This is a genomic window from Pseudomonas oryzihabitans (genome assembly GCF_007665395.1).
Taxonomy (GTDB): Bacteria; Pseudomonadota; Gammaproteobacteria; order Pseudomonadales; family Pseudomonadaceae; genus Chryseomonas; species Chryseomonas psychrotolerans_C.
Genome location: NZ_VDND01000011.1, coordinates 57,207 through 172,549, shown reverse-complemented (window position 1 = coordinate 172,549; position 115,343 = coordinate 57,207). Strand labels below are relative to the sequence as shown.

At 67.4% G+C, this 115,343-nt stretch carries 95 protein-coding genes and 1 tRNA gene (1 of these 96 only partly in view); 57 read left to right on the top strand and 39 right to left on the bottom strand.

What is annotated here, in order from left to right; genetic code table 11:
* From FSV73_RS20550 to FSV73_RS20495, 12 genes are all read left to right on the top strand, one after another.
* Positions 1 to 1,689, top strand: the 3' portion of a protein-coding gene (locus FSV73_RS20550) for a cellulose biosynthesis protein BcsC (RefSeq protein WP_145010684.1). Its footprint begins 1,329 nt before the window's first position; the window shows 1,689 of its 3,018 coding nt (coding positions 1,330-3,018); its start codon lies beyond the left edge, outside the window; it ends in the stop codon at positions 1,687 to 1,689.
* Positions 1,690 to 2,274: 585 nt separating this feature from the next.
* Positions 2,275 to 3,171, top strand: coding sequence for a cellulose synthase operon protein YhjQ/BcsQ (locus FSV73_RS20545; protein WP_186309299.1), 897 nt, complete (start codon positions 2,275 to 2,277; stop codon positions 3,169 to 3,171).
* Positions 3,172 to 3,173: 2 nt separating this feature from the next.
* Positions 3,174 to 5,348, top strand: a complete 2,175-nt coding sequence (gene bcsA, locus FSV73_RS20540; RefSeq protein ID WP_145010679.1) for a UDP-forming cellulose synthase catalytic subunit — start codon at positions 3,174 to 3,176, stop codon at positions 5,346 to 5,348.
* Positions 5,349 to 5,364: 16 nt separating this feature from the next.
* On the top strand, positions 5,365 to 7,641 hold the full coding sequence (gene bcsB, locus FSV73_RS20535; protein ID WP_260856128.1) for a cellulose biosynthesis cyclic di-GMP-binding regulatory protein BcsB: 2,277 nt from the start codon (positions 5,365 to 5,367) through the stop codon (positions 7,639 to 7,641).
* 9 nt (positions 7,642 to 7,650) lie between these two features.
* A complete protein-coding gene (gene bcsZ, locus FSV73_RS20530; RefSeq protein ID WP_145010673.1) occupies positions 7,651 to 8,808 on the top strand; it encodes a cellulose synthase complex periplasmic endoglucanase BcsZ in 1,158 nt (385 codons plus the stop codon).
* Positions 8,787 to 12,719, top strand: coding sequence for a cellulose biosynthesis protein BcsC (locus tag FSV73_RS20525; RefSeq protein ID WP_145010670.1), 3,933 nt, complete (start codon positions 8,787 to 8,789; stop codon positions 12,717 to 12,719). The genes bcsZ and FSV73_RS20525 overlap by 22 nt, the downstream gene beginning before the upstream one ends.
* A 15-nt stretch (positions 12,720 to 12,734) precedes the next feature.
* Positions 12,735 to 13,391, top strand: a complete 657-nt coding sequence (locus tag FSV73_RS20520) for an SGNH/GDSL hydrolase family protein (protein ID WP_145010667.1) — start codon at positions 12,735 to 12,737, stop codon at positions 13,389 to 13,391.
* Positions 13,388 to 14,047: an alginate O-acetyltransferase AlgF gene (locus FSV73_RS20515; protein ID WP_437179302.1), complete on the top strand. Its 660-nt coding sequence runs from the start codon at positions 13,388 to 13,390 to the stop codon at positions 14,045 to 14,047. The genes FSV73_RS20520 and FSV73_RS20515 overlap by 4 nt, the downstream gene beginning before the upstream one ends.
* 13 nt (positions 14,048 to 14,060) lie before the next feature.
* Positions 14,061 to 15,476, top strand: coding sequence for an MBOAT family O-acyltransferase (locus tag FSV73_RS20510; protein WP_145010661.1), 1,416 nt, complete (start codon positions 14,061 to 14,063; stop codon positions 15,474 to 15,476).
* A 10-nt stretch (positions 15,477 to 15,486) separates the two neighbouring features.
* Complete coding sequence (locus FSV73_RS20505) at positions 15,487 to 16,632, top strand: alginate O-acetyltransferase AlgX-related protein (protein WP_145010658.1); 1,146 nt, start codon at positions 15,487 to 15,489, stop codon at positions 16,630 to 16,632.
* A 61-nt stretch (positions 16,633 to 16,693) separates the two neighbouring features.
* Positions 16,694 to 18,022 (top strand): bifunctional DedA family/phosphatase PAP2 family protein, encoded by a 1,329-nt coding sequence (locus FSV73_RS20500; RefSeq protein WP_145010655.1) that lies wholly within the window; start codon positions 16,694 to 16,696, stop codon positions 18,020 to 18,022.
* Positions 18,023 to 18,121: 99 nt separating this feature from the next.
* A complete protein-coding gene (locus tag FSV73_RS20495) occupies positions 18,122 to 20,689 on the top strand; it encodes an ATP-binding protein (RefSeq protein WP_145010652.1) in 2,568 nt (855 codons plus the stop codon).
* A gap of 29 nt (positions 20,690 to 20,718) precedes the next feature.
* Here FSV73_RS20495 and bfr read toward each other — a convergent pair whose 3' ends face one another.
* The 5 genes from bfr to FSV73_RS20470 form a co-directional block, all read right to left on the bottom strand.
* Positions 20,719 to 21,216: a bacterioferritin gene (bfr, locus tag FSV73_RS20490; RefSeq protein WP_145010649.1), complete on the bottom strand. Its 498-nt coding sequence runs from the start codon at positions 21,214 to 21,216 to the stop codon at positions 20,719 to 20,721.
* Positions 21,217 to 21,336: 120 nt separating this feature from the next.
* On the bottom strand, positions 21,337 to 22,227 hold the full coding sequence (locus FSV73_RS20485) for a PA4780 family RIO1-like protein kinase (protein ID WP_145010646.1): 891 nt from the start codon (positions 22,225 to 22,227) through the stop codon (positions 21,337 to 21,339).
* 149 nt (positions 22,228 to 22,376) lie between these two features.
* Complete coding sequence (locus FSV73_RS20480; protein WP_145010643.1) at positions 22,377 to 23,309, bottom strand: biotin-dependent carboxyltransferase family protein; 933 nt, start codon at positions 23,307 to 23,309, stop codon at positions 22,377 to 22,379.
* Positions 23,306 to 23,983 (bottom strand): 5-oxoprolinase subunit PxpB, encoded by a 678-nt coding sequence (pxpB, locus tag FSV73_RS20475; protein WP_145010640.1) that lies wholly within the window; start codon positions 23,981 to 23,983, stop codon positions 23,306 to 23,308. Before pxpB ends, FSV73_RS20480 begins: the two co-directional genes overlap by 4 nt.
* Positions 23,980 to 24,726: a 5-oxoprolinase subunit PxpA gene (locus FSV73_RS20470; RefSeq protein WP_145010637.1), complete on the bottom strand. Its 747-nt coding sequence runs from the start codon at positions 24,724 to 24,726 to the stop codon at positions 23,980 to 23,982. The genes pxpB and FSV73_RS20470 overlap by 4 nt, the downstream gene beginning before the upstream one ends.
* 206 nt (positions 24,727 to 24,932) lie before the next feature.
* Between FSV73_RS20470 and FSV73_RS20465 the strand changes: the two genes are divergently transcribed.
* The 4 genes from FSV73_RS20465 to FSV73_RS20455 all read left to right on the top strand — a co-directional run bounded on the left by FSV73_RS20465 (position 24,933) and on the right by FSV73_RS20455 (position 28,480).
* Positions 24,933 to 26,285 carry an MATE family efflux transporter gene (locus tag FSV73_RS20465; protein ID WP_145010634.1) on the top strand — a complete coding sequence of 451 codons (1,353 nt, stop codon included), beginning with the start codon at positions 24,933 to 24,935 and terminating at the stop codon, positions 26,283 to 26,285.
* A 64-nt stretch (positions 26,286 to 26,349) separates the two neighbouring features.
* Positions 26,350 to 26,487 carry a hypothetical protein gene (locus FSV73_RS25630; RefSeq protein WP_186309298.1) on the top strand — a complete coding sequence of 46 codons (138 nt, stop codon included), beginning with the start codon at positions 26,350 to 26,352 and terminating at the stop codon, positions 26,485 to 26,487.
* 120 nt (positions 26,488 to 26,607) lie between these two features.
* Positions 26,608 to 27,153, top strand: a complete 546-nt coding sequence (locus tag FSV73_RS20460; RefSeq protein ID WP_145010631.1) for a hypothetical protein — start codon at positions 26,608 to 26,610, stop codon at positions 27,151 to 27,153.
* A gap of 286 nt (positions 27,154 to 27,439) precedes the next feature.
* Positions 27,440 to 28,480 (top strand): acyltransferase family protein, encoded by a 1,041-nt coding sequence (locus FSV73_RS20455; RefSeq protein ID WP_145010628.1) that lies wholly within the window; start codon positions 27,440 to 27,442, stop codon positions 28,478 to 28,480.
* A gap of 146 nt (positions 28,481 to 28,626) precedes the next feature.
* Here FSV73_RS20455 and FSV73_RS20450 read toward each other — a convergent pair whose 3' ends face one another.
* From FSV73_RS20450 to queA, 6 genes are all read right to left on the bottom strand, one after another.
* On the bottom strand, positions 28,627 to 29,154 hold the full coding sequence (locus FSV73_RS20450; protein ID WP_145010625.1) for a glycine zipper 2TM domain-containing protein: 528 nt from the start codon (positions 29,152 to 29,154) through the stop codon (positions 28,627 to 28,629).
* Positions 29,155 to 29,212: 58 nt separating this feature from the next.
* Positions 29,213 to 30,118 (bottom strand): protein translocase subunit SecF, encoded by a 906-nt coding sequence (secF, locus tag FSV73_RS20445; RefSeq protein ID WP_145010622.1) that lies wholly within the window; start codon positions 30,116 to 30,118, stop codon positions 29,213 to 29,215.
* 10 nt (positions 30,119 to 30,128) lie between these two features.
* Entirely contained in the window at positions 30,129 to 31,997 is a 1,869-nt protein-coding gene (secD, locus tag FSV73_RS20440; protein ID WP_145010619.1) for a protein translocase subunit SecD, read from the bottom strand.
* Between the two features lie 64 nt (positions 31,998 to 32,061).
* A complete protein-coding gene (gene yajC / locus FSV73_RS20435; RefSeq protein ID WP_145010615.1) occupies positions 32,062 to 32,406 on the bottom strand; it encodes a preprotein translocase subunit YajC in 345 nt (114 codons plus the stop codon).
* Positions 32,407 to 32,553: 147 nt separating this feature from the next.
* A complete protein-coding gene (gene tgt / locus FSV73_RS20430; protein ID WP_051226203.1) occupies positions 32,554 to 33,672 on the bottom strand; it encodes a tRNA guanosine(34) transglycosylase Tgt in 1,119 nt (372 codons plus the stop codon).
* Positions 33,673 to 33,682: 10 nt separating this feature from the next.
* Positions 33,683 to 34,726, bottom strand: a complete 1,044-nt coding sequence (gene queA, locus FSV73_RS20425) for a tRNA preQ1(34) S-adenosylmethionine ribosyltransferase-isomerase QueA (RefSeq protein ID WP_145010612.1) — start codon at positions 34,724 to 34,726, stop codon at positions 33,683 to 33,685.
* A 106-nt stretch (positions 34,727 to 34,832) separates the two neighbouring features.
* Between queA and FSV73_RS20420 the strand changes: the two genes are divergently transcribed.
* A tRNA-Leu gene (locus tag FSV73_RS20420) sits at positions 34,833 to 34,917 on the top strand.
* A gap of 107 nt (positions 34,918 to 35,024) precedes the next feature.
* Here the strand turns inward: FSV73_RS20420 and FSV73_RS20415 are convergent.
* Complete coding sequence (locus tag FSV73_RS20415) at positions 35,025 to 35,354, bottom strand: DHCW motif cupin fold protein (protein WP_145010609.1); 330 nt, start codon at positions 35,352 to 35,354, stop codon at positions 35,025 to 35,027.
* Between the two features lie 258 nt (positions 35,355 to 35,612).
* Here FSV73_RS20415 and FSV73_RS25625 point away from each other — a divergent pair, with 258 nt between their 5' ends.
* The 3 genes from FSV73_RS25625 to FSV73_RS20405 all read left to right on the top strand — a co-directional run bounded on the left by FSV73_RS25625 (position 35,613) and on the right by FSV73_RS20405 (position 36,707).
* Complete coding sequence (locus tag FSV73_RS25625) at positions 35,613 to 35,783, top strand: hypothetical protein (RefSeq protein ID WP_186309297.1); 171 nt, start codon at positions 35,613 to 35,615, stop codon at positions 35,781 to 35,783.
* A 34-nt stretch (positions 35,784 to 35,817) separates the two neighbouring features.
* Positions 35,818 to 36,285 carry a hypothetical protein gene (locus tag FSV73_RS20410; protein ID WP_145010606.1) on the top strand — a complete coding sequence of 156 codons (468 nt, stop codon included), beginning with the start codon at positions 35,818 to 35,820 and terminating at the stop codon, positions 36,283 to 36,285.
* Positions 36,286 to 36,386: 101 nt separating this feature from the next.
* Positions 36,387 to 36,707, top strand: coding sequence for a hypothetical protein (locus FSV73_RS20405; RefSeq protein WP_145010604.1), 321 nt, complete (start codon positions 36,387 to 36,389; stop codon positions 36,705 to 36,707).
* Positions 36,708 to 36,781: 74 nt separating this feature from the next.
* Here the strand turns inward: FSV73_RS20405 and lptG are convergent, their stop codons facing one another.
* Entirely contained in the window at positions 36,782 to 37,843 is a 1,062-nt protein-coding gene (lptG, locus tag FSV73_RS20400) for an LPS export ABC transporter permease LptG (RefSeq protein ID WP_145010601.1), read from the bottom strand.
* On the bottom strand, positions 37,840 to 38,952 hold the full coding sequence (gene lptF / locus FSV73_RS20395; RefSeq protein WP_145010598.1) for an LPS export ABC transporter permease LptF: 1,113 nt from the start codon (positions 38,950 to 38,952) through the stop codon (positions 37,840 to 37,842). Before lptF ends, lptG begins: the two co-directional genes overlap by 4 nt.
* Positions 38,953 to 39,123: 171 nt before the next feature.
* On the opposite strand from lptF, the gene FSV73_RS20390 reads away from it, so the two are divergent.
* The 5 genes from FSV73_RS20390 (at position 39,124) to FSV73_RS20370 (ending at position 44,759) form a co-directional block, all read left to right on the top strand.
* Positions 39,124 to 40,623 (top strand): leucyl aminopeptidase, encoded by a 1,500-nt coding sequence (locus tag FSV73_RS20390; RefSeq protein ID WP_145010595.1) that lies wholly within the window; start codon positions 39,124 to 39,126, stop codon positions 40,621 to 40,623.
* A 71-nt stretch (positions 40,624 to 40,694) separates the two neighbouring features.
* Positions 40,695 to 41,123 (top strand): DNA polymerase III subunit chi, encoded by a 429-nt coding sequence (locus tag FSV73_RS20385; protein ID WP_145010592.1) that lies wholly within the window; start codon positions 40,695 to 40,697, stop codon positions 41,121 to 41,123.
* A 5-nt stretch (positions 41,124 to 41,128) separates the two neighbouring features.
* A complete protein-coding gene (locus FSV73_RS20380; protein ID WP_145010589.1) occupies positions 41,129 to 41,491 on the top strand; it encodes a hypothetical protein in 363 nt (120 codons plus the stop codon).
* Between the two features lie 86 nt (positions 41,492 to 41,577).
* The gene (locus FSV73_RS20375) at positions 41,578 to 44,409 is read left to right on the top strand and encodes a valine--tRNA ligase (protein ID WP_145010586.1); all 2,832 of its coding nucleotides are present in this window, start codon (positions 41,578 to 41,580) and stop codon (positions 44,407 to 44,409) included.
* 53 nt (positions 44,410 to 44,462) lie between these two features.
* Positions 44,463 to 44,759, top strand: a complete 297-nt coding sequence (locus FSV73_RS20370; protein WP_145010758.1) for a winged helix-turn-helix domain-containing protein — start codon at positions 44,463 to 44,465, stop codon at positions 44,757 to 44,759.
* 3 nt (positions 44,760 to 44,762) lie between these two features.
* Here FSV73_RS20370 and FSV73_RS20365 read toward each other — a convergent pair whose 3' ends face one another.
* Positions 44,763 to 45,077, bottom strand: a complete 315-nt coding sequence (locus FSV73_RS20365) for an NGG1p interacting factor NIF3 (RefSeq protein WP_145010583.1) — start codon at positions 45,075 to 45,077, stop codon at positions 44,763 to 44,765.
* Between the two features lie 144 nt (positions 45,078 to 45,221).
* Positions 45,222 to 49,121, bottom strand: coding sequence for a phosphoribosylformylglycinamidine synthase (gene purL, locus FSV73_RS20360; protein WP_145010580.1), 3,900 nt, complete (start codon positions 49,119 to 49,121; stop codon positions 45,222 to 45,224).
* Between the two features lie 316 nt (positions 49,122 to 49,437).
* Between purL and mltF the strand changes: the two genes are divergently transcribed.
* Positions 49,438 to 50,922: a membrane-bound lytic murein transglycosylase MltF gene (gene mltF, locus FSV73_RS20355; RefSeq protein WP_145010577.1), complete on the top strand. Its 1,485-nt coding sequence runs from the start codon at positions 49,438 to 49,440 to the stop codon at positions 50,920 to 50,922.
* Positions 50,923 to 51,649: 727 nt separating this feature from the next.
* Here mltF and tcdA read toward each other — a convergent pair.
* Positions 51,650 to 52,435 carry a tRNA cyclic N6-threonylcarbamoyladenosine(37) synthase TcdA gene (tcdA, locus tag FSV73_RS20350; RefSeq protein WP_145010574.1) on the bottom strand — a complete coding sequence of 262 codons (786 nt, stop codon included), beginning with the start codon at positions 52,433 to 52,435 and terminating at the stop codon, positions 51,650 to 51,652.
* Between the two features lie 84 nt (positions 52,436 to 52,519).
* Here tcdA and dapE point away from each other — a divergent pair, with 84 nt between their 5' ends.
* Genes dapE through FSV73_RS20335 form a run of 3 tightly spaced genes read left to right on the top strand, consistent with a single transcriptional unit; the run spans position 52,520 to position 54,860 of the window.
* Positions 52,520 to 53,662: a succinyl-diaminopimelate desuccinylase gene (dapE, locus tag FSV73_RS20345; protein WP_145010571.1), complete on the top strand. Its 1,143-nt coding sequence runs from the start codon at positions 52,520 to 52,522 to the stop codon at positions 53,660 to 53,662.
* The gene (locus FSV73_RS20340) at positions 53,659 to 54,471 is read left to right on the top strand and encodes a putative RNA methyltransferase (protein WP_145010568.1); all 813 of its coding nucleotides are present in this window, start codon (positions 53,659 to 53,661) and stop codon (positions 54,469 to 54,471) included. The genes dapE and FSV73_RS20340 overlap by 4 nt, the downstream gene beginning before the upstream one ends.
* 5 nt (positions 54,472 to 54,476) lie before the next feature.
* Positions 54,477 to 54,860 (top strand): hypothetical protein, encoded by a 384-nt coding sequence (locus FSV73_RS20335; RefSeq protein ID WP_145010565.1) that lies wholly within the window; start codon positions 54,477 to 54,479, stop codon positions 54,858 to 54,860.
* A gap of 41 nt (positions 54,861 to 54,901) precedes the next feature.
* Here FSV73_RS20335 and FSV73_RS20330 read toward each other — a convergent pair whose 3' ends face one another.
* Positions 54,902 to 55,114: a cold-shock protein gene (locus tag FSV73_RS20330; protein ID WP_145010562.1), complete on the bottom strand. Its 213-nt coding sequence runs from the start codon at positions 55,112 to 55,114 to the stop codon at positions 54,902 to 54,904.
* A gap of 371 nt (positions 55,115 to 55,485) precedes the next feature.
* Between FSV73_RS20330 and plsB the strand changes: the two genes are divergently transcribed.
* The 4 genes from plsB to FSV73_RS20310 all read left to right on the top strand — a co-directional run bounded on the left by plsB (position 55,486) and on the right by FSV73_RS20310 (position 60,369).
* Positions 55,486 to 57,996 (top strand): glycerol-3-phosphate 1-O-acyltransferase PlsB, encoded by a 2,511-nt coding sequence (gene plsB, locus FSV73_RS20325; protein WP_145010559.1) that lies wholly within the window; start codon positions 55,486 to 55,488, stop codon positions 57,994 to 57,996.
* A 48-nt stretch (positions 57,997 to 58,044) separates the two neighbouring features.
* Positions 58,045 to 58,527 (top strand): YbaY family lipoprotein, encoded by a 483-nt coding sequence (locus FSV73_RS20320; RefSeq protein ID WP_145010556.1) that lies wholly within the window; start codon positions 58,045 to 58,047, stop codon positions 58,525 to 58,527.
* A gap of 68 nt (positions 58,528 to 58,595) precedes the next feature.
* A complete protein-coding gene (locus tag FSV73_RS20315) occupies positions 58,596 to 59,321 on the top strand; it encodes a helix-turn-helix transcriptional regulator (protein ID WP_145010554.1) in 726 nt (241 codons plus the stop codon).
* Between the two features lie 103 nt (positions 59,322 to 59,424).
* Entirely contained in the window at positions 59,425 to 60,369 is a 945-nt protein-coding gene (locus FSV73_RS20310; RefSeq protein WP_145010550.1) for a DMT family transporter, read from the top strand.
* Positions 60,370 to 60,383: 14 nt separating this feature from the next.
* On the opposite strand, the gene ung is transcribed toward FSV73_RS20310, so the two are convergent.
* From ung to FSV73_RS20290, 4 genes are all read right to left on the bottom strand, one after another.
* The gene (gene ung, locus FSV73_RS20305) at positions 60,384 to 61,079 is read right to left on the bottom strand and encodes a uracil-DNA glycosylase (RefSeq protein WP_145010755.1); all 696 of its coding nucleotides are present in this window, start codon (positions 61,077 to 61,079) and stop codon (positions 60,384 to 60,386) included.
* Positions 61,080 to 61,143: 64 nt separating this feature from the next.
* Positions 61,144 to 61,443, bottom strand: coding sequence for a hypothetical protein (locus FSV73_RS20300; protein WP_145010547.1), 300 nt, complete (start codon positions 61,441 to 61,443; stop codon positions 61,144 to 61,146).
* A 95-nt stretch (positions 61,444 to 61,538) separates the two neighbouring features.
* Complete coding sequence (locus FSV73_RS20295; RefSeq protein ID WP_186309296.1) at positions 61,539 to 61,979, bottom strand: NUDIX hydrolase; 441 nt, start codon at positions 61,977 to 61,979, stop codon at positions 61,539 to 61,541.
* A gap of 52 nt (positions 61,980 to 62,031) precedes the next feature.
* Positions 62,032 to 63,153: a glycerophosphodiester phosphodiesterase gene (locus tag FSV73_RS20290; RefSeq protein WP_145010544.1), complete on the bottom strand. Its 1,122-nt coding sequence runs from the start codon at positions 63,151 to 63,153 to the stop codon at positions 62,032 to 62,034.
* Between the two features lie 143 nt (positions 63,154 to 63,296).
* On the opposite strand from FSV73_RS20290, the gene FSV73_RS20285 reads away from it, so the two are divergent.
* The 9 genes from FSV73_RS20285 (at position 63,297) to FSV73_RS25620 (ending at position 76,085) form a co-directional block, all read left to right on the top strand.
* The gene (locus FSV73_RS20285) at positions 63,297 to 63,512 is read left to right on the top strand and encodes a cysteine-rich CWC family protein (protein WP_145010540.1); all 216 of its coding nucleotides are present in this window, start codon (positions 63,297 to 63,299) and stop codon (positions 63,510 to 63,512) included.
* Positions 63,512 to 64,216: a 16S rRNA pseudouridine(516) synthase gene (locus tag FSV73_RS20280; RefSeq protein ID WP_145010536.1), complete on the top strand. Its 705-nt coding sequence runs from the start codon at positions 63,512 to 63,514 to the stop codon at positions 64,214 to 64,216. The genes FSV73_RS20285 and FSV73_RS20280 overlap by 1 nt, the downstream gene beginning before the upstream one ends.
* A gap of 60 nt (positions 64,217 to 64,276) precedes the next feature.
* Complete coding sequence (locus FSV73_RS20275) at positions 64,277 to 65,248, top strand: aldo/keto reductase (protein ID WP_145010533.1); 972 nt, start codon at positions 64,277 to 64,279, stop codon at positions 65,246 to 65,248.
* Between the two features lie 69 nt (positions 65,249 to 65,317).
* On the top strand, positions 65,318 to 66,244 hold the full coding sequence (gene rlmF / locus FSV73_RS20270) for a 23S rRNA (adenine(1618)-N(6))-methyltransferase RlmF (protein WP_145010530.1): 927 nt from the start codon (positions 65,318 to 65,320) through the stop codon (positions 66,242 to 66,244).
* A gap of 496 nt (positions 66,245 to 66,740) precedes the next feature.
* A complete protein-coding gene (gene mqo, locus FSV73_RS20265; protein WP_145010527.1) occupies positions 66,741 to 68,378 on the top strand; it encodes a malate dehydrogenase (quinone) in 1,638 nt (545 codons plus the stop codon).
* 266 nt (positions 68,379 to 68,644) lie between these two features.
* Positions 68,645 to 71,284 carry an MGH1-like glycoside hydrolase domain-containing protein gene (locus FSV73_RS20260; protein WP_145010524.1) on the top strand — a complete coding sequence of 880 codons (2,640 nt, stop codon included), beginning with the start codon at positions 68,645 to 68,647 and terminating at the stop codon, positions 71,282 to 71,284.
* A gap of 120 nt (positions 71,285 to 71,404) precedes the next feature.
* Positions 71,405 to 72,820, top strand: a complete 1,416-nt coding sequence (locus FSV73_RS20255; RefSeq protein ID WP_145010521.1) for a GGDEF domain-containing protein — start codon at positions 71,405 to 71,407, stop codon at positions 72,818 to 72,820.
* 1,233 nt (positions 72,821 to 74,053) lie between these two features.
* A complete protein-coding gene (locus FSV73_RS20250; RefSeq protein ID WP_145010518.1) occupies positions 74,054 to 75,865 on the top strand; it encodes an ABC transporter ATP-binding protein in 1,812 nt (603 codons plus the stop codon).
* Between the two features lie 67 nt (positions 75,866 to 75,932).
* Positions 75,933 to 76,085: a hypothetical protein gene (locus FSV73_RS25620; RefSeq protein ID WP_186309295.1), complete on the top strand. Its 153-nt coding sequence runs from the start codon at positions 75,933 to 75,935 to the stop codon at positions 76,083 to 76,085.
* Between the two features lie 743 nt (positions 76,086 to 76,828).
* Here FSV73_RS25620 and treA read toward each other — a convergent pair.
* From treA to FSV73_RS20235, 3 genes are all read right to left on the bottom strand, one after another.
* The gene (gene treA, locus FSV73_RS20245; RefSeq protein WP_145010514.1) at positions 76,829 to 78,472 is read right to left on the bottom strand and encodes an alpha,alpha-trehalase TreA; all 1,644 of its coding nucleotides are present in this window, start codon (positions 78,470 to 78,472) and stop codon (positions 76,829 to 76,831) included.
* Between the two features lie 99 nt (positions 78,473 to 78,571).
* Positions 78,572 to 80,485, bottom strand: coding sequence for a PAS domain-containing sensor histidine kinase (locus FSV73_RS20240; protein ID WP_145010511.1), 1,914 nt, complete (start codon positions 80,483 to 80,485; stop codon positions 78,572 to 78,574).
* 126 nt (positions 80,486 to 80,611) lie between these two features.
* Entirely contained in the window at positions 80,612 to 84,037 is a 3,426-nt protein-coding gene (locus tag FSV73_RS20235; protein ID WP_145010509.1) for an AAA family ATPase, read from the bottom strand.
* Between the two features lie 172 nt (positions 84,038 to 84,209).
* Here FSV73_RS20235 and FSV73_RS25615 point away from each other — a divergent pair, with 172 nt between their 5' ends.
* Positions 84,210 to 84,347 carry a hypothetical protein gene (locus tag FSV73_RS25615; protein WP_186309300.1) on the top strand — a complete coding sequence of 46 codons (138 nt, stop codon included), beginning with the start codon at positions 84,210 to 84,212 and terminating at the stop codon, positions 84,345 to 84,347.
* Between the two features lie 7 nt (positions 84,348 to 84,354).
* Here the strand turns inward: FSV73_RS25615 and FSV73_RS20230 are convergent, their stop codons facing one another.
* The gene (locus tag FSV73_RS20230) at positions 84,355 to 85,308 is read right to left on the bottom strand and encodes an oxidoreductase (RefSeq protein WP_145010506.1); all 954 of its coding nucleotides are present in this window, start codon (positions 85,306 to 85,308) and stop codon (positions 84,355 to 84,357) included.
* A gap of 106 nt (positions 85,309 to 85,414) precedes the next feature.
* On the opposite strand from FSV73_RS20230, the gene FSV73_RS20225 reads away from it, so the two are divergent.
* Positions 85,415 to 86,344 (top strand): AraC family transcriptional regulator, encoded by a 930-nt coding sequence (locus tag FSV73_RS20225; RefSeq protein ID WP_145010503.1) that lies wholly within the window; start codon positions 85,415 to 85,417, stop codon positions 86,342 to 86,344.
* Here FSV73_RS20225 and FSV73_RS20220 read toward each other — a convergent pair.
* The 8 genes from FSV73_RS20220 to FSV73_RS20185 form a co-directional block, all read right to left on the bottom strand.
* On the bottom strand, positions 86,334 to 87,509 hold the full coding sequence (locus FSV73_RS20220) for a zinc-dependent alcohol dehydrogenase (protein WP_145010500.1): 1,176 nt from the start codon (positions 87,507 to 87,509) through the stop codon (positions 86,334 to 86,336). The two genes, FSV73_RS20225 and FSV73_RS20220, sit on opposite strands and share 11 nt — an antisense overlap.
* Entirely contained in the window at positions 87,509 to 88,348 is an 840-nt protein-coding gene (locus tag FSV73_RS20215) for an SRPBCC family protein (RefSeq protein ID WP_145010498.1), read from the bottom strand. The genes FSV73_RS20220 and FSV73_RS20215 overlap by 1 nt, the downstream gene beginning before the upstream one ends.
* A 99-nt stretch (positions 88,349 to 88,447) precedes the next feature.
* The gene (gene sbcD / locus FSV73_RS20210; protein WP_145010749.1) at positions 88,448 to 89,653 is read right to left on the bottom strand and encodes an exonuclease subunit SbcD; all 1,206 of its coding nucleotides are present in this window, start codon (positions 89,651 to 89,653) and stop codon (positions 88,448 to 88,450) included.
* Positions 89,654 to 89,828: 175 nt separating this feature from the next.
* A complete protein-coding gene (locus FSV73_RS20205; RefSeq protein WP_145010494.1) occupies positions 89,829 to 90,914 on the bottom strand; it encodes a sn-glycerol-3-phosphate import ATP-binding protein UgpC in 1,086 nt (361 codons plus the stop codon).
* Positions 90,915 to 90,916: 2 nt separating this feature from the next.
* Complete coding sequence (ugpE, locus tag FSV73_RS20200; protein ID WP_145010491.1) at positions 90,917 to 91,762, bottom strand: sn-glycerol-3-phosphate ABC transporter permease UgpE; 846 nt, start codon at positions 91,760 to 91,762, stop codon at positions 90,917 to 90,919.
* Positions 91,759 to 92,646 carry a sn-glycerol-3-phosphate ABC transporter permease UgpA gene (gene ugpA / locus FSV73_RS20195; RefSeq protein ID WP_145010488.1) on the bottom strand — a complete coding sequence of 296 codons (888 nt, stop codon included), beginning with the start codon at positions 92,644 to 92,646 and terminating at the stop codon, positions 91,759 to 91,761. Before ugpA ends, ugpE begins: the two co-directional genes overlap by 4 nt.
* Before the next feature lie 88 nt (positions 92,647 to 92,734).
* Positions 92,735 to 94,048: a sn-glycerol-3-phosphate ABC transporter substrate-binding protein UgpB gene (gene ugpB, locus FSV73_RS20190; protein ID WP_145010485.1), complete on the bottom strand. Its 1,314-nt coding sequence runs from the start codon at positions 94,046 to 94,048 to the stop codon at positions 92,735 to 92,737.
* A gap of 147 nt (positions 94,049 to 94,195) precedes the next feature.
* Positions 94,196 to 95,056 carry a LysR family transcriptional regulator gene (locus FSV73_RS20185; RefSeq protein ID WP_145010482.1) on the bottom strand — a complete coding sequence of 287 codons (861 nt, stop codon included), beginning with the start codon at positions 95,054 to 95,056 and terminating at the stop codon, positions 94,196 to 94,198.
* Positions 95,057 to 95,153: 97 nt separating this feature from the next.
* Here FSV73_RS20185 and FSV73_RS20180 point away from each other — a divergent pair, with 97 nt between their 5' ends.
* Positions 95,154 to 96,053 carry a DMT family transporter gene (locus FSV73_RS20180; protein WP_145010479.1) on the top strand — a complete coding sequence of 300 codons (900 nt, stop codon included), beginning with the start codon at positions 95,154 to 95,156 and terminating at the stop codon, positions 96,051 to 96,053.
* Between the two features lie 75 nt (positions 96,054 to 96,128).
* Here the strand turns inward: FSV73_RS20180 and FSV73_RS25610 are convergent, their stop codons facing one another.
* From FSV73_RS25610 to FSV73_RS20160, 5 genes are all read right to left on the bottom strand, one after another.
* Entirely contained in the window at positions 96,129 to 96,284 is a 156-nt protein-coding gene (locus tag FSV73_RS25610; protein WP_186309293.1) for a hypothetical protein, read from the bottom strand.
* 182 nt (positions 96,285 to 96,466) lie between these two features.
* Entirely contained in the window at positions 96,467 to 97,510 is a 1,044-nt protein-coding gene (locus FSV73_RS20175; RefSeq protein WP_186309291.1) for a GlxA family transcriptional regulator, read from the bottom strand.
* Between the two features lie 101 nt (positions 97,511 to 97,611).
* Positions 97,612 to 98,847, bottom strand: a complete 1,236-nt coding sequence (locus FSV73_RS20170) for an aromatic ring-hydroxylating oxygenase subunit alpha (protein ID WP_145010473.1) — start codon at positions 98,845 to 98,847, stop codon at positions 97,612 to 97,614.
* 220 nt (positions 98,848 to 99,067) lie between these two features.
* Positions 99,068 to 100,411 (bottom strand): MmgE/PrpD family protein, encoded by a 1,344-nt coding sequence (locus FSV73_RS20165; protein WP_145010470.1) that lies wholly within the window; start codon positions 100,409 to 100,411, stop codon positions 99,068 to 99,070.
* Positions 100,412 to 100,520: 109 nt separating this feature from the next.
* Positions 100,521 to 101,486 carry a LysR substrate-binding domain-containing protein gene (locus FSV73_RS20160; RefSeq protein WP_145010467.1) on the bottom strand — a complete coding sequence of 322 codons (966 nt, stop codon included), beginning with the start codon at positions 101,484 to 101,486 and terminating at the stop codon, positions 100,521 to 100,523.
* Between the two features lie 342 nt (positions 101,487 to 101,828).
* On the opposite strand from FSV73_RS20160, the gene FSV73_RS20155 reads away from it, so the two are divergent.
* The 12 genes from FSV73_RS20155 (at position 101,829) to FSV73_RS20100 (ending at position 115,120) form a co-directional block, all read left to right on the top strand.
* Complete coding sequence (locus FSV73_RS20155; RefSeq protein WP_145010464.1) at positions 101,829 to 102,863, top strand: quaternary amine ABC transporter ATP-binding protein; 1,035 nt, start codon at positions 101,829 to 101,831, stop codon at positions 102,861 to 102,863.
* 51 nt (positions 102,864 to 102,914) lie between these two features.
* Positions 102,915 to 103,871, top strand: a complete 957-nt coding sequence (proW, locus tag FSV73_RS20150) for a glycine betaine/L-proline ABC transporter permease ProW (RefSeq protein ID WP_145010461.1) — start codon at positions 102,915 to 102,917, stop codon at positions 103,869 to 103,871.
* 46 nt (positions 103,872 to 103,917) lie between these two features.
* Complete coding sequence (gene proX, locus FSV73_RS20145) at positions 103,918 to 104,943, top strand: glycine betaine/L-proline ABC transporter substrate-binding protein ProX (RefSeq protein ID WP_145010458.1); 1,026 nt, start codon at positions 103,918 to 103,920, stop codon at positions 104,941 to 104,943.
* Positions 104,944 to 104,988: 45 nt separating this feature from the next.
* A complete protein-coding gene (locus tag FSV73_RS20140) occupies positions 104,989 to 106,053 on the top strand; it encodes a GlxA family transcriptional regulator (RefSeq protein WP_145010455.1) in 1,065 nt (354 codons plus the stop codon).
* 94 nt (positions 106,054 to 106,147) lie between these two features.
* On the top strand, positions 106,148 to 107,464 hold the full coding sequence (locus FSV73_RS20135) for an NAD(P)/FAD-dependent oxidoreductase (protein ID WP_145010452.1): 1,317 nt from the start codon (positions 106,148 to 106,150) through the stop codon (positions 107,462 to 107,464).
* Positions 107,465 to 107,514: 50 nt separating this feature from the next.
* Positions 107,515 to 108,417, top strand: a complete 903-nt coding sequence (locus FSV73_RS20130; protein ID WP_145010449.1) for a dihydrodipicolinate synthase family protein — start codon at positions 107,515 to 107,517, stop codon at positions 108,415 to 108,417.
* 2 nt (positions 108,418 to 108,419) lie between these two features.
* Complete coding sequence (locus tag FSV73_RS20125) at positions 108,420 to 109,910, top strand: aldehyde dehydrogenase (RefSeq protein ID WP_145010446.1); 1,491 nt, start codon at positions 108,420 to 108,422, stop codon at positions 109,908 to 109,910.
* 132 nt (positions 109,911 to 110,042) lie between these two features.
* Entirely contained in the window at positions 110,043 to 110,900 is an 858-nt protein-coding gene (locus FSV73_RS20120) for a DMT family transporter (RefSeq protein ID WP_145010443.1), read from the top strand.
* 137 nt (positions 110,901 to 111,037) lie between these two features.
* Positions 111,038 to 112,492, top strand: a complete 1,455-nt coding sequence (locus FSV73_RS20115; RefSeq protein WP_145010440.1) for an amino acid permease — start codon at positions 111,038 to 111,040, stop codon at positions 112,490 to 112,492.
* A gap of 93 nt (positions 112,493 to 112,585) precedes the next feature.
* Complete coding sequence (locus FSV73_RS20110) at positions 112,586 to 113,464, top strand: GntR family transcriptional regulator (protein WP_145010437.1); 879 nt, start codon at positions 112,586 to 112,588, stop codon at positions 113,462 to 113,464.
* A gap of 78 nt (positions 113,465 to 113,542) precedes the next feature.
* Positions 113,543 to 114,550, top strand: a complete 1,008-nt coding sequence (gene yejK / locus FSV73_RS20105) for a nucleoid-associated protein YejK (protein WP_145010434.1) — start codon at positions 113,543 to 113,545, stop codon at positions 114,548 to 114,550.
* Positions 114,551 to 114,682: 132 nt separating this feature from the next.
* Positions 114,683 to 115,120: a hypothetical protein gene (locus FSV73_RS20100; RefSeq protein ID WP_145010431.1), complete on the top strand. Its 438-nt coding sequence runs from the start codon at positions 114,683 to 114,685 to the stop codon at positions 115,118 to 115,120.
* The last annotated feature ends 223 nt before the right edge of the window (positions 115,121 to 115,343 follow it).

The following is a 115,343-nucleotide window of genomic DNA, read 5'->3' as shown; positions in this document are numbered from 1 at the left end:
GCCGCCGCCTACGACACCCTGGCGCCGGCGCTCAAGGCCAGGCCCGACGACAAGGCCGCCCAGGCCGCCCTGGCGCGCATGTATCTGGCCAGTGGCGACACCCAGAAGGCCCGCCAGCTCTATCGCGATGTCCTCAGCGACCAGCCGAAGGACGCCGAACTCTACCTGGGCGCCGCCGAGATCGCCGCCAAGTCCCAGGACAGCGTCACCGCCCGCCAGTACCTGGACCAGGCGGTCAAGCTGGGCCAGAGCGATCCCCTGGTACTGCGCCGCGCCGCCCTGCTCTACCGCGACATCGGCATGGCCGGTACCGCCACCAGCCTGCTGGAGCAGGTGGTGCAGGTGGAACGCCAGGATCGCGAATCCGCGGCCCGCGCCGCCGGTGCCAGCGACAACCCCTTCGCCACCCTGCCCGGGCAGACCCGCAGCGCTGACGCCCTGGCCGCCGTCCCGGCCGCCGCGGGCGGCACCGGGGGCAGCGCCGACTACGCCTGGAATGATCCGCTGCAGGCGCAGAAGGCCGTCAACAATCCCTTCAACGACCTGTCCGTGGTACCCACCAGCAGCCTGACGAGCAGCCTGGCCACCGAGCAGATCCTCGGCCAGCTGCAACGCGAGCGCAGCATCCGCATCACCCAGGGTCTCAGCGTGCGCAGCTACGACCCCAGCGGCAGCTCGCGCCAGACCACCGTCAGCGCGCCCCTGGAGATCTCCTTCCCCGCCGGCGACCAGCGCCTGGCCGTGCGCGTCACCCCAACGCGCATCAACGACAGCAGCAGCGACGGCAGCCAGAAGGAAAACGGCGTGGCGGCGTCCATCGCCGTGGAAGATGCCGGCCGCGGCCTCAAGGGCGACATCGGCGTCTCGCCGGTCGGCCTGAGGTACAGCACCGTGGTCGGCGGCGCGACCCTGGAGCGCCCGCTCAGCAGCCTGAGCGAAAACCTGCTCTATGCCCTGAGCGTCTCGCGGCGTTCGGTGACCGACTCCCTCGCCTCCTACGGCGGCATCCGCGATCCGCGCACCGGCCAGGAATGGGGCGGCGTCACCGCCAACGGCGGCCTGGCACGGCTGAGATACGACGACGGCCGCTACGGCTCCTACATCTACGGCGCGGCCCATCGCCTGACCGGCCATGACGTCAAGGACAACGATCGCTTCGAGATCGGTACCGGCGTCTACTACTACCTGCGCAACGGCCCGGACAGCCTCTTCACCGTGGGCCTTTCGGCCACGGCGATCGGCTACGACAACAACCAGAACCACCTAACCTATGGTCATGGCGGCTACTTCAGCCCGCAGCGCTACTTCGCCATCGGCGTACCCCTGGTATGGTCGCAGCGCGGCGATCTCTGGGCCTACCAGGTCCAGGGCATGCTGGGTGTCCAGACCATCCGCCAGGACGCTGCGGATCGCTACCCCGACGACGCCGCCCTGCAGGCGGCAGCGGAAGCCGCCGGCGAAGGCCAGTACGGCAGCAAGAGCAAGACCGGCGTGGCCTACGGCCTCTCGGCCAGCGGCGAATACCGCCTCAACGGCCAGTTCGCCCTGGGCGGCCGCCTGGGCATGGACAACGCCCAGGACGAGCGCGACATCAACGGCAACCTCTACCTGCGCTACTTCTTCGAGGAACAGGAAGGCCGGCCGCAACTCTCGCGTCCGCAACCCTACCGCTCGCGCAACGAGGAATAGCACCAAAGGCCCGCGCATGCGGGCCTTGTCTTTTCCGCGGCAAACTCATCCGTGGGCCCACCCGCTCTCACGGCGCGTCGTGCCATTCATCCTGACGTTCGTCACCCGCCCGACCGCTTCTTCCCCTTCCCATGCCTTTCATCCCACCGCTACGCCGGGGACGATTGACGTCTTTCCGCCGCCGACCAACTATCCGCGGCAAGAAAGCCGAGCGGTGCTGACGGCGCCAAGCACTTCTAGGACCTAAGTGGCCAGATACAAAAAATCTGCTAGTGGCTCACACACTTTGCATGACACTATTCGCGAAATTGACGCTTGATCTCAAAACGCCATTGTGTTGACGTCAAATTGATATCAAAACTTTCACTGCATCCATCGAACTAAAGGGACTTGGTCATGGGCCGCTCTCCTGATATCGCGAGTCTTTTTCAAGCCTTCGGTGGTGATCCCCTTAGCTACCGCGAGTTCGAGATTGCGGAGCCAGTAGCTGCCGTCAGCCCGGCCTTAGCGACGAACACCAACGCGCCTGCGGTAATTTCCGTCCCCTCGCTTCCAGCGGAACAGCAGCCTGTGCCGGCACGGGCAGTGAACGAATTGGATATCGTGGAGCAGGCGGAAAACACAACGTTTCCACCGCTCTCACAGGAACTCGCCCAGCTGCAGGCTCGCCGCCACGAGCAGGACGCAGTGGCCGCGCTCGACCGGGCACTGAGCACGGCGGTACCGCCGCTGCCAACCCGGGTACTGGCCATCGCCTCGGCCAAGGGTGGGACCGGCAAGACGGTGGTGGCGGCCGGCCTGGCACTGGCCCTGAGCCGGCTGGGCCAGCCGGTGCTGCTGGTGGAACTGGATGCCCAGCATGTGTTGTCCGCCCTACTGATGCCAAAGGCGCCGCCGGCCGTAGGCCTGGCCAACGAGCCGTTAGCCGCCTGCTTGCCGATAGACGCAGGCTTCCGGCTGCTGCCGTTCGGCTCGCTCGAGGAAGCAGCCCTGTGCCGCTTCGAGCAGCGTTTGCTGACTGAACCCCTCTGGCTGGCTCGCCGTCTGGCGGCCCTGGACCTGAATGCCGATACCCTGGTGGTCCTGGATTGCCCCACCGGTTCGACACCCCTGGGTCGTCAGGCCCTGGCGCTCGCCAGCCAGGTACTGGGCGTGACGACGGCCGATGCCGCGGGCTATGCCAGCCTGGCCCGCCTCGAACGCCAGTGGCAGGCCTGTGCCCCGGCGGCGAGCCATGCTCACCTGCTCAATCGCGTCGATCCGCTGCGCCCCTTGACCCTGGATATCGCCACCATCGTGAGTCGTACCCGCGCCGACCGCTTGCTGGGCGTATTGCCGGAGAGCACTGCGCTGGAACAGGCGCTGGCGCTCGGTCAAGGCCTGTATAGCCTGGACGACGCCTGGAGCACCGCTGTCACGCAGCTGGCGCAGGCGCTCGCCAACGACGGGCCGTCCCTGCCGTCGTTGCGCGCCCAGGGCTAGCCATGAGCGTCCTCGACCGCCTGGAGCAGGTCCGCCAGCGGCGTCAGGCGCAGCGCGCGCCTGACGCACCCGTGACGCCCGCGCCGCTCTGGCTGCGGGTTCTCGGCTGGACCGCCGCGGCGCTCCTGGCGGCGCTGCTGGTGAGCGTGCCCATGGCCCTGGAGGAGCAGGCGCTGTTCGCCCTCGGCTGTTTCGCCGCCGCCTTGCTGCTGCGGCGTCTTCCCGGACGGCTGCCGGTGATGCTGCTGATCGCCCTGTCGCTGCTAGCCTCGCTGCGCTACATCTATTGGCGCCTGACATCGACCCTGGGCTTCGAGACGCCCCTGGAGATGCTGCTCGGCTATGGACTGGTGGCCGCCGAGCTCTATGCGCTCACGGTGCTGCTGTTCGGCTATCTGCAAACCGTCTGGCCGCTGCGCCGCACCCCCGCCCCACTGCCCGAAGACCCGGCGAGCTGGCCAACGGTGGATGTCTTCATTCCCACCTACAACGAAGCCCTGAGCATCGTGAAGCTGTCGATCCTCGCCGCCCAGGCCATCGACTGGCCGCGCGACAAGCTGCGGGTACATGTGCTCGACGACGGTCGCCGCGAGGACTTCCGCCACTTCTGCGCCACCGCCGGCGTCTCCTACCTGGTGCGCGAGAACAACGAGCATGCCAAGGCGGGCAATCTCAATGCGGCGCTCAAGGTGACCGACGGCGAGTACATCGCCATCTTCGACGCCGACCACGTACCGACGCGCTCCTTCCTGCAGGTCTGCCTGGGCTGGTTCCTCAAGGATCCCAAGCTCGCCATGCTGCAGACGCCCCACTTCTTCTTCTCGCCCGATCCCTTCGAGAAGAATCTCAACACCTTCCGCACCGTGCCCAACGAAGGCGAGCTGTTCTACGGCCTGGTGCAGGATGGCAACGACCTGTGGAATGCCACCTTCTTCTGCGGCTCCTGCGCGGTGATGCGTCGCTCGATGCTGCTGGAGGTGGGCGGGGTGGCCACCGAAACGGTCACTGAAGACGCCCACACGGCACTGAAGCTCAATCGGCTCGGCTACAACACCGCCTACCTGGGCATCCCCCAGGCCGCCGGCCTCGCCACCGAAAACCTGTCGCGCCACATCGCCCAGCGCATCCGCTGGGCACGTGGCATGGCGCAGATCTTCCGGGTGGACAATCCGCTGCTGGGCAAGGGGCTCGCCTTCGGCCAGCGGCTCTGCTACCTGAACGCCATGCTGCACTTCTTCTATGGCCTGCCGCGGCTGGTATTCCTCACCGCGCCCCTGGCCTACCTGCTGTTCAGTGCCCAGATCTTCCACGCCTCGGCGCTGCTCATCACCTGCTACGTGCTGCCCCACGTACTGCATTCCAACCTGACCAACTCGCGCATCCAGGGCCAGTTCCGCCATTCCTTCTGGAACGAGGTCTACGAGACGGTCCTGGCCTGGTACATCCTGCGCCCGACCCTGCTGGCGCTGATCAACCCCAAGCTGGGCAAGTTCAACGTCACCGACAAGGGCGGCATCATCGCCCGCGACTATTTCGACTGGGAGCTGGCCCGCCCCTACATCGTGCTGCTGTTGCTCAACCTGCTCGGCCTGGTGGTCGGCATCGGCCGGCTGGTCTTCGGCGATCCGGAAGCCGTGACCACGGTGGTCATCAACCTGGCCTGGACGCTCTACAACCTCATCATCGCCAGCGCCGCGGTGGCCGTGGCGAGCGAGACGCGCCAGGTGCGCGCCGAACCACGAGTGGCAGCCACCTTGCCAGCCGACCTGCTGCTGGCCGATGGTACCCGGCTGTCCTGCACCACCCTGGACTTCTCCCAGAGCGGCCTCGGCCTGCGCCTGCCGGAGGGCGTCGACCTGCCCCAGGGCAGCGCGGTCCACGTCGAACTCCAGCGCAACGGCCAGGCGCGACAATTTCCGGCCAGCGTGGCCTTCAGTCGCAACGGTGTCGTCGGCACCCAATTCAACGATCTCAGCGTGACCGAACAGCGCGAGCTGGTACGGATGACCTTTTCCCGGGCCGACCTTTGGGCGAACGCCTGGGGCAACCACCGGCCGGACTCGCTGCTCGGCTCGTTGCGCGAGGTCGGCCTGATCGGCCTGCGCGGCGTCGCCGATCTCAATCGCAATGCCTGGCGCGCAGTGGTCAAGCGCCGCCCGGCCTCCCCCTCTTCCTAGCAAGGATGTCCTGAGCGTGCGCCATTCCCTCGCCTCTTCCCCTCGTCACGCCTGGACGGCTTCGCTGCTGGCATTGACCCTGGCCGTTGGCGTCCCGCTGGCGAGTCGAGCGGCGCCTGCACCGCTCCCAGCCCCGCCGAACATGGCACCGGCCACCACCGCGGGCGAGGCCTACAGCTATACGCTCAAGCAGCTGGGCGCCCGCTACCCCATGAACCTGAGAGGCGTGGAAGGCAGCGACAGCGTCAGCTTCGGCATCCGCAGCGACGAGGTGGTGACCGCTGCCCGCCTGACCCTGGACTACAGCTATTCGCCGGCACTCTTGCCGGACCTGTCGCAGATCAACGTGCTGGTCAACGACGAAGTGGCCGCCAGCCTGCCGGTGCCCAAGGACGGCGCCGGCAAGCCCCAGCAGGCCACCCTGGACCTGCCGCCGCGCCTGATAACCGACTTCAACCGCCTGACCCTGCAACTGGTCGGCCACTACACCATGCAGTGCGAAGACCCCCTGCACTCGAGTCTCTGGGCCAAGATCGGCAACGGCAGCGAGTTGCAGATCCGGGTGACCCGCATCGTGCTCGACGATGACCTGGCCACGCTGCCGCGACCCTTCTTCGACCGGCGTGACGCCCGTCCGCTGGTGCTGCCCTTCGTCATTCCCGGCGCCGGCAATGCCGCGCTGGAAGCCGCCGGCAACGTCGCCGCCTGGTTCGGTGCCCTGGCCGGTTACCGGGGCGCACGCTTTCCGGCGGCCACCGATGCCCTACCCGACAAAGGCAATGCCGTGGTCCTGCTGGATGGTCCGGCGAGCGCCGAGCGCCTGGGCCTGAAGCTGCCCGCGGCGACCGGGGCCACCCTAGCCATCGTCACCAATCCCCGCGATCCGGGCGGCAAGCTGCTGGTATTGGCCGGCCGCGATGGCGCCGAACTCAAGCGCGCCGCCCAGGGGCTGACCCTGGGTAGCGAGACGCTCTCCGGTCCGCGGGTGACCCTCGACCGCCTGGCGACCCTGGCCCCGCGCCAGCCCTACGATGCGCCGAACTGGCTGCCCAGTGATCGCCCGGTGAAGCTGGGCGAACTGACCGAGGTGAAGAACCTCAGCTCCTCGGGCTACAACCCGGGCAATCTGACAGTACCGCTGCGTCTGCCGCCGGACCTGTTCCTCTGGCAGGATCAGGGCGCCCCGCTCGCGCTCAAGTACCGCTACACCCCGCAGCCGGTTTCCACCAACTCCTCGCTGCTGGTGGCCGTCAACGACCGCTTCCTCAAGTCGCTGCCACTGCCCTCGCGCGAGCACCTGGACAGCGGCCTGCTGGCCTCCCTCAAGGGCGACGATGACAGCCTGCCCCGCGAGACCCAGGTCCGCGTCCCCCTGGACGGCGTGGCGGCCCAGGCGTCGCTGCAGTTCCGCTTCATGTACGACTACATCAAGCAGGGCGATTGCCGCGACGTCATCATCGACAACATGAGGGGCACCATCGAGCCGGAATCCACCCTGGACCTCAGCGGCTACGATCATTTCATCGCCATGCCCAACCTGGGCGTGTTCAAGGACAGCGGCTTCCCCTTCACCCGCCTGGCCGATCTGTCCGAGACCGCCGTGGTGCTCGACGAGCAACCCGCGGCAGGCGAGCTGGGCGCCTATCTCAACCTGCTGGGCCGCTTCGGCGAGGCGACCGGCTATCCGGCTACCGGTGTTGCCGTGGTGCGTGCTGGCCAACTGGACAGCGTGGCCCAGCGCGACTTGCTGGTGCTGACCACCGGCGCTTCGCCGTTGCTGCAGCAGTGGGCCGACAGCCTGCCGGCAGCCCTGGATGGCAGCAGCCAGCGCTTCGAGACCTCCGACCTGACCCTGCGCCTGCGGCAATGGCTGAGCCCAGACCCGCGCGACAACCTACGCCAGGCGCGTACCGCCCTGGGCTTTACCGGCGGCGGCAGCAGTACCTACGTCGCCGGCTTCGAATCGCCCCTGGCGCGCGGGCGCAGCGTGGTGCTGTTCGCCGCCACCGGTGCGGCGCCCCTGGAAAAGGCCACCGCCGATCTGGCGCAAAGCGCGGCCTACACCCAGGACCTGCAGGGCAGTCTCGCGCTGATCAAGGACGCCCAGGTCGAGTCCCTGGTGGCCGAGCAGTCCTACCACGTCGGCCACCTGGGCCCGATCCGCTACCTGCGCTGGCTACTCGCCGGCCATCCCGCGCTGATGCTGCTGGCCACCGCCCTGGGCGTGGGCCTGCTCGCCACCCTGACCTACCTGACGCTACGTGCCCGCGCGCGCCGGCGGCTGCAGGCGTAGGGCCGCGCCATGCTAGGACGCCTCGCCCAGGTCGCCCTGCTGACCCTCGCGCTCGCCGAGGGCGCCCTGGCGGCGCGCTGCGAACGCCTGGACTGGCCGCAATGGCAGCGCTTCGCGGCGACGGGTATCCAGGCCGACGGCCGGGTGCTGGAATCCAGCCTCAAGGCCAATCACAGCACCTCCGAGGGTCAGGCCTACGCGCTGTTCTTCGCCCTGGTCGCCAACGAGCCGGACACCTTCGAGCGCCTCTGGCAGTGGAGCAAGAGCAATCTGGCCCAGGGTGACCTCGGCCAGCACCTGCCCGCCTGGCTGTGGGGCCAGGGCAACGACGGCCGCTGGATGATCCAGGATGCCAATGCGGCGAGCGACGCCGATCTCTGGTTCGCTTACAGCCTGCTGGAGGCGGCGCGCCTCTGGCAGCGCCCGGCCTATGCCGAGGACGCGCGCGCACTGCTCGCCCGCATTCGCGCCGACGAGGTCGTCGAGTTGCCTGGCCTCGGCCCCATGCTGCTGCCAGGCCCCCAGGGCTTCGCCCTGCCCGAGCGCCTCTGGCGGCTGAACCCCAGCTACCTACCGCCCTTCCTGCTGCGGCGCCTGGCGCTGGAGGAGCCCAAGGGACCCTGGACCGCCATGGCCAGGCAATTGCCGGCCCTGCTGCAAGGCGCCAGTGGCCAACGCCTGGCTGCCGACTGGCTCGGCTATCGTGCCACGGCCCCGCAACACGGGCTGGTGGTGAACGATCCGCTGGGACCGCCTCAGGGCAGCTACGACGCCATCCGCGTCTACCTCTGGGCGGGCCTCACCGATCCGGGGGATGCGCTTGCCAAACCGCTGCTGGCAGCCCTCGATGGCATGACCCTGGCCACCGCCACCCTGGGCACCCCACCAGAGCAGGTCGAGCTACGCAGCGGACTCACCCAGGGCAACGGCCCGGTGGGCTTTTCCGCGGCCCTGGTGCCCTTCCTGCGCCAGCAGGGCCATACCTGGCTGGCCGACGCCCAGCAGCGCCGCGCCGAGGCCGGCCTCGGCGCCGACCAGCCGTCGCGCTACTACGACCAGATGCTCGGGCTGTTCGGTCTGGGCTGGAGTGCCGGCCACTACCGCTTTGCCGCCGACGGCCGCTTGCAACCCTCATGGAAGAGCCCATGCACAAGTACCTCTCCCTGACGCTCGGCCTGCTGGCCGCGCTCGCCCAACCGCCCGCCTTCGCCGCCGATCCCAGCGCGGCCCAGTTGCTCATCGAGCAGGGTCAATTCTGGCAGCAGCGCGACAAGCCCGAGCGCGCCCGCGAGGTCTGGCAGAAGCTGCTGGAACTCGACGCCCGCAGTCCCGAGGCCCTGTATGGCCTGGGTAGCCTGGAACTGGCGGCCAAGCGGCCCGCGGGGGCGCAGCGCTACCTGGCGCAGTTGCAGGCGCTCAGTCCGCGCCCGCTGCAAGCCCTGCTGCTCGCGCAGGACATCCGCGTCGCCAGCGGTAACTATCCCGAGCTGCGCGAGGAAGCCCGGCGCCAGGCCGACGGCGGCGACCGACCCAAGGCAGTGAGCCTCTATCGGCAATTGTTCGCCGACCAGCCACCCCAGGGGCTGCTGGCCCGCGAGTACTACAACACCCTGGCCTTCGTCGACGGCGGCTGGCCGGAGGCCCAGGCCGGCTTCCAGCGCCTGCTGCGGGAATACCCGAACGACGCCATCCTCGCGCTGTTCTACGCCAAGCAGTTGGTCCGTCGCGAGGATAGTCGACACGAGGGCATTCGCCGCCTCGCCGCCCTCACCCAGCGCCAGGACATTGCCGGCGACGCCGACGAGAGCTGGCGCCTGGCACTGACCTGGCTGGGCGCACCGGACACCCCGGCCAAGGTCGAGTTGTTCGAAGCCTTTCTCAAGACCCACCCCGGCGACGAGCAGATCCGGGCCCTACTCGCCAAGGGACGGGCCCAGGGCGGCAAGGGCGCTGCCGCCTGGCAGGCGGACCCCCTGGTGGAGCGTGGCCTCGCGGCCCTGCGCAAGGGCGACCAAGGCGCCGCCGAGCAGGCCTTCCAGACCCGGCTCAAGCAGGCACCCAAGGATCCCGATGCCCTGGGCGGCCTGGGCGTGCTGCGCCAGCAGCAGCAACGCCTGGACGATGCCGAACGATTGCTGAAACAGGCGGTGGCCCAGCCCAAGGGCCGCGCCTGGCAGCAGGCGCTGGAGAGTGTCCAGTACGAAAGCCTGCTGGCCCAGGCCCGCAGGGCCCAGACCGAGGGCGACCTGACCAGTGCGCGGCGGCTGCTCGACCAGGCCCTGCGGCGGGATCCCAAGGCCCCGGCCGGGCAGCTGGCCTTGGCCGATCTCCAGGCGCGCAGCGGCAATCCCGCGGCGGCCGAGGCCGGTTATCGCCAACTGCTCGCGCGCAACCCCAAGGATCTCGGCGCCCGCCGGGGCCTGATCGAGCTGCTCGGCCAGAGCGGTCGCGCCGACGAGGCCCTGCGCCTGGCCGACGGCCTGCCGAACGGCGATCAGGCGAAACTGCCGGGCCTGGCCCAGGTACGCGCCGGCGTGGCACGCGAGCGGGCGGGCATCCTGCGTGCCCGCGGCGATCTCGCCGGCGCGCGGGCAGCGCTGCAGGACGCCCTGCGCGAGACGCCGGACGATCCCTGGATCACCCTGGAACTGGCGCGCCTCGACGCGGCCCAGGGTCAGGCCCGGCAGGGCCAGAATCGGCTGGACGACCTGCTGCAACGCCATCCGGCGCAAGCCGATACCCTCTTCGTCGGCGCCCTGTACGCCAGTGAACAAGGCGACGACCGCCAGGCTCAGGCCTTGCTGGCGCGGATACCCGGTGAGCGCCAGAGCCCCGAAATGCAGGCCCTGGCCCGCCGCCTGGCGGTGAACGACCAGTTGGCCGAAGCCCTGGCACTGGCCAAGCGCGGCCAGCGGACTACCGCCCGCGCCCGGCTACAGGCCCTGGAGGCGCAGGCTGATGGCCAACCCGCCCTGCTGCGCGCCCTGGCCGGGGGTTATGCCGAACTGGACGACAGCGCCCAGGCCCTGGAACTGCTAAGGCCGCTGATGGCCGCCGCGCCAGCGGACGCGTTCGACCTGCGTCTGCAATATACCGGCGTGCTGCTACAGCACGGCGATGACCGCGAGGCCTATGCCCTGCTGGAAGACCTCGGCAAGGCCCGGCTGGACCGCCAGCAGCGTGAGCGTTACGACGACCTCTCCCGTCAATACCGCATCCGCCAGGCCGATGCCCTGCGCGAGCGGGGTCAGTTCGAGGCGGCCTACGACGTGCTCGCGCCGGCGCTCGCCCAGCGCCCCAATGATCCGCAGGTCAAGGCCGCCCTGGCGCGGCTGTACCTCGCCCATGGCGAGGCCAGCAAGGCCCTTGACCTCTATCGCCCCCTGGTCGGTCGTTGGCCCGATGACGTCAGCCTGCAACTGGGCGCCGCCGAGGCCGCGGTGGCGGCCCAGGAGCGTGCCTTCGCCGAACGCGCCACCGCCCGGGCGGTGAGCCTGGCACCGGAGGATCCCCAGGTACTGACCCGCGCCGCCAACCTCTATCGCCGCCTGGGCCGGGAGGGAACCGCGGCCGAGCTGCTGGCCAAGGTGGTCGCTGCCGAGCGGCGTGACCGCGCCCTGGCGGCCAGTGCCACCCCGGCCAATCCCTTCGCGCCTCAGGGGCGTGCCCAAGGCGCCCAGGCCAGTGCCGATGCGCCCCTGCCGCCCCCGGTGGCGGGCACCGCGAGCAGTTCCAGCCTACTCGACACCGCCCTGCCGGCCCCCCTTGCCAGCGATCACGCCGGTATCCCGGCAGCCCTTTCGACAACCCTGCCCTCTTCGGCCCCGGCGGCGCCCCGCGCCCTACCGGACAATCCGTTTGCCAGCGCCCTGACCCCACCGGGGCCGGCGTCCGACGCCGGCCTCAGCGACGCCGAGCGCGCCCTGGCCGCCATCCAGCAGAGTCGCAGCGCGACCATCACGCAGGGGCTCACGGTACGCAGCAACAACAGCGAAGCCGGACTGGGCAAGCTCACCACCGTCGAGGCGCCCCTGGAGATCGCGGTACCGGTTGGCGACGACCGCTTGGCCGTGCGCGTGACGCCCGTGAGTCTCACTGCTGGCAGCGTCGGCAGCAGCGCCGCCGATCGCTTCGGCGGCGGCCCGGTCGCCAGCGCCGCAGGCGGCGACCCTGGTAGCCAGAAGACCAGCGGTACCGGCCTCGCGGTGGCCTACAGCAAGCCCAGCGCCGGGCTCAAGGCAGACCTCGGCACCACGCCGCTGGGCTTCCGCGAAGCCACCGCGGTGGGCGGGGTCAGCCTGGAGCAACCGCTGGGCGACAGCGAGCACGCCCGCTACAACCTGTCCGCCTCGCGGCGCGCGGTGATCGACAGCCTGACGTCCTTCGCCGGCACTCGCGACGCCCGCACGGGCCAGGAATGGGGCGGCGTCACCGCCAACGGCGTACGCGGCCAGCTGAGCTATGACGACGGCAATGTGGGCGCCTATGCCTACGCCTCCTGGTTCCGCCTGCTGGGCAACCACGTCGAGGACAACGACCGCGCCGAGTTCGGCGGCGGCACCTATCGCTACCTGGTCAATGCCAGCGACGCCCAGCTGACCCTGGGCCTGTCGTTCACCGCCCTGGGCTATGCCAACAACCAGAACTTCTTCACCTATGGCCATGGCGGCTACTTCAGCCCGCAGCGCTTCTTCGCCCTGGGCGTGCCCCTGACCTGGGCCCAGCGCGGCGACCGCTGGACCTACCAGCTGCGCGGCACCCTCGGGGTGCAGCACTTCCAGCAGGACGCGGCCGACTACTATCCCACCGACGCCGCCGCCCAGGCCGCCGCCAGACAGGCGCAGGGCAGCGCGGCGCGCTACGCCGGCCAGAGCAAGACCGGCCTCGGCTACAGCCTGGCCACCGCCGGTGAATACCGCCTGGGCGAGGGCTTCCACCTGGGTGGCGAACTGGGCCTGGACAATGCCCGCGACTACCGCCAGCTGAACGGCAATCTCTACCTGCGCTATTACTTCGAACCCCAGGACCGACCGCTGGCACTGCCGGTCAGTCCCTATCGCTCGCCTTATTCCAACTGATCCGAGGTCATCTCCATGCCCGCTTCCGCCCTTGCCGGCCTGTCCCTTCTCGTTCTCGGCGAAAGCCACATGAGCCTGGCCGACCACCTGGTCGAGCCGCTCAACGCCGCCCTGGTGCAGCAGGGTGCCAAGGTGCACGCCATCGGCGCCTGCGGCGCCAGCGCCGCCGACTGGCTGACCACCAAGAAGGTCGACTGTGGCGCCGAACAGCTCAACAACGACAGGCTGGTGATCAAGGGGCGTGACGCCACCACCACGCCGATCAAGGAACTGATCGCCGCCGACAAGCCAAACCTGGTGGTCCTGGTGATCGGCGATACCATGGCCTCCTACGACAAGCCGTCCTTCCCCAAGGCCTGGGCCTGGCAGAGCGTCACCGCCCTGACCAAGGAAATCGCCGCCACCGGCACCCAGTGCGTCTGGGTCGGGCCGGCCTGGGGCAAAGCGGGCGGCCAGTACGGCAAGAACGATCAGCGCACCGAGCTGATGTCCAAGTTTCTCGCCAGCAACGTGGCTCCCTGTAGCTATGTCGACTCCCTGACCTTCTCCAAGCCCGGCGAATGGATCACCACCGACGGCCAGCACTTCACCGTGGCCGGCTACAAGGCCTGGGGCACCGCCATCGCCGGCGCCCTGGCCAAGCTGCCCGCCGACAAGCTGGGAGCCAAGTGATGAAGGCCCCGTTGCTGCTGGCAGGCCTGGGCGCCACGCTCCTGGCCCAGGCCGCCGAGATCCCGCTCTACCCCACCGGCCCCAGCGAGGACTCGGCCTTCCTCCGCTTCGTGAACGCCGGCAGCCAGCCCCTGGCGCTCCAGGCTTCCGGCTCCGCCGCGCGGCTGCAGCTGGAGGCCGCCCAGCCGGTCTCCAGCTACCTGACGGTGCCGGCCGCCAAGGCCATCCAGGGCGAACTGGCTCAGGGCGCGGCCAAGGCCCCGCTGGAGCTGTCCGTGGCCGCCGGTGAGTTCGCCACCCTGGTGGTCCTGCCCGGGACACCGCTGGTACAGCGCGTGGTGCGCGAGCAGCCGGATGATTTCAACGCGCTCAAGGCCTCGCTGGCCTTCTACAGCCTGGATCCGCAGTGCGCGGCCGCGGGTCTGCAAGCCGCCGGCCGCAACGCCGAGATCTTCAAGGACGTCGCCGACGGCACCCTACAGAGGCGCAGCCTGAACGCCGTGGCGCTCAAGGTGCAGCTGACCTGCGCCGGCAAGGCCACGGGCGAGCCGCTGGACCTGGGTGAACTCAAGGCCGGCGAGCGCTACAGCGTCCTGCTGTTGCCAGGTGCCAGCGGTCCGCGCCTGCTCGCCACCCAGGACAGTGTCGCTCACTAAGGATCGCTTCTCGATGGTCTTCGCCTCGCTGGAATTCCTCACCCTCTTCCTGCCTCTATTCCTGCTGGTCTACGCCCTGGCGCGGCCCGGCGGGCGCAACGGGGTATTGCTGGTGGGCAGCTGGCTGTTCTATGGCTGGCTGAGTCCGCTGTTCCTGCTGCTGCACATGGCCCTGGCCTTGCTGGCCTGGGTCGGCGGCCTGCTGGTGGACCGCGCGGCGGAAGGCTCGAAGACCCGTCTGCGCCTACTCGCCGGGCTGATCGTGCTCAACCTGGCGGTGCTCTGCTGGTACAAATACGCCAACATCGTCGCCGCCACCTGGAGCCAGGTGCTGGTGACCGCCGGCGCCCTGCCGCTGGACTGGCAGAAGGTGGCCCTGCCGGCCGGGCTGTCCTTTATCGTGCTGCAGGCCATCTCCTACCTGGTGGACGTCCATCGCCACGTGGTGCCGGTGGAGCGCAGCTTCGTCAACTACGCCACCTACATTTCCATGTTCGGCCACTCCATCGCCGGGCCGATCATCCGCTACGACTGGGTGCGCCGCGAACTCAACCAGCGCTGGTTCAATCGCGAGAACTTCGCCCTTGGCGCGCGCCGCTTCATGATCGGCCTGTGCATGAAGGTGCTGGTGGCCGACACCCTGTCGCCGCTGGTGGACGTGGCCTTCCACCTCGACCAGCCGTCCTTCGTCGACGCCTGGATCGGCTGCCTGGCCTATTCGCTGCAACTGTTCTTCGACTTCGCCGGCTACAGCGCCATGGCCATTGGCCTGGGCCTGATGCTGGGCTTCCACTTCCCGGAAAACTTCAACCGACCCTATCTCGCCCGCAGCATCCAGGACTTCTGGCGGCGCTGGCACCTGTCGCTGTCCAGCTGGCTGCGCGACTACCTCTACATCGCCCTGGGCGGCAATCGCGGCGGTCGCTGGCGCACCTACCGCAACCTCTTCCTGACCATGGCCATCGCCGGCCTCTGGCACGGTGGCGACAGCTGGAACTACCTGCTCTGGGGCATGCTGCACGGCCTGGCGCTGTGCCTGGATCGCCTCTGGGACGAACTCGGCGGCCGCCCGCTGCCGCGGCCCCTGGCCCACGGCCTGACGCTGCTGTTCGTGGCCCTGGCCTGGACGCTGTTCCGCGCGCCGGATTTCGCCACGGCGTTGTCGCTGTATGCCGGACAGTTCGGTCTGCACGGCTTCGCCCTCGGCGATGCCCTGGCCGTCACCCTGAGACCCGCCCATGGCCTGGCCGCCCTGCTCGGCGTGGCCTGCGTCCTGGCCCCGCTGTGGCAGCCAGGCGTCGAGGCACGCCTGCCCGGCAGCGCCCTGCTGCGCGGCCTGGGGGCTCTCTGGCCGGTGGCCGGCTTCCTGCTCTGTTTCGCGCTGATCGCCAGCCGCGAAGCCGTGCCCTTCCTCTATTTCCAGTTCTGAGGCCGCCGTCATGAGCGCACCCGCCCTGCCGCCCTCGCCCGCCCCCCAGCCACCCAGCGCCACCCAGGTGCGCCTGGCGCCCCTGGCCGGCCTGGTCTTCGCCCTGTTCCTGGCCGTCGGCCTGGGCTCCTGCGGCTGGGCCCTGCTGAGCGACCGCCTCTCGCTGTGGCCGGAGCGGCTGGACCGCCACGCCCTGCTGGAAGGCGAGCTCACCCACCACATCGCCAAGGAACTGGCCAAGGCGCCCCTACCCGAGGCCGCGGCGCGTCTGGAGCGAGGTGCCAGCTGGCTGCTGCTCGGCGACACCGGACCGCGCGTACGCCAGGGCTGTCCCGGCTGGCTGTTCCTGGCCGAGGAACTCGAGGTGCATCGCCAGGCGGCCGCCAATGCCCAGGCCCGGGCCCAAACGGTGATGGCGCTGCAGCGCGCGCTGGCCGCCCGGCACGTCCGCCTGCTGGTGGCCGTGGTGCCGGACAAGAGTCGCATCGCCGCCGACCAGCTGTGCGGCCTGCGCCGTCCCGCCGCCTTCGCCAGCCGCATCGCCGACTGGACCCGGCTACTCGCTGCCGCCCAGGTCCCGGTAGTGGACCTCACCGCCCCGCTCACGCCCTTGGGCAGCGCCGCCTTCCTGCGCACCGATACCCACTGGAACGAAGCCGGGGCCGCGGCGGCCGCAGCGGCCCTGGCCGCGGAGGTCAAGGCCCTGCCCTTCCAGGCCACCCCCGCCCGCGAATTCACCCGTACCCTCCTGCCGCCGGCACCGCGTCCGGGAGACCTGGTGCGCCTGGCCGGACTGGATTGGCTGCCGCCGCAGCTGCAACCCGCGCCCGAGGTGCTGAGGCTCACCCAGGTCGACAGCCGCGCGGCGGCCACTGCCAGCGATGACCTGTTCGGCGACGGCGACCTGCCCAACCTCGCGGTGATCGGCACCTCCTTCTCGCGCAACTCCAATTTCCTGCCCTTCCTCGAACAGGCGCTGGGGGCCAGCGTCGGCCGCTTCGCCAAGGACGGTGGCCACTTCGCCGGCGCCGCGCGCGACTATTTCCAGAGCCAGGCCTTCCGACAAACCCCGCCACAGTTATTGGTCTGGGAAATTCCCGAGCGCGACTTACAATCGCCCGGCCCCGAGGCGTTACGTCTCGATCCGCGTCCTTGAGGCAACCAAGGCTTTTCCCATGGGTCTGAGGACGCAACCCCGGACCCCAGGAAGCCTCTAGATGACGGAACTGCTCGACGGCCTGACCCAGTGGATCAACCAGCACCACCAGTGGTTGGGCACGGCCATCTTCATCATTTCCTTTCTCGAATGCCTGGCCCTGGCCGGCCTGGTGGTGCCCGGGACGGTGGTGCTCTTCGCCGTGGCCATCGCCGCGGGTAACGGGGCGCTCAATCTCTTCGATACCCTGCTGCTGGGCTTCCTCGGCGGCATCCTCGGCGATGCGGTGTCCTACTTCATCGGGCGGCGCTTCCATGAAGGCATCCGGCGCCTGCCGGGCTTGCGTAGTCATCCGGAGTGGATCGGCTCGGCCGAGGGCTTCATCCACAGATACGGAGTGGCCAGCCTGCTGGTCGGCCGCTTCATCGGGCCGCTGCGCCCCCTGCTGCCCTTGATCGCCGGCATGCTCGACATGCCCCTGGTGAAATTCGTCAGCGTCAGCCTGGTGGCGGCCGCCGGCTGGTCCATCGCCTACCTCGGCCCGGGCTGGGTAACCGGCGCCGCCTTCCGCCTGCCGTTGCCGGAAGGCTTCTGGCAGCAGGCGGGTATCGTCCTCGGCGGGGCCGCGGTGCTGGTGGCGGTGATCGCCCACGGTGCCTGGCGCGAACGGGCCGGTACCACCCTGCTCAGCGGCGCCCTCTGCCTGGCCGCCCTGCTGGCCCTGCTGTTCGGCTGGCATCACCTGCGCGCCTTCGACGAAGGCCTGATGGCGCTGGTCCAGGAGCATCGCGAGGCCTGGCTCAACCTGGTCGCCGTGATCGTCACCCGCATGGGCGATTTTCGTACCCAGCTGATCGTGGCGGCGGTGCTGATCCTGGTCCTCGCCGCCTTCCGCCAATGGCGTCCGCTGCTGTTCGCCCTGGGGACCACCCTGGGCACCGCCCTCGCCAACGGCCAGTTGAAGAATCTCCTGGCCCGCGCCCGCCCGGACGTGCTCGCCGAGCCACTGACCACCTACAGCCTGCCCAGCGGCCACAGCTCGGCCTCCTTCGCCTTCTTCCTGACCTTGGGCATCCTGGCGGGGCGTCGCCACGGTCCGCGCGGGCGGCTCGCCTGGCTGGTGATCGCCACCCTGCCAGCGGTGCTCATCGCCCTCAGCCGCATCTACCTGGGCGTGCACTGGCCCACCGACATCCTCGCCGGCGCCCTGCTCGCCGGGGGCTTCTGCGGCCTGAGCCTGGCGCTGTTGCAGAAGACCGGTGGCAATCGCCTGGAGCCGCTCCCGACCCGGACCTGGTGGGTACTGCTGCCACTGGTGGTACTGGTCCTGGCCTTCGCCGCCGGCTGGGCGCTGCCGGAGGCCATCGAGCGCTACGCCCCGCGGCTGTAAGCGGTAAGCGGAACGAAATATATCGTGGCGGTCCTGCAGTTCCGCCTCGATTGTGGTCAGAACGCCTTGAACGGCAGAGGTAGCTGAGAGAGGCGGGTAATGGCAGCGGAGCTTGCCGACTGGAACGAACTGGACTTTCTCGCCGGGGGCGGCGAGATGGGCGCGCGCCTGCGCGCCCACGATTGGTCGGAATCACCGCTCGGGGAGCCTGCGGGCTGGCCGCAGTCGTTGAAATCCGCGCTCAGCATCTGCCTGAATTCGAGCTTCCCCACCGCCATCTACTGGGGCCCCGAGCTGCTGCTGCTGTACAACGACGCCTGGGCACCCATCCCTGCCGAGCGCCATCCCTGGGCGCTCGGCCGGCCCGCCCAGGAGGTCTGGCAGGACATCTGGCCGGTGGTCGGACCGCAATTCGCCGAGGTCATGAGCAGCGGCCAGGGCTTCTCCGCCTTCGACCAGCTACTGCCCATGGTCCGCCAGGGCGTGGTCCGCGAGACCTACTGGAACTACAGCTTCACCGCCATCCGCGGTGAAGGCGGCGAGATCGCCGGCATCTTCAACCAGGGTCACGAGACCACCCAGCGCATCCTCGACGAACGCCGCCGCGCCGCCGACGCCGCCCGCCAGCGGCGGATGTTCGAGCAGGCGCCAGGCTTCGTCGCCATCGTGCGCGGCCCGGAACACGTGTTCGACTTCGTCAACGTCGCCTTTCGCCGGCTGTTCGGGGAGCGCGACTTCGAGGGGCATGCGGTGCGCACGGTCTTCCCCGAACTGCAGAACCAGGGCTATTTCGAGTTGCTCGAGCAGGTCTACCAGAGCGGCCGGCGCTTCGTCGCCGAGCGGACCCCGTTGCGCCTGGAAAGCCAGGGCGAGCCGGTACGTACGCTCTATCTGGACTTCATCTACGAACCCCTGACCGACGAAGCCGGCCAGGTGATCGGCATCTTCTGCCAGGGCCAGGACGTCACCGAGGCCCACCTGGCCCGCGCCGCCCTCGAAGCCAGCGAAAGACGCTTCCGCACCGCCCTCGAGATCGAGACGGTGGGTGCCCTCTGCTTCGACGCCGAGGGGCGGCTGATCGATGCCAACGATGCCTTCCTGCGCATGAGTGGGCATGATCAGCAGGACCTGCAGCGGGGCCGCATCGCCTGGCCGGCGCCGGCCCTGCGTTGCGCCGACGACCAGTTGCCACCCGACGAACGCAGCTACCAGCGCCGCGATGGCTCGGTCGGCTGGGCCCTGGTGGCGGCCAAGCGCCTGCCTGACGGCAGCACCTTCGAATTCATCGTCGACATCAGCGACCGCAAGCGGGCCGAAGCCGAGTTGCGCGAAGAAACCCGCACCCTGGAAGCGCTCAAGCGCATCGATACGGAGCTGGCCAGCCAGCTGGATCTGGCGCACCTGGTGCAAACCGTGACCGACGCCGGTGTCGAGCTGACCGGTGCCCGCTTCGGCGCCTACTTCGACCAGCGCCACGCCGAGCACGGCGGTACGCTGCAACTCCTCACCCTGTCGGGCACCGATCGCGCGGCCCTCGAGCACCTCGACGGACCCACTGCCACCGCCCTGTTCGCACCGACCCTGGGCAGCGCGAGCGTACTGCGCACCGACGACGTGGCCGCCGACCCTCGTTATGGCCGCTCTTCCCAGCACCAGGGGCTGACCGCGGGGCACCTGCCCGTGCGCAGCTACCTGGCCGTGTCCGTGGTCGCCCGCAGCGGCGCGGTGCTGGGCGGACTCTTCTTCGGCCATCCCGAGCCGGGTCGTTTTAACGCCCGCCACGAACGCCTGATGGCCGCCCTGGCCGCGCGCGCCGCGCTGGCCATCGAGCAGGCCCAGTTGTTCCAGGCGGTGCGTACCGCCAACGAGACCCTCGAACAGCGTGTCGCCGCGCGTACCGCCGAGCTGACCCAGGCCCAGCAGGCGCTGCACCAGGCGCAGAAGATGGAAGCCATCGGCCAGCTGACCGGCGGGATCGCCCACGACTTCAACAACCTGCTGGCCGGAATCATCGGCAGCCTGGAGCTGATCGAACGCCGGCTGCACCAGCAGCGCACCGACCAGCTCGACCGGCTGCTCGGCGGCGCCCAGGCCTATGCGGCGCGCGCCGCCTCCCTGACCCAGCGCCTGCTGGCGTTTTCCCGCCGCCAGACCCTGGAACCCAAGCCCACCGACGTGAACGAACTGATGCTGGCCATGGAAGAGTTGATCCGGCGCAGCGTCGGACCGGCGATCGAGGTCCAGGCGCGACCGGCGGAGCGGCTCTGGCCTTCGGTGATCGACGCGGTGCAACTGGAAAGCGCCCTGCTCAACCTGGCGATCAATGCCCGCGATGCCATGCCCCAGGGCGGCCAGTTGGTGCTGGCCACCGCCAATCTGCCGCAGGCAGCTGCCGACCGGCCGGAGGGCCTGCCCGCGGGCGATTACATCAGGGTTCAGGTGCGGGATACCGGGACCGGTATCCCGCCGGACATCCGGGAGCGGATCTTCGACCCCTTCTTCACCACCAAGCCACCCGGCCAGGGCACGGGCCTGGGGCTGTCCATGGTGCACGGCTTCGTGCACCAGTCCGGCGGCCAGATCCAGGTCGACACCCAGCCGGGCGCCGGCACCTGCATCTCGCTCTATCTACCGCGCGCCGCCGCCGACGACGCCCGCGGCCACTGACCGGCGCTCAGGCACGCCGGGCCAGTGTCCTACAGCCCGGTGCCGTGGGGCGTGGAGCCGCCTTTCATCTGCGACTGCAGGTAATTCTGCAGGCCGATCTTGTCGATCAGCCCGAGCTGCTGCTCCAGCCAGTAGGCATGGTCTTCCTCGGTGTCCTCGAGCTGGACCACCAGGATCTCGCGGGTGACGAAGTCCTTGTGCTGGTTGCACAGCGCCACGCCCTGGGCCAGGGCCTCGCGCACCTCGTACTCCAGCGCCAGGTCGGCCCGCAGCATCTCGGGCACGGTCTGGCCCACGGTGATGGCGTTGGGTCTCATGTCCGGCGTGCCTTCCAGGAAGAGAATGCGCCGCAGCAGGGCATCGGCGTGCTGGGTCTCCTCCTCCATCTCGTGGCCGATCCGCTCGTACAGGCGCATCAGGCCCCAGTCCTCGTACATCCGCGAGTGGATGAAGTACTGGTCGCGCGCCGCCAGCTCGCCGCGCAGCAGCTGGTTGAGGTAGTTGATGACGTCCGGATGGCCTTGCATGGAGAGAGTCCTTGGCTATTTAGCGCCCAGTTTAACGCGCCCCTGCCCGACCAGCGCCGTTCATCGGCCGACCACTGGGGCCGTTCGTCTCATCGCAGCGCTAATCGTTCTGCTTCACGATCAGCTTAGCCAGGGCGGCGGCGGCTCCTCACGCCCGCTGGGCTCGTCCTGCTCGCGGCGCGCCGCCTGGCGGCGCTCCTCGTCACGCCGGGCCGCCTCGATCTCGCGCATCACCGCCTTGACGTCGGCCTGTCCCTCCCGCTCGACGAACTCGCCGGTCAGGCGGGTATTGGCGAACAGCTCGCCCTTCTCGAACAGCGCCCACATTTCCGGTGCATAGCGCGTCGTGCGGAGTTCCGGGGCGAACCGGCCGAAGTACAGCGCCATGTTCTCCACGTCCCGTGCCAGCAGGCGAAAGGCGTGGTTGTTGCCGGCGGCGTCCACCGCCTGGGGCAGGTCGATGATCACCGGCCCGTCCTCGGCCAGCAGCACGTTGAATTCGGACAGGTCGCCATGAACCAGGCCGGCGCAGAGCATGCGCACGATCTGGCCGATCATCAGCTCGTGGTAGCGCAGCGCCTCCTCGGCGGTGAGGGTCACGTCGTTGAGGCGCGGCGCGGCCTCGCCGTTGCCGTCGGTGACCAGATCCATCAGCAGCACGCCATCGAGGAAGTCGTGGGGCTTGGGCACCCGCACCCCGGCATCGGCCAGGCGATAGAGCGCCGTCACCTCGGCGTTCTGCCAGTTGTCCTCGCGTTCGCGCCGACCGAACCTGGAGCCCTTGGCCATGGCCCGATTTTCCCGACTACCACGGACCTTGCGCCCCTCCTGGTACTCGGCGGCCTGGCGGAAGCTGCGCTTGTCGGCTTCCTTGTAGACCTTGGCGCACCGTACCTGACTGCCGCAACGCACCACGTAGACCGCTGCCTCCTTGCCACTCATCAGGGGCCGTATCACCTCATCGACCAAGCCGTCCTCGATCAGCGGCTCGATGCGTTTGGGAGTTTTCATCGCCGGTTCCAGCTCCTTCTTGTCGGTCGTCACGGGGGACGTGTGACGCAAGTTTCAAGCCAGACGCCGAGAAAGGGAAGTCGGCGTCGTCCCTGAGCGTGCGACTCATCGAAGCGGACAAGATTCCTCCCGCGTGACCGACTGCGTCCTCACCCGCCGAAGAAGGCGAGGAACCGCCGCCACTCGGCCTGGGCGTCGGCCAATTCCACCGGGGCGAAGCGCACCTCGTGATGGGCCGGGCACTGGGCCAGGCGCGCCAGGTCCAGCGGATGGATGAAGCCCAGCAGCGGATAGCCGCCCATGGTCTGGCGATCGGCCATGAGCACGATGGGCTGGCCATCGGGCGGGACCTGGATGGCGCCGGTCACCACGCCCAGCGACCACTGGCGGCGGGGCGGTACCAGGGGCAAGGTTCCGGCCAGGCGGATGCCCATGCGATCGGATTGCGGGCTGATCCGCCAGGGCTGCGCGCAGAGCCGCTGGCGCTGCTCGGCGCCGAAGGCCGCGGCATCGCCGCCGAAGATCACCCGCAGGGTCGGCACCGCGCGACAGTCCGGCACGAAGCGCGCCGCCGGCCCGCGCCGGCGCGCACGCAGCTCGCCTACCGCGGCACAGTCCAGCCGCTGCCCCGGCAGCAGGGCAGCGCCGCTGCCGTCCGGGCCGCCCAGGCCCTCACGGCGGTTGCTGGCGACGCTCCCCAGGGTCGGCGGCACCTGGAAGCCGCCGCCAGCGGCCGCCAGGTAGGCGCGCTGGCCGGCCTGGGCGAAGCCCAGCCGCAGGCACTGTCCGGCCTTCACTGGAAAGCACGACCAGGGCGGCTGCGTCTCACCGTCCAGCCGCGCCTCCAGCGGGGCGCCAGTCAGGGCCAGCCAGGTGTCGGTCTCCACCGCGAATTCGGCGCCGCCCAGGGCGATCTCCAGCAACGGCGCCGCCATGGGGTTGCCCAGCAGGTGATTGGCCCAGCGCGCGGCATGGCCGTCCATGGGTCCGGCAGGGGCGACGCCCAGGTGCTGCCAGCCCTGGCGACCCAGATCCTGCAGCAGGCTCAGGGGACCGGGCTTGATGACTTGCAGACCGCTCATGGCTGACCTCCCTGGGCACGAAAGACCGCCTCGTCCACCGGCACGAAGCGCACCCGGTCGCCCGGCGCCAGGAGGCACGGCGGCTCGGCCTGGGCGTCGAAGACCTGCCACAGGCAACGACCGATGAGATTCCAGCCACCGGGTGAGGCCTGGGGATAGACGGCGGTCTGGCGCTCGGCGATGGCCAGGCTGCCCGCGGGGACGCGGGTGCGCGGCGTGCTGCGCCGGGGCAGTGCGAGGCGTTCGTCCAGCTCGCCGAGAAAGGCGAAGCCGGGCATGAAGCCGATCGCCCCCACTTGGTAATCGCGCCCGCTGTGCCGGGCGATGACGTCGGCCTCGCGCAGCCCACAGCGCTGGGCGACCTCGGCCAGGTCGGGACCCTGATAGAGCGTAGGCACCTCGTGCAGCCGGCCCTCCCGTTGAGCACCGGACGCGCCCGGCCAGTCGGCCAGCAGGGGCGCCAGCCCGGCCTGCAACTCGGCCAGGGTCAGTCGCAGCGGATCGTAGTGCACCAGCAGGCTGGTCCAACCCGCCACCAGGTCGGTCACCGCCGTGCCGAAGGCCTGGCGAATCCGCGCCCCCAGACCGGCGATCCGTTGGGGCAGCAGGGCATCCGGGTGCTCCGCCAGCTCGATCAGCAGCGCCGCGACGCCGAAGGGCTTGAGGGCGATCATAGGGCATCCAGCGCCGCGCGCAGGCGCCGCAGCACCGCCAGGGATTCGGCGTTGTCGCCGTGCACGCAGAGACTGTCCGCCTGCAGGCGCATGGGCTGGCCAGCGAAACCGGGAAACGCCTCACCGCGGGCGATGGCGAGGGCCTGGGCGAGGATGCGCTCGGGATCGTGATGGACGGCACCCGCCTGGCCGCGCGGCGCCAGGGCGCCATCGGCCAGGTAGGCCCGATCGGCGAAGGCTTCCAGCAACAGGGGTACCCCGGCGGCCGCCGCCAGGCGCTGCTCGCGGCCGTTGTCGGCCTTGGCCAGCACCATCAGCGGCAGCCCCGGGCGATAGCGGCCGCAGGCGGTGAGCGCCGCGGTCAGCAGGGCATCGTCCTGGACCAGGGCGTTGTAGAGCGCGCCATGGGGCTTCACATACTCGACCTGCACGCCCGCCGCCCGGCAGAAGGCGTCCAGGGCGCCGATCTGGTAGAGGATCATGGCCTCCACCTCGGCCGGGGTGCAGGCCAGGGGCCGGCGACCGAAGCCCACCAGGTCGGGATAGGCCGGATGGGCACCGATCTGCACCCCGTGCGCGACCGCCAGCGCGACGCTGCGCTGCATGGTCAGGGGATCGGCGGCATGGAAGCCGCAGGCCAGGTTGGCTTGGTCGACCAGGGGAATGGCGTGGGCATCGTCGCCCATCGTCCAGGCACCGAAGCTTTCACCGGAATCGCAATTGAGCAGCAGGCGAGCGGGCATGACAGGTTCCTCAGGGGCGAGGACCCGAGTGTCGGAAAGCCAGGGCGATCTTGTCCAACAAAAGATTGCCGATCGTGGGGCGCGACCTCGCGTCGCTGGCCGATCGCCGCGCTGCGCTGCACGCTGCACGCTGTCCGGCAACAGGCACGGGACCGCCCGCGTCGGCTGCCCTACAATGGCGCCTCCGCCACCGCTGCGATTGCCCCATGTCCACCCTGCTCGCCGACTGGCGCCACCCTGACCTGCATCGCCGCGTCTGGGGACTGGCCGCGCCGATGATCCTCTCCAACCTCAGCGTGCCGCTGGTGACCCTGGTCGACACCGCCATCGCCGGCCATCTGCCGGAGGCCCGCCAGCTCGCCGCGGTGGCCATGGGCGGTGCCTGCTATACCGCGCTGCTCGGCATCCTCGCCTTTCTGCGCATGGGTACCACCGGTTTCGCCGCCCAGGCCAGCGGTCGCCGCGACGGTGCCGGCCTGCGCCAGATCCTGCTGCAGGCCGGCCTGCTGGGTGCCGGGCTGTCCCTGCTGGTGCTGCTACTCGCCAGCCTGGCGCTGGATCCCCTGTTCGCCTGGCTCGGCCTCGATCCCGGCTTCGCCGAACTGGCCAGTCATTTCCTGCACCTGCGCCTGCTCGGCCTGCCCGCCGCCCTGCTCAGCTACGCCGTGATCGGCTGGCTGCTCGGCACCCAGGATGCGCGCACGCCGCTGGTACTGCTGCTCGCCACCAATGCCCTCAATCTCTTGCTGGTGACGGCATTCGTGCTCGGTCTCGGTACCGGGGTGGCGGGCATCGCCCTGGCCTCGGTACTGGCGGAATGGAGCGGCATGCTGCTCGGCCTCTGGCTGGTGATCCGCCGCCTGCGGCAGTGGCCGGGCCAGATCGACCGCCCGGCCCTGCGCCGGCTCGCCAGCTGGCGACCGCTGCTAGCGGTCAATCGCGACATCTTCATCCGCTCCCTGGCGCTGCAGGGGGTGTTCCTGCTGTTCGCCGCCCAGGGCGCCCAGTTGGGCGAGACCACGGTGGCGGTCAACGCCCTGCTGCTCAACGGCCTGCTGGTCACCGCCTTCGCCCTGGACGGCCTCGCCCACGCGGTGGAGGCCCTGGCCGGCCATGCCCTGGGCGCCCGCGAGGGGGCGACCCTGCGCCGGGTGCTGGTGATCGCCGGTGGCTGGTCGCTGCTGGCCAGCCTCGGCTTCGCCGTGGCCTTCGCCCTCGGCGGCGATCTCTTCGTCGCCCTGCAGAGCGACATCGCCGCCGTCCGCCAGGAGGCCCATGCCTACCTGCCCTACCTCGCCCTGCTGCCGCTGATCGCCATGATCAGCTACCTGCTGGACGGCCTCTTCATCGGCGCCACCCGCGCCCGGGAGATGCGCAACGCGATGCTCCTGGCACTCCTGCTGGCCCTGCCGCTCGGCTGGCTGCTGCGTGGCTTCGGCAACCATGGCCTGTGGCTGGCCTTTCTGACCTTCATGGCGCTGCGCGGACTGATTTCCGCCGGGCTCGCCTGGCGCCTGGTCCGGCGCGAAGGCTGGCTCACCGCGGGGAGCGCTGGCTGACGCCGCGGAACCGGCGGGCCGACGCTCCCCTCCAAGTCGGAAACCCCCTGCCGAGAGCGCTGCCATGACCGACGCCCCCCACGACCAGGAACCCCTGGACACCCCCGACGACCAGGACGACGTGCCCGCGCACCAGAAGCCGGAGAACCTGGAAAAGCTCAAGGATTACGGCAAGGACCAGATTCCGCCCGGGGTCGCCTGACGCCAATCCTGAACCTCTCGACAAAAGCCGCCGACAGCGGTGGCAAAGCCCCGGCGGAGCTTCTAGCATCCGTCGGGTTGAGTGGGCCTCCTGGCCTTCGTGAAGGGAATCCAGATCACCATGACCGTCAGGTCCTACCTGTCGCCCCTCCTTGCGTCCGTGATGGCGCTGCTGGCGTTCGTCCCGACCCTGGCCCAGGCCGTCGACGGCTATGCCGGCATCGCTTTCGGCACCGATCAGAAAGCCTTCCTGGCGAAAAAGCTCTGCACCTTCCAGCCGCGCAAGATCGACGTGGTCGGCGTCGAGTATTTCGAATGCAGCGACTTGGCCTTCGCCGGCGAGAAGGTCGAGGCCGGCGCCTTCTTCATCGACGGCCACTTCCTGCGCCTGTCCATCGTCACGCCCCTGGCGCAGTCCTTCCTGATCGCCGAAGGTCTCACCCAGAAGTATGGCAAGCCTTCCTCCCAGTCATCGGCCGCGGCCTTCGAACGGCTGACCCAGGACGATGACGCCCAGGCCTACCTGGCCTTCGACCACGACACCGTGGTCTACAAGTTCAGCGCCCAGGCGGCCCGCAAGAAACAGGTCCTGCTGATCTACACCTCGCCGCGCTACGAACCGCTGCTCAAGGAAAAGCAGTTGCAGTTCGTCAAAGAGTCCCTCTAAACATCCGCTTACAGTTCGTCGGACAATTGCCGCCAAGGCGGCCAAAGTGTCGCCCCGTTCACGTCTGCATGGAAACAAGCCATGAACAATGGCAGATAGCCATGGTCAGAACGCGGGCAAGGAGCCCCTTCCTGTAACCGGCTGCTTACGGACGTCGTTCCTTCGGGAGTCCTACCATGATCGAACCTGTCGCGATGCGCGCCTTGGCGATGCAGCGATCCCGCTTACGTTTGTCCCCAGCGCTCCGCTTCAGCTGCACAGGTTCTCTTTTGAAAAGGATCATTCAATGAACACTCGCAATCTCTGGGTCGACTATGCCAAGGCCATCGGCATCGTGCTGGTGGTCTACGGACACGTAGTCCGTGGCCTGCTCAATGCCGGCATCCTCCAGGACGCCGAATTCCATGGCCTGGTGGACAGCGTCATCTACAGCTTCCACATGCCGTTGTTCTTCTTCCTGTCCGGCCTCTTCTTCTACAGCTCCTTCGTCAAGCGTGGCACCGGCGGCCTGCTGGTGAACAAGATCGACACCATCGTCTATCCCTTCCTGGTCTGGTCGTTGCTGCAGGGTTCGGTGGAGGCGCTGATGTCGCGCTACACCAACGGCGGCGTCAGCTTCAGCGAAGTCCTGACGTTCTGGGAGCCGCGCCAGCAATTCTGGTTCCTCTATGCGCTGTTCCTGGTCTTCTGCCTGGCCATGCTCGCCTACCGCTGGGCCAAGCCGCTGGCCTTCTTCGCCGTCTTCGCCTTCGGCGCCCTGGTCTATCTGTTCCAGAACGCCGGTCCGGAAGACTTCTTCTTCACCTTCACCGCGCAGAACTTCGTTTTCTTCGCCTTCGGCGTCTGGTTCAACAACTTCAAGCAGGCCATCGAGGAACAGGCCGGCCGCGTGATGCTCGGCTCGGGACTGCTGTTCGTCATCCTCGAATACTGGTTCCACGGCCTGCTGGGGCTGGTCTACACCGATCGGGGCCTGGCCACCCTGGTGCTGGCGCTGAACGGCATCATCTTCGTCAGCAGCACCTGCATGGTGCTGGCGCAGCGGCCGCAGCAATGGGTGCTGACCCTGGGCGCGCTGTCCATGCCGATCTACGTCATGCACGTGCTCTCCGGCAGCGGTGCCCGCATCATCCTGAGCAAGGGCCTGCACATCAACGATGGCCTGCTGCACATCGTCGCGGGCTGCGCCTTCGGCCTGCTGGTGCCGATCGCCATCGCCAAGCTGCTGGAAGCCCGCGGCATCAATGGACTGTTCGAGGCGCCGGCGTGGATCTCCGCCCGGCGGTGGCTTCGGCCCAAAGCTGAAACCCCCCGCCCCGCCGTCTGAGTGAGGGTCCGGCCAGGCACCCCGGGTGCCTGGCCGGACCAACCGCCCAGACAGCCAGAACGCTCCATGAAAAAACCCGCTACCAGTCACCTGGTAGCGGGTTTTTTCATGGGCCGAAGCCCGCGGGCTTCAGCCAGGAGCGCGGATCACTGGCTGGCCAGCACCTGACCGTTCTTCACTTCCAGTTGCTTGCCCGGCTCGTGGTCCATGCGGACCTGGCCGATCTTGCCATCCAGCAGGTACTTGACGTCATAACCGACCACCTTGTCGCTGGTGTCGGTGACCGTGCTGCAGCGGGTCTGGGAAGTGGTGTAGGTATCGCGGTTCTGCATGTATTCCTGACCCTTGTTGCCGGCGTAACCACCACCGACGGCGCCGGCGATGGTCGCCAGGGTCTTGCCGCTGCCATTGCCTACCTGGTTGCCCAGCAGGCCGCCGACTACCGCGCCGACGGCGGTACCGGCGATCTGGTGCTGGTCCTGCACCGGACGACGGTGAGTCACCGCGACCTCCTTGCAGACCTCGCGCGGGTTCTTGACCGTTTCCTTGACCGGCTGGACGGCCACGACCTCGGCATACTGAGGCCCGCGATCGACGAAACTGTACGCCACCGCGCCACCGGCGGTGGCGACGATGGCTCCCAGGACCGTTCCGACGAGCATCGACTTGTTCACTACAACCTCCTGACTACCTGTCATAGCGGGCACAGGGCCCTTTGCCATGCCTAGGACATCAGGGGCGGTCGTCGAGTTCCTTGGCCTGCGGCGGGATCAGGTCTTCGCTCTTCAGGTCCAGCCAGATGAGCACCACGTTGGCGATGTAGATCGACGAGTAGGTACCGGCCAGCACGCCGATGAACAGTGCCAGGGAGAAACCGAACAGGTTGTCGCCCCCGAAGAACAGCAGCGCCGCCACGGCGAGCAGGGTCGAGATCGAGGTCGCCAGGGTCCGCAGCAGGGTCTGGGTGGTCGAGACGTTGATGTTCTCGATCAGGCTGGCCTTGCGCAGCACCCGGAAGTTCTCCCGCACCCGGTCGAACACCACGATGGTGTCGTTGAGCGAGTAGCCGATGATGGCGAGTACTGCCGCCAGCACCGTCAGGTCGAAGGTGATCTGGAAGAACGACAGCAGGCCGAGGGTCACGACCACGTCGTGCACCAGCGAGATGATGGCGCCCACGGCGAACTTCCACTGGAAGCGGAAGGCCACGTAGACCAGAACGCTACCCAGGGCCAGCAGCATGCCCAGGCCACCCTGGTCACGCAGCTCCTCCCCCACCTGCGGACCGACGAACTCGGTGCGGGTCAGGGAAAAGCGCTCGGTGCTGGCCTTCTGCAGCGCGGTGGTCACCTGCTGGCCCAGCTGCGGGTTGTCACCCGGCATCCGCACCAGCACGTCGGTGGTGGCGCCGAAACTCTGCACCACGGCCTCTTCGAAGCCGGCGCCCTGGAGCTCCTGACGGATCTTGCCGAGGTCGGCCGGCTGCTCGTAGCGCAGCTCGATCAGGGTGCCACCGGTGAAATCCAGGCCGAAGTTGAGCCCCTTGTAGAACCAGCTGAACAGCGCCAGGACGGTCAGGATGGCGGTAATGGCGAACGCGATGTTGCGCACGCCCATGAAGTTGATGGTCTTTTTCATCGCCGCGTCCTCAAATCCACAGCTTCTTGACGTTCCGGCCGCCATAAATCAGGTTGACCATGGCGCGGGTCACGAAGATGGCGGTGAACAGGGAGGTGAAGATACCCAGCGACATGGTCACGGCGAAGCCCTTGACCGGCCCGGTGCCCATGGCGAACAGGATGGCGCCCACCAGCAGGGTCGTCAGGTTGGAGTCCAGGATCGCCGTGAAGGCGCGACTGAAGCCCTCGTGGATGGCGCGCTGGATCGGCATGCCGTTGGCGATCTCTTCGCGGATCCGCGAGAAGATCAGCACGTTGGCGTCCACCGCCTGGCCCATCGTCAGCACGATACCGGCGATACCCGGCAGTGTCAGGGTGGCATGCAGGATGGACATCAGTGCCATCAGCAGCACCATGTTGAAGCCCAGGGCGATGGTGGCCAGCAAGCCGAAGAAGCGGTAGATGGCGATCAGGAACAGCGAGACGAAGACCATGCCCCACAGCGAGGCGTCGATACCCTTCTCGATGTTGTCGGCGCCCAGGCTCGGGCCGAGGGTACGTTCCTCGGCGAAGTACATGGGCGCGGCCAGGCCACCAGCACGCAGCAGCAGCGCCAGTTCCGAGGCCTCGCCGGAACCGTTCAGGCCGGTGATGCGGAAGCTGTTGCCCAGCGCCGACTGGATGGTCGCCAGGCTGATGATGCGCCGCTCCTCCTCGAAGCCGGGCACCGCCACTTCCTTCTGCACGCCGTCGACGGTCTGGGTGGTGTAGCGGGTGACCGGACGCTGCTCGATGAACACCACGGCCATGCTGCGGCCGACGTTGCTGCGGGTGGCGCGGTTGATCAGGTCGCCGCCATGGCCATCCAGGCGGATGTTGACCTGGGCCCGGCCGTTCTCGTCGAAGCTCGCCGAGGCATCGGTGACCTGGTCACCGGTGATGATGACGTTACGCTCCAGCGGTACCGCCGGACGACCCGGCTCGCGGAATTCGAAGCTCTCGGTGGAGGCGCGCGGCGTGTCCGCGGTGGCGGCCAGGCGGAATTCCAGGTTGGCGGTCTTGCCGAGGATGCGCTTGGCTTCGGCGGTGTCCTGCACGCCCGGCAGCTCGACCACGATACGGTCGGCGCCCTGGCGCTGCACCAGCGGCTCGGCCACGCCGAGTTCGTTGACCCGGTTGCGCACCGTGGTCAGGTTCTGGGTGACGGCGTAGTTGCGGATCTCGCGCAGCTTGGCTTCGGTCAGCTGCAGGCGCAGCACCTGCAGGTCACCGCGGGTGTCGGTGGTCAGGTCGAAGTCGGCGTAGTTCTTGCGGATCAGGCTCTGGGCCTGCTGCAGGTCGGCGGCATCGGTGAAGCCGAGCTGCAGGGCGCCGTTCTGGTCGGGCATGCTGCGATAGCGCACCTTCTCACGGCGCAGCAGGGTCTTGACCTCGTTGTCATAGACCTTCAGGCGCGCATCCACGGCCTTGTCCATGTCCACCGCCAGCAGGAAGTGCACCCCGCCGGAGAGGTCCAGGCCGAGTTTCATCGGGCTGGCGCCCAGCTTGCGCAACCACTGCGGGGTGGTGGGCGCCAGGTTCAGCGCCACGACGAAGTCGTCGCCCAGGGTGCGGCGGACCACTTCCTGGGCCGGCAGCTGATCGTCGGCGCGCATCAGGCGGATCAGCACCCGGCTACCGCTTTCGTTGACGTCGCTGGACTTCACGGCGAGCTGCGCCTGAGCCAGGGCCGCGTTCACCCGCTGCACATCGGCAGGGGTCACCGCGCGTTCGGTGCTGGAAGCGCTGATTTGCAGGGCCGGATCGTCGGGGTACAGATTAGGAACCGAATAGATGGCGCCCACGACCAGTACGGCCAGGATCAGCAGGTACTTCCAGAGGGGATATTTGTTGAGCATGACACCGCCCGAGATAAAGGCGGGGCGCCTTGCGCGCCCCGGTGTTAGCTAGATTGAGGAAGGCTCAGAGTGCCTTCAGGGTGCCCTTCGGCAGGGTCGCGGCAATGGCGCCCTTCTGGAACTTCAGTTCGACGTTGTCGGACACTTCCAGCACCACGAAATCGTCGGTGACCTTGTTGATGCGCCCGGCGATGCCACCGGTGGTCACCACTTCGTCACCCTTCTGCAGGCCACCGATCAGGTTCTTGTGATCCTTGGTGCGCTTGGCCTGGGGACGCCAGATCAGGAAATAGAAGATCACCACGAAGCCGATCAGGAAGATGAACTGAATGTATTCACCCCCCGGTGCGGCGTTGGCGGCCGGCGCGGCAGCTTCCTGGGCCTGGGCCGTGGAAATCAGAAAACTCATTGCACTACTCCTTGCAGAGTTGGATGACGGAAAAAGCGGAGATGCCGGGGGTCGCTTGGCGCCGGCTCGACCACCTCAGGCCTCCGGTCGCGCGCCCGGGGAACGACGCGCGAGCGCCGTTTCGCCAGGACGATCGGACAGGGGCTTTCAGCGGTCGAGCGGCGGTGTAGGCAGGCCGCGCCGAGCATAGAAGGCGTCCACAAAGTCGGCCAATTTACCCTCTTGGATAGCCTGGCGCAAACCGGCCATCACGCGCTGGTAATACCGCAGGTTGTGGATCGTATTCAGCATACTCCCCAGCATTTCCCCGCATTTATCCAGATGGTGCAGATAGGCGCGGGAGAAATGTTTGCAGGTGTAACAGTCGCAGGTCGGATCCAGCGGCGTCTCGTCGTGCCGGTGCACGGCGTTGCGCAGCTTGAGCACCCCGGTGTCGATGAACAGGTGGCCGTTGCGCGCGTTGCGGGTGGGCATCACGCAGTCGAACATGTCGACGCCGCGGCGCACGCCTTCCACCAGGTCTTCCGGCTTGCCGACGCCCATCAGGTAGCGCGGCTTGTCGGCCGGCAGGTGCGGCGGCAGGAAGTCCAGCACGCGGATCATCTCTTCCTTGGGCTCGCCCACCGACAGACCGCCGATGGCATAGCCGTCGAAGCCGATGCCCTCCAGACCTTCCAGAGATCTCAGGCGCAACTCCTCGTGCATGCCGCCCTGGACGATGCCGAACAGCGCCGAGGGGTTGTCGCCATGGGCTTCGCGGGAACGCTTGGCCCAGCGCAGCGACAGCTCCATGGAGCGCCGCGCGGTGTCGAAGTCCGCCGGATAAGGGGTGCACTCGTCGAAGATCATCACGATGTCCGAGCCCAGGGCGCGTTGCACCGCCATGGATTCCTCGGGCCCCATGAACACCTTGGCGCCATCCACCGGCGAGGCGAAGTAAACCCCCTCCTCCTTGATCTTGCGCAGCGCGCCCAGGCTGAACACCTGGAAGCCGCCGGAATCGGTGAGGATCGGCCCCTGCCACTGCATGAAGTCGTGCAGGTCGCCATGGCGCTGGATCACCTCGGTCCCCGGGCGCAGCCAGAGGTGGAAGGTGTTGCCGAGGATGATCTGGGCGCCAATGTCGGCGACGCTGTCGGGCAGCATGCCCTTGACCGTGCCGTAGGTCCCGACCGGCATGAAGGCCGGGGTCTCGACCACGCCGCGGGGAAAGGTCAGGCGACCGCGACGGGCCTTGCCCTCGGTGGCCAGCAACTCGAAATTCATGAAACTCATATCAGCTCTCCGGACCCTGGGCCCCGGGATTGCGGGTGATGAACATGGCGTCGCCATAACTGAAGAAGCGATAACCCTCGGCCACCGCCGTCGCATAGGCGGCCATGGTCTCGCGGTAGCCGGCGAAGGCCGACACCAGCATCAGCAGGGTCGATTCGGGCAGGTGGAAATTGGTCACCAGCGCATCGACGACGTGGAAGGGCCGGCCGGGATAGAGAAAGATGTCCGTCTCGCCGGCGAAGGCCTTGAGCTCGCCGTCACGGGCCGCGCTTTCCAGCGAGCGTACGCTGGTGGTGCCGACCGCGATCACCCGGCCGCCACGCGCCCGGCAGGCGGCCACGGCATCGACCACGGCCTGATCTACCTGCAGCCACTCGCGGTGCATATGGTGGTCTTCGATCTTTTCCACCCGCACCGGCTGGAAGGTGCCGGCGCCGACGTGCAGGGTGACGAAGGCGGTCGCCACGCCCTTGGCGCGGATGGCCTCGAGCAGCGGCTCGTCGAAGTGCAGCCCGGCGGTGGGCGCCGCCACGGCACCGGCATTGCGCGCATAGACGGTCTGGTAGCGCTCGCGATCCTCGGCCTCGTCGGGCCGGTCGATGTAGGGCGGCAGTGGCATATGGCCGACCCGCTCCAGCAGCGGCAGCACGGGTTCGGCGAATCTCAGCTCGAACAAGGCCTCGTGCCGCGCCACCATCTCAGCCTCGGCGCCGCCGTCGATGAGAATCCGGCTGCCCGGCTTGGGCGACTTGCTGGAACGCACATGGGCGAGCACCCGCTCCTCGTCCAGCACCCGCTCCACCAGGATCTCCAGCTTGCCGCCACTGGCCTTCTGGCCGAACAGCCGCGCCGGGATCACCCGGGTGTCGTTGAACACCATCAGGTCACCGGGCTGCAGATAACCCAAGAGATCGGCGAAGTGGCGATGGCTCAATTCACCGCTGGGGCCGTCGAGCACCAGCAATCGACTGCCGCGGCGCTCGGCCAGCGGATGACGGGCGATGAGGGATTCGGGAAGGTCGAAATGGAAGTCGGCGACGTGCATGGCAGGTAGATCTCGAAAGGCCGCACAGCTTACCGGAAGCGGCCTTTTTCACCAACGCACTTTGGATTGACCGGGCCTGCGACCATCCCTATACTCCGCCGCCATTGCCCCGGTGGCGGAACCGGTAGACGCGGCGGATTCAAAATCCGTTTCCGAAAGGAGTGGGAGTTCGAGTCTCCCCCGGGGCACCAAGCAGTACCTTCCAGAACTCCTCGTGATTTCTGTAAGCCAGAGAAACCGCCCCTTGAGGCGGTTTTTTTGTGCCTGGAGATATCCGGCTGCACTCTCGACACGAGCCTCAATCAACGACGAACAAGGTTGCGCCAATGGCAGTCGAGGAGCGGTGAGCCTCGGCATTGTCGGCCACCTGGTAGCTCATGCCGGCGGTTAAGGTGAAGATGCGACCATCGGCCAACTCGGTGTCCAATTGACCGTCTAGGCAAAGCAGAATATGGCCTTTGCTACACCAATGATCGGCGAGGTAGCCCGCGCTGTACTCGATCATGCGGACGCGTACAGCGCCAAACTGACAGGTACGCCAAAGAGCTGAGCCGGTTTCTCCAGGATGGACCCTAGGTTCGATCTTCGACCAATCGGTAGTCCCGAATGGAATGTCGTTGAGTTGCATGGTTGGCCTCGACCAGAAGTAAGAAGGGCATGCTACCCAGGTCGTAAGGCGACAAAGAGCTACAGATCGGCTGAATTTCTTCGATACTCAGAGAAATAGCCGTTCGCTCACCCACTGCAGTCCCCACCGGGCCCCGGCTATCCCCTTCGCCTGGCAAGACGGCTCAGCGAGGCGGTTGCCGTACCCTGAGAACGCACCGGCCCGTTTTTCGTACCGACTCTAGACCACGCCCGCCCCACTCACGAGGAAGGATGCCTGTTGAAATCACTACTTTTCGGCTGCGCCCTGCTACTGACCGGCTGCAGCCACTACAGCGATGCCGGACCGCTCTGCGAGCCCAGTCCACTGAGCGGTGAGGACTGCAAGAAGCGGCAGCCGGTCGGCAACTATCTGATGGACAAGTATCGGGAATGGGAACGCTACCAGTAGGCTGGGCGCTCGCTGCGTTTACCGAGAACCAGGTATGAATCGAAGTGCGTCTCTGCTGATCGTCTTGCTGCTTGGGCTGCAGGGCTGCGCCGTGCAGCGCCCGGTCGACCCGGCCGCTCGGGGTGGCGAGTGGGGCCGCTCGCCCAGCTGGACGCTGCAGGCGCGCTTGCACAGTGCCCTCTATGGGTGCGAATTGCTGGTGCTCGATGGCAACAACGCGCGGCTGGCCGGCGAACAGGAGCGGCTGCCAGCCTTCCACCAGCAACTGGACACCTGTCAGGCGCAGGCCCTCACCACGGCGGCCAGCGCCACGGGCCAGCTACCGACCGGGCAGGACCAGGATCTGCGCAATGCCCAGCAGCTGTATCTCGTTGCCTGGCGGGATTACCTCGACAGCCTCAGCATCGATCATCCAGCCGACCTGCAGCGGAAGCGGTCCTATCTCCGGGCGCGTGCGGCGCTGCTGGAAACGGCAACCAGAGCGCCGGCACGTCAGCCTTGAGGCTTGGAGAACGACCGCACAGCCAGCTGACAATCGGCAGCTGAATCCCTGGGGCAAAGCGTGCAATAGTAAGACTCCGATACGGACGCGAGACCTTGCGCATGGAAACGCTCTCTCCCCTCTCCCAGGTGGCGGTCAAGGACCTGGAAACGGCCCAGACCGCAGCTCGCTTTGCCCCCGACTTCATCGACCGCCTGCTCGCCCGTTGCGAGACGCGCATCGGCGAGATGGGGGAGTGCCCCGACATGAGTCCGGATCTGCGGCTGATTCACATGCAGAACGTCGATCTGCTGGTGCGGACGGTGGTGGGCGAATGCCGCCATCGCGACCAGATCCGCCGGGTGCAGCGGATCCTGAGCTTCTGCGAGGAGCACGCCGATTGGTTGCAGCTGCCCCTGGCGGCGAGCAAGGGCGCCGCCTAGCGGCTGGACGAGAAGTGCCGCTGTACGGCCACTTCTCTTCTCGGACAGGAGCCGGCAGCGGTCGCCGCCGGGCGCTAACCGGCCCGGCGCAGCAACAGCACCCCGGCCACGGCGCAGAGCAGCGCCGGCGCCAGTACCGCAAGCAGCGGCGAGAAGCCGAACACCAGACTGGAGGGGCCGAGCAGGTCCTGGAAGATCCGCAGGGCGAAGCCGATGATCACCCCGGTGAAGATCCGCTGACCCAGGGTCACCGAACGCAGCGGCCCGAAGATGAAGGAAATCGCCATCAGTACCAGGGCGGCGGTCACCAGCGGCTGGAAGATCTTCGACCAGAAGGCCAGCCAGTAGCTCTTGTTGCTCAGCCCCTGGTCGGCCAGGTAGTGGATGTACCACCACAGCCCGGAGATGGACAGCGCATCCGGCTCCATGATCACGGTGTCGAGCACTTGCGGGGTGAGCTCGACGTTCCAGGTCACCTTGGGCTCCTGGCGCGTGCTGGTCTGGCGATCGCCGAAGTCGGTGATGCTGACGTTCTCCAGCTCCCAGTGATCGCCCCGATAGATGCCGCGCTGGGCGAAGCTGGATTGCAGCAGGTGCCGCTGGTCATCGAATTCGTAGCGCGTCACGCCTAGCAGCAGGCCGTTGGGTTGCACGGCGTTGACGTGGGTGTATTCATGCCCCTGGCGGTGCCAGAGACCGTGGCGGGAGCTTTGCGCCTTGCCGGCGCTCTGCGCCAGGGCGCGACCGCTCTGGGCCAGGTTCTCCGACCAGGGCGCCACGTATTCGCCGACCAGGATGCCGGCGATGAGCAGCACGAACATCGGCTTCATCACCGCCCAGACGATGCGCCCGAGGGAGACGCCGGCCGCGCGCATCACGATCAGTTCGCTGCTGCTGGCCAGGGTGCCCAGGCCGATCAGGCAGCCGATGAGCGCGGCCATGGGCAGCATCTCGTAGGCGCGGCGTGGCGAGGTGAGCAGGACGAACTTGAGCGCCTCGGCGACGCCATAGTTGTCGTCGAAGTCGCCGAGCTGGTCGATGAAGGCGAACAGCAGGGCCAGGCCGACGATCACCCCCAGTACCGCGAGGATGCTGACGAAGACGGTGCGGCCGATGTACCAGTCGAGCTTGTTCATGCCGCCACCTCCGGCGTGCGACCGCGCAGACGCGCCTTGAGCGGTTCCCAGAAGGCCAGCAGCAGGCCGAGCACCAGGAACAGCAGGTGCACGCCCCAGAGGCCGATGGCCGGCGGCAGGCGACCCTTGTCCAGGGCGCCGCGGGCGGCGATCAGCAGCGACAGGTAGGCCATGTACAGCAGGATCGCCGGCAGCAGCTTGAGGAAGCGGCCCTGGCGCGGATTGACCTTGGCCAGGGGCACGGCGATGAGGGTGACGATGAACACCAGGATCGGCAGCGACAGCCGCCACTGCAGCTCCCCGCGGTACTGCAGGTCGTTGCTGCGCATCAGCTCGCCGGTGGTGACGGCGTCACGCTCGCTGATGTCCTCGCTGACCTCGGGCTTGGGCAGCAGGACGCCATAGGTGTCGTACTGCACCGCTCGGTAGTCGGCTTGTCCGGGCACGCCGTCGTAGCGGAAGCCGTTCTGCAGGATCAGGTAGCGACTGCCATCGGGATGGATTTCCTGGCGCCCGGTATCGGCCACCAGCACGCCCACGCCGCGATCCTTGCCGCCCACGGTGGAGGTGTTGCGCTCGGAAATGAAGACGCCGCCCAACTGGCTGCGATCCGCCGAGAGGCGCTCGGTGTAGGTGACCCGCGAGTTGTCCCGCAGCGACTGGAAGCGCCCGGGTTCGAGGGTGTCGAATTCGGTCATGGCATCCTGCTGGTTGAGGATGGCGGTGACCTTCTGCACGCCCAGGGGCGCCAGCGACAGGCTCAGCCAGGCCACCACCACGGCGACCACCGCGGCCGGCGCCATGCTGTAGGCCAGCAGGCGGCGCGGACTCAGGCCGGTAGCGGTGAGCACGGTCATCTCGCTGTCCAGGTAGAGGCGGCCATAGGCCAGCAGGAAGCCAAGGAAGAGGCCCAGCGGCAGGATCAGCTGCAGGAAACCGGGAATCCGGTAGGCCATGATCAGCAGCAGCACGCCCGGATCCAGCAGGCCCTGGGCCGCCTGGGCCAGGTACTTGATGAAGCGGCCGCTCATGATGATCACCAGCAGCACGGCACTGACCGCACCGAGGGTGGTGAGAACTTCTCGAGACAGATAGCGGAAGACGATCAAACAGGATTCTCCAGGGTTGTCAGGCTCTGGCGCGAACGCTCACACTAGCTCGGCTGCATGGCTTGCGTCGCAAGGCCCACCCGTTGAAGGCCGATCGCCGGGAAAGGCCCTGGCGAAAGCCCCGCATTATATCCTGCGAACTCATGTGTTTGTCTTGGGGAGCTTCTCCTAATGGAATTCGTCGTCAAAAACGCTCGTCCGGAAACCCTGAAAACCGCCACCCTGGTCGTGGCCGTCGGTGAAGGCGGCGCGCTCGACGCAGCGGCCAGCGCCGTCGACGTCGCCACCGCTGGCGCCCTGAGCGCGGCGGTCAAGCGCGGCGACATCGCCGGCAAGGCCGGCCAGACCCTGCTGCTGACCAACCTGCCCGGCATCAAGGCCGAGCGCGTACTGCTGGTGGGTAGCGGCGCCGCCGAAGGTCTTTCCGATCGCCAGTACCGCAAGCTGGCCAGCGGCGCCCTGGGCGTGCTCAAGAGCCTGGGTGGCAGCGACGCCGCCATCGCCCTCGGCGACGTGCCGGTCAAGAACCGTGACGGCTATGCCCGCCTGCGCCTGCTGGCCGAGACCCTGGCCGATGGCGACTACGTCTTCGACCGCTTCAAGAGCAAGAAGGCCGATCCGCGCCCGCTGAAGAAGCTGACCCTGGTCACCACCAAGGCCTCCCAACCTGAGGCCGAGCGCGCCCTGGCCCATGCCCTGGCGATCACCCAGGGCACCGCCTACGCCAAGGACTTCGGCAACCTGCCGCCGAACGTCTGCAATCCGATCTATGTGGCCGACCAGGCCAAGGCCCTGGCCAAGCAGTTCAAGGACGCCGGGCTCTCCGTCGAGGTGCTCGACGAGAAGAAGATGCGCGAACTGGGCATGGGCTCCTTCCTCGCCGTGGCCCAGGGCAGCGCCCAGCCGCCGCGCCTGGTGGTGCTGCAGTACAAGGGCGGCGCCAAGAATGCCCAGCCCTACACCCTGGTCGGCAAGGGCATCACCTTCGACACCGGCGGCATCAGCATCAAGCCCAGCGCCGGCATGGACGAGATGAAGTACGACATGTGCGGCGCCGCCAGCGTCCTGGGTACCTTCCGCGCCCTGGTCGAGCTCAAGCCCGCGATCAACGTGGTAGGCCTCTTGGCCCTGGCCGAGAACATGCCCAGCGGCACCGCCACCCGTCCGGGTGACATCGTCACCAGCATGAGCGGCCAGACCATCGAGATCCTCAACACCGACGCCGAAGGCCGCCTGGTGCTGTGCGACACCCTCACCTACGCCGAGCGCTTCCAGCCCAAGGCGGTGATCGACATCGCCACCCTCACCGGTGCCTGCATCACCGCCCTGGGTTCGCTGGTCTCCGGCCTGATGGGCAACGACGACGCCCTGATCGACCAGGTCAAGCAGGCCGGCGACCGCGCCGACGACCGCGTCTGGCAACTGCCGCTGCACGACGAGTACCAGGAGCAACTGGACAGCCCCTTCGCCGACATGGCCAACATCGGCGGGCCCAAGGCTGGCACCATCACCGCCGGCTGTTTCCTGTCGCGCTACGCCAAGGCCTATCCCTGGGTCCACCTGGACGTGGCCGGTACCGCCTGGATCAGCGGCGGCAAGGACAAGGCCGCCACCGGTCGTCCGGTCCCGCTGCTGGTGCAGTATCTGCTCGATCGCACCGCCGAGGCCTAAGCGTCTGTCCAAGGCCGCGACGCCCCTACGTCGCGGCCTTGTAGTTTCCCTCTCCTTTTTTCGTGATGCCCATGACCCGTGTCGATTTCTATGTCCTGCCCTCCACCGATCCCGCGGCACGGCTGGCCTTCGCCTGCCGGCTGGTGGACAAGGCCTGGAAGCAGGGCATGCCGGTCTATGTGCACTGCGCCGACGCCGAGCAGCGCCAGCGCCTGGACGAACAGCTGTGGGCGTTTCGTCCCGACAGCTTCGTTCCCCATGACCTGGCGGAGAACGCCAGCGACAGCCCGGTGATGCTGGGCCTGACCACGCCGGCCGAGCAGAAAGGCGAGCTGCTGATCAACCTCAGCCTGGCCCCGCCGCCCTGCCATGCGGGTTTCGCCCGGGTCGCCGAAGTGGTCGTCGAGGCCCCAGAGGTACGCCAGGCGATGCGCGAGAGTTTTCGTTTCTACCGCAAGCTTGGCTATGCTCTACAGGATCATCAGTTGTCACGCGTGTGATACCCATGACCAGCGCCAAGCCTCCCGCCCACGTCCTGCAAGACCTCGAAGCCATCCGCCAGGTACTCGACAAGAGTCGCAACGCCGTCCAGCCGAGCAGCGCCGACGGCATTCCCATCCTCTCCGACGTCATCGCCCCCAGCGCCGAGCGGCTCAAGGCCATCCCGCCACTGCTCGACCAGATCGTGCCCGACGTCATCGAAGACGTGACACCCAGCGCCCCCCACGAAGACCTGGCCCACGTTCGCCTGCGGCAGGAAGCGCCGGCCATCCTCCAGGAATTGCTCGACGAGCAGTTGCCCCAGCTGGAAGCCGAGCTGCAGCGGCGGCTGGCCCAGCGCCTGGACGAACTGCTGCAGCGTCCCTGAACCGGGGCGCCAAGGCGCCCTGCCGTCGGCGGGCTGGAGTCGCTATACTCGGAGGCTTTCCTCTTCCAGCGACAAAAGCCCCCTCCATGGACAAGACCTACCAGCCGCACGCCATCGAAACCTCCTGGTACCAGACCTGGGAACGCCAGGGCTATTTCGCGCCCCAGGGGTCGGGCGAGCCCTACACCATCATGATCCCGCCGCCGAACGTGACCGGCAGCCTGCACATGGGCCATGGCTTCAACAACGCCATCATGGACGCGCTGATCCGCTTCCGCCGCATGCAGGGTCGCAACACCCTCTGGCAGCCGGGCACCGACCACGCCGGCATCGCCACCCAGATGCTGGTGGAACGCCGCATCGGTGCCGAGGGCCTGTCGCGCCACGACCTGGGCCGGGAGAAATTTCTGGAGAAGGTCTGGGAATGGAAGAATGAATCCGGTGGCAACATCAGTCGGCAGATCCGCCGCCTGGGCTCCTCGGTGGACTGGTCGCGCGAGCGCTTCACCATGGACGACGGCCTCTCCGAGGCGGTCAAGGAAGCCTTCGTGCGCCTGCACGAGGACGGCCTGATCTACCGCGGCAAGCGTCTGGTCAACTGGGACACCAAGCTGCACACCGCCATTTCCGACCTGGAAGTGGAAAGCCATGACGAGAAGGGCCACCTCTGGCACCTGCGCTACCCTCTGGCCGATGGCGCCCGTACCACCGAGGGCATGGACCATCTGGTGGTCGCCACTACCCGTCCCGAGACCCTGCTGGGCGACGCCGCCGTGGCCGTGCACCCGGAAGACCCGCGTTACAAGGACCTGATCGGCCAGTACGTCGAGCTGCCCCTGGTGGGCCGGCGCATCCCCATCGTCGGCGACGACTACTGCGACCCCGAATTCGGCACCGGCTGCGTCAAGATCACTCCGGCCCACGACTTCAACGACTATGAAGTCGGCAAGCGCCACAACCTGCCGCTGATCAACGTCTTCGATGCCGACGCCGCGGTCCTGCCTGGCGCCCAGGTATTCAACCTGGACGGCAGCGTCAATGGCATGTTCGACGCCACCCTCCCCGCCGCCTACGCCGGCCTGGATCGCTTCGAGGCGCGCAAGCGCATCGTCGCCGACCTGGACGCCGCCGGGCGCCTGGAAAAGATCGAGGACCACGCCCTCAAGGTGCCCAAGGGCGACCGTTCCGGCACCGTGATCGAGCCCTGGCTGACAGACCAGTGGTACGTCTCCACCAAGCCCCTGGCCGACAAGGCCATCGCCGTGGTCGAGAGCGGCGAGGTGCAGTTCGTGCCCAAGCAGTACGAGAACATGTACTTCAGCTGGATGCACGACATCCAGGACTGGTGCATCAGCCGCCAGCTCTGGTGGGGCCACCGCATTCCCGCCTGGTATGACGAAGCAGGCAACGTGTACGTTGGCCGCGACGAAGCCGAGGTACGCGCCAAGCACGACCTGGGTGACATCGTCCTGCGCCAGGACGACGACGTGCTGGACACCTGGTTCAGCTCCGGCCTCTGGACCTTCTCCACCCTCGGCTGGCCCGAGCAGACCGAAGCACTGAAGACCTTCCATCCCACCGACGTGCTGGTCACCGGCTTCGACATCATCTTCTTCTGGGTCGCCCGGATGATCATGCTGTCCACCCACCTGACCGGGCAGATCCCCTTCAAGACCGTCTACGTCCATGGCCTGGTGCGCGACGGCCAGGGCCAGAAGATGTCCAAGTCCAAGGGCAACGTGCTCGATCCGCTGGACATCGTCGACGGCATCGACCTGGATACCCTGCTGCAGAAGCGCACCAGTGGCCTGATGCAGCCCAAGTTGGCCGAAAAGATCGCCAAGCAGACCCGCGCCGAATTCCCGGACGGCATCGCCAGCTACGGCACCGACGCCCTGAGATTCACCTTCTGCTCCCTGGCCACCACCGGCCGCGACATCAAGTTCGACATGGGTCGCGTCGAGGGCTATCGCAACTTCTGCAACAAGCTGTGGAACGCGGCGAACTTCGTCATGGAGAACGTCGAGGGCCAGGACACCGGCGTCAACGACGAACCCGTCGAACTGTCCTCGGTGGATCGCTGGATCATTTCCCAGCTGCAGCGCACCGAGGCCGAGGTGACCCGTCAGCTCGACGCCTTCCGCTTCGACCTGGCCACCCAGGCGCTCTACGAATTCGTCTGGGACGAGTACTGCGCCTGGTACCTGGAGCTGGTCAAGCCGGTGCTGTGGGACGAGAACGCCTCCCTCGAACGTCAGCGCGGCACCCGCCGCACCCTGGCGCGGGTGCTGGAAGTGGTGCTGCGCCTGGCGCATCCCTTCATGCCCTTCATCACCGAGGAAATCTGGCAGCGCCTCAAGGCACCGGCCGGCGTCCAGGGCGAGACCCTGATGCTGCAACCCTGGCCGGTGGCCAACGAGGCGCGTATCGACGCCGCCGCCGAAGGCGACATCGAGTGGGTCAAGGCGCTGATGCTGGGCGTCCGGCAGATCCGTGGCGAGATGAAGATCTCCATGGCCAAGCGCATCGACATCATCGTTGCCAACGCCAGTGCCGAGGACCAGCGTCGCCTGGCCGACTTCGAGCCGCTGCTGAACAAGCTGGCCAAGCTGGAATCGGTCCGCGTGCTGGCCGGCGGTGAAGAAGCGCCGATGTCCGCCACCACCCTGGTCGGCGAGATGGAAGTGCTGGTACCCATGGCCGGGCTGATCGACAAGGACGCGGAACTTACGCGCCTGGACAAGGAGATCGGCCGCCTGGATGGCGAGGTCAAGCGGGTCGGCGGCAAGCTGGCCAACGAAGGCTTCGTCGCCAAGGCCCCGGCCGAGGTGCTGGAGAAGGAGCGCGCCAAGCTGGCCGAAGCCGAACAGGCCCTGGCCAAGCTGGTGGAGCAGCGGCAGCGCATCGCCACCCTCTGATGCCCCTGAAGCCCACCCTCGCGGTGGGCTTTTTATTGACCGGGAAGATCCTCATGGACGTGAGCAAGACCAAGACCAGTTTCTACCGCCGCCTCTACGTAGCCTGGCTGGTGGCCAGCGGCACCGCCACCAGCGTGCCGGCGCTGATGGCGGCCACCGGCATGCCGCGGCGTACGGCCCAGGACACCCTGCTGGCTCTGGCCGATCTGGATATCGACTGCCAGTTCGTCCAGGGCGAAGGCGCCCGCAACAATGCCGGTGACTATGAGATCCGCGGCTGGGGCGCGGTGGATCCGCGCTGGGTCGAGCGGGAGCTACCACGCCTCAAGGCCGTGCTCGGCTATCCCTGACGGCTAGAAATCCAGCAGCTGCACTACATCATAGGCGGGCGTTTCGTAGGGATGCGCCCTCTTCAACGCCGCCACGGTCTGGCGGGCGACCTGCTCGTCGGCCAGCACCAGTTCCACCCGCCACTCCTTGACCTGTTCGAGACTGCCCTGCTCGCCCAGGTGCGGCTGGCTGCCTGGTAGCGGACGGAACTGACCGAGGCCCTGGACCTGCCAGCAGCAGCTGTCATAGCGGCCGATGCGGCCGCCGCCAGCAGCGAAGATCGCCTGCTTGACGGCTTCGAGGTGGGAGTCGGGGACGTAGAGGCAGAGTTTGAGCATGGTGGGGTTCTCTGGTTGGGCGGCCCTCACCCCAGCCCTCTCCCTAAGGGAGAGGGGGCTAAGAGCGCTGCGGCGGATGCCGGATGGCCCGCCGCTAGCCAACTCTCCCCCGCAGGAGAAGAGAGTTGGCAGGCACCGAAACCCTTAGTCCACCCAGACCCGCGCATTGCGGAACAGGCGCATCCAGCCGCCGTCCTCGCCTTGCCAGTCGGCCGGGATCCAGGAGTTCTGGACCGCGCGGAAGCAGCGCTCGGGGTGCGGCATCATCAAGAGCACACGACCGTCCTGGCTGGACAGCCCGGTGATGCCCAGCGGCGAGCCGTTGGGGTTGGCCGGATAGGTCTCGGTGACCTTGCTGTGACCATCGACGTAGCGCAGCGCCACGGTGCCGGAGACGTCGGCCGCGACCAGCGCCTCCTGGTTCGGGTACTCGGCGAAGCCTTCGCCGTGGGCGATGGCGATGGGCAGCCGCGACCCGGCCATGCCGGCGAGGAACAGCGAGGGCGAATCCTGCACCTGGACCATGGCCACCCGCGCCTCGAACTGCTCGGAGCGGTTGCGCACGAAGCGCGGCCAGAAGTCGCTGCCGGGCACCAGCTCGCGCAGGTTGGCGACCATCTGGCAGCCGTTGCACACGCCCAGGGTGAAGGTGTCGGTGCGCTCGAAGAACTGCTGGAAGCCGTCACGGGCACGGGCGTTGAACAGGATGGACTTGGCCCAGCCACCGCCGGCGCCGAGGACGTCGCCATAGGAGAAGCCGCCACAGGCGACCACGCCCTTGAAGTCCGCCAGGTCGATGCGCCCGGAGAGGATATCGCTCATGTGCACGTCGATGGCCGAGAAACCGGCGCGATCGAAGGCCGCGCCCATCTCCACCTGGCCGTTGACGCCCTGCTCGCGCAGGATGGCGACCTGCGGCCGCACGCCCTTCTTGATGTAGGGGCCGCTGATGTTGTCGTTGGGGTCGTAGGACAGCTTGGCCGACAGGCCCGGGTGATCCTCTTCCAGCAGGGCGTCGAATTCCTGCTGGGCGCAGTCGGCGTTGTCACGCAGGCGCTGGATCTGGAAGCTGGTCTCGCTCCAGAGACGCTGCAGCATCCGCCGCTCGGCGCGATAGAGGTGCTCGTCGTTGAAGTGGATATTGATCTCGTAGCCGTTGACCGGGTTGCCGATCACCGCCACGCAATCTTCCAGGCCGGCGGCGCTGAACTGGGCCAGCACCTCGTGGGTGAAGTCCTGGGGCACCTGGATGACGGCGCCCAGTTCTTCGGCGAACAGGGCACGGGTCAGCTCGTCGCGGTCGGCGGCCAGGGCGTCCAGGCGCAGGGCCAGGCCGCAATGACCGGCGAAGGCCATTTCCACCAGGGTGGTGATGAGGCCGCCGTCGGAACGGTCGTGGTAGGCCAGCAGCAGGCCGTCCTGGTTGAGGCCCTGGATCACGGCGAAGAAGGCCTTGAGGTCTTCGGCCTGGTCGACGTCGGGCGCCTGCTGGCCGAGCTTGCCGTGGGTCTGGGCGAGGATGGAGCCGCCCAGGCGATTCTGGCCACGGCCCAGGTCGATGAGGATCAGGTCGGTCTGGCCCTTGTCCAGGCGCAGCTGGGGGGTCAGGGTGCGGCGGATGTCCTGCACCGGGGCGAAGCCGGTGATCACCAGCGACAGCGGCGCGGTGACGCTCTTGTCTTCGCCGCCGTCCTGCCAGCGGGTCTTCATGGACATGGAGTCCTTGCCCACCGGGATGGTGATGCCCAGCTGCGGACACAGCTCCATGCCCACCGCCTTGACGGTTTCATAGAGGCGCGCGTCTTCGCCCGGGTGGCCGGCGGCGGCCATCCAGTTGGCGGAGAGCTTGATGTCGCCGAGCTTCTCGATGCGCGCGGCGGCCAGGTTGGTGACGGTCTCGCCGATGGCCATGCGGCCGGAAGCGGGGGCGTCGAGCAGGGCCAGCGGGGTGCGCTCGCCCATGGCCATGGCTTCGCCGGTGAAGACGTCGAAGCTGGTGGCGGTGACGGCGCAATCGGCCACCGGCACCTGCCAGGGGCCGACCATCTGGTCACGGGCCACCAGGCCGGTAATGGTGCGGTCGCCGATGGTGATCAGGAAGCTCTTGCTGGCCACGGCCGGATGGCGCAGGACGCGCTCCACCGACTCGGTCAGGTCCAGGCCGGCGCCGTCGAAGGCGTCGCCCAGCTCGGCTTCACGGGTCACGCTGCGGTGCATGCGCGGCGGCTTGCCCAGCAGCACCTCCAGCGGCATGTCCACGGCGTTGTTGCCGAAGTGGCTGTCGGCCACGGTCAGCTGGCGCTCCTCGGTGGCTTCGCCGACCACGGCGAAGGGGCAGCGCTCGCGCTCGCAGATGGCCTTGAAGGTCTCGAAGTTCTCGGCGTCCACGGAGAGCACGTAGCGCTCCTGGGACTCGTTGCACCAGATCTCCAGCGGGCTCATGCCCGGCTCGTCGTTGGGCACGTTGCGCAATTCGAAACGGCCGCCACGACCGGCGTCGTTGACCAGCTCGGGGAAGGCGTTGGACAGGCCGCCCGCACCGACGTCGTGGATGAAGGTGATGGGGTTGTCTTCGCCCAGCTGCCAGCAGCGGTCGATGACCTCCTGGCAGCGGCGCTCCATCTCCGGGTTCTCGCGCTGCACCGAGGCGAAATCCAGGTCGGCGGAGCTGGCGCCGGTGGACATGGACGAGGCCGCGCCACCGCCCAGGCCGATCAGCATGGCCGGACCGCCCAGCACGATGAGCTTGCCGCCCACCGAGATGTCGCCCTTCTGCACGTGGTCGGCGCGGATGTTGCCCAAGCCGCCGGCGAGCATGATCGGCTTGTGGTAGCCGCGCACCTCGGGACCGCGGGGGGTCTCGACCTGCTGCTCGAAGGTACGGAAGTAGCCGGCCAGGGCCGGACGGCCGAATTCGTTGTTGAAGGCGGCGCCGCCTAGCGGGCCTTCGATCATGATGTCCAGCGGGGTGACGATGCGCTCGGGCTTGCCGTAGGGCTGCTCCCAGGGCTGCTCGAAACCGGGGATGTTCAGGTTGGAGACGGTGAAGCCGGTCAGGCCGGCCTTGGGCTTGGAACCGCGACCGGTCGCGCCTTCGTCGCGGATCTCGCCGCCGGAGCCGGTGGAGGCGCCGGGGAAGGGGGCGATGGCGGTCGGGTGGTTGTGGGTCTCCACCTTCATCAGGATGTGCACGGGCTGGCTGTGCGCCCCGTACTCGCGGGACTCGGCGTCGGGGTAGAAGCGCCCGGCGGTGAAGCCCTCCATGACCGCGGCGTTGTCCTTGTAGGCGGACAGCACGCCGGTGCGGTTCATCTCGTAAGTGTTCTTGATCATGCCGAACAGCGACTTCTCCTGGCTTTCGCCGTCGATGTCCCAGCTGGCATTGAAGATCTTGTGCCGGCAGTGCTCGGAGTTGGCCTGGGCGAACATCATCAGCTCGACGTCATGGGGGTTGCGCCCCAGGGCGGTGAAGCTCTTGACCAGGTAGTCGATCTCGTCCTCGGCCAGGGCCAGGCCCAGTGCCAGGTTGGCCTGTTCCAGGGCCGCATGACCGCCACCGAGCACGTCCACCGCGGTGAGCGGCTTGGGCGTGGCATGGCTGAAGATGTCGGCGGCGGCGTCCAGGGTCGGCAGCACGCGCTGGGTCATGCGGTCATGCAGGGCCGCGGCCAGTTGCTCGTGGGCGGCGGCATCCAGCTCGCCGGCGACGTAGTAGGCGACGCCGCGCTCCAGGCGCTCGATCTGCGCCAGGCCACAGTTGTGGGCGATGTCGGTGGCCTTGCTCGACCAGGGCGAGATGGTGCCCAGACGAGGCACGATGAGGAACAGCGCGCCGCTGGGCTGCTGCTGGGGGACGCTGGGGCCGTATTGCAGCAGTCGGCCGAGGATGCCCTCTTCCTCCGCGCTCAGGGTGCCGGCAACTTCGGCGAAATGAACGAACTCGGCATAGAGCCCGGCGACACCGGGAACCAGACGAGTCAGCTGGTCGAGAAGTTTGCCGTGACGGAACGAAGAAAGAGCGGGAGCGCCGCGCAGGATCAGCATCGGGGACAGCCTCGGGGCCAAGTCACTTTGGGGCCGTGCATTCTAGCCTAAAGGCGCGCTCGGGACACCTTCTGGCGACGAGGGTTCATACAGCCTTACCACCACCCTTGTATGTATAAAATGGGCGCTCTGCCACTTCTCGCGTATACTGCGCGCCGAGACGGCCTGCCGCGCCCCATGGACGCGGCTCCCCATTGGGCTCAGGATAGAGCCCTTGGCCGGACCGGTGGCGCGGAGCGTCCCGACGATAACGAGTGCCCGGAGGGGCCGACCGATGAGGCGCGTCAGCAAGGCGCCAGTGCCGTTTTGATGCCGTATGGCCGAGCTAGCCCATTTGAATAAAGCCTTCAAGCGATTCGCCTGGCTTACCCTGCCCTTCCTCGCCTTGCTCATGAGCTGCGGGGAGGCCGACGTGCCTGCGCCGCCCCCGCCGACCGCCCTGGAAAAGGTGCAGCAGGCTGGCGTGCTGCGCGTGGTGACGCGCAACAGCCCGGCGACCTACTTCCAGGACCGCAACGGCGAGACCGGCTTCGAATACGAACTGGTCAAGGGCTTCGCCGAATCCCTCAAGGTGCGCCTGGAAATCAGCACCGCCGACAACCTCGATGACCTCTTCAATCGCCTGACCGCCCCCGACGGCCCGGTGATCGCCGCGGCCGGCCTCACGCCCTCGGCCAATCGCCAGGACCTGAAGTTCTCCCGCAGCTATCTGGACGTGGTGCCCCAGGTCATCTACCGCAACGGCACCGTCCGCCCCGGTACGCCCAAGGACATGGTCGGCAAGCGCATCCTGGTGCTCAAGGGCAGCAGCCAGGCCCAGCAGCTCAAGGCGCTGCAGGCCCAGGTGCCGGGCCTCGCCTTCGACGAGTCCGACCAGGTGGAGGTCAGTGACCTGCTGCGCATGGTCGACGAGGGCCAGATCGACCTGACCCTGGTGGACTCCAACGAACTGGCCATGAACCAGGTCTATTTTCCCAACGTGCGGGTGGCCTTCGACCTGGGTGACAACCAGGGCCAGGCCTGGGCGCTGCAGCCCGGCGCGGACAACAGCCTGCTCGACGCGGTCAACGCCTACCTGGACAAGGTCCGCCGCGACGGCACCCTGCAGCAGCTCAAGGAACGCTACTACGGGCATGTCGACGTGCTCGGCTACGTCGGTGCCTATACCTTCGCCCAGCACCTGCAGGAACGCCTGCCCAAGTACGAGAAGCATTTTCGCAAGGTGGCGCAGAAGCACCAGCTGGACTGGCGCCTGCTCGCCGCCATGGGCTACCAGGAATCGCTGTGGACGGCGGACGCCACCTCCAAGACCGGGGTGCGCGGCCTGATGATGCTGACCAACAACACCGCCCAGGCCATGGGCGTCGCCAACCGGCTGGACCCCGAGCAGAGCATCACCGGCGGCGCCAAGTATTTCGACCAGATCCGCGACGAATTGCCGGACAGCATCAAGGAGCCGGACCGCACCTGGTTCGCCCTGGCCACCTACAACATCGGCATCGCCCACCTGCTCGACGCCCGCCGCCTGGCCGAATCCCAGGGCCTGGACCCGGATCGCTGGCTGGACGTGAAGAAGATGCTGCCGCGCCTGGCGCAGAAACAGTGGTACAGCAAGACCCGCTACGGCTACGCCCGCGGCGGCGAGACGGTGGAATTCGTGCAGAACGTGCGCCGTTACTACGACATCCTCACCTGGACCACCCAACCGCAGATGGAAGGCCAGCAACTGGCCAAGACCGGCCTCCACGTCCCCGCCATCGCCGACGACCGCCCCGCCCGGGAAACGCCGCAGGATATGTAAAGTGAGGCGTGCCATCGTTCGTCCGATGCGCTAGTACCGCCCCTTTCCTTTAGGGAGCGCTGGGGTGAGGGTCGCCGCGCTCGAAACCCCGTAGCGTGGAAAACCGCACCAGCGTTTTCCACTGGCACTCCGACACCCTCCCGCGTGGACAAGGCTGCACCGTTGTCCACCCTACGACATCTCCCGGCCATCACCAACGACCGCACAGCGCGAGAACCGCCGCGTGATATGTAGGGGCTGCGCTACCCCCTCTCCCTCCGGGAGTGGGCTGGGGTGAGGGACGCCGCGCTCGAAACCCCGTAGCGTGGAAAACCGCACCAGCGTTTTCCACTGGCACTCCGACACCCTCCCGCGTGGACAAGGCTACGCCGTTGTCCACCCTACGCCTTGCATTTCCCGCCATCGCCAACGACCGCTCAGATCGGCAAACGCCTCAAGATAGGTAGGGACTGCTACCCCCTCTCCCTCCGGGATAGGGCTGGGGTGAGGGCCGTCGCGCTCGAAATCTCGTAGCGTGGAAAACCGCACCAGCGTTTTCCACTGGCACCCCGGTACCCTATGGCCTCCCGGGCCCTCCCGCGTGGACAAGGCTGCGCCGTTGTCCACCCTACGCACGTCAGGACGTAGGTTGGGTTGAGACGGCTTCATCGTCGAAGCCCAACATGGAAGGCTCGATCGGGGCACCGTTGGGCTTCGCTGCGCTCAACCCAAGCTACGGTGGTTGGTGCTAGCCCTTCGGCTTCTGGATCAGCTTGTCCACCGCCCGCGCCGCGGCGACCATGCCGAAGGTGGCGGTGACCATCATCACCGCGCCGAAGCCACCGGCGCAGTCCAGGCGGACGCCTTCGCCGACGAAGCTCTTCTGCTGGCAGACGCTGCCATCCGGCTTGGGATAGCGCAGCTGTTCGGTGGAGAAGACGCAGGGCACGCTGTAGTGGCGACTGGGATTGCGCGAGAAGCCGTAGTCGCGGCGCAGCAGCGAACGCACCCGCGAGGCCAGAGGATCGTTATAAGTGCGGTTGAGATCCACCACCTGGATCTGGGTGGGGTCGATCTGGCCGCCGGCGCCACCGGTGGTGACGATGGCGATCTTGCGTCTCTTGCACCAGGCGATCAGCGCCGCCTTGGAGGCCACGCTGTCGATGCAGTCCAGCACCAGGTCGAGGTCTTCGCTGATGTAGTCGGCCATGGTCTCGCGGGTAACGAAGTCCGCCACCGCCCTGACCGCGCAGGCCGGGTTGATGGCCTGGATGCGCTCGGCCATCACCGTCACCTTGGGCCGGCCCACCTGGCCTTCCAGGGCATGTACCTGGCGATTGGTGTTGCTGACGCAGACGTCGTCCAGATCGAACAGGCTGATGCGGCCGACACCGCTGCGGGCCAGGGCCTCGGCGGCCCAGGAGCCCACCCCGCCGATGCCGACCACGGCGACGTGGCTGGCGGCCAGGCGCTCGACCGCCTCCTGCCCATAGAGCCGGGCGATCCCGCCGAAGCGTTGTTCATCGAACGTCATGAAGGCTTTCCGCAAAAGCCACAGTATAGGTTTTCCTTTACCATACCGCTCCCCCTGAACCCTAGCCGCCTCCCGGGACCCGCCATGACCACCGCCCTCACCCCCACCCTGGAACTCGCCTGCGACCTGATCGGCCGAGCCTCGGTCACGCCGCTGGACGAAGGCTGCCAGGCGCTGATGATGCAGCGCCTGGAGCGCCTGGGCTTCGCCCTCGAACCCCTGCGCATCGAAGAGGTGGACAACTTCTGGGCGCGCCGTGGTGGCGAGGGTCCGGTGCTGTGCTTCGCCGGTCACACCGACGTGGTGCCCACCGGCCCCCTGGAGGCCTGGCAGCAGGCGCCCTTCAACGCCCACGTGGATGCCGACGGCATGCTGCGCGGCCGTGGCGCCGCCGACATGAAGGGCAGCCTGGCGAGCATGATCATCGCCGTAGAGCGCTTCGTCGCCGATCATCCGGACCATCGCGGTGCCATCGCCTTCCTCATCACCAGCGACGAGGAAGGCCCCGCCCTGCACGGCACCCGCGCCGTGGTCGAGCGCCTGCGTGAACGCGGCGAACGCCTGGACTGGTGCATCGTCGGCGAACCCTCCAGCACCCGGCTGCTGGGCGACGTGGTCAAGAATGGTCGTCGCGGCTCGCTCAACGGTCGCCTGACCGTGCGCGGCAAGCAGGGCCACGTGGCCTATCCGCACCTGGCGCGCAATCCCATTCACCTAGCCGCCCAGGCCCTGGCCGATCTGGCCGCCGAGCAGTGGGATGAGGGCAATGCCTTCTTCCCGCCCACCAGCTTCCAGATCTCCAACCTGAATTCCGGCACCGGCGCTGGCAACGTGGTGCCGGGCGAGCTGCAGGCGCTGTTCAATTTCCGCTTCTCCACCGAATCCACCGTGGAAGGCCTGCAGGCCCGGGTCGAGGCCCTCCTCGACCGTCATGGCCTGGACTGGCACATCGACTGGTCGCTGTCCGGCCTGCCCTTCCTCACCGAGCCGGGCGACCTGCTCGACGCCGTTTCCGCCAGCGTGGAAGCCGTCACCGGTTACCGCCCCGAAGCCTCCACCAGCGGCGGCACCTCGGACGGCCGCTTCATCGCCACCCTGGGCGCCCAGGTGGTGGAACTGGGGCCGGTCAACGCCACCATCCACCAGGTGGACGAGCACGTGCTGGCCAGCGACCTGGACCTCCTGACCGAGGTCTACTACGGCACCCTGGTACGGTTGCTGGCATGAAACTGACCTGTCCGCTCTGCCAGGCCCCGCTGGCCGCCCTCGACGGTGGCGTCGGTTGCCCCGCCGGCCATAGGTTCGACCGTGCCCGCCAGGGCTACCTGAATCTGCTGCCGGTGCAGCACAAGAAGAGTCTGGACCCGGGCGACAACGCCGCCATGGTCGAGGCCCGCCGACGCTTTCTCGATGGCGGTCACTACGCCCCCCTGGCCGAGCGCCTGGCGCAGCTGGCCGCCGAGCGCGCGCCCCAGCGCTGGATCGACGTGGGCTGCGGCGAAGGCTTCTACACCGCGCGGCTGGCCCAGGCCCTGCCCGCGGCCGAGAGCTACGCCCTGGACATCTCCCGCGAGGCGGTGCGCCGCGCCTGCCGGCGTACCCCGGCGCTGACCTGGCTGGTGGCGAGCATGGCGCGCCTGCCGCTGCCGGACGCCAGTTGCCAGCTGCTGGCCAGCGTCTTCAGCCCCATCGACTGGAGCGAAGCCCAGCGCGTGCTGGCAACCGGCGGCGGCATCCTGCGCCTGGGTCCGGCCAGCGCCCACCTGCTGGAGTTGCGCCAACGACTCTACGACGAGGTGCGCGACTACGCCGAAGACAAGCACCTGCAGGATCTGCCACCGGGGCTGGAACTGGCCCACAGCGAGGGGCTCGAATTCGTGCTGCCGCTTACCGAGCGCCAGACCCGCGAAGACCTGCTGGCCATGACGCCCCACGGCTGGCGGGTCAATGCCGAGCGCCGTGAGCGGGTCCTCGCCGAGCCCTTCGAGGTGCGGGTGGCAGTACGTTACGATTGGATCGTCAAATCCGGAGCCTAAGCCCCATGCGCCAGCCCGATATCGAAATCTACCTCAAGGACGTCGACCAGGACGCCGTTTCGGCCTGGCTCGAGCAGGTGTTCGCCATGCCCTGCGCCTGGGAGGCCCGCGGGCAGACCTTCAAGTGCATCCTGCGCTATGGCGGCGAGCCCATCCCGGTCACCTGGCTGCCGAAGGCGGTGGGCAAGTGGCACAGCCTGCTGCTGGAAAGCGATGTATCGCCCTGGGTGGACGACCTCGCCTGCGCGCGCGATGCCTATGCGGCTCTGCAGGTGCAGGTGCGCTGCGCGCCGAGTGGCTGGAGCGAGGAAGAGGAGGAGGATGCCGCGGATCGCTGGCTGAAGGTGACGGACGCGGGCGTCGAGGAAATCGTCTGGCGGACCGAGTGAGGCGGGATCGCGAGGAGCCCTGAGCTCCTCGCGCAGTGGGCTCAGACCCGGGCGACGTCTTCGGCCTGCAGGCCCTTCTGGCCCTCGATCACCGAGAACTCCACCTGCTGGCCTTCGACCAGGGAGCGGTGACCTTCGCCGCGAATGGCGCGGTAGTGAACGAACACGTCGGCGCCGCCTTCGCGTTGAATGAATCCATAGCCCTTGGCGTCATTGAACCACTTGACGGTCCCGGTTTCGCGTTGCTCACCCATCACATCTCTCCGAAGCTTTCTGGATTTCCTATCCCCGACCATCGCCCGCTGGGCGATCGGGTTGCCTTGTTATATCGGTGCAGAGCCTTCGCCGGACCGGCCACCGGGTTGGCGGCCCTGGTCCGGGCATCGGCAGGACGCTGCCGACGGCTTATGAAGCATGGCTTTTTTGGCAAAAGCAACGTTCTTTACGCAAAGTGCCATCACCGCTGAAAGCCGCGCCAGTGCCGGCTTTTCGACGATTTAAGCGGCATTTTTTCGACAGTGGGGACAAGCAGGCGACTGCCGGGTCGAAGTCTGGACAACAGGGGCGGTTTTACGCCCGCCAGGCCATCCGGCACACTGCCGCCTCGTCAATCCGGTAGCCCTCCATGACACGTTCGCCGCTGCGCCTGCTGGCCTTCTCGCTGCTCAAGCGCCTGCTCTATCTCTGGGTCCGCTCGGAGACCACCCAGGCGGCCAGCCTGCTCAGCCGCATCGATCCCACCAAGCCGGTGCTCTATGTGCTGCCCGAGGCCTCGCTGAGCGACCTGGCGGTACTCGACCGCGAATGCCGCAAGGCCGGGCTGCCGCGCCCCCTGCGCCCGCTGGTGCTGGGCAGCAGGACCGAACCCCTGGCCTACTTCAACGCCATCGGCAAGGCGGACTGGCGCGGCCGCCCGGCACGCCGGTCGGTGCCGCCGACCCTGCGGCGGGTGGTGACGGCGCTGACCGAGCAGGGGTTGAGCGACGTCCAGCTGGTGCCGGTCAGCGTCTTCTGGGGCCAGTCCCCGGATCGCGAGACCAGCCCCTGGAAGCTGCTCTGGGCGGACAACTGGGTGGTGACCGGGCGCCTGCGCAAGCTGGCGCGCATCCTGGTGCTGGGCCGGCTGACCCGGGTGCAATTCTCCAAGCCGCTGTCGCTGGGTGCTCTGGCCGTGCAACGCCCGGACCCGCAACGCCTGGAGCGCCTGGTGATGCGCCAGTTGCGCATCCACTTCCGCAACGTACGCCAGGCGGTGATCGGCCCCGACCTGTCGCACCGGCGCACCCTGCTGCGCGGGCTGCTGCGGGCGCCCCAGGTCAAGGCGACCATCGCCCGGGAGATCGCCCAGCGCAAGGCCACGCCGGGGCGCATCGAGGACGAGGCGGCGCACTATGCCCGGGAGATCGCCTCGGACTTCTCCTATCCGGTGGTGCGCTGCCTGGACGTCGGCCTGCGCTGGTTCTGGAACAGCATCTACGACGGCGTCACGGTCAGCCACATCGAGCGGATCCAGGAGATGGCACCGGGGCACACCGTGGTCTACGTCCCCTGCCACCGCAGCCATATCGACTACCTGCTGCTCTCCTACCTGCTGTTCCAGAACGGCCTGACGCCGCCGCACATCGCCGCCGGCATCAACCTGGACATGCCGGTGGTGGGCAACATCCTCAGACGCGGCGGCGCCTTCTTCATGAGGCGCAGCTTCAAGGGCAACGCCCTCTATGCCGCGGTGTTCAACGAATACCTGCACAGCCTGTTCAGCCGCGGCTTCTCCACCGAGTACTTCGTCGAGGGTGGCCGCTCGCGCACCGGCCGCACCCTGCAGCCGCGCACCGGCATGCTGGCCATGACCCTGCGCAGCTTCCTGCGCGACTCCCGCCGTCCCATCGTCTTCGTGCCGGTGTACATCGGCTACGAAAAGGTCTTCGAGGGTCGTACCTACCTTGGAGAACTGCGCGGCGCGGCCAAGAAGAAGGAATCCATCTTCGACCTGGTCAAGGTGTTCGGTGCCCTGCGCCAGCGCTTCGGCCGGGTCTGGGTCAACTTCGGCGAACCCATCCCGCTGCAGGGCTTTCTCGATGCCCGCCGCCCGGGCTGGCGCGACGAACCCCTCGACGAGGATTTCAAACCGGCCTGGTTCAATCCGGTCACCCATGAACTGGGCGAACGGGTAGTCCGCCGCATCAACGCCGCCGCGGCGGTCACCCCGGTCAACCTGGTAGCCCTGGCGTTGCTCTCGACCCATCGCCAGGCCCTCGACGAAGGCGCCCTGGTACGGGCCATCGATCTCTACCTGGACCTGCTGCGACGGGTGCCCTACTCCACCAGCGTCACCCTGCCCGAGGGGGATGGCCAGAGCATCATCGAGGAGGTGCGCGCCCTGGGATTCCTCGCCGAGCAGCAGGACGCCCTGGGACGCATCCTCTACCTGGACGAGCAGAATGCGGTGCTGATGACCTACTACCGCAACAACGTCCTGCATCTCTTCGCCATCCCGGCACTGATCGCCAGCTTCTTCCAGAACACCGGGCGGATGACCCGCGAGCTGATCCACCGTTTCGCCCTGGCGCTCTATCCCTACCTGCAGGCCGAGCTGTTCATCCACTGGGAGCGCGAGGAGCTGCCGCTGGTGCTGGATGGCTGGCTGGACGCCATGGTGGAGCGCGGCCTGCTACGGATCGAGGACGACGTCTTCGTACGGGCGGCCCCCAGTTCGCGGCAGTTCGTGCGCCTGACCCTACTGGCGCGCGCCATCCTGCAGACCCTGCAGCGCTACTACATGACCACCGCGCTGATCCTCAACCACGGCCAGAACAGCCTCACCGCGCCGCAGCTGGAAGAGCTCTGCACGGTGATGGCCCAGCGGCTGTCGGTGCTGCACGGCCTCAATGCCCCGGAATTCTTCGACAAGTCGCTGTTCCGCCACTTCATCCAGACGCTGCTGGCCGAGGGCGTGCTGCGCAAGGCCGACGACGGCACCCTGGGCCATCATGAATTGCTCGGCGAACTGGCCGAGGGCGCGGGCAAGCGGGTGCTACCCGCCGAGATTCGCCTGTCGATCCGCCAGGTGGCCCTGGATCGACCCGACGCCCCCGACCTGCCGGACCCGGAATCACCCGCCGTGATCGGCAACTAAGAGTGCCTGCGCAGGTCACAGCAGTCGATTTCAACCTAGGATCCACCCATGAAGAGAATCGCCACCCTGCTCGCCACCTCGCTGCTGCTCAGCGCCTGTAGCGGGCTGAGACCCGGCCCCGCGACGCCGCCGCCTCCGGCAGGCCAGCCACTGCCGCCGACCGAGCAGCCGCAGACCACGACGCCAGGCGTGCCGGCCCAGCCGAGCATGACCAGCCTCAGCGGCCAGGCCACCTTCACCGCCAACGAGCCGGTGCCGCCCACCGCCAAGCTCACCGTCAGCCTCTACAGTGCCAGCGCCGGCGATACCCCGGCTGGTCGCCTCGCCCAGCGCACCCTGTTCGTCAAGCAGCCCGGCCAGGTGCCCTTCCGTCTCGACTACGCGCCCTCTCGGGTCAAGAGCGGCGAGCGCTACCTGCTCAGCGGCCGCATCCTCCTCGGTGGTCGCCCGCTGTACCTGACCCAGGACCCGGTGGCGGTCGACCTGGGCAGCGGTGGCGAGGTCGAGTTGCCGCTGCAGCCGGTACGCTAGGGCGCGAAGACGCCTGGGCCGCGTGCTAGGATCGCGGCCAGCGACGTTACCCAGCACCGAGGTGCGCCTTGACTCCACGCCTCGCCATCAAGAGCTACCAGGGCGAACACCAGCCCCACGCCCATGCGTTCGCCCAGTTGGTGCTGCCCATCCAGGGCGGCATGGAGCTGGAGGTCGAAGGCGGCCGCGGTGCGCGCCTGCATACCGGCCTGGCTGCCCTGGTGGCACCCGGGTGCGCCCATGCCCAGCAGTCGGCGCCGGACAGCCGCTTCCTGGTGATCGACTGCGCCAGCGACTGGTTGCCCGCCCCTATTCTGGATAGCGCACGGCAGCGGCCCTGCCTGACCATCCCACCGGCGGCGCGGCAGTTGGTCGCCTTCGCCGAATTGACCCCGGCAGCCGCCCTCGCCCTGCATGCCAGCGACCTGACCCGCCTGCTGCTGGCCGCCCTCGCCGCACCGACCGCGGCCTCGGCCTTCGACCGCCTGCTGGCGCAGGTGACCGCCCAACCCGCCGGCGACTGGCGCAACCCGGTCATGGCACGCCTGGCGGGGGTCGGCCTGAGCCGCCTGCACCTGCTGTTCCAGCAGCGCTTCGCCCAGACGCCCCAGGCCTGGCTGACCGACCTGCGGTTGCAGCAGGCCCAGCGCTGGCTGGGCGACAGTCGCCTGCCCATCGCCGAGATCGCCCTGCGCGTCGGCTTTTCCGACCAGGCCGCGCTGACCCGCGCCATGACCCGCCGCCTGGGCATCAGCCCGGCCGCCTGGCGGCGCGGCCAGCGACTGCCCGGGTAACGCCGTTCGGCTAAGCAGTCAGGGTAAAAATCCCCGCAGTCTCGCGCAAGACCGCTCCACGTCGTCGCCGCCACACTGATGGCGAATCGGTGGAGACGGCGCGATGCAGGAACGAGCACTATCGGCAGTGGGTATCGGCTACGGGCTGGCGGCAGGCCTGTGCTGGGGCGTGATCTTCCTGGCCCCGGCTCTGGTACCGGACCTCAGCGGCGCCCAGTTCGCCGTGCTGCGCTTCCTCTGCTATGGCCTGGTGTCTTTCGGGTTGCTGCTGCCCTGCTGGCGCCAACTTCGCACGCAACTGACCTGGTCCGACGGCTCGCGCCTGTTCTGGCTCAGCCTGGGCGGTAACCTGTGCTACTACACCCTGGTCGGCGTGGCCGTGAAGCAAGCCGGGATCGCGGCGACCACCCTGATCGTCGGCCTGATTCCCGTGCTGGTGGCCCTGGCCGGGCGACATGACAGGGGCGCCGTGGGTTTCGACCGGCTCTGGCCGTCGCTCGGCTGCGCGCTGCTCGGCGTGGCCTTGATCAGCTACGAGACGCTGACCACCACCGCCGTCGGCGAGCGGCCCGCCCTGGGCCTGCTGTGCGCCTGTGGCGCCCTGCTGGCCTGGAGCTGGTTCGCGGTGGTCAACACGCGCTTGCTGGCCAGGACGCCGATCGGCGTCCACGATTGGGGCCTGCTGCTGGGCGGCATGACCGGTGCCCAGGCCCTGCTGGCCGCCCCCTGGTTGCTGGGCGAGGAGCTGGCGTCGCGGGCACCGGCGGACTGGCTGCAGCCACTGCTGGTGGCCGCGGGCGTGGCGCTGCTGGCCTCGGTCATCGGCGGCGCCTGCTGGAACCAGGCCAGCCGCCGGCTACCCCTGACCCTGAGTGGCCAGGCCATCGTCATCGAGACCCTGGCCTCGCTGACCTATGGCTTTCTCTGGAACGGGCGCTGGCCGACTCGCCTGGAAGCCCTGGCGATCCTCCTGCTTCTGCTCGGAACGAGCTGGTGCCTGCGGTGCCACCGACGGCGGCCGACGACGGCGCCGGCAGGGGCGACCTGAGCAGGAGGCCCCTCCTACGCCAGTGGCGGCAGCGCCCAGTCGATGGGCGAGAGACCGGCGTTGCGCAGGAATTCGTTGGTCCGGCCGAAGTGACCGTTGCCGATGAAGCCGCGGTGGGCCGACAGCGGCGAGGGATGCGCCGACTTGAGGATCAGGTGCTTCTGCGGATCGATGAGGTTCTGCTTGCCCTGGGCATGGCTGCCCCAGAGCAGGAACACCAGGTTCTCGCGCTCGGCGCTGACCACTTCGATGATGCGGTCGGTGAATCGGTGCCAGCCGGCCTTGGCGTGGGACCCGGCATTGGCCTGTTCCACCGTCAGCGAGGTGTTGAGCAGCAGCACGCCCTGCTCCGCCCAGTGCTGCAGATAGCCGTGGTTGGGAATGGGCAGGTTCAGATCGCGCTTGAGTTCCTTGAAGATGTTCTGCAGCGACGGCGGCGCCGGCACCCCGGGTTGTACCGAGAAGCTCAGACCATGGGCCTGGCCCGGACCGTGGTAGGGATCCTGCCCGAGGATGACCACCTTGACCCGATCCAAAGGGGTGGTATTGAGGGCATTGAAGATCAGCGGACCGGGCGGATAGATGACCTTGCCCGCCGCCTTCTCACGTCGCAGGAATTCGCCCAGCTGGCGCATGTAGGGCTGCTCGAATTCGTCGCGCAGCGCGGCTTTCCATTGGGGGTCGAGCTTGATGCGATCGTCGTCCACGATTCGAGGCTTCCTGGTCAAGACAAGGGCAGCACCCTAGAAAAGCCGGCTGCCCCTGTCAAACCCGCTACCACCGCGGACCGTAGCGCGGACCCCAGCCGGGCGGACCATAGCCCGGACGCGGCCCCCAGCCCGGCGGTCCCCAACCGGGACCCGGACCCCAGTGGGGCGGTGGCGGCGGTGCCGGTCGATAGTAGTAGCCATAGCCATAGGGTCGCACGATGACCGCCGGCGGCGGATAGGCCGGCGTGCCGTAGAAGACCGCCGCAGGGGGTGCGGGACGGCTGTAATAGCGCGGGGACGTGTCGTAGACGGTGCAGCCGGTGACGGTCAGGGCACAGAGCGACGCCAAGAGGAAATGGCGCATGGGGAAGATCTCCAGAACGGCCCGGATGGGCCTGGAGAAAGCTTAAGCCGAGTGCCTGTCCCCTGCTCGCTTATCGCACGTTCATTCAGCCGGGATTAAGAGACGCCGGTCGCCGCCTCCCGCGCCTCCAGGTAGTCCCGCAGGCGTTCCTGCAGATGGGGCACGCCCTGGGGATGGGCGAGAAAATCGGCGAGGGTCATCAGCCGCCAGTGCTGGCCTTCGTCGCCGAAGCGGATGGTGGCGATCTCGGCGCCATCGAGCTGGCCGGCGAACAGCCAGCTGGGCAGGTACCCCGGCTGGCGCGGCGGATAGCACCGCCCCCAGGTCAGCCGCGCCTCGTCCAGCACCAGGCCGAATTCCTCCTCCAGCTCGCGCAGGGCGCAGCGAGCGGGCGTCTCCCCGGCTTCGCGACCGCCACCGGGCAGGTCCCAGAGGCCGGGCCAGGGAATGTCCGGCTTGTCGTCCCGCTGATAGACCAGGATCTGGTCGTCACAGAGCAGCGCCAGCTTGGCACCGTTGAAGGCTTCGATGGGCATGACAGGGTTTCCAGTGAGAGGCGGGGAGACCGGCCGGCCTCCCCGCCTGGGCTCAGTAACCGAGCTGCTTGAGCAGCGCACCCGGCGCCTGCTTGGCCGGGCGCTCGTAGAACTTCAGCAACTCGGCGCTGCGGTTGCTGAAGAAACCATCCACGCCGCGCGGCGCCAGGCGGGCGAAGTCCACCGCCGAGTCCACGGTGTAGGCATGCACCAGCAGGCCGCGCTCATGGGCCACGTCGTTCATCCAGGGCTTCACCAGGTCGGCATAGCTCTGGTCGCCGCCCTCCTCCAGGGCGGCCGAGGGGCCGATGCCGATGGCGCCATGGGCCTTGGCCCATTCGAGCCAGGCGGTGAAGTCGCCCTCGGAACGCACCTGTTGCTTGGCATAGTAGGCCGCCTTGCTCGGCTCGCCCGACTCGGCGTAGCTCGGCCCCGCCTTGGCCGGGATGTAGTCGTCACCCAGCCACAGCAGCAGGATCTTCGGCGTATTGGGCATTTCCTTCTGCAGCAGTTCCAGGCTGCCCTTCTCGAAGGTCTGCAGGATCACCCGCCCGGGCATGGCCGCCACGCCGGTGGCGCCGGCCTTGGGTTGGCCGAGCCAGCCGCGCTGGGTCAGCTTGGCCTTGAGGTCACGCTCGATGCCGGGGAACAGCTTGGGCTGCTTGGTCTCGATGTACAGCCCCGGCTTGTTACGCCCGCCTTCGGCGATGTCGATGACCTCGTCGAGGGTGAGGATCTTGAGTCCGGCGAATTTCGGCCGAGCGCGGTCGGGATGGGCCTGGTTGAACCAGCTGCCGGCGTCCAGCGACTTGAGTTCGGCCAGGGTGAACTGGCTGACCGGCGCCTTGGCGCGCTCCGGAAATTTCTTGGCGACGTCCGTGGTGCGCTCCAGGGTATCGTCGTGCAGGGCGATGAGCTGGCCGTCCTTGGTGCGTTGCAGGTCCAGCTCCAGGTAGTCGGCGCCGAGCTCCCGCGCCACCAGGTAGGCTGGGGCGGTGGATTCGGGCGCATCGAAGGAGGCGCCGCGATGGGCGATCACCACCGGCCAGGGAATGCCGGCCTGGTGGGCCAGGGTCTGGCCGATATCGCCTTCGGTGGCCAGCGCCAGCTGGCTGACCAGCAGGGTGCCGGGAATGAGGGTACGGATCAGGGTACGCAGAGCAGTTATTGTCATGGGTTCCTCGGGTGGTCCGACGATCGGAGCTAGGATGCAGCTTGCACCCCGGATGCGACAGTACGCAGACCCCCAGCGTAGCGGACGTTATCCAGGTCGCAATTTCCGGTACTCTGCCGCCCGCTTCGCCCGACGAGATCACCATGGCCGCATCGCCCGCCCCTTTCGATCCCACCCGTTGCCCCCTCTGTGGCCAGCGCAATCAATGCAGCCTGGCCACCGGTGGCGAGATCCAGGATTGCTGGTGCCTACGGACGCCTGTCGACCCTGCCGCCCTGGCGCGCCTGCCGGAAGAAGAGCGCAACCAGCGCTGCCTGTGCCCGGCCTGTGCGGCGGGTACCTCGGCCGAATCCCGCTGATGCGCCTGGACCGCTGGCTGGGTAACAGGCCCGAACTGGGCCGGCAACTGGGCCGGCGCCTGCTCGCCGAGGGCCGGGTGCGGGTCAATGGTGCCATCACCCTGCAGGCCGAACGGGAGGTGTTCGCCTTTGATCGCATCGAGGCCGATGCCCGCCTGCTGCAGGATGGCCCCGGCGGGCGCTACCTGATGCTGCACAAGCCACGCGGCTGCGTGAGCGCCACCGTCGATGCCCGCCATCGCACGGTGCTGGACTGCCTGGCCGCGGCGGAGCGCGCCGACCTGCACCTGGCCGGGCGGCTGGATTTCAACACCACCGGCCTGCTGCTGCTCACCAACGATGGCCAGTGGTCGCGCGGCCTGAGCCATCCGCGCCACAAGCAGACCAAGCGCTATCGGGTCACCACCGCCGAGATCATCCCGCCGCAGCTGGTCACGGCCTTCGCCGAGGGGCTCTACTTCGCCTACGAAGACCTCACCACCCAGCCCGCGCAGCTCGAACTGCTGGACGAACGCCAGGCCTACCTGACCCTGGTCGAGGGTCGCTATCACCAGGTCAAGCGCATGTTCGGCCGCTTCGGCATCGAGGTCGTCGCCCTGCACCGCGACCGTATCGGCGCCCTGCCCCTGGACACGGCGCTGGCCGAGGGCAGCTATCGCTCCCTGACGGCAGACGAGGTGGCGCTGCTACGTCCGGCGGATTGAGGGAACAGGACCTCCGGGGCATCGGTCGGGATGCAGACACGCACCACCCGGAGACCTCTCATGCGTATCGACATCCCCTCCCTCGGTTTCGGCGGCGCGCCCCTGGGCAACATGTTCCGCGAGGTGAGCGACGCCGACGCCCGGGCGACCCTCGAGGCCGCCTGGGACGCTGGCATCCGCCTCTATGACACCTCGCCCCACTACGGCGCCGGCCTCTCCGAGCGCCGCTTCGCCGAGGTGCTGGCCGACCAGCCGCGCGACGACTTCGTGCTCTGCAGCAAGGTCGGTCGGCTGCTGGAGCCCGCCGACCAGCCGGAGAACGCCCCGCCGTTCGTCAACGAGCTGCCCTTCAAGCGGGTGCTCGACTATTCCGCCGACGGGGCCCGCCGCTCCATCGAAGCCAGCCTGGAACGGCTCAGGACCGACCGCCTCGACCTGGTTTGGATCCATGACCTGTCCGAGGACCAGCATGGTCCGGCCTGGCGCGATTATTTCGCCCAGGCCATGCAGGGCGCGGCCAAGGCCCTCACCCAGATGCGCGAAGAAGGCCTGATCATGGGCTGGGGCCTGGGCGTCAACCTGGTGGAGCCCTGCCGCCTGGCGCTGGAACAAAGCGATCCCGACGCCTTCCTGCTGGCCGGGCGCTATTCGCTGCTGGACCATCGCGAAGCCCTGGATACCCTCTTCCCCGAATGCGAACGCCGCGGTGTCGGCATCGTCGTGGGTGGCCCCTTCAACTCCGGGCTGCTGGCGGGCGGCAAGCACTACAACTACGCCGAGGCCGAACCGGCACTGCGGCGCAAGGTGGAGCTGATCGAGGGGGTCTGTCAGGACCACGGGGTGGACATTCGCGCCGCGGCCCTGCAGTTCTGTCTCGCCCACCCCACCGTCGCCGCCACCATCCCCGGCAGCAGCACACCGGAACGCGCCCGGCAGAACGCCGAGTTGCTGCGCGCGCCCATTCCGGCCGCCTTCTGGCGCAACCTGCGCGAGATCGGCGTGCTGCCCGAAGACGCCCCGACGCCCGCGTGAGTCCGCCCTTGTAAGTCCCTCGGGCGGCTGTGCTAGGCTCGCCGCCCCTTTTCCGCCTCGTCCGCCGCCATGACCTCGCCCCGCCGGCCCCTGCCGGGCCGCCCCGCTCCCCTGCATCCGCGCAATCGCCACCAGGGCAGCTACGACTTTCCGGCGCTGATGCGTGCCAGCCCTGCGCTCAGGCCCTACGTGGCGCCGACGCCGCGGGGCAACCTGTCCATCGACTTCACCGATCCCCAGGCGGTCCGGGCGCTCAACCGAGCGCTGCTGGCCTTGCACCACGGTGTACGCGACTGGGACATCCCCGCCGACTTCCTCTGCCCGCCGATTCCCGGGCGGGCGGATTACCTGCACCACCTGGCCGACCTCCTGGCCGAGGGCAATGGCGGCAAGCTTCCACGCGGGGAAGGGGTTCGGGTACTGGACGTGGGCACTGGCGCCAATGGCGTCTATCCGCTGATCGGCTTCAAGGAGTACGGCTGGCACTTCGTGGGCAGCGACATCGCCCCGGCGGCGCTGGACGCCTTTGGCCGCACCCTGGCCGCCAACCCGGATTGCGCCGCGGCCATCGAATTGCGCCGCCAGCCGGAGCCCCAGGCGATCTTCGCCGGCATCCTGCAGCCCGGCGAGCAGTACGCCGCCACCCTGTGCAACCCGCCCTTCCATGCCAGCCCCAGCGACGCCGTGCGGGGTAGCCAGCGCAAGTGGAAGAACCTGGGCAAGATTACCGGCAAGCAGGTGCCCCTGCTCAACTTCGGCGGCCAGGCGGCCGAACTCTGGTGTCCAGGCGGCGAGGCGGCCTTCATCGAGCGGATGATCCGCGAGAGCCGCACCTTCGCGACCCAGGTCGGCTGGTTCACCTGCCTGGTCTCCAAGGCCAGCAACCTGCCCCAGTTGCAGGCGGCGCTGCGCCGTGAACGGGCCACCAAGATCCGCGTCGTGGCCATGGCCCAGGGCCAGAAGCAAAGTCGCTTCCTGGCGTGGCGCTTCGCCTAGCCGACCGCCTCAGGCACTTGCCCAGAGACGTGAACCACGACCCTTCGGCGGCTTTCTGGCCGGTTTCGTCGGTGCTGTGACCTATCCACGAGCCGCCAGGCAAGCCTTGCCCGCTTCGCCTGGGCGGGCATTCGGCGGGACTTTGCGCTGGATCACGGATGATTAGACCAAAGGCTAATAGCCAAAGCCTATGAATTACGGACTAGGCAGCCCGAACCCTTCTCATTAAAATGGCGGCCAACAAAAACGCCACGCGCACGCAGCCGCGCCCGAGACACCTGGTCTCCGGTCAGCCGTTGCCGAGGCCGCGTATTGCGTTTTTGCTCCGACCCCTCCGGTGGTTCACGAGAGAGGGGCGGTGGAGGGACAAGAACCTGCCCTTGCGTGTTTCTGGCTGCATTCTGCCTTGCCCACTGCACATCCACCCATGTGCCATGGTGCCGCACCGCACCGAAACTCGATAAGCAGACACAGCTTCTATCGATTGAGAGACCACATGTTGAAGAAAATGACTGGCGCGCTGCTTGGCTTGGCCATCGCCTCCGCCCTGGGCACCGCACACGCCGAAGACGTCAAGAAGGTCGACGTCCTGCTGATCGGCGGTGGCATCATGAGCTCCACCCTGGGCATCTGGCTGAACGAGCTGGAACCGACCTGGACCATGGAAATGGTCGAGCGCCTGGACAAGGTCGCCGACGAGAGCTCCAACGGCTGGAACAACGCCGGTACCGGCCACTCCGCCCTGGCCGAGCTGAACTACACCCCCGAAGAGAAGGACGGCAAGGTCAGCATCTCCAAGGCCATCGAGATCAACGAGGCCTTCCAGATCTCCCGGCAGTTCTGGTCCTGGCAGGTCAAGAACGGCGTGCTCAAGGATCCGAAGAGCTTCATCAACAGCACCCCGCACATGAGCTTCGTCTGGGGTGACGAGAACATCGCCTTCCTGAAGAAGCGCTACGAAGCGCTGAAGGCCAGCCCGCTGTTCTCCGGCATGCAGTACTCCGAGGATCCTGCGCAGATCAAGCAGTGGGTTCCGCTGATGATGGAAGGCCGCGATCCCAAGCAGAAGATCGCCGCCACCTGGACCCCGCTGGGTACCGACGTCAACTTCGGCGAGATCACCCGCCAGTTCGCCGCCAACCTGCAGTCCAAGCCGAACTTCAAGCTGAACCTGTCCAGCGAAGTCGAGAACATCACCCGCAATGCCGATGGCAGCTGGCGCGTGGAGTACAAGAACCTCAAGGACGGCAAGAAGGTCGAAACCGACGCCAAGTTCGTCTTCATCGGTGCCGGCGGCGGTGCCCTGCACCTGCTGCAGAAGTCGGGCATTCCCGAAGCCAACGATTACGCCGGCTTCCCGGTGGGTGGCTCCTTCCTGGTCACCGACAATCCCGAGATCGCCCAGCAGCACCTGGCCAAGGCCTACGGCAAGGCCTCGGTCGGCGCGCCGCCGATGTCGGTCCCGCACCTGGATACCCGCATGCTCGATGGCAAGCGCGTGATCCTGTTCGGGCCCTTCGCCACCTTCTCCACCAAGTTCCTCAAGCAGGGTTCCTACCTGGACCTGCTGACCAGCACCAACACCCACAACGCCTGGCCGATGGTCCGCGTGGGCGTGGCCGAGTACCCGCTGGTGGAATACCTCGCCGGTCAGCTGATGCTGTCGGATGACGACCGCATGGCCGCCCTGCGCGAATACTTCCCCAACGCCAAGAAGGAAGACTGGCGCCTGTGGCAAGCCGGTCAGCGCGTGCAGATCATCAAGCGCGACGCCGACAAGGGTGGCGTGCTGAAGCTCGGCACCGAGATCGTCGCCGCCAAGGACGGCAGCATCGCCGGCCTGCTGGGCGCCTCCCCGGGCGCCTCCACCGCCGCGCCGATCATGCTGAGCGTGCTGGAGAAGGTGTTCAAGGACAAGGTCGCGACGCCCGAGTGGCAAGCCAAGCTGCACCAGATCGTGCCCAGCTACGGTACCAAGCTGAACAGCGACCCCGAGCGCGTACAGCAGGAGTGGAACTACACCGCCGAGGTGCTGCAACTGGCCACCCCGCCGGTCGCCACCGGTGCCCAGAACGCCAAGCCGACGGTCGCCGCCCCGCGCGCCGACAAGGCCGCCAACGACATGGCGCTCTGATCGGCCGCCGGCCCGCTGTCCGCAGCGGGCCGCCACCTGGCGCCAAAAGCCCCACCCCCTCCCGGGCGTGGGGCTTTTTTTCGCCTGCCTGGCGACCGTTGCCCCCTCTGCCGCGGGCACCCGCCCTGTGACGGAAAACGCAACGGCGTGAATTTTTTCGTCGCGGGCAGGCACTAAAATGGCAAGGATGTGCCAGGCAAGGTCCCTGCGCGGCACCCTGGTGATCTATTCTCGAGCTTTAACCGTTACCTGAATCTGGAGACACGATGACGGCACATCCCGCCCCGGGCATCCTGCATACCCGAGAAGGCCAGCGCCTGGCTGACACCGACGCCGCCGCCTGGCGGCAGTGGGGGCCCTACCTGAGCGAGCGCCAGTGGGCCACGGTCCGTGAAGACTACAGCGCCGACGGCGACGCCTGGCGCTACTTCCCCCACGACCATGCGCGCAGCCGTGCCTACCGCTGGGGCGAGGATGGCCTCGCCGGCTTCTGCGACCAGGCCCAGCACTGGTGCCTGGGTATCGCCCTGTGGAACGAGCGCGACCCCTTCCTCAAGGAGCGCCTGTTCGGCCTGACCAATGCCGAGGGTAACCACGGCGAGGACGTCAAGGAACTCTACTTCTACCTGGACGGCGTGCCGAGCCACGCCTACCAGAAGATGCTCTACAAGTATCCCCACGCCGCCTTCCCCTATGCGCAGCTGACCGAGGAGAACGCCCGGCGTGGCCTGGAGGATCGCGAATACGAGATCCTCGATACCGGCGTCTTCGCCGAGAATCGCTACTTCGACGTCACCGTCGAATACGCCAAGCACACCCCCGACGACATCCTCATGCGGGTGACCGTGGAAAACCGCGGTGCCGAGCGCGCCAGCCTGCGGGTGCTGCCACAGATCTGGTCGCGCAACACCTGGGCCTGGACCGGCACGCCACCGCGCTCCATGCTCAGCCTCGAAGGGGAGCAGGTACGCGCCAGCTACTTCGACCGCCCTGACCTGGTGGTCACGGCCTGGGGCCCGCGTGAAGCCGAGTGGCTGTTCTGCAACAACGAAACCAACCTGCCCCGCCTCACCGGCGAGAGCGCCGAGGGTCCGTTCAAGGACGGCATCAACGACTACGTGGTGCGGGGCGCCCGCGAAGCCATCCGCCGCGATTTCGGCAGCAAGGCCGCGGCGCACTTCGCCGTCGAGCTGGAAGGCGGTGCCAGCACCGTGGTCTACCTGCGCCTGGCGCCCACCAACGCCCCGGCGGTGGACGCCGACGCCCTCTTCGCCGAGCGCATCGCCGAAGCCGATGCCTTCTACGCCGCCCTGCAGGAAAAGATCAGCGATGCAGACGCCCGCCTGGTGCAGCGCCAGGCGCTGGCCGGCCTGCTCTGGTCCAAGCAGCTCTACTACTTCGAGGTCAATCGCTGGCTCGATGGCGATCCGGCACAACCGACGCCCCCCGCCGAGCGCCAGCGCATCCGCAACGGCCACTGGCGGCACCTGCTCAACTTCGACATCGTCTCCATGCCGGACAAGTGGGAGTACCCCTGGTACGCCTCCTGGGACCTGGCCTTCCAGGCAGTGGCCTACGCCCTGATCGACCCCGGCTTCGCCAAGCAGCAGTTGCTGCTGCTGGTGAAGGACAGGTTCATGCATCCCAATGGTCAGTTGCCGGCCTACGAATGGAATTTCGAGGACGCCAACCCACCGGTGCATGCCTGGGCCACCTGGCACGTCTACCTGCAGGAGAAGTCCCTGACCGGCGTCGGCGACCGGGCCTTCCTCGAGCGCGTCTTCCACAAGCTGCTGCTGAACTTCTCCTGGTGGATCAACCGCAAGGACACCGAGGGCCGCAACATCTTCCAGGGCGGCTTCCTCGGCCTGGACAACATCGCCCTCTTCGACCGTTCGGCGCCGCTGCCCGAGGGCTACCACCTGGACCAGGCCGACGGCACCGCCTGGATGGCCGCCTACGCCCTGGACCTGATGCGCATCGCCCTGGAACTGGCCAAGGAAAACCCGGTGTACGTCGACCTGGGGGTGAAGTTCTTCGAGCACTTCCTGCACATCGCCGGGGCCATCAACCACAGCGACGAGCGGGAAGACGGCCTGTGGGACGACCAGGACGAATTCTTCTACGACGTGCTGCACAAGCCGGACGGCAGTGCCGAACCGCTGCGCCTGAGATCCATCGTCGGACTCATCCCGCTGTTCGCGGTACAGGTGCTGGAACAGCGCGAGCACGAGGGCCTGCCCGGCCTGGGTGGTCGCCTGCGCGGTTTCCTGCGGCAACGCCCGGATCTGGCGCGGCTGGTCTCGCGCTGGACCGAGCCCGGCCAGGGCAACAGATTCCTGCTCTCGCTGTTGCGCGGCCATCGCACCAAGCTGCTGCTCAAGCGCATGCTCGATGACGGCGAATTCCTCTCCGCCTACGGCATCCGCTCCCTGTCCAAGGCCCATGCGGACAAGCCCTTCGAGATGCGCCAGGCCGACGGCAACCTGCTCAGCGCCCGCTACCAGCCGGCGGAATCGGACTCCCGCCTCTATGGTGGCAACTCCAACTGGCGCGGGCCGCTGTGGATGCCGATCAACTACATGCTCATCGAGTCGCTGCACGAATTCCACCGCTACTACGCCGACAACTTCTCGGTGGAATACCCCAGCGGCTCCGGCTACCTGGCCAACCTGGAAGAGGTGGCCGACGGCCTCAGCCAGCGCCTGACCCGGCTGTTCCTCAAGGACGCCGACGGCCGCCGCCCGAGCATGGTCGACTACCCCCAGCTGCAGGACGATCCACGCAGCCGCGATCTGGTGCTGTTCCACGAGTACTTCCATGGCGAAAACGGCCGCGGCCTGGGCGCTTCCCACCAGACCGGCTGGAGCGCGCTGGTGGCGCTGCTGCTGCAACCCAGGCGCTGACAGCAATCCCGAGGGACCGGCCGCCAGCCGGCCCCTCGGCCGATTGTGCGAGAGGCCCGGTTTTCCTCCGTCCCGCGGGATACTATGCTCAGGCCTGAGACCCCGCCGCCGCGAGCCCGCATGACTCTCCCCGATGACGCCCGCCGTCTCCACGCCCTAGGTGAGTTGCAGATTCTCGATAGCGGTGTCGAAGCCGCCTACGAGGACATCGTCGTCCTGGCCTGCCAGCTGACCCGCGCGCCAGCCGCCTTCGTCACCCTGGCCGACCGGCAGCGCCTGTGGTTCAAGGCGTGCCAGGGGGTGACGGTGGACGAGGTTCCTCGCGACTCCTCGCTCTGTCACCTGGCGATCCTCACCCCCCGGCAACCCTTCGCGGTGGAAGACCTGCGGGAGGATCCGCGGGTCGCGCACCTGCGTTCCGCCCCGGGCCTGGAGAAGATGCGGGCCTACCTGGGCATCCCGCTGCTCGACCGGCACGGCGTGGCCCTGGGCACGCTCTGCGTCATGGACGACCGCGTCCGCCGCTTCGAGACCGCCCAGATCGACAACCTGCAGCGCCTGGCCCGCCAGGTCACCCTGCTGCTGCAGCAACGCGAGACCCTGCACCGGCTGGAAGAGCTGGACATCAACTTCTCCGCCTTCATGAACAACGGCCCCTTCGTCGCCTACATCAAGGATAGGGACTGGCGCTTCTCCTACGTCAACGAGCCCTTCCTGCAGCAGCTGGGCCTGACCCGCGACGAGGTCATCGGCAAGGACGACTTCGCCATCTGGCCGGAATCGGCGCCGCGCTTTCGCCAGGTCGACGAACAGGTGATGGGCGAACTCAAGCCGAGCCGACTCGTCGAGCACATGGCCGCCCACGACGGTCGACGCATCTTCTGGCAGTCCTACAAGTTTCCCCTGGTCACGCGCCAGGGCATCGCCCTGGCCGGTCTCTCGGTGGACGTCACCGAGCACATCGAGCAGCAGCACATGCTGGAAGCCTCGCAGCGGCAGCTGCTGGACATGATGCAGGCCGCCGAACAGCGCAGCGTCACCGATGCCCTGACCGGACTCTACAACCGTCGCGCCTTCGACCTGCGCCTGGCGGAGCATCTGCTGCGCGCCGAGGAACAGCACAGCGCCCTGTCCATGCTGTTGATCGACGTGGATCACTTCAAGGCCTACAACGACGCCTTCGGCCACCAGGCCGGCGACACCGCGCTGCAGGCCGTGAGCCGCCTGCTGCTGCAGAGCTGTCGCGACAATGACGCCTGTTTCCGCTATGGCGGCGAGGAATTCGCCATCCTGCTGCCCGGCGCCGATCTCGCCGCGGCCCATCTGGTGGCCGAGCGCTGTCGCACGGCGGTCGCCCACCACGCCTGGTCGCGCCGGCCCATCACCCTCAGCGTCGGCCTGGCCGCCCATGCGGCCGGCATGGATGCCTACACCCTCACCGAGGAGGCCGACCGGGCGCTCTATGCGGCCAAGGCGGCCGGTCGCAACAGAGTCGCCGCTGAGCCAAGGCCCGCGCCTCCTTGCTCGCCGGAATGAAGCCGCCACGGCGGCGAATGGCCGATGAGCGTGATCCAAGCCTGAGCGGCAAGGGAGATTAACGCGCACAACAAAAAACCCGCCGAAGCGGGTTCTTTGTTGTGACCATCCCAACGTCCTGTCAGGCGCCATCCTGGCCTGGTCATCGTCCTTGACCTCAGAGCTGCGCATCCTGCGCGGCTGATGGGTGTAGATTACGCAGCCTGCCGGAGTGGCAACATGGCCAGCTGACACCATGGCGTGTAAGCCTTTCGCCATACCCCTAGGGCTGATCGACTCGGGCTACGAATGGCGGGCAAACAAAAAACCCGCCGAAGCGGGTTCTTTGTTGTGACCATCCCAACGTCCTGTCAGGTGCCATCCTGGCCTGGTCATCGTCCTTGACCTCAGAGCTGCGCATCCTGCGCGGCTGATGGGTGTAGATTACGCAGCCTGCCGGGAGGGCAACATGGCCAGCTGACACCATGGCGTGTAAGCCTTTCGCCATACCCCTGGGGCTGATCGACCAAGGCCAAGAAATCCCGGACAACAAAAAACCCGCCGAAGCGGGTTCTTTGTTGTGACCATCCCAACATCCTGTCAGGTGCCATCCTGGCCTGGTCATCGTCCTTGACCTCAGAGCTGCGCATCCTGCGCGGCTGATGGGTGTAGATTACGCACCTGGCCGGAGAGGCAACATGGCCAGCTGACACCATGGCGTGTAAGCCTTTCGCCATACCCCTGGGGCTGATCGACCCAAGCCAGGAAATCCCAAACAACAAAAAACCCGCCGAAGCGGGTTCTTTGTTGCGACCATCCCAACATCCTGTCAGGCGCCATCCTGGCCTGGTCATCGTCCTTGACCTCAGAGCTGCGCATCCTGCGCGGCTGATGGGTGTAGATTACGCACCCTGCCGGGCGGGCAACATGGCCAGCTGACACCATGGCGTGTAAGCCTTTCGCCATACCCCTGGCGCTGATCGACCCGAGCTACGAATAGCGGGCAACAAAAAACCCGCCGAAGCGGGTTCTTTGTTGTGACCATCCCAACGTCCTGTCAGGTGCCATCCTGGCCTGGTCATCGTCCTTGACCTCAGAGCTGCGCATCCTGCGCGGCTGATGGGTGTAGATTACGCAGCCTGCCGGGCGGGCGACATGGCCAGCTGACACCATAGCCTGTAAGCCTTTTGCCATACCTCCGGGAACACCCTGCTCACCGCTCCGCCTAATGCTGACTCCAGCCGAAGATCCGCCATGGCCCTCTCCAGTTCCTTCGCCATCGTCCAGTTGCAGATGCGCCGCGCCGCCGGCCTGGTCTGGAGCACCTCGCCAGCACTTATGATCGGCCTGATCCTGGCCACCCTGGTCGCAGGCTTGTTGCCGGCCCTGGCCGCCTGGTTGGGACAACGCATCGTCGATGCCGTGGTAGCGGCCATGCAGCTGCATGCGCAGCAGGGCCAAGCGCCGCTGTGGCCGGTACTGAAGTTCGTGCTCGCCGAAGCCGGCGTGCTCGCGGCCCTCGCCGGCGCCCAGCGGCTGCTGTCGGTGCAGCAATCGCTGCTGCGGGTACGCCTGGGGCAGACGGTCAACCTGCTGATCCTGGAAAAGGCCCAGACCCTGTCACTGGCGCAATTCGAGGACGCCGACTTCTACGACAAACTGGTGCGGGCGAGGCGCGAGGCCTCGGTGCGGCCACTGGCGCTGGTGACCAAGTCCCTGACCCTGCTGCAGAACCTCATTTCGCTGGTCAGCTTCGCCGTGCTGCTGGTGCATTTCTCACCCTGGGCACTGGTGTTGCTGGTGGTGGGCGCCCTGCCGGTGTTCCTGGCCGAGGCGCGCTTTTCCGGCGATGCCTTTCGCCTGTTCAGCCGCCGCGCGCCCGAGACCCGCCGCCAGACCTACCTGGAAACGCTGCTCTCCCACGAGGCCTACATCAAGGAGGTCAAGCTGTTCGGCCTCGCCCCGCTGCTGCTGGAGCGCTACCGCACCACCTTCGCCAAGCTCTATGCCGAGGATCGCCGCCTGACCCTCAGACGTGACGGCTGGGGCTTCGTCTTCGGCCTGCTGGGCACCCTCGCCTTCTATGCCGCCTACGCCTGGGTGGTGCTCGACACGGTGCGCGGCCGCCTGAGCCTGGGCCAGATGACGCTCTATCTCACCCTGTTCCGCCAGGGCCAGGCGGCAGTCAGCGCCAGTCTCACCGCCGTGGGCGGCCTCTATGAAGACAGCCTCTACCTGAGCAACCTCTACGACTACCTCGGCCAGCCGACCACCGTGGAGGGCGGCAGCCTGACGACCGGCAGCCGGCCCGGCGATGGCCTGAGATTCGAGGGGGTCGGCTTCACCTATCCGGGCGCGACGGCACCGACCCTGAGGGCTATCAGCTTTCACCTGGCACCCGGCCAGAGCCTGGCCCTGGTGGGCGCCAACGGTTCCGGCAAGACCACCCTGATCAAGCTACTGACCCGCCTGCATGCCCCCAGCGAGGGGCGCATCCTGCTCGACGGCAGCGATCTGCAGGACTGGCAGCCAACGGCCCTGCACCGCCGCATCGGCGTCATCTTCCAAGATTTCATCCGCTACCAGCTCAGCGCTGGCGAAAACCTCGGTGTCGGCGATACCCAGGCCTTCGACGACCAGGCACGCTGGCGCCAGGCCGCCGAGCAGGGCCTGGCCGACGAGGTCATCGCCGGCTTGCGCGAGGGGTATGCTACCCAACTGGGGCGTTGGTTCATGGGCGGCCAGGAGCTGTCCGGCGGCCAATGGCAGAAGATCGCCCTGTCGCGGGCCTACATGCGCGAAGATGCCGACATCCTGGTGCTGGACGAGCCCACCGCCGCCCTGGACGCCGCCGCCGAGGCGGTGATCTTCGAGCGCTTTCGCGCCCAGGCACAGCAGCGCATGACCCTGCTGATCTCGCACCGCTTCTCCAGCGTGCGCAACGCCGATCAGATCCTGGTGCTGGAAGGGGGTGAGATTCGCGAGCGGGGCGACCATGCCCAGTTGCTGGCCGCTGGCGGACGCTATGCGCAGCTGTTCGATCTGCAGGCGCGGGGTTATCGCTGATCGCCGGTGGCGAACTTCGCGGGTAGGGCTCTGCCCAAACCTTTACCACCTCACTCGCGGAGCCCGTATGAACGATCAGATCAAGGAAAACCCCGACGACCTGGACATCGATCCGGACATCGCCCCCGATCCCGAAGAGCCCGTGGGCGAGGATCCGGATGACCGCCCGCTCGAGGAGCGCCTGCCCCAGAAGAATCCGCGCAACCCGGAGTACAGCTGATGAACGCCATCCTGCCGCTGCCCGAGGACGAGGATCCGGAAGGCCTGCACCCCGCCGAGTTGCCCGCCGACGAAGACGATGCGCCGCCAGTGGATCCGTTGTGAGGTTCTAGACTCCTAGACTGTAGGGAACTGGCGTGGCGTTTGCCCTCACCCCGGCCCTCTCCCGGAGGGAGAGGGGGACTGGCAGCCCGTAGCCCGTAGGTTGGGCTGAGCGCAGCGAAGCCCAACAAGGTTAGGCTGAACTGCGGCGGTGGACTTCGACGATGACGCAGCCTCGGTTCAATCAAAGGGCGTTTGCCCTCACCTCGGCCCTCTCCCGGAGGGAGAGGGGGAGTGGTAGTCCGTAGGTTGGGTTGAGCGCAGCGAAGCCCAACAAGGTGAGCCTGAACTGCGGCCATCGGGCCTCGACGATGAAGTAGCCTTGGTCCAATCAAAGGGTAGGTGCCCTCACCCCAACCCTCTCCCAGGGGGAGAGGGAGCCCCGTAGGTTGGGTTGAGCGGAGCGAAGCCCAGCAAGAGGAGGTTGAGCTGCGACGATTGGGCTTCAACGATGAAGCAGCCTCGGCTCAATCGAAGGTTGGGTACCCTCACCCCAACCCTCTCCCAAGGGGAGAGAGAGCGGTTCTACGATGGCGGGTGGGACCGGATTCACGGGTTGGCCGCCAAGGCTCAGGCTTCACCAGACGCCCCCACTTACCTCGTGACTAGAGAAAGTCCGCCATGGCGGACCTTCTCTTTGACTCACTGCGCGCTGGGTTGCGGCTGGTACAGCTCGAGCAGCTTGAGCGTCACGCCATTGGTCCAGCCGAAGCCGTCCTGCAGCTCGTACTCGCCGCCACCGCCGCCCTTGCCACCGGTGAGGTCGTATTTCTCCACCAGCTTCTGCTCGCGGGCGTAGAGGTTCTGCACCTGGGTCAGGAAGCGGCTGCCGATGTCCGCGGCCAGCTTGTCCTGCTTGTAGCGGCGCAGGCCGTCCACGGCCACCCACTGCAGCGGCGCCCAGCCGTTGGGTTCGTCCCACTGCTGACCGGTCTTGACGGTGGTGGTGGCGATGCCGCCGGGACGCAGCAGCTGGTTGGCCACCGTCGCGGCGGTCTGGTCGGCGCTGCTCTGGCTGGCGAGACCCACGTACAGCGGGAACAGGGCGGCGGCGCTGACCTTGTCGGTGCGACGCTTGGCCTGCCAGTCGAAGTCGGTGTAGTAGCCGGCCGGATTCCACAGGTAACGGTCGATGGCCTGCTGGCGGGTCTTGGCCTTCTGGCTGTAGGCCTGGACACAGCTGGCCTCGCCGGTCTTGTCGCAGGCCTTGGCGATGGTCTGCTCCAGGTGATAGAGCAGGCTGTTCAGGTCCACCGGGGCGATGGCGGTGGTGCGAATGGTCGCCAGGGTCTTGCCGTCGCCGAGCCAGCGCGAGGAGAAGTCCCAGCCGCTTTCGGCACCGGCGCGCAGGTCGCGATAGACCTCGCCGGCCGGCCGGCCCTTGGCCTGGGCCGCGGTGGCCAGGTCTTCCAGGTAGGACTCCTGGCGCGGGGTATCGCTGGCGTCCCAGTAACGGTTGAGCAGGGTGCCGTCGGCCAGCTTGACCACATGGGCCTTGGCCTGGCCCGCCTGCAGACCGTCGGCCCCGGCCATCCAGTAGGCGTATTCCTTCTGCAGCTGCGGCAGGTAGCGGCGATAGGCGGAGTCGCCTTCCAGGCTGGCCTGCAGGTCCACCATGTAGGCGAAGAACGGCGGTTGGGAGCGACTCAGGTAGTAGCTGCGATTGCCGTTGGGGATGTGGCCGTAGACGTCGATCTCATGGGCGAAGTTGTCCACCATGTCGCGAACCAGGTCGGTGCGACCGTTCTTGGCCAGGCCGAGCATGGTGAAGTAGGAGTCCCAGTAGTAGACCTCACGGAAGCGGCCACCCGGCACCACATAGGGCTTGGGCAGCGGCAGCAGGCTGCTGTAGGCCGGCACCTCTTCGTAATGGCGGGTCAGCACCGGCCAGAGATCCTTGATGTGGGTCGGCAGGTCGGCGCCCGCCTTGGGCGGTGCGGCCTTGATCGGATCGGATTCTTCGAAGTTGGCGCTGACGAAGGCCTTGAGGTCGAAACCGGGCTTGTCGCGCTGGGCCAGGTAGTCCTGGCGGATGTCAGCCGGATTGCGCTTGGGCAGCGCATCGACGAAGTGCTTCTGGTCGGTGAACAACTTGCCCTGCTGCACGGCGGTGAACAGCTCGGGGTAGGCCTGGTCCGGCGGTACCACCCGCGCGCTGCTGGCGTCGCGCCAACTCCAGGAGGGGGTCTCCGGCTTGTCGCCGTCATGGGCGCAAGCGGCGAGAAAGGCGATGGACAGGGATAGGGCGAGCATCCGCGCGGGCGGCGCAGGTGGCAGGCGTTTCATGAAGCGCTCCTTTTCTTGTCGAGGCGACAGCAGCCGCAAAGGACGTTGCGACACGAAAGGATCGACCCCCGACCGCCGCGACAGTTCGCCGCGGCGGCTTCAGACGTCCGGGCGCAGACGCCTCACGCAACGGGCCAGTTCTTCCAGGCCGAAGGGCTTGCTGATGAGCTCGACGCCCTCCTCGGCCAGCTCCGGCAAGCTCGCCGGATCGGCCTGGCCGGAGAGGTAGAGCACCGGCAGGCCGGGGGTAGTGGCCCGGGCCTGTTCGGCCAGCTGCCGGCCGTCCAGCCCGGAGAGCCCCAGGCTGGTCACCAGCAGGTCGATGCGCAGGCTGCCCGAGGCGATGAGGGCAACGGCCGTGGTGCTGTCGCTCACGGCCAGGGGTGTGTAGCCCAGTTCGGCCAGGGCCTCGCTGATGATCACCCGGACCTCGCGCTCCTCCTCGACGATCAGCGCACAATCGCCGGACACCTCGGGCAGCAGCTGGCCCTGGGGAGCTACCGTCACCACGGGGGTCTCCGGTTCGGCGAGCAGCCGGGGCAGATAGAGGCTGATACGGGTGCCCTCGCCCAGCACCGAATGGATTTCCACCTGGCCGCCCGACTGCCGGACGAAGCCGTAGATCATCGACAGCCCCAGCCCAGTCCCGCGACCGCTCGGCTTGGTGGTGAAGAAGGGCTCGCAGGCGCGCTGCAGCGTCTCGGCATCCATCCCGGTGCCGCTGTCGCAGACCTGGATACGAATGAAATCGCCGGCCACCGGCTCGCCGCCCTGGCCGATGCTCAGCGGACCGCTGACGTTCTCCACCCGAATGCTAAGCTCACCGCCCTCCGGCATGGCGTCGCGGGCGTTGATGGCCAGGTTGAGGATGGCGTTTTCCAGCTGATGCGGATCGCAGTGCAGCAGCCAGAGGTCGTCGGCCAGCTGCACCTCCTTGCGGATCTTCTTGCCCAGGCTGTGGCGCAGCAGTTCGTGCATGCCCTGCACCAGTTGGCCGGCATCCACCGGCCGCGGCTCGAGTACCTGGCGCCGGGCGAAGGCCAGCAGCCGCTGGGTCAGGGCCGCGGCGTTCTCCGCGGAGCGGGTGGCGGTGTCCAGATAGCGCTCCAGTTCCTGGACGCGCCCCTGCTGGACCCGGCGCCGCATCAGGTCGAGGGAGCCGACGATGCCGGTGAGCAGGTTGTTGAAATCATGGGCGATGCCGCCGGTGAGCTGGCCGATGGCTTCCATCTTCTGCGCCTGGCGCAATTCCTCTTCCAGCGCGACCAGTTCCTGGCTGCGCGCCTCGATGCGTTCCTCGAGGTGGCGATTGAGTTCGTCCAGCGCCTCGCGCGCGCGCACGGTCTCGCTGACGTCGCGGGAGATGGACAGGAAGCGCAGGGGTTGGCCGTCATCCCCAAGGATCGGCGTGACCACCACGTCCCACCAGCGACGGGTACCCTTGGCGGTCGGGGCGAGGCCGGTGAAGCGGCCGATGGCGCCCTGGCGCGCCGCGTCGAGCGCGGCCAGTACCTCGGGACGCTGGGCCTCGGGCCAGAGTTCGGCCCAGGGGCGCCCCTGGAAGGGAATGAAGTCATCGATCTCCATGACCACCAGACCGCCCGGGTTCATGTATTCCAGGCGACCCTCGAGATCGATCAGCTTGATGCAATCGACGCTGCAGACCATGACGCTGCGCTTGAAGGCCTCGCCCTGCCACAGCTCGGCCTCGTGTCGGCGCTGCGCGGTGACGTCAAGCAGCACGCCGCCGCCGTCGCGGCGCTGGAACTGCAGGCAGCGCGGCTTGCCGTCGGCGCCGTGGCGCCAGGCTTCCCAGACCGCGCCCGGGGCGGGCAGCAATCCCTCGGGTGGCGCGGTGCGGCTCTGCAAGCCGGCCAGCAGCTCCGCCAGCGGCAGGCCCTGGGCGAGCTCTTCGGCGTCCCGCTCCAGCATGGCCGCACAGACGGCATCCGCGCGCCATTCGGCGCGGCGGGGATCGTAGTCGAACAGGCCGACGGCAAGGAATTGGGACATGGTAGGTAGCGGGCCGGTTGGAGAAAAAGACGTCACCGCGCGAAGGCGGACGCGAAACCGGTCTAAGTTAACAGTTTCGGCGTATCGCTTGGCGCTGGGCTTCGACCTCCAAGTGAGAAAAAATGCTCACTCGCTCGCGCCCTGCGCCACCGCATAGCGCCGCTCCAGGCCGCTGTGACCCAGGCCGACGCCCTTGCGTACCTTGAGTTGCACGGGAATCCGCTCCTTGAGTGCCTCCACGTGGCTAATGATGCCGATGGTCTTGCCGCCGGCGTTGAGCTGGTCCAGCGCATCGAGGGCGACCTCCAGGGTCTCGCCATCGAGGGTGCCGAAGCCTTCGTCGAGGAACAGCGAATCGATGCCGGTGCGCTGGCTGACCAGGTCCGACAGCGCCAGGGCCAGCGCCAGGCTGACCAGGAAGCTCTCGCCGCCCGAGAGGGTGCGGATGTCGCGCAGGGCATCGGCCTGCCAGGTATCGAGGATCTGCAATTCCAGCTCGGCCGCCTGGCGGCGGATCAGTTGGTAGCGGCCATGCAACCGCTGCAGTTGGCCGTTGGCCAGGTGCACCAGGTGATCCAGGGTGAGCCCCTGGGCGAACTTGCGGAACTTGGCGCCATCGGCCGAGCCGATCAGGCCATTGAGGTGCTGCCAGAGGTCGTGGTCGCGCTCCTGGGCGGTGATCTCGACCAGCACGGCCTGCAAGCCGTCGCGGCGACGTTCGTCTTCGCGCAGGACGGCGCCGACCTCGCCCTGGCGCTGGCCAAGGGTGCGCAGCTCGGCGGTCCCGGCGGCCAGGTCGGCATCTAGCTCGGCGGCGCTGCGCGCGGTGCGGGGCTGGGCGCTCAGCGCGGCATGCCGCTCCTGGGCCGCCCCGGCCAGGGCGCGGGCTTCGGTCAGGGTGGTATCGAGGCGTGCCAGCTCCTCGCCCAGGGCGCTCCGCTCGGCGTCGGCCAGTTGCGCAGCACGCCAGGCATCGCCATCGGCGAAGGCGCTGGTCGCGAGCGCCTCCACCCACCGCACGCCGGCCTCGCTGGCCGCCTGTGCCTCGCGTTCGCGGCGCTCCTGCAGCGACTGCCGGGTGCCCTGCAGCGCGGCGCCCTGCTCGCGGCAGTCGTCCCAGGTCTGGGTAGCCTCGGCGAGGATAGCGGCCGCAGTCTCCGGCGCCACCGTGGCCGGCTCGACCGCCGCCGCCCGGCTGCGCCATTGCTCGACCACCGGCGCCAGGGTGGCCAGGCGCTGTTCGAGGTCCTTAAGGCGCTGCTGCAATTCCAGGGCGCGCCGGCCATCGGCCTGCCAGGTACGCCACTCCTGGTCACGCTCGGCCAGCCATTCGGCGGCGCGGCTGGGTACCTCGTGGCCCCAGCGCCCCAATTCCGCGGCCAGCTCACGCTCCGCCTGCGCCTGTTGCGCCTCGGCCACCCGCTGCTCGTCCGCGCCTTCGGCCAGGCTCTGGCGGGCGCGCTCCCAGGCCGCCTCGGCCAGCGCCAGGCGCTGTTCGGCATCGGCCTGCTGGCGCGCCGCCCGCTGGGCCTCCTGGCGGCTCTCCTCGCCCTGCTGGCGCAGGCCATCCAGGGTGGCGAGAACCTGCTGGATGCGGGCCAGCTCGCCGTCCTGGCGGCGGCGCAACTCGGCCACCGCGCCCGGTGCCGCGGGATCGGCGCCCAGGGCGACGCAGCGCTGGCGCCAGAGTTCGGCCAGCTGCTCCAGCTGCTGGTTGGCGTCGGCCTGCTGTTCGCCGGTCTGCGCCAGCTGCGCCTTGAGGGCGGCCAGGGCTTCGCTGAGGTCCTTGCCCTCCTGGGTCAGCCGTTCCAGTTCGGCCTTGGCTTCCTGCAGGGCGGTCTGGGTAGCCGAGACATCCAGGGCGGCGTAGTCGGCCACCGCCGGATGCTCGCGCGAGCCGCACAGCGGACAGGGCTCATGGGGCTGCAATTCGGCGCGCTGGGCTTCGAGGCTGCGGATGACCCTTTCCTGTTCGAGCAGCTTGTCGCGCTCCCGTACCTGCTGGGCCACTTCGCGATAGCGACCGCGCAGGGCATCCAGCCGTACCTGGTGGTCATCGTGCTGGCGCTGGCGCTCGCCCTGGGTGCGCGCCAGGCGCTCCAGCTGGGTGTGCAGCTGCCGCTGCCGTTCGACCAGTTGATCCAGTTGGTCCACTTCGTTGACGCGTGCCAGCGCCGCCTGCCAGAGGGCGCGCCAGGCCTTTTCGTCGCGGCCGTCCAGGGCCGCCTGCCAGCGCTCGAGGTGCAGCTGTTCCGCGGCCTGGGCGGCACTCGCCTGGTCGCGTGCCCGGGCCATCGCGACCTGCTGGGCCTCCCGCTCCTCGGCCAGCAGCTGCAACTGGCGGGTCTGTTCCTGCTGGCGTCGTGCGAGACGGGCCAGGCCTTCAGCTCTTTCGTCGCGCAGGGCCAGCTGGCTGCGCCAGTCGCCGAGGCGCTCGCCCAACTCGGCATGGGCGCTGCGCTCGGCCAGGCTGGCGTCCAGTTGCTGGCGTTCCGCCAGGGTACCGGCCTGCTCGCTCTCGACCTGGCGCCACTGTTCCAGACTGGCGCCGAGGGCCTGGGCCAGGGCGGTGTCGCGCTGGCCCGTCAGGGTCTGGATACGCTGGTCGAGTTGCGTCAGTTCCTCACCGCTGCGCTGCTCGCCCGCCTCGGCCTCGCGCCAGGCCTGTTCCAGGGGCAGCAGGCGCGCCGCCGGTTCGGCCAGGGCCAGGCGCTGGCGTTGCCGTTCGGCCGCCTCCCAGGCCTGTTGCGCCGCGGCCAGGCGGGCTTGCGCCTGCTGCGCGCCGGTCGCCGCCTGTTCCAATTCGGTCAGCCAGTGCCGTTGCGCCTGCCACGCCTGGAGTTCTGCGCCCAGTTGCGCCTCGCGCGCCGCCAGGCTGGCGCCCTCGACGGTCAGTGCCTGGCGGCGTTCGTCGTCCAGCACCTCGACGCCGGCCACGCGCTGGCGCAGCCCCTCCAGCACCCCCTTGGCCTCGCGCGCCCGCTCGAACACCCGCTGGGAGATCTGCCCATAGACCGCCGTGCCGGTCAGCTCCTCCAGCAGCTCGGCGCGCTGGCTGGCGCTGGCTTCGAGGAAGGCGGCGAAGCCACCCTGGGCCAGCAGCATGGAGCGGGTGAAGCGTTCGAAATCGAGGCCGGTGAGTTCCTCGGTAAGCCGCAGCTTGTCGCCGGTCTTCTCGGCGAGGATGCTGCCATCCAGCTTGGCCAGTTCCACCTTGGGCGGCTGCAGGGCACCGTCGGCGCGATCCCGGGCCCGGCGCTGGCTCCAGAAGGCGCGGTAGCGCTCGCCGCGCACGGCGAATTCCACCTCGGCGAGGCAATCGCCGGTGTGGCGGGTCATGAGTTCGTTGCTGTCGCCGCCCACCTTGCTCATGCGCGGGGTGCGGTGATAGAGCGCCAGGCAGATGGCATCCAGCAGGGTGGTCTTGCCGGCCCCGGTGGGCCCGGTGATGGCGAACAGGCCGCTGCTGGCGAAGGGTTCGGCGGTGAAGTCGATCTTCCACTCACCCTTGAGGGAATTGAGGTTCTTCAGGCGCAGGGTGAGGATCTTCATCGGGCTTTTCCAGGACGACTCGGCTAACCGCCGATTCTGGCATTGTTGCGCCCGCTCGCCCATGCCAACCGACCACTCGACCTGTGGTCGTGCCCACCGCTGAACTTGCCCCCGCTGCGGCTCTCAACTGCAAGGTACCGCTCTACAACCGCGTTTCCCAGGAGGATCCGCCGTGCGTTCGCCCCTCTCTCCCTTCGATTTTCTCGGCATGCCCCTGCTGGTCGGCCTGGGCACCCTGGCCCTGGTCAGTTGCAGCGGCGGACACAAGGTCGCTGCGCTGGTGCGGCCGCTGACCACCTGGTGGGCCTAGCCTCGGCTCAGGCGAAAGCGTTCACGCCCGTGCGCCGGGCCGACAGCGCCCACAGCCGAGCTGCCGCGTCAGCATCCAGCGCATGGGGCATCACGCCGGTGGCGTCCGCGGTCGGGGCGTCTACCACGGGGGCCAGGTTGCAATCCTCGCAATAGTGACCGCCCAGGCCCGTCAACAGCGCCGAGGTAGCCGCCCAGACCTGGGTGGCGGCGCCTTGTGCGGGTGATTTGAACGAGGGATCGGCCAGTAGCCCGTTCGTGTCCAGCCAGCCCGCGGCGATCATTTCTTCGCGCGTCAGGTGCCGCTGCAAAGGCGTGAAGATCTTGCCCGGATGCAGTGAGAAAGCCCGGATCCCCGCCGACCTGGCCAGGCGATCCAGCGCCACGGCGAACAGGGCATTGGCCGTCTTCGACTGGCCGTAGGCCTGCCATTTGTCATAGCGCTGGGTGAAGTCGACATCCGACCAGCGCATGGCGGAGAGCTGGTGCCCGGCCGAAGATACCTGGATCACCCGGGCTCCTGTCGCCAGACGCGGCAAGAGCAGATTGACCAGTGCGTGATGGCCCAGGTGGTTGGTGGCGAATTGAGCTTCCCAACCCGGCCCGACGCGAGTTTCTGCGCAAGCCATGATCCCGGCACTACCGATGAGGATGTCCAGCGACGCTATCCGTGCGCAGCAACGGGCGGCACAGTCGCGCACGCTGTCCAGATCGCTCAGATCGAGGCGTTCGAGCTCGACCGACTGCAGCTCGCCGACGCTCGCCCGCGCACGTTCCAGATCGCGGGCCGCGACGATGACCCGGGCGCCGGCCGCCGCCAAGGCGCGGGTGGTTTCCAGGCCAAGCCCCGAGTGGCCGCCCGTCACCAGGGCAGTAGCACCGGACAGGTCGAGGCCACGGACGACGTCCTGGGTCGTGGAGTGAGCGCCGAAGGGAGAATTCAGGGGAGATTGGCTGAGCATGGCAGGCCTCGCGTGGTCGGTTGCGACAGGCCCCTAGTGTCCCGGGTGTAACAACGGCATTGAATGCGGAATAATCCGCTTTTCTGTCGAGAACGTCCGATTGGCCATGGACCCCCTGTCTTCCGTACTCAGCACCCTGCAGCCGCGGAGCACCCTTTTCGCCGGTTTGCAGGCCGGTCAGGACTGGGCGCTGAGCTTTCCGCCACCCGATGGGATCAAGTTCAATGCCATCGTCGAGGGCCGTTGTTGGCTGAACGTCGCGGGCATGGCCGATGCCGTCGCCCTGGAAGCCGGCGACTGCTTTTTGCTGACCCAACCCCTGGCCTTCGCCCTGGCCAGCGATCCGCGCCTGCCCACGACACCTGCAGCGCCGTTGTACGCCGTCGCCCCCGCCGGCATTGCCCGCCACGGCAGTGCCGATACGTTTTTCCTGGTGGGTGGCCGTTTCAGCTTCGCTAGCAATGCGCGGCTGTTGTTCGAGGGCCTACCGCCGGTAATCGTCATCCGCCACAACTCGGAACCGGCGTCGCTGTTGCGCTGGGCCTTGCCCCTGCTGGCCCGTGAGCTGGCACAACCCGCCCCGGGCAGTGAACTGACCGTCCAGCAACTGGGCCAGCTGATGCTGGTACAGGCGTTGCGCTTGCACCTGAGTGATACCAGGCAGCTCTTTCCCAGTTGGCTGCGGGTACTGGCCGATGGCCAACTGGCACCTACGATCCGCGCCATCCACGCCGATCCTGCGCGCCGCTGGACGGTCGCCGAACTGGCGGCGACCGCGCGGATGTCCCGCTCGACCCTAGCCCTCAAATTCAAGCTCAGTGCCGGCCTAGGGCCCCTGGAATACCTCACCCGGTGGCGAATGTTGCTAGCCACCACCGCCCTCACCCACGGCCAGCAGACCGTCTCGGCCATCGCCGCGCAGCTCGGCTATCTGTCGGACAGTGCCTTCAGCCACGCCTTTCGCCGGGTGCTGGGTCAGTCGCCGCGAGAGTACCGGGCGCTGACCCAGGGCGAGCGAACTACCCCTAGGGCATGAACACCGCCCTCATGCAGTTCTTGTCCTTGGACTTGAACAGCTCATAGCCGTAGGGCGACTCCTCCAGGCTCATCGGGTGGGTGAGCAGGTAGGAAGGGTCCAGTTCGCCTTTCCGGATATGCTCGAACAGCCGCTCTACGTAGCGTTGCCCCGGCTGCTGGCCGGACTTCAGGGTCAGCGCCTTGTTGACGATGGCGCCCATGGGGAATTTGTCGATCACCCCGCCGTAGACGCCGATCACCGAGACCGTGCCGCCCTTGCGACAGGCGCGAATGGCCTGGCGCAGCGCCGACCCGCGCTCGGTGTGCAGGCGCAGCAGTTGCTTGGTCTTGTCGTAGGTGTAGTCCAGCTGGGTGCCATGGGCCTCCATGCCGACGCAATCCAGGCAGCGATCCGGGCCGCGTCCGCCGGTCAGTTCCAGCAGGGCCTCGTGGATATTGGTGGTCTCGTAGTCGAGGGTGATGGCGCCAGCCTTCTGCGCCGCCAGTTGCAGGCGATCGCTGAAGCGGTCGATGGCGATGACCCGCTCGGCACCGAGCAGGTAGGCGCTGCGGATGGCCATCTGCCCTACCCCGCCGCAACCCCAGACCGCCACGGTATCGCCGGGCTGGATATCGGCCAGGTCGGCCGCGTAGTAGCCGGTGGGCACGGCATCGGAGACAAACACCGCCTGGGCGTCGCTGACCCCGTCGGGCACCTTGAACAGGTTGACGTCGGCATAGGGCACCCGCACGTAGGTGGCGTGGCTGCCGGCGTAGCCGCCGAAGGCGTGGCTATAGCCGAAGATGCCGGTGCAGGGCTGCCCATAGGCCAGGTCGGTCAACTCGGGCTTGGGATTGCTGTTGTCGCAGCAGTTGTAGTCCTCGCGCTGGCAGTGCTCGCAGTCACCGCAGCCGATGATGGAGATGGTGATCACCCGGTCGCCGATGGCCAGGTCGCCATTGCGCAGGCCACTGCCCAGCTCGACGACCTCGGCGAGGAATTCGTGGCCGATGATGTCGCCGGGCTTCATCGCCGGGACGTAGCCGCCCAGCAGGTGCAGGTCCGAGCCGCACACCGAGGACATGATGACGCGCACGATGGCATCGCGCGGATTGAGGATTTCCGGGTCTGGAACGGTTTCCACCTGCAGACGGTTAGGGGCTTGCCAGGTCAGCGCGCGCATTATTCGGTCCTCGCTTGGGTGCCCAGGCCGGCGTCGAGGTCAGCCTGGGGTTCGTCGGCCGGCCGGGTGACCGGCGGATGGGACGGCGCCAGTGGGCGGCCGCTGCGGGTGACTTCGGGGGTGGCGATCTCGCCGGTCTCCAGCTGCTGCTTGAGCCGACGCAGGCCGAGGTTGACCGCCTTGCCAGTGAAGCGGCTGATCCCTTCGGTGACGGCATGGCCGAGCAGGCCGGCGGGTGCTTCGCAGGCCAGTACGGCCTGGACCAGGGTGCCGCGGCCCTGGGGCGCGTCGCTGAAGGTCAGATTGGCCTTATGTGCCATCACCGTGCCGGGCACGGTGCTCCAGAGCAGGAATTCGTTGTCGCGCCGCTCGCTCTGCTCCAGGGTCCAGGTGAGGGTACGACCCAGGGGGCCGGTGGCGTGCCAGTGACTGTCGCCATCGGCGCCCGCCTCGATGCGGTCGACGAAGGGCAGCAGTTCACGCAGATGCTGCAGGTCGGTGCAGTAGGCGAACACCTCTTCGCGTGGCTTGGCGATAGTGACGCTGCGCTGGATGGCGGTGGGATTGCGCCAGCCCCAGCGCTCGGCCAGGGCCTGTTCGAAGGGCGAGGGTTGCAGCGCGGCCTTGAGTTCGCAGCGCTGGCGCACCCCGCGGCTGAGCGCCATGGCGCCCAGCGCCAGCTTCACGCAGCCGGTCAGGCCGCCGCGGCGGAGACCACCGAGGATGAGCAGGCCACCGCCCAGCAGCGAGAGAACGCGCTCGCTGCCCTGGACATTGGGTACCTGTCGCGTCGACTGCGCGTGGCGCGTGGCGGCGAGGGGTTGGGATAGGTCGTTCATCGGGTCTCCTCCTAGGGCGGGTACGTAGGAGGGTGACCCCGGGGAAACGGGCGTTGTTCCGGTCGAGAAAATCGGTCCGATGGAAGCGTTTCGCTGCGATCAGGCCGGCATCTCGCCAAGAACCTCGCGGTAAAGGCCTTCCAGCCGGGTGCGCAGCTCGTCGTCCAGCTGCTCGTCGGCCAGACGCTGCTGGAAGACATCCAGCGGGCTGAGCTCCTCCAGCGTCTCGCGTTGGGTAACCTGCAGGGTAGGCGCCGCCGCGCTGCGTGCCCGGCGCACCCGCAGCACCTCCAGCGGCAGTTCGGCGACCAGCGCGGTGATGCGCGGTTGCAGATCGGCCAAGTAGTCGTCGCCGGCCACCACCACCTCGGCCCACACCGGGCACTCGGCGCTGCCGTCGACCGCCGCCTGCGCCAGGGCCGTGCCCAGGGTCTCCAGATTGCCCTGCACCACCGCCAGCGGCTGGAAACAGGGCACCGCCAGTGGCGTCACCCGCTCCAGGGCGTTGCCGAATTCCACCAGCAGCACCTCCTTGGCGCGTTCCTCGTCGAAGCTCAGGCACAGCGGCGAGCCGCTGTAGCGCACGTGCTCCAGGCCGCCGACCCGCTGTGGCCGGTGGATATGGCCGAGGGCGATGTAGTCCGCCGGCGGGAAGGCGCTGGTGGGAAAGGCATCGAGGCTACCGACGTAGATTTCCCGCACCGACTCGCTGGCACTGGCCCCCACGGTGGTCAGGTGGCCGGTGGCGATGATCGGCAAGGCGCCGCCCAGCTCGGTACGCCGCGCCTCGGCCAGGGCATGCAACTCGGCGTAATGGCCCTGGATGGCCCGTTGCAGCGCCTGACGCTTGTCATCGGCGCTCTGCCCCGCCTGGCTCTGCACCACATCGCGCGGGCGGACGAAGGGAATGCCGCAGAGCAGCGCACCGATTTCGCCGTCGCGGCGGCGCAATTCCAGCAACTGGTCCGCCGGCGTTTCACTGACGCAGGGGATCACCCGGGTATCCAGGCAGGCCAGCAGTTCGCGGGATTCGGCCAGGACCGCCGCGGAATCGTGGTTGCCGCCCAGCACCACCAGGCTGGCACCGGTGCCGCGCAGGGCGACGATGAAGCCGTTGTACAGCTCCCGGGCATAGCTCGGTGGCGTGCCGGTATCGAAGATGTCGCCCGCCACCAGTACCACGTCGATCTCGTGCTCAGCCACCTGGGCGACTAGCCAGCCAAGGAACGCCCGGTGCTCGGCCTCACGGGTACGCCCGAGGAAATGCTGCCCCAGGTGCCAGTCGGAGGTGTGCAGCAGGCGCAGGCCCGCGCGGGTGACCGGCTTGCGGGCGCGCTTGGCTGAGGGCTTTTCCACCGGGACGGCGGGGGGTAGGTCGAACAGCGGGAGGTTTTCCATGAGTCTGGGGGTCGAAGCGGCAAAGAGGCGCAGTATCCCCTCCCCGGACGCTGGAGGGAAACCATGCCGCCCGCCGGTGTGGTCAGTAGCGGGCGTCGAGGCGTTGCCCGGACTGGGCATCGAACAGGTGCAGATGGTCTTCCGGTGCCTGCAGCTGCAGCACGCTACCCGGATCCGGGCGCTGCTGGTGCGGCAGCCGTACTACCAGCGGCTGCTGGCCCCACCGACCATGGGCCAGGTTGTCGGCGCCGAGGATTTCCAGGGTCTGGACCCGCATAGGCAGGCCCTGCTCCGGTCCGCTAACGGGTTGCAGATGCTCCGGGCGGATACCCAGACAGACCGGGCGACCGGCCAGGTGGCGATAGCCACTGCCCAGGGGTAGCGCCAGGCCGCCCGGTAATTCGCAGTGGCCGCCGGCGGCGTTTACCTGACCGTCCAGCAGGTTCATCGCCGGACTGCCGATGAAACTGGCGACGAAGCGGCTCGCTGGGCGTTCGTAGACCTCCACCGGAGTGCCGAGCTGTTCGACCACCCCGCCCTGCATGACCACCACGCGCTGGGCCAGGGTCATGGCCTCCACCTGGTCATGGGTCACATAGAGGCTGGTGGTCTTGAGCCGCTGGTGCAGTTGCTGCAGTTCCAGGCGCATCTGCACGCGCAGCTTGGCATCCAGGTTGGACAGCGGCTCGTCGAAGAGGAACACCGCCGGATCGCGCACCAGGGCACGGCCCATGGCCACCCGCTGGCGCTGGCCGCCGGACAGCTCCCGCGGCCGGCGTTCTAGCAGACCGTCGAGTTCCAGGATGCGCGCCGCCTCCTTGATCCGGGTGGCGATCTCGGCGCGGCCGTGGCCGGCGATCTTCAGCCCCCAGGCCAGGTTCTCGGCCACGCTCATATGCGGATAGAGCGCATAGTTCTGGAACACCATGGCGATGCGACGCGCCTTGGGCTCCAGCGCGGTCACGTCACGACCGCCAATATGGATGCTGCCAGCGCTGACCCGCTCCAGCCCGGCCACCAGCCGTAGCAGGGTGGATTTGCCACAGCCGGAAGGCCCCACCAGCACGATGAATTCGCCATCCTCGACCCGCAGGTCGAGGGGCTGGATGACCGGGGACTTGCCGCCATTCCAACTCTTGGAAACGGCCCTGAGTTCGAGTTCTGCCATGGTTACTTTTCGCTATCCACCAGACCGCGCACGAAGGCGCGTTGCATGACCAGCACCACCGTCACCGGCGGGATCAGGGTGAGCAGCATGGCCGCCATCACCTGGTTCCATTGCGGCGCCCGCTCACCGAGCGAGAGCATGCCGCGGATGCCCGCCACGGCCGTGCCGAGGTCGGGGTTGCTGACGATCAGCAGCGGCCAGAGGTACTGGTTCCAGCCGTAGATGAAGGTGATGACGAACAGCGCCGCGAGGTTGGTCCGCGACAGCGGCAGTACGATGTCGCGAAAGAAGCGCAGGGGTGAGGCGCCGTCGATGCGCGCGGCTTCCAGCAACTCGTCGGGCAGGGTCAGGAAGAACTGGCGGAACAGGAAGGTGGCAGTGGCCGAGGCCATCAGCGGCAGGGTCAGGCCGGCGTAGCTGTCCATCATCCCCAGCTGACCGAGGGTGTCGACGGTGGGGAAGATACGCACCTCCACCGGCAACATCAGGGTGATGAAGATCAGCCAGAAGGCCAGGGTCCGCAGCGGAAAGCGGAACCAGACGATGGCGAAGGCCGAGAGGATGGACACCGACAGCTTGCCCAGGGTGATGCCCAGCGCCATCAGGAAGCTGTTGAGCAGCAGCCGCCAGAAAGGCGCCGTGCTGTTGCCCACGCCCTGGGTCCAGATCAGGCTCAGGTTGTCCCAGAGGTGTCGCCCTGGCACCAGCGTCATGGGCGTGGCGAACACCGCCCGGTCGTCGAGGGTGGCGGCGACCAGCGCCACATAGAGCGGAAAGAGGATGACGGCGATGCTGAGGATCAGCAGCCCATGGCTGAACAGCGCCAACCCCCGGCGATTCTCGATCACTGATAGCGCACCCGCCGTTCGACATAGCGGAACTGCACCACCGTGAGCCCTATGACCAGCAGCATCAGCACCATCGACTGGGCGGCCGAGGCCGAGAGGTCGAGACCGGTAAAGCCCTCGCGATAGATCTTGTAGATCAGGGTGGTGGTGGCCTGCACGGGCCCGCCACCAGTGGCCGCGTCGATCACCGGGAAGGTGTCGAAGAAGGCGTAGACCAGATTGACCACCAGCAGGAAGAAGCTCACCGGGGCGATCAGCGGCAGGGAGAGCTGCAGGAAGCGCCGCAGCGGTCCGGCGCCGTCGATGGCGGCGGCCTCCAGCAACGAACGCGGGATGGATTGCAGCGCGGCGAAGAAGAACAGGAAGTTGTAGCTGATCTGCTTCCATACCGAGGCGAGCACCACCAGGAACATCGCCTGGCCGGCGTTCTGGGCATGGTTCCAGTGATAGCCGTAGTGCTCCAGCAGCAGCGTCAGCAGGCCCAGGCCAGGATTAAAGAGGAAGATCCACAGCACCGCGGCGATGGCCGGGGCCACCGCATAGGGCAGCAACAGCAGCGTCTGGTACAGGCGACTGCCGCGGACCACCAGATCGACCAGGGCAGCGAGGACCAGGGACACCAGCAGGCCGCAGCCGGTCACCAGCACGCTGAATTCCAGGGTGGTCCAGAAGGACGCCAGGTACAGCGGGTCGTGAAACAGCTGGCTGAAGTTGTCCAGTCCGACGAACTGACTGGACAACCCGAAGGGATCGACGCTCTGCAACGCGTACCAGAGGGTCTTGCCGGCCGGCCAGAGAAAGAACACCGCGGTGATCGCCAGCTGGGGCGCCAGCAGGACGTAGGGGAGCCAACCGGAGGGGAAGACCTGGCGGGATGCGGACATGGGTGGGGATCGTGCCTAGGGGAAAGACGACCGCCCGCCGACTGCCTGCGTGATCACGCGAGCAGTCGCCGGGCGCGGCCGAAGTTCATCACTGGGTGGACTTCTCGAAGCGCCGCAACAGGGCGTCGCCACGCTGCACCGCGGTATCCAACGCCTGCTGCGCGCTCTGCTTGCCGGTCCAGACGCTTTCCAGTTCCTCGTCCACCACGGCGCGAATCTGCGGCATGTTGCCCAGGCGCAGGCCCTTGGTGAAGGGCAGCGGCGGCTTGTTGAGCATCTGCCGGGTGGCGATGTCGGCGCCTGGATTCTTGGTATAGAAGCCCTGCTCGCGGGTCAGGTCGTAGGCGGCCTTGGTGATCGGCAGGTAACCGGTTTGCTGGTGCCATTCCGCGGCGATCTCCGGCTGCGCCAGGAAGGCGAGGAATTCGGCAACGCCGCGCTTGACGGTCTCATCCTGGCCCTTGAACACCCAGAGGCTGGCACCACCGATGATGGCGTTCTGTGGCGCACCCTTGAGCTCGCTGTCATAAGGCATCATGGCCACGCCGAAGTCGAACTTGGCGTAGTGGCGGATATTGGCCAGCGAGCCGGACGACGTGGTGAGCAGGGCGCAGTCGCCGTTGTAGAACTTCTCGGTGGGTTCGTCCTTGCGCCCGACATAGGTGAAGTCGCCCTTCTTGCCCATCTCCTGGAGCAAGGCGATGTGCTTCACCTGCTCCGGCTTGTTGAATTCCAGCACGGCATCGGTGCCCTGATAGCCGTTGTCGCGACTGGCGAACGGCAGGCCGTTCCAGGCACTGAAATTCTCCAGCTGGATCCAGCTCTGCCAGCCACTGGTGTAGCCACATTTGAGACCAGCTGCGCGCAACCTGGCGCTGTCCTCGGCCAGCTCCTGCCAGGTCTTGGGCGGCGCTTCGGGATCGAGGCCGGCCTGCTTGAAGGCTGCCTTGTTGTAGTAGAGCACCGGCGTGGAGCTGTTGAAGGGTTGCGACAGCAACTGGCCGGTCTTGGCATCGCTGTAGTAGCTGGAGACGGTAGGCACGAAGCGCGCCTCGTCGAAGGCCAGACCGGCCTCCTTGAATACCTGATGGACCGGCTCGATGGCATTGGAGGCCATCATGGTCGCGGTGCCGACTTCATAGACCTGCAGGATGGCCGGCGGCTTGCCGGTGCGGAAGGCGGCGATCCCCGCGGCCAGATTCTGCTCGTAGTTACCCTTGTACACCGGCTGAACCTGGAATTCCGGATGCGCCTGGTTGAAACGCTGGGCGAGGGAATCGACCTCCTTGCCGAGCTCCGCGTCCATCGAGTGCCAGAAGGGAATGGGCGTGGCCGCCAACGCCTGGCCGCTTATCAGGCCGAAAACCAGTCCCAACGTCATAACGCGAAGCGAAGCCTGCATGTCCGAGCCGCCCTTGCCGATCAGCCGATGGTAGGAGCGCGGAAACGCGCCTCCCTGTTCGCCAGGCAACATGCCAGGGGAAGATGACAGTCAGGCGACACCGCTTCTTCGCCCCGGCACCCAGGCCTAAGCGCTGCGCGGCGAAGCTCAGAGGCGAAAGTCTTCGGCGATCAAGGCCGCCAGATGGGCGCAGGCCGGGCTGCGCTCGCCGGGTGGCGATGCCAGGCGCAATTCATGCACCGGCAGTGCGGGAAAGCCCTCTTCCGGCAGCAGTTCGCGCATGGGCGCGGTCATCCGCGTGCGGTCGGTGATGGCCACCGCCTGGCCCAGTTCGACCGCCGCCTCCAGCGCCGAGGAGGCGGCGCTGGTCATCACCGCCTGCCAGCGCCGGCCCTGGCGGGTCAGCAGGTCGATACCCAGCTCGCGATAGCTGCAGCCTTCGCCGTGCAGGGCCAGGGGCACGCTGGTGTCTGGCGCCAGCAGCAGGCCGGGCCCGGCGACCCAGACCGGCTGGGTGTGGCCGAATACCTGGCCCTCCACCTGACCCACGCCAGGCGGCCCCACCAGCAGCGCCAGCTCCAGCAGACCCTGGCCGAGCCAGCGCCGGAGCTGGCCGCTGTTGCCGGTGAGTACCTCCAGGACGATGCCGGGGTACTCGCCCTGCAAGCGGGGCAGGACGGCCTTGAGCAGCCGGGCGGCATAGTCCTCGGCCACGCCCAGGCGGACCTCGCCCACCACGGGCTGGCCGGTGAGACCGGCGAGGATGCGGTCGTGGGCCTGCAGCAGATCGGCGGTTTCCAGCAGTACCCGGCGACCGAGCGGGGTCAGGGTCACCGCCTGGTTATCCCGCTCGAACAGCCGGCCGCCGGTCTGCTCTTCCAGCCGGCGGATCTGGCTGCTCACCGCCGAGGGACTGCGATTGAGCTGCAGCGAGGCGGCGCGGAACTGCCCCAGCCGCACGATGGTGTGGAAGGTACGCAGGACGTCGATATCGAGAGGTGCGGGCATGATGCGTTTTTATCGAACCATAGATACCGATAATGTCGTTTGAGTGTATTAGCAACCTGGCCCAGGCTCAAGGCATCCCGTCACCTGGAGCCTGCTCATGCCTGCCATCCTGTCTTCCGCGCTGTTACGTCAGTTCGCCCTGGTGCTGTGCTGGAGCGCCGGCTTCGTTGGCTATCGCTACGCCGCAGACCAGGCGTCCACGCTACTGGTCACGCTGTGGCGCTTCGTCCTGGCTGCGCTATTGCTGTTGCCCTTCGCCTGGGCCGAGCTACGCCGCCTGCCGCTGAAGGTCGTCGGCCAGCAGGCAGGCATCGGCGCCCTCGCCTTCGCCGCCTGCGTCGCCCCGGCCGCCAAGGCCATCGGCCTGGGCGTCTCGCCGGGGCTGGCCGCGCTGCTCTCGGATCTGTCGCCCTTGCTGGTGGCCCTGGGTTGCTGCCTGCTGCCCGGGCAGCGCACCTCGGGGCGCCAGTGGCTGGGGCTGAGCCTGGGGCTGACAGGGGTGTTGCTCGCCACCGGCGCAGGGCTCGGACTGGGCGTGGCACCGGTCTGGGCCTACGCCCTGCCCGTTGGCAGCGCCCTGGCGCTGGCGCTGGCTACCCTGCTGCAGAGCCGGTGGGCAGCCCCAGGTATCTCCTTGCCGACCCAGCTGTTCATTCAGCTCGCGGCGAGCAGTCTGGTGATGCTGGGAGTGGCCGGGGCAGAAGGTCCGCTGACACCGCCACTGACCCTCGGCTTCGCCCTGGCGGTGCTTTGGCTGCTGATCCCGACGCTGCTCGGCTTTGGCCTCTATTGGCTGTGCCTGCGCCAGGGCAGTCCCCAGGCGGTGAGCGGCGCCCTCTACCTGAGCCCGCCGGTGGCACTGCTGTGGGCCTGGGCCTGCTTCGACGAACCGCTGGCCCCGGGCATGTTGCTCGGCCTGCTGTTCGCCCTGGCGGGATTGCTGTGCCTGAATGCGGCGGAACGTACCAGGCAACCGGAGCCGACACTGGGCCGGTGATCGTTCCCGGAGGGCGCGATGCTGACGGCCGTCACCATCGGCAAGGGCCGCGCTCGAGGCGCGGCGAAGGGAGGGTCAGGCCTTGTCGTCGGCCTGCTCGTCGTGGTCCTTGAGCGCAGGCTTCTTGCCCGGTTGCGGCGCGTGCTCGGCATCGGCGGCGATGTCCTCGCCCTGATGCTTCTTTTCTTGCTGCACTTTCTTGTCGTGGGCGACGTTACGTGGATCGGTCATGGAAGGTCCTCACTCGGCAGGTCGTTCGGGCCCCTTCGACGCAGCACGCAGACCGTGTTGCGCGGGGTGATGTTTCGAGCGAGACGGCGCGGCGCCGTTCCTGGACGCCGACGAAGCGCTCTGAGCCGGACCATCCGGGCTGGCTATCGGGCGTCGCGCGTGCCTGCCGGCGTAGCCCGCGCCTAGTATTTCAGCCGCCGCTCCTTGGACGGTGGATAGCCGAAGTAGGCCGAGTATCTCTTGCTGAAGTGGGTGACCGAGGTGAAGCCGCAGGCGACCGCCACTTCCAGCACCGACAGGGTGGAATGCTGCAGCAGGCGGCGGCCCTCGGTGATGCGCAGTTCCAGGTAGTAGCGCATGGGGGCGGTGTCGAGCTGCTCGCGGAACAGCCGCTCTACCTGGCGTCGCGAACGGCCGGCGTAGTCGCACAGGTGCTCGATGCTCAGGGGCTCCTCGATGTTGGCTTCCATCAGGGTCACCACTTCGCGCAGCGGCGGGGTCATCTGCACCTTGAGCGTCGGGTTGACCTGGCGGAAGCGCGACTCCTCGAAGGCCAGGATGTTGACCAGGCCATCGGCCAGGGCGCTGCCGCATTGGGCACCGATCCATTCGAGGAAGAGGTGGAAGGCGCCACTGGGGCTGGCGGCGGTCAGGCGATCGCGATCCAGCACATGGCTTTCCGCCGAGGTCTTGCAGCCACGCACCCGTTCGCTGAAGGCGCTGCGCTGCTCGGGATGGATGGCGCAGCGATAGCCGTCCAGCACCCCGGCCTGGCCCAGTTGCCAGGCGCCGTTCCATAGCCCGCAGAGGGTGACCTGCTGCTTGGCCGCCCGCACCAGCAGCGCCTTGAGCCGGGCGTCCAGCTCCAGCGGCGTGCGTAGCCCGCCGCAGACCACCAGCAAGTCGAAGCGGGCGCCTTCCACGGCGCGATAGTCGCCGTCCGGGCGGATGACGATGCCCAGGTCGCTGAGCACCTCGGCGCCGGTCGGGCTGTAGGTCCGGGTGGCGAAGGTGCCGGCGGCGAGCAGGTTGGCGGTGATCAGGGTGTCCAGCGCCTGGGTGAAGGATGGCAGGGAAAAGTGATCGAGCAGGATGAAGCCTACCAGCCGGGAAAACTCCGGCCGCGGCCGCGTCGACTGCAACTGGAGGTAGTTCTTGCCCTGGATACCACTGCCGAAGGTTCTCGAATCGATCACGCTGCACTGCCTTCTACGACCTGGGCCCATGCTAGCCGAAAGCCGCGGGTCCTCCTGACGAGAGAACCGCCACCAACCATGTCATGAGCGACCAGGCCCAGCACCGTGCCTGAGCCCGTGGCCAGCTGAGATCAACCTACCGACTTCAGCGGGATCGGCCCCTGCAGCCGCTCCAGCATGGTCGCGCAATACCAGTCGTCGAACTGGCAAACGCCGTTCTCGGCGATTTCCGAGTAAGGGCCGGGTTCGTAGGACGGCGAATTCACCCCGGCCTGGGTGCCTTCCACCAGTTGGCGATCCTGGTCGTTGGTGGCGATCCAGACCTTGGTCAGGCGCTCCAGGTCGTAATCGACACCTTCCACAGCGGACTCCGGCACCAGCCACTTGGTGGTCACCAGGGTTTCGTTGGGACCGATAGGCAGGACGCGGAAGCTCAGGGCGTGGTCGCCGAGGAAGTGATTCCAGGTGGAGGGATAGTTGAAGTACAGCAGTGCGCCGATGTCCGGCTCGCCGCTCTTGTCCAGGCGTCCAGCAACCGCTGGTTTGCCATCCAGGGTGTAGCTGACCGCTCCAGCCGACAACGGAATACGGGTCATGCGGAAGCGACCATTGATGTCCATGACCAGCTTGCTGGGCATTCCGACGCGCTCGCAGCGGGCCCAATGGGCAGCCAGTTCGGGATCGTCCTCGCTACCGACACCGGCCACGGAGAGGTTCTCGACGAAGGAGTTGAGCAGTTCGGGGTGGGTACCGTCGCAGTGGTAGCACTCGCGGTTGTTCTCGAATACCAGCTTCCAGTTGCCGCGCTCGATCAGGTCGGACTTGAAGGCGACCTTGCAGTTATCCAGGAAGTGCGGCGCGATGAAGGGTTTGACCGCAGCCCGGAAAGCCTCGAAGTCGGGCGCCTTGGCCGCGACGCAAACATAGATGAAGCTCTCGACCACCTCGACGTGTACCGGCTTGAGGCCATACTGGGTCTTGTCGAACTCGGCGCCCATGTTGCCGGCGAACAGCAGGTTGCCGTCCAGCTCGTAGGTCCACTTGTGATAGGGGCAAACCAGCTTGGCGACCTTGCCCTGCTCATGTTCGCAGACCTTGGCGCCACGGTGGCGACAGGCGTTGTGGAAGGCGCGTACCTGGCCGTCCTTGCTGCGTACGACGGCCACCGGGTAGTCGCCGATCTGCAGGGTGAAGTACTGGCCGGGTTTGCTGATCTCGAAGGTATGACCGGCAAACACCCAATCACGATGCCAGAGCTGTTCGAGATCCTGGCGGTAGACATCGGGATCGCTGTACAACTCGCGAGGTAGCGAGTGCCGGGGTTTGCGTTGGGCGATCAAGTCGATGACGGCTTGCTTGGAATTCATGGTCAGGTGTCCTCGAAAGTCTGGCCGGAAGCGGATTCGGTAAGGGCTCTTGTTGTTCTTGGGTGCGCAGCGACGCTCGAAACGCGGGCGGTCGTCGCACGCTGACGGGCGACGAGGCAGGCCGAAGGTGGCTTCGGGGACAACGCTGATGATCGCAGCCTAGGCTGCCGCCCACCTCCTTCACAAACGACATTTCGGGCGGGCAAAGCATGCGCTGGGGTTATCGATCGTAGGGAGCGAACAGCGACGCCAAGGCATCGATGGCGATGGGCGAATGCTCTAGCTCCAGCACGGCACGCTTTAGTTGGGCACGCACGCCGACACTGAGATTCTGCCCGGCGAACAGCTCGAATTTGGCCTCGATATCGGCCAGGGTCAGCGGCTGATCCGGGTCACCCAGGGCTGCGGTGATCGGTGAGGTAAAAGCCTCGCCGTTACCCAGGCGGACGGTCACTCGCGAGAGGATCTCTTCCGGGAAGCGCGCCGACAGATCCGCAGCCTCGACGATCTCGATGCGCTCGCTCACCGCGAGGATGTCCGCCGCGCCGATCGCCGCGCCGGTGACCTCTTCCGGTCCGACCTGGCCGCGAGCAATCAGCGCCGCCAGAGGAAAAGCCAAGGCGTACTGGGCTTCGTCGGCATTGGTCGGGCGATGACCCTGCAGGCAACTCGACTCTTGAAAGGTCTCCACCCGCACGCTTGCCACCGACTCAGCGCACAGTTGTGGGTGCTCGGCGAGCAGACGGGTCATGGCAGTAAGCGCCGGCTGCGCCCAACGGCACACCGGCCAGGGCTTGAAGTACTGGGCATCGATCTCCCAACGGTGGCCCAGGTCGCTCCAGAAAGGCCTGGCGGACCCGGCTTCGAGGGTTTCGGCCGGTGCCCCGGTGACGCCCTCACGGGCCAACAGCAGGGCGTTGAGGCCGTTGTAAGCCCCGGACCCATGGGCATCGCGCAACATGGTGGGATGGTCGATGAGCCGCATCATGGGGCAACGAGCCGCGAAGTATTCGGCGATGCCCAGGGCATGGCGGAAGGTGGTCTCGTCAAGCCCCAACAGGCGCGCCCCACCACACACCACACCTATGCCCGAGAAGCCGCCGGAGGCGTGATAGGTCGGTGAGGTGGCCATCAGGGCGACGCCAGCGCGCAGCCCGGTCTCGTAGCCAAGGCAAAGGGCTTCGAGCAGCTCGCGACCGCTGACAATGCGCCCCTGGGCGTGAAGGGCATCGGCCAAGGCCAGCAGCGCCGGAACCACGGTGGCACCGGCGTGGCCCTTGGAGGTGAAGTGGCCTTCATGGGCGTCCAGGCTATCGGCGGTGAAACCGCCCGCCCAGCCAGCCCCCAGCAGATTTACCGGAGTGCCATCGAAAGGCAGCCGGGAGATGAACTCACCCGCGGGGTAATGCCTGCGGGCATAGGCATAGAGCGTCTGGCTGGTGGCATTGGAGACCGCGCCGGCCATGGTACCGAGGATGTCCAGCAAGCTCTTCTGCAGGATCGCCCGAGTAGGGGGCGGTACCTGGTCGAGGGTGAAGTCTTGGCAAAAGGCGTATAGCGACATCCGCGGGCTCCTTGTTCTGTGCTGACCGGACGCTGGGGTCAGCAGACAATGAGCCAGGGCCAGGCGACTCTTCTAACGACTTTTTCGCCCAGCAAAGGATAACCGCAGGTCAGGCGGGCGCCCGCCCGAGACGCCCCAGCAGCCAGTGCTGGAAGCGCCGGACCGCCTCGCTGTCCTCGGACTCTTCGCGGATCGACAGGTAGTGGCGACTGTTACGTAGCACCACCTGTTCCTGGATCGGCCGTACCAGTTGGCCCTGTTCCAGCAAGGCCGCTACCAGATGGTTCCAACCCAGGCTGATGCCCTGGTGGGTGAGCACCATGCCGATGATCAGGTTGTAGTCGTTGGCATTGAACAACTGGGGACTCTCGGCCGAACGCTCGTCCAGATCCACGCCCTGGAAGGCCAGCCACACGCCCCAGTCAACGTGCTCGGCCACCTGGGAGCGACCGTAGGGACTGAGGTTGAGCAGAGCCGCGTCCCGGACCCCTTCGAGGGTGCGGATCTGCGGATTGCGGTCCAGATAAAGCGGCGAGCACACCGGATAGATGACGTCATGGAACAGTGCCGTGCTGCGATAGCCGTCGCGCACCTTGGGCATCTTGGTGATGAAGACGTCCGGTTGCACTCCCGGCTCCATGGCCAGGAAGTTCTGGGTGGTGACCAGGTTCAGCTCGATCTCGGGATGGCTGGCGAAGAAGTCCGGCAAGTGCTGGGACAGCCACAGTGCCGAGAAGGCCGGTGAGCAGCACAGGGTAAGCATGTGCCTGGCGGTCTGGTTGCTGCGGATGCGCTCGGCGGCCTGGGCGATGTTGACGAAGGATAACTGGGCCGCATCGAAGAACAGCTCGCCCGCTGGGGTCAGGGCCACCGCCCGTCCGACCCGACTGAACAGCTGGGCGCCTAGATAACCTTCCAACTCGCGGATCTGCCGACTGATCGCCGCCTGGGACACACACAGCGCCTCGGCGGCACGGGTGAAGCTTTCGTACTTGGCCGCCGCCACGAAGGCTTTCACAGCACGCAACGAGGGCATTTTCAGCAGCAACGTATCGGGGTCGACAGGTTTGGACATCAGGGCTCTCGATGAACGGAAAAGGAACCGACAACGATTATTGGCGGTGATCGCCAGACCTTAGAAGCCCCGCAGACGGCTGACATATCTCACGACGACACTCCTGGCGCACTCAGTGAAATCATAACGTGACGTTATCAAATCAGGGCTGGAAATGTTGTTGGATTTGCCAGGTGTCAGCTTATAGATTTGCTGAAAAGCCCCGGTTCGAGGGCCACGAGAACAACAAGAAGGGACAGCCGTCGTGAAGACAGACACCCATTACCTCTGCCCAGCATCTCTCACCAATCAGAACTGCACTGCGGTGGTCACCGCCTGTGCTGGGCACGAAGGAGGCATGGCATGACTCGTTCCGAGGAAATCATCTCGGTCCGCAACATCTACAAGGTGTTCGGGGCCCAGGCGGACAAGGCCATGGCGCTGGTCCGAGAAGGCGCCTCCAAGGCAGAGGTGTTCGAGCGGACCGGCCAGGTCATCGGTGTGTTCGACGCCAGCTTCTCGGTGATGCGCGGCGAGATCTTCGTGATCATGGGCCTCTCCGGCTCAGGCAAGTCCACCATGGTGCGACTGTTCAACCGCCTGATCGAGCCCACCGCCGGCGCCATCTTCCTCAACGGCAAGGAAATCACCGGTCTCTCCGACCGCGACCTGCTGCAGGTAAGGCGCAAGGACATGGGCATGGTATTCCAGTCCTTCGCCCTGATGCCGCACATGACGGTGCTCGACAACGTCGGCTTCGGCCTGCAGATCAGCGGCGTGTCCGAGAAGGAACGCAACGGCCGCGCCGTCACCGCGCTGCGCCAGGTCGGCCTGGCCGGGCAGGAATACTGCTATCCGCACCAGCTTTCCGGCGGGATGCAACAACGCGTGGGCCTGGCGCGGGCGCTGGCCAACGATCCGGCCATCCTGCTGATGGACGAGGCCTTCTCGGCCCTCGACCCGCTGATCCGGCACGAGATGCAGGGCGAGTTGATCAAGCTGCAACAGCAGCAGGACCGCACCATCATCTTCATCTCCCACGACATCGAGGAAGCGGTCCGCATCGGCCACCGCATCGCCATCATGGAAGGTGGCCGGGTGGTGCAGATCGGCACCCCGCGGGAATTGCTGTGCAACCCCGCCAACGACTACGTGCGCACCTTCTTCAATGGCTTCGACGCCAGTCGCATCCTCAAGGCGGGCGACATCGCCCAGCGCGAGGGCGAGATCCGCTACACCCCCGGTCGCGACACCCCGATCACGGCGGACACGCCGCTCAAGGAGATCTTCGGCACCCTGGCCCGCGCCAGCGCGCCCGTGCCGGTGGTGGACGCCCAGGGCGCCTACCAGGGCCACATTTCCCAAGGCCGCCTGCTGAGCTATCTCGGCAGCCATTGACCGCTGTTTTCATCTGTACGGGCGCGCTCTGGCGCGCCGGAGGCCCCGCTCATGTCCGATTTTAGCCTACTCGACCCCTTCAAGACGCTCACGGTCCCCGTCGGGTCCTGGGTGGAAGCCGCCCTGCGCTACCTGGTGCACAACTTCCGCGAGGTGTTCCGCTCCATCCGCTGGCCGGTGGATCAGGTGCTGGAGGGCATCCAGACGGCCCTGATGTCGGTGCCACCCACGGTGTTCATCCTCCTCGCCGCCCTGCTCGGCTGGCAGATCGGCGGGCGCCGCATCGGTCTGCTGACCCTGGTCATGCTCACCGCGCTGGGACTGATCGGGGTCTGGAACGACGCCATGGTCACCCTCGCCCTGGTGCTCACCTCCCTGGTGTTCTGCGCGGTGATCGGTATTCCGCTGGGCATCCTCAGCGCCCGCAGCGATCGCCTGGAGCTGTGTATCCGCCCGCTGCTGGACGCCATGCAGACGTTGCCGGCCTTTGTCTACCTGGTACCGGTGGTGATGCTGTTCGGCATCGGCAACGTGCCGGGCGTCATCGTCACCATCATCTTCTCACTGGCACCGCTGGTGCGACTGACCAACCTGGGCATCCGCCAGGTACCGGAAGACAAGATCGAAGCCGCCCGCGCCTTCGGCTGCACGCCTTGGCAGATGCTGCTCAAGGTCCAGCTGCCGCTGGCGGCGCCGACCATCATGGCCGGGGTCAACCAGACCCTGATGCTGGCGCTGTCGATGGTGGTGGTGGCCTCGATGATCTCCGTCGGCGGCCTCGGCCTCATGGTCCTCAGCGGCATCGGCCGCCTCGACATGGGCCTGGCCAGCGTCGGCGGTATCGGCCTGGTGCTGCTGGCGATCTTCCTCGATCGCTTCACCCAGGCCATGGGCGAGCGCAGCGCCCACCTGGCCACCGGACAACGGTGGTACCACAGCGGGCCCGTCGGCCTGCTGGTGCGACTGGCCGGCAAGAAAAAAGCGCTTCCCCAACCAGTTACCCCTTGAACGTGCCTTTCATCCCCCAAAACCACCAGACAGCGACAGGTGCTCGATGAATCTTTCCGCATGCAAGAAAGCGCTCCTGACCGGCTTCGCCGCCTCCTTCCTCGGCCTGGCCCTGAGCAACGCGGTCCACGCCGCCAGCGCTGACCAGCCCGGCGCCGGGGTGAAAGTCACGCCGATCTTCCCCACCATCGCCGAAGAGCGCTTCCGCGGCGAGATCGCCATCGCCGGCCTCAAGGCACTGGGCTACAACGTCCAGGCGCCCAAGGAAACCGACTATCCGGCACTCTTCCTGGCATTGTCCTACGGCGACGCCGATTTCACCGTGCACATGTGGGAGCACCTCCACGCCGCCTTCTATGACAAGGCCGGGGGCGACGACACCATGGTCAAGGCCGGCAACGTGATGCCAGGCGTGCTGCAGGGCTTCATGATCGACAAGAAGACCGCCGACCAGTACCACATCAAGGATGTCTCGGACTTCAAGAAGCCGGAGATCGCCAAGCTGTTCGACAGCAACGGCGACGGCAAGGCCGATCTCACCGGCTGCAACCCTGGCTGGGGCTGCGAGCTGATCGTCGAGCACCAGCTCAAGGCCTATGGCCTGAATGACACCGTCACCGACAATCGCGGCTCCTACTTCGCGCTGATGGCCGACACCATCCAGCGCTACCGGGACGGCAAGCCGATCTTCTACTACACCTGGGTTCCGCAATGGATCTCCGGCGTGCTGGTGGAAGGGCGCGACGTGGCCTGGCTGCCGGTGCCCTTCACCTCCTTGCCCGACGGCAAGAACGACGTGAACACCACCTTCTCGGGCAAGAACCTGGGCGCCCCCATCGACAACGTCCAGGCGGTGCTCAACAGGGACTTCGCCCAGAAGAATCCCGCCGCGGTCAAGTTCCTCGCGGAGCTGAAGGTCGCCACCGCCGACGAAAGCGCCCAGAACCTCAGGATGCAGAAGGGCGAGAAGTCGCTGGACGACATCAAGCGCCAGGCTGCGGAGTGGATCAAGGCACACCAGAGTGAATGGGACGGCTGGCTGAAGGACGCCCGCGCGGCGGCGAAGCAGTAATCGTCGAGCCCGGATGAAGGCAACGTCAGTGGAGGTTGGCAGGCCATGGCCGAACATTTTCAGAGCGTACTGAAGGTACGCAACCAGGACTTCAGCCAGAGCGGAGTCTTGTCCAGCCAGTGCATGCAGGTCGCCTTCATCCTGCTCGACCAGTTCTCGCTAACCTCCTTTTCCACGGCGCTCGATGTGCTGAGCACCGGCGCTGCCTTGGAACGCGGCGTGAATTACCGCATCAGCACGTGGTCGCTTGAAGGCGGCCTGATCCACAGTGACGTCGGCGTGGCGATTGACACCCAGCAGTTGATGCTGGGCCGCCTGCAGCATCAGCTGCTGGTCGTCGTCGGCGGTCACCGCGTAAAGCTGCAACCCAGCACCACCTTGAATCGCGTGCTGCGCCGGGCAGCGACTACAAGGGCGGTGATCTGTGGACTTTGGAACGCGGCCTTCCATCTCGCTGAGGCTGGTTTGCTGGAGGGTGAGCCCTGCGTCTGTCATCCCGACAGCAGCGCGCCCATACGCGAATATCACCCGGCGCTGACCCTCGGCCACAGTGGTTACGCGGTGGGCCATCGCGTGGGCACCTGTGCCGATGCGTCCGCAGTGCTCGATCTGATGCTCGAACTCTTGAAGCCCTGCGCATTGAGACAGCGCACGGCCGAAGAGGAGATCAGACGGATCCATGGTTCTGGAAGTGAAGCGCCAAGCCCCCTGGTCAGCTATTCATCCGTCAGCAATCAGAGGATGCCCCAGCCACTGCGCTTGGCCGTGTCGCTCATGGAAGAACACATCGAAGAGCCGCTGGACATCGGTGCCATCGCCAAGCGAGTGAACCTCTCCAGGCGACAGCTGGAAAGGAGCTTCGTCCGTCACCTTGATGCGTCGCCGCTGCGCTACTACGTGGAGCTGCGCCTGACGCGGGCTCGACAACTGATCGTCCATAGCAACCGGGCGCTGACTCAGGTTGCCCTCGCCACCGGATTCGTCAGTTATCCGCACTTCCACAAACGCTTCAAAGACCTGTTCGGCTTGCCGCCCTTGATCTTTCGCGAACGCCATGACCGACAACGCCAGCATCGGCCAGTAGCGGCCTACGTACCCGCCATGACTTGAACCACCGCCAGCAACGACCTGCTCCCCGTGGAGCAGGCAAGCCCTGTGCGCCCTGCGTTCAGGCCAGACTCCTCCATCAAGACGGTTGCGCACCATGAAAGTCCAAGCCCTCCCCGCTGACGACAACACCTGTGGCTGGTACCACACCAGCGCTCCGCGCATGCCCCGGCCCAGCCATCGTGGGCATAGCGAAGCACCGTGGGTAGTGGTTGGCGCCGGTTTCACCGGGCTCGCCGTGGCGCGGCAACTGGCGCTGAACTTCCCCAGCGACGAGGTGATTCTGGTGGAAGCCCAGGAAGTCGGCCTCGGGCCGGCCGGGCGCAATGCCGGCTTCGCCATCGACCTGCCCCACGACATCGGGGCCGAGGACTACATCGGCGACATCCGTATCGCCCGTACCGTGCTCAAGCTGAACCTGAGCGGCCAGGACTACCTCCGCGAGCAGGTCGAGCGCTTCGGCATCGACTGCCAGCTGAAGGCCTGCGGCAAGTATCAGGCGGCCGTGGAAGCGCGCGGCCTGGCGGTGCTCGACGCCTACCGGCGCGGCCTGGACAAGCTCGACCAGCCTTACCAGATGATCGAGCAAGATGCCCTGCCCGACCACCTGGGAACGTCCTTCTATCAGCGCGCGCTCTACACCCCCGGCGCCGTGCTGATCCAGCCCAGCGCCCTGGTCAAGGGACTGGCCGACAGCCTGCCGGCCAACGTCACCCTCTATGAGCGCACCCCGATCCAGGATGTCGACTACGGCCCGCGCCCCGAGCTGCGTCACGCTGCCGGTCGCATCGCTGCCGGCAAGCTGGTGCTGGCCAACAACTCCTTTGGTCAGCACTTCGGCTTCCTGCAGGGGCGCATGCTGCCGATCTTCACCTACGGGAGCCTGACCCGACCGCTGACCCGCGAAGAACAGGGCCGCCTGGGCGGCAAGCCTTACTGGGGCACCATTCCTGCCGACCCCTTCGGCACCACTGTGCGGCGCACCCCCGACCAGCGTCTGCTGATCCGCAACAGCTTCAGCTTCAACCCCGACGGGCGCAGCAATCCCAAGCACCTGCAGCGGGTCCTGCAACGCCACCAGGCCTCCTTCGCCCGCCGCTTCCCGATGCTGCCCCAGGTGACCTTCGAGTACACCTGGGGCGGCGCCCTGGCCATGACGCGCAATCACAACGGTTTCTTCGGCCAGCTGGCGACCAACGTCTACGGCGCCCTGGGCTGCAACGGCCTGGGCGTCACCCGCGGTACCGCCACCGGCAAGCTGCTGGCCGACTGGCTGGCCGGCGAGCGCGACGAACTGATCGATTTCCTGCTGGCCGCGCCCGGACCCAACGCCAATCCGCCACAGCCGTTCCTCTCGGCCGGCGTCAATTTCAACCTCTTGTGGGGACAGTACCGCGCCGGCTGCGAAAGCTGACGGTTGCACCCTCCCCGCTGACATCCGTGCAACCTCTGGAGGCTCCACCCATGAACTTCGACGGCATCTACACCCCGGCCATCACCCCGCTCAAGGCGGACGGCGCCATCGACCAAGCCGGCTTCGCCCAGGTCCTGGAATACCTGATCGAAGCCAAGGTGCACGGCATCGTGGTCGGCGGCTCCACCGGCGAGTACTACGCCCATAGCGGTGAAGAGCGCCTGGCGCTGATCGCCCAGGCCTGCGACGTGGTGAGCAAGCGCCTGCCACTGGTGATCGGCACCGGCGCCATTCGCACCGAGGACTCGGTGCAATTCGCCCAGGCCGCTCGTGAGCACGGCGCCGACGCCCTGCTGGTCGGCACCCCGCCCTATGCCCTGCCGACCCAGCAGGAAATCGCCGAGCACGTGTTGACGGTGGACCGCGCCGCCGACCTGCCGATCATGCTCTACAACTATCCGGGGCGGATGAACGTGGCCATGGGCGAAGACTTCTTCGCCGCCATTGCCGGCTGCCGCAACGTCCAGTCGATCAAGGAAAGCAGCGGCGACATGGCCAGTCTGCACCGCCACGCGGTCAAGCGCCCGGACCTGCAACTCTCCTGCGGCTGGGACGACCAGGCCCTGGAGTTCTTCGCCTGGGGCGCGCGCAGCTGGGTCTGCGCCGGCTCCAACTTCGTGCCGCACGAGCATGTGGCGCTCTACCAGGCCTGCGTGCTGGAGCAGGACTTCGCCAAGGGGCGCCGGATCATGGCGGCCATGCTGCCGCTGATGGATTACCTCGAAGGCGGCAAGTTCGTGCAGTCGATCAAGTACGGCTGCGAACTGGCCGGCCTGCCCAACGGCGGCGTGCGTGCTCCGCTCAAGGGCATGACCGCAGCCGAGCAAGCCGAACTGGCGCAGGTGATCACCGCGCTGAAGAGCAACGTCGCCCGTATCGTCCAAGGAGCCTGACCATGACCGATCTGCTGAGCAAAGCCGCCTACGCCGACCTCGCCGCCACCCTCGAGCTGCGCACCCAGGCCTTCATCGACGGCGCCTTCGTCGCCGCCCAGAGCGGCCAGACCTTCGTGACCACCAACCCGGCCACCGGGGCCGAACTGGCCCGCGTGGCCGCCTGTGACGCCGCCGACGTGGACGTCGCCGTGGCCGCCGCCAAGGCCGCCTTCGAGGACGGTCGCTGGAGCGGTCTGCACCCTTCCGTGCGCAAGGCCGTGCTGCAGAAGTTCGCCGCCCTGCTCGAGGAGCATGCCCATGAATTGGCGGTGGTCGAGAGCCTCGACAGCGGCAAGCCGGTGCGCGAATGCCAGACCATCGACGTGCCGGAGACCATCAACACCCTGCGCTGGCACGCCGAGCTAATCGACAAGATCTACGACGCCACCGCCCCCACCGGGGCCGGCGCCCTGGCCATGGTGGTACGCGAGCCCATCGGCGTGGTGGGTCTGGTGCTGCCCTGGAACTTCCCGCTGCTGATGCTGGCTTGGAAGATAGGTCCGTCGCTGGCTGCCGGCTGCTCCATCGTGGTCAAGCCGGCCAAGGAGACCACCCTGAGCGCCCTGCGCGTGGCCGAACTGGCCCACCAGGCTGGGATACCGGCAGGCGTCTTCAACGTGGTGCCTGGCGGAGGCAAGGAGGCCGGCGAACCCATCGGCCGTCACCCGGATATCGCCGCGGTCAGCTTCACCGGCTCCACCGACACCGGTCGGCTGTTCCTCAAGTACGCCGCCGAATCCAACCTCAAGCGCATCGTGCTGGAACTGGGCGGCAAGAATCCCGCCGTGGTGATGAGTGACGTCGAGGACCTCGACCAGGTCGCCCAGCACGTGGTCAACGGCGCCTTCTGGAACATGGGCGAGAATTGCTCGGCGTCGTCGCGGCTGATCGTTCATCGCGACGTAAAGGATGCCCTGCTGGAGCGGGTGCAGGTACATCTGCAGGACTGGCAGTTGGGCGATCCGCTGGATCCCGACAATCGTCTGGGCTCGATGGTCAGCAAGGCGCACTTCGACAAGGTGCGTTCCTACCTGGAACATGCCAGCGAGCAGCAGCTCAAGGTAGTGACCGGTGGCGCGACCCGCGAGGGCGTCTACGTCGAGCCGACCATCATCGACGAAGTGGCGCGCGACAGTCGCCTGTTCCGCGAGGAGATTTTCGGCCCGGTGCTGAGCGTCACCCCCTTCGACACCCTCGACGAAGCCCTGGAGCTGGCCAACGACACCGCCTATGGCCTGGCCGCCTCGGCCTACACCGGCAACCTGCGCAACGCCATCAAGCTGGCCCGCGGCATCCGCGCCGGCATCGTCACCGTCAACTGCTTCGGCGAGGGCGATGCCTCGACCCCCTTCGGCGGCTACAAGGAGTCGGGCTTCGGCGGGCGCGACAAGTCGCTTTGGGCCCACGACCAGTACACCGAGATCAAGACCATCTGGATCGACGCGTCCTGACGCTGCCCCCAGTCCGCCGTCGCGAGACGGCGGACTGATCTTCAAGCACTACCGGCGCTATTTGCGGCCATCCGCACGAGGCCGCAGGCTCGGCGCCCATCGATCACCCTTCGCCGCCAGCGCCGCTCCCCCATGAACTCTGACGACAAACGTATCGGGATCAGTCTCTGCCTGACCTCAATGGCCGCCTACGCGATCCAGGATGGCATCACCAAGGTACTCGTGAGCGGCATTCCGGCCACCCAGATCGTGATGATCCGCTGCTGGGTGCTCCTGCTACTAGCGCTGGTCTTCGCCGCCAGCCGACGCGGCATCTGGCAGTCGGCCCGGAGCAGCCAACCGGTCAAGCAGACGCTCAGGGCCCTGCTGGGCGTGGCCGAGACCTACCTCTTCATCGTCGCCCTGCGGCACCTGGGTCTAGCGGAGACCCATGCGATCTACGCCGTCTTCCCGATCCTCACCATAGGCCTGGCCGGCCTCTTTCTCGGTGAACGGATTTCTCCGCGGCAGTGGCTGGCGGTCGCCATCGGCTTCGTCGGCACCCTCGCCATCATCCGACCTGGCTTCGGTGTATTCAGCCGCTATTCGCTGATCCCGCTGCTGGCGGCCCTCCTGTTCGCCAGCTACAACATCCTCACCCGGCGCATGAGCCGCCAGGACGATCTGGCTACCAACCTGCTCTACCTCGGTTTCTGGGGCGCGCTGCTGACCACCCTGGCAGGCCTGCCGCAATGGCAGACCCCGACGCTGTGGCAGACCGCGCTAATCCTCGCGCTGTCGCTGTGCGGAGTGACGGCCCAGTTGCTGTTGCTACAGGCACTGAAATACACCGCGGCTGCGACCCTGCAGCCGTTCAACTACAGCCTGCTGCTGTTCGCCTCGCTCATCGGTATCGCCCTGTTCGGCGAACGGCTGGACCTGTCGCTGGTGATCGGCGCCGTGCTGGTCGTGGTGGGTGGAATGCTGTCGCTCGGTCGACTGGGGCGCTGAACGCGGCGCCCTGCCGACGACTGCCTCCCCCGGCCTACCCGCGGCCTGCTAAGCTGCGCGGCTTTTTCGCCTCCGCCGAGACAGACACCGCCAGAGTGATCGTCAGGAGGCCCGTTCAACTGCCAGCTGGAAACCCCATGTCCACCCCTTCCCCGAGCCTGCAGCGGCGGCTCAAGCCCCGTCACCTCAACATGATCGCCATCGGCGGCTCCATCGGCACCGGCCTGTTCGTCGCCTCCGGCGCCACCGTGGCCACGGCCGGTCCGGGCGGCGCCCTGGCGGCCTATGCGCTGATCGGCCTGATGGTCTACTTCCTGATGACCAGCCTCGGCGAGATGGCCGCCTACCAGCCGGTATCGGGTTCCTTCTCCATCTATGGCAGTCGTTTCGTCGAAGACGGCTTCGGCTTCGCCCTCGGCTGGAACTACTGGTACAACTGGGCGGTGACCATCGCCGCCGAACTGGTGGCGGCGCAGCTGGTGATGGGCTTCTGGTTCCCCGAGGTGCCGGGGCTGCTCTGGAGCGCGCTGTTCCTCGGCCTGATGTTCCTGCTCAATGCCGTGTCGGTGCGCGGCTTCGGCGAGAGCGAATTCTGGTTCGCGCTGATCAAGGTCGCCACCGTGGTGGTCTTCATCGGCCTAGGCCTGGCCGCCATCCTCGGCATCTTCAGCGGCATCGAGCCGCCGGGGCTGTCGGTCTTCACCCAGGGCGAGGCGCCTTTCGTCGGCGGGCTGCAGGCCATGGTGGGCGTCGCCATGATCGCCGGTTTCTCCTTCCAGGGCACCGAGCTGATCGGCATCGCCGCCGGGGAGTCGGAAAATCCGCGCAAGAACGTGCCCATCGCCATCCGCCAGGTGTTCTGGCGCATCCTGATGTTCTATGTGCTGGCGATCTTCGTCATCGGCATGCTGATCCCCTACACCGATCCGCGGCTGTTGCAGAACGATGCCACCGACGTCTCCGTCTCGCCGTTCACCCTGCTGTTCGAGCGCGCCGGCCTGGCCTTCGCCGCCAGCCTGATGAACGCGGTGATCCTCTCGGCGGTGCTCTCCGCCGGCACCTCGGGCATGTACGCCTCGACCCGGATGCTGCACAGCCTGGCCGAACAGGGCAAGGCGCCGCGGCTGTTCGCCCGCGTCGCGCGCAATGGCGTGCCGCGCAATGCCCTGCTGGCCACCACGGCGGTGGGCGCCCTGTGCTTCTTCACCTCCCTGGTGGGCGACAAGGCGCTCTATGGTTGGCTGCTCAACACCTCGGGCATGTGCGGTTTCATCGCCTGGCTGGGCATCGCCGTATCCCACTACCGCTTCCGTAAAGGCTACCTGGCCCAGGGCCGCCGCCTGGAAGACCTGCCCTACCGCGCCACGCTGTTCCCCTTCGGTCCGCTGCTGGCCTTCGCGCTGTGCCTGGTGATCACCCTGGGGCAGAACTACGCCGCGCTGTTCGGACCGAACGGGGTCGACTGGCTGGGCCTGGCCGCTACCTACATCAGCCTGCCGCTGTTCCTCGCCGTCTGGCTGGGCTATAGAGTCAAGCACCGCAGCCGGCTGGTGCAGCTCCAGGACATGGACGTACGCCCCGGCGCCGAGTGAGGGCGCTGCCCCGGGAGACCCGCCAGGCCGGCTGCGCCCGGCGGCTCCCGTGCTAGCATTCCCGACCCTTCCCGCCGATTCGCCAGCGCTGCCATGGGCAACACCCTCGCCTCCCGCCTCATTCCCGACATCCTCGGCTACATCGCCGCCCACCAGTTGGCGGTGGGCACTCGGCTGCCCGAACGGACGCTGGCCGAGCGACTGCGGGTGTCGCGCTCGCCGGTGCGCAGTGCCCTGCAGCAGATGGCCGACCAGGCCCTGCTCATGCGCCATGCCGATGGCGGCTTCGCGGTGGCCGCCGCCGCCCTGGTCGCCACGCCCCAGGCGCGCGAAGAGGTATCGGCCAGCGAACGCCTGTACCTGGCCATCGCCCGCGACCGCATCGAGGGCGAGCTGCCGCTGAAGGTCTCGGAAAACGAGCTGATCCGCCGCTACCAGGTCACCCGCGGGCAACTGGCCGACATCCTCCGCCGCATCGTCCAGGAAGGCTGGGCCGAGCGGCTGCCAGGCTATGGCTGGAGCTTCGTCGAGGGCCTCGTTTCGCCCGCCGCCTATGCCCAGAGCTACCGTTTCCGCCTGCTGCTCGAACCGGGCGGCATCCGCGAGGCCGACTTCACCCTGGATGCCGAAGCCCTGCGCCGCTGTCGCGACGAGCAGCAACTCCTGGCCGAGGGCCGGGTGTTCGAGGCCTCGCCGGCGGAGATCTTCGATGCCAACACCCGCCTGCACGAGACCATCGCCCGCTGCTCGGGCAATGCATTCATCCTCGACGCCCTGCGCCGGCTCAATCGCCTGCGGCGGCTGATCGAATACCAGAAGTCGGTGGATCGCGAGCAGGCCCAGCGTCGCTGCCAGGAGCACCTGCAGCTCATCGACCTGCTGCTGGCGGGCCGCCGCGAGGAGGCGGCGCTGTTCATGACCCGGCACCTGAACAATGCCGCCGAGGAGAAGCAGGAGCTGGCCGCCTCCTGAGGCTGCGGCGTCAGGGGCCTGCCCGGCGGCGCGCCTGGGCGTTAGACTGGCGGACTTTTCCCGTTACCCGAGTCCGCCATGCCGATCCGTCACGCCATCGTCCATCTGATCGACAAGAAGCCCGACGGCCAGCCCGCGACCCTGCACGCGCGGGACGCCGAACTGGCCGACTCCCAGGCCATCGAGAACCTGCTGGCCGATCTCAACGACAGCTACAACGCCAAGCCCAACAAGGCCTGGGGCCTGTTCCACGAGGAGTCCGGCGCCTATCCCTTCAGTGGCTGGCTCAGCACCTACCTGGAGGGCGAGCAGGACTTCGTCGCCTTCAGCCGGCAGGCGGTGGAGCACCTCAAGGGGCTGATGGAGAGCAGCAACCTCTCCACCGGCGGCCACGTGCTGTTCGCCCAGTACCAGCAGGGCATGACCGACTACCTGACCATCGCCCTGCTGCACCACAGCGAAGGGGTGACCGTCACCGAGACCCTGGACGTGGCCCCGGCCAAACACCTGGACCTTGGCCAGCTGCACCTGGCGGCGCGCATCAATCTCTCCGAGTGGCGCAACAACAAGCAGTCGCGCCAGTACATCTCCTTCATCCGCGGCAAGGGCGGCAAGAAGGTCTCGGATTACTTCCGCGACTTCATCGGCTGCCAGGAAGGCGTCGACGCCAAGGGCGAGACCCGCACCCTGCTCAAGGCCTTCAGCGACTACGTGGAAAGCGAGGACCTGCCCGAGGAAGCCGCCAAGGAGAAGACCGATACCCTGGTGGACTACGCCAGCAGCCAGGCCAAGCGCGGCGAACCCATGGCCCTGGACGCCCTCTCCGAGCTGATGGACGACGAGGCGCCGCGGGCCTTCTACGACTACATCCGCAACAAGGATTACGGCCTGGCGCCGGAGATCCCGGCGGACAAGCGCACCCTCAATCAATTCCGCCGCTTCACCGGTCGCGCCGAGGGGCTGTCGATCAGCTTCGAGGCGCACCTGCTGGGTTCGCGCATCGAGTACGACGAAGGCCAGGACCTGCTGATCATTCGCGAGGTGCCCAGCCAGCTCAAGGACCAGCTCAAGCGGCGCAAGGACTAGCGACCGTCGAGCCGCCCGACACCCGGGGTTGCAAACGAAGTCACCGATCGGGCGCCCCCGGCTGGACAGGCGCCGGCCAAAGGGGGCACAAGATGTCCCTTCTTTTCCTTCACTGCCGAAAAAGTCGAAATCATGAGCCAGTACCCCTTCGAACGCCGCATCGTCATCACCCTGCAATCGAATAACGAGCTGACGCTCGACGCCGCCCTCGACCAGGCGGTGTCGCGCATCAAGCAGGGTGAGATCCATGGCGGCGACGAAGGCCTGGCCACCGCCTACAGTTTCCATGTGGATACCGTGGCCGAGGGTCCGTCCGGGCCGGTGGACCTGAGCGAATACCTGGGCCGCCCGGCCACCAAGGCCGAGCAGAGCGTGGTGGACAGTGGCGTCATCCCGCGCTTCCGCCTGGGGCAGGAGGTGGCCGTGCAACTGGGCAATGGTGCGATCAAGCCCAGCAGCATCCAGGAAGTGCGCCTCTTTCCCCAGGTAGAAGGCCCCTGCTGGCTGTACCTGGTGGAAGAACGCGTCCACCGTGACTACCTGCCGGCGAAGAAGCTGCGGGCGATCTGAAGGGGGCTTGGTGGTCATGTTGGGCTTCGCTGCGCTCAGCGCCAATCTACCAGCCGCGTAGGTTGGGCTGAGACGGCTCCATCGTCGAAGCCCAACATGAAAGAGCCGATCTGGGATTGTTGGGCTTCGCTGCGCTCAGCGCCAACCTACGGATCTTGCGTAGGTTGGGCTGAGACGGCTCCATCGTCGAAGCCCAACATGAAAGAGCCGATCTGGGATTGTT

Coding starts and splice junctions, on each gene's coding strand:
- FSV73_RS20100 (WP_145010431.1), top strand. CDS start 114,683: ATGAGCCAGTACCCCTTCGAACGCCGCATCGTCATCACCCTGCAATCG.
- FSV73_RS20285 (WP_145010540.1), top strand. CDS start 63,297: ATGGCCGCATCGCCCGCCCCTTTCGATCCCACCCGTTGCCCCCTCTGT.
- FSV73_RS20385 (WP_145010592.1), top strand. CDS start 40,695: ATGACCCGTGTCGATTTCTATGTCCTGCCCTCCACCGATCCCGCGGCA.
- FSV73_RS20235 (WP_145010509.1), bottom strand. CDS start 84,037: ATGAAGATCCTCACCCTGCGCCTGAAGAACCTCAATTCCCTCAAGGGT.
- FSV73_RS20140 (WP_145010455.1), top strand. CDS start 104,989: ATGGCCGAACATTTTCAGAGCGTACTGAAGGTACGCAACCAGGACTTC.
- FSV73_RS20175 (WP_186309291.1), bottom strand. CDS start 97,510: ATGGGCCCAGGTCGTAGAAGGCAGTGCAGCGTGATCGATTCGAGAACC.
- FSV73_RS20290 (WP_145010544.1), bottom strand. CDS start 63,153: ATGACAATAACTGCTCTGCGTACCCTGATCCGTACCCTCATTCCCGGC.
- FSV73_RS20415 (WP_145010609.1), bottom strand. CDS start 35,354: ATGCAACTCAACGACATTCCATTCGGGACTACCGATTGGTCGAAGATC.
- ugpB (WP_145010485.1), bottom strand. CDS start 94,048: ATGCAGGCTTCGCTTCGCGTTATGACGTTGGGACTGGTTTTCGGCCTG.
- FSV73_RS20255 (WP_145010521.1), top strand. CDS start 71,405: ATGACTCTCCCCGATGACGCCCGCCGTCTCCACGCCCTAGGTGAGTTG.
- FSV73_RS20230 (WP_145010506.1), bottom strand. CDS start 85,308: ATGCTCAGCCAATCTCCCCTGAATTCTCCCTTCGGCGCTCACTCCACG.
- FSV73_RS20410 (WP_145010606.1), top strand. CDS start 35,818: ATGAATCGAAGTGCGTCTCTGCTGATCGTCTTGCTGCTTGGGCTGCAG.
- FSV73_RS20160 (WP_145010467.1), bottom strand. CDS start 101,486: ATGTCCAAACCTGTCGACCCCGATACGTTGCTGCTGAAAATGCCCTCG.
- FSV73_RS20215 (WP_145010498.1), bottom strand. CDS start 88,348: ATGAACGACCTATCCCAACCCCTCGCCGCCACGCGCCACGCGCAGTCG.
- FSV73_RS20405 (WP_145010604.1), top strand. CDS start 36,387: ATGGAAACGCTCTCTCCCCTCTCCCAGGTGGCGGTCAAGGACCTGGAA.
- FSV73_RS20370 (WP_145010758.1), top strand. CDS start 44,463: ATGGACGTGAGCAAGACCAAGACCAGTTTCTACCGCCGCCTCTACGTA.
- yajC (WP_145010615.1), bottom strand. CDS start 32,406: ATGAGTTTTCTGATTTCCACGGCCCAGGCCCAGGAAGCTGCCGCGCCG.
- FSV73_RS20185 (WP_145010482.1), bottom strand. CDS start 95,056: ATGCCCGCACCTCTCGATATCGACGTCCTGCGTACCTTCCACACCATC.
- bfr (WP_145010649.1), bottom strand. CDS start 21,216: ATGCAAGGCCATCCGGACGTCATCAACTACCTCAACCAGCTGCTGCGC.
- FSV73_RS20455 (WP_145010628.1), top strand. CDS start 27,440: ATGAACACTCGCAATCTCTGGGTCGACTATGCCAAGGCCATCGGCATC.
- FSV73_RS20250 (WP_145010518.1), top strand. CDS start 74,054: ATGGCCCTCTCCAGTTCCTTCGCCATCGTCCAGTTGCAGATGCGCCGC.
- mltF (WP_145010577.1), top strand. CDS start 49,438: ATGGCCGAGCTAGCCCATTTGAATAAAGCCTTCAAGCGATTCGCCTGG.
- FSV73_RS20485 (WP_145010646.1), bottom strand. CDS start 22,227: ATGAAAACTCCCAAACGCATCGAGCCGCTGATCGAGGACGGCTTGGTC.
- FSV73_RS20225 (WP_145010503.1), top strand. CDS start 85,415: ATGGACCCCCTGTCTTCCGTACTCAGCACCCTGCAGCCGCGGAGCACC.
- FSV73_RS20165 (WP_145010470.1), bottom strand. CDS start 100,411: ATGTCGCTATACGCCTTTTGCCAAGACTTCACCCTCGACCAGGTACCG.
- proW (WP_145010461.1), top strand. CDS start 102,915: ATGTCCGATTTTAGCCTACTCGACCCCTTCAAGACGCTCACGGTCCCC.
- queA (WP_145010612.1), bottom strand. CDS start 34,726: ATGCACGTCGCCGACTTCCATTTCGACCTTCCCGAATCCCTCATCGCC.
- tcdA (WP_145010574.1), bottom strand. CDS start 52,435: ATGACGTTCGATGAACAACGCTTCGGCGGGATCGCCCGGCTCTATGGG.
- FSV73_RS20495 (WP_145010652.1), top strand. CDS start 18,122: ATGGCAGCGGAGCTTGCCGACTGGAACGAACTGGACTTTCTCGCCGGG.
- FSV73_RS20240 (WP_145010511.1), bottom strand. CDS start 80,485: ATGTCCCAATTCCTTGCCGTCGGCCTGTTCGACTACGATCCCCGCCGC.
- tgt (WP_051226203.1), bottom strand. CDS start 33,672: ATGAATTTCGAGTTGCTGGCCACCGAGGGCAAGGCCCGTCGCGGTCGC.
- FSV73_RS20135 (WP_145010452.1), top strand. CDS start 106,148: ATGAAAGTCCAAGCCCTCCCCGCTGACGACAACACCTGTGGCTGGTAC.
- FSV73_RS20380 (WP_145010589.1), top strand. CDS start 41,129: ATGACCAGCGCCAAGCCTCCCGCCCACGTCCTGCAAGACCTCGAAGCC.
- bcsZ (WP_145010673.1), top strand. CDS start 7,651: ATGCTAGGACGCCTCGCCCAGGTCGCCCTGCTGACCCTCGCGCTCGCC.
- FSV73_RS20115 (WP_145010440.1), top strand. CDS start 111,038: ATGTCCACCCCTTCCCCGAGCCTGCAGCGGCGGCTCAAGCCCCGTCAC.
- FSV73_RS20330 (WP_145010562.1), bottom strand. CDS start 55,114: ATGGGTGAGCAACGCGAAACCGGGACCGTCAAGTGGTTCAATGACGCC.
- FSV73_RS20390 (WP_145010595.1), top strand. CDS start 39,124: ATGGAATTCGTCGTCAAAAACGCTCGTCCGGAAACCCTGAAAACCGCC.
- FSV73_RS20335 (WP_145010565.1), top strand. CDS start 54,477: ATGCGCCAGCCCGATATCGAAATCTACCTCAAGGACGTCGACCAGGAC.
- dapE (WP_145010571.1), top strand. CDS start 52,520: ATGACCACCGCCCTCACCCCCACCCTGGAACTCGCCTGCGACCTGATC.
- FSV73_RS20510 (WP_145010661.1), top strand. CDS start 14,061: ATGGTCTTCGCCTCGCTGGAATTCCTCACCCTCTTCCTGCCTCTATTC.
- FSV73_RS20320 (WP_145010556.1), top strand. CDS start 58,045: ATGAAGAGAATCGCCACCCTGCTCGCCACCTCGCTGCTGCTCAGCGCC.
- FSV73_RS20300 (WP_145010547.1), bottom strand. CDS start 61,443: ATGCGCCATTTCCTCTTGGCGTCGCTCTGTGCCCTGACCGTCACCGGC.
- FSV73_RS20130 (WP_145010449.1), top strand. CDS start 107,515: ATGAACTTCGACGGCATCTACACCCCGGCCATCACCCCGCTCAAGGCG.
- ugpA (WP_145010488.1), bottom strand. CDS start 92,646: ATGTCCGCATCCCGCCAGGTCTTCCCCTCCGGTTGGCTCCCCTACGTC.
- treA (WP_145010514.1), bottom strand. CDS start 78,472: ATGAAACGCCTGCCACCTGCGCCGCCCGCGCGGATGCTCGCCCTATCC.
- bcsA (WP_145010679.1), top strand. CDS start 3,174: ATGAGCGTCCTCGACCGCCTGGAGCAGGTCCGCCAGCGGCGTCAGGCG.
- FSV73_RS20125 (WP_145010446.1), top strand. CDS start 108,420: ATGACCGATCTGCTGAGCAAAGCCGCCTACGCCGACCTCGCCGCCACC.
- rlmF (WP_145010530.1), top strand. CDS start 65,318: ATGACCTCGCCCCGCCGGCCCCTGCCGGGCCGCCCCGCTCCCCTGCAT.
- FSV73_RS20120 (WP_145010443.1), top strand. CDS start 110,043: ATGAACTCTGACGACAAACGTATCGGGATCAGTCTCTGCCTGACCTCA.
- FSV73_RS20375 (WP_145010586.1), top strand. CDS start 41,578: ATGGACAAGACCTACCAGCCGCACGCCATCGAAACCTCCTGGTACCAG.
- mqo (WP_145010527.1), top strand. CDS start 66,741: ATGTTGAAGAAAATGACTGGCGCGCTGCTTGGCTTGGCCATCGCCTCC.
- FSV73_RS20365 (WP_145010583.1), bottom strand. CDS start 45,077: ATGCTCAAACTCTGCCTCTACGTCCCCGACTCCCACCTCGAAGCCGTC.
- FSV73_RS20280 (WP_145010536.1), top strand. CDS start 63,512: ATGCGCCTGGACCGCTGGCTGGGTAACAGGCCCGAACTGGGCCGGCAA.
- FSV73_RS20260 (WP_145010524.1), top strand. CDS start 68,645: ATGACGGCACATCCCGCCCCGGGCATCCTGCATACCCGAGAAGGCCAG.
- FSV73_RS20220 (WP_145010500.1), bottom strand. CDS start 87,509: ATGCGCGCGCTGACCTGGCAAGCCCCTAACCGTCTGCAGGTGGAAACC.
- FSV73_RS20460 (WP_145010631.1), top strand. CDS start 26,608: ATGACCGTCAGGTCCTACCTGTCGCCCCTCCTTGCGTCCGTGATGGCG.
- FSV73_RS25630 (WP_186309298.1), top strand. CDS start 26,350: ATGACCGACGCCCCCCACGACCAGGAACCCCTGGACACCCCCGACGAC.
- secD (WP_145010619.1), bottom strand. CDS start 31,997: ATGCTCAACAAATATCCCCTCTGGAAGTACCTGCTGATCCTGGCCGTA.
- purL (WP_145010580.1), bottom strand. CDS start 49,121: ATGCTGATCCTGCGCGGCGCTCCCGCTCTTTCTTCGTTCCGTCACGGC.
- lptG (WP_145010601.1), bottom strand. CDS start 37,843: ATGAACAAGCTCGACTGGTACATCGGCCGCACCGTCTTCGTCAGCATC.
- FSV73_RS20295 (WP_186309296.1), bottom strand. CDS start 61,979: ATGCCCATCGAAGCCTTCAACGGTGCCAAGCTGGCGCTGCTCTGTGAC.
- proX (WP_145010458.1), top strand. CDS start 103,918: ATGAATCTTTCCGCATGCAAGAAAGCGCTCCTGACCGGCTTCGCCGCC.
- FSV73_RS25610 (WP_186309293.1), bottom strand. CDS start 96,284: ATGACCGATCCACGTAACGTCGCCCACGACAAGAAAGTGCAGCAAGAA.
- FSV73_RS25620 (WP_186309295.1), top strand. CDS start 75,933: ATGAACGATCAGATCAAGGAAAACCCCGACGACCTGGACATCGATCCG.
- FSV73_RS20505 (WP_145010658.1), top strand. CDS start 15,487: ATGAGCGCACCCGCCCTGCCGCCCTCGCCCGCCCCCCAGCCACCCAGC.
- FSV73_RS20170 (WP_145010473.1), bottom strand. CDS start 98,847: ATGAATTCCAAGCAAGCCGTCATCGACTTGATCGCCCAACGCAAACCC.
- FSV73_RS20470 (WP_145010637.1), bottom strand. CDS start 24,726: ATGCCCGCTCGCCTGCTGCTCAATTGCGATTCCGGTGAAAGCTTCGGT.
- FSV73_RS20340 (WP_145010568.1), top strand. CDS start 53,659: ATGAAACTGACCTGTCCGCTCTGCCAGGCCCCGCTGGCCGCCCTCGAC.
- secF (WP_145010622.1), bottom strand. CDS start 30,118: ATGAAAAAGACCATCAACTTCATGGGCGTGCGCAACATCGCGTTCGCC.
- FSV73_RS20275 (WP_145010533.1), top strand. CDS start 64,277: ATGCGTATCGACATCCCCTCCCTCGGTTTCGGCGGCGCGCCCCTGGGC.
- FSV73_RS20110 (WP_145010437.1), top strand. CDS start 112,586: ATGGGCAACACCCTCGCCTCCCGCCTCATTCCCGACATCCTCGGCTAC.
- FSV73_RS20310 (WP_145010550.1), top strand. CDS start 59,425: ATGCAGGAACGAGCACTATCGGCAGTGGGTATCGGCTACGGGCTGGCG.
- FSV73_RS20180 (WP_145010479.1), top strand. CDS start 95,154: ATGCCTGCCATCCTGTCTTCCGCGCTGTTACGTCAGTTCGCCCTGGTG.
- FSV73_RS20465 (WP_145010634.1), top strand. CDS start 24,933: ATGTCCACCCTGCTCGCCGACTGGCGCCACCCTGACCTGCATCGCCGC.
- FSV73_RS20525 (WP_145010670.1), top strand. CDS start 8,787: ATGCACAAGTACCTCTCCCTGACGCTCGGCCTGCTGGCCGCGCTCGCC.
- FSV73_RS20500 (WP_145010655.1), top strand. CDS start 16,694: ATGACGGAACTGCTCGACGGCCTGACCCAGTGGATCAACCAGCACCAC.
- plsB (WP_145010559.1), top strand. CDS start 55,486: ATGACACGTTCGCCGCTGCGCCTGCTGGCCTTCTCGCTGCTCAAGCGC.
- FSV73_RS20520 (WP_145010667.1), top strand. CDS start 12,735: ATGCCCGCTTCCGCCCTTGCCGGCCTGTCCCTTCTCGTTCTCGGCGAA.
- FSV73_RS20155 (WP_145010464.1), top strand. CDS start 101,829: ATGACTCGTTCCGAGGAAATCATCTCGGTCCGCAACATCTACAAGGTG.
- pxpB (WP_145010640.1), bottom strand. CDS start 23,983: ATGATCGCCCTCAAGCCCTTCGGCGTCGCGGCGCTGCTGATCGAGCTG.
- FSV73_RS20205 (WP_145010494.1), bottom strand. CDS start 90,914: ATGGCAGAACTCGAACTCAGGGCCGTTTCCAAGAGTTGGAATGGCGGC.
- FSV73_RS20480 (WP_145010643.1), bottom strand. CDS start 23,309: ATGAGCGGTCTGCAAGTCATCAAGCCCGGTCCCCTGAGCCTGCTGCAG.
- yejK (WP_145010434.1), top strand. CDS start 113,543: ATGCCGATCCGTCACGCCATCGTCCATCTGATCGACAAGAAGCCCGAC.